Source organism: Brevibacterium ravenspurgense (genome assembly GCF_001584615.1).
Taxonomy (GTDB): Bacteria; Actinomycetota; Actinomycetes; order Actinomycetales; family Brevibacteriaceae; genus Brevibacterium; species Brevibacterium ravenspurgense.
On the sequence record NZ_LQQC01000002.1, the window covers coordinates 115,344 to 211,339 of the forward strand.

Consider the following 95,996-nt stretch of genomic DNA (forward strand, 5'->3'; position numbering starts at 1 on the left):
GCCGGCACGCGACAAGCTCCTGGCCGACATCGAAGCCGCACGCGCCGAAGCCCAGCGTGCAGAAGCCGCCGCAGCTGAACTCGAAGGCGACCAGACCGGCATCGACGACACTGTGAAGGCCGCGGCGGAAGCCACCGCGCAAGCCCAGAAAGCATTTGACGAAGCCAGTGCGCGCAGTGCCGAACTGACCGGTCAGCTGCGCAAGACAGAGGCCCGCATTGAGGCCCTGCAGCTGAGCGCCTCGCATTCGGCATCAGCCGAGGACCTCCTCGCCCTTGAAATCGACGGGGTGACCGGACGAGTAGAAGACCTCCTGGAGATCGAAGCGGGCTTCGAAACAGCAGCTGCGGCAGCACTCGGCCCGTTTGCGCAGGCACTGTTTGCCAGCAGCCATGCAGCAGGGCTCGCACTGCTGGACAGCACGGACGACGGTGCCGACGTCGACACCGTCATCGGCTCCACGGCCCAGACCAGCGGTCCTGAAACTCTCGAGGTCAGCGGCGGCAGGCGAGCTGTTGACGTCGTGGCCTCGACGGATCCCGCACTGCACGCCGCCTTGCGGTCGGTGCTCAGCCGCACCGTCATCGTCGATGATTCCGATGCTGCGCTTGCGCTTTTGGAAGACCACCCTGACCTGACCTGCGTGACGCGGGCGGGAACCGTCATCGAAGCCCACCGCGTGCGCCGCTCCGGCAGGGCGGAAGCCGCCCGTGCCGAAGCGCGCAACGCGCTCGCAGAAGCCCAGGCCGGCATCGGCGACCTCACACGGGCAGCCGCAGACGCCTCGTCGGAAGTTGAGAAGCTGCGCGAAGCCCTCCGGACCGCCCGCAGTGACGAACAGCAGGCGCAAGAAGCCCGGCGCGACGCAGAAGCTCAGGGTATCCGCGCCCAAGGCAGCGTTACGGCCGCCAAGGAGCGCGTGCAGCTGCTGGAGGCAGAAATCGAGCGCCTCGATTCCCGCAGCGCACAGCTGGAAGAACGCCGAGCCCAGGCGGAAGAGCAACGTGACAAAGCCCAGGCAGCCCTTGCGGGACTCGACAGCGTCGATGCCGAACCCGACACAGAAGACCGCGACCGTCTGGCACAAGAACACTCGCAGCTGGGCGAAGAGGTCATGGAAGCCCGGATCGCGGCCCGCTCAGCCGATGACCGCGTGCGCTTCCTAGCCGACCGCATCGACAGCCTGCGCCGCAAAGCGCGCGCCCAACAGGCCGAACGCGAACGCCTGCAGCGCGAAGAACAGGCGCGCAGGCTGCTGGCAGACAGAACCGAAGCCGCCGGTGCCATCGCCGTGGAACTCGCCGAACATCTGGCCGAACGCGAAAAGAGCGCCGAAGCAGAACACGCCCGGCTGCAGTCAAGCCGCGCGGAAGCCAACCAACGTGCCGAAAAGCTGCGGGAAAGCCTGGAAGAGCTCCGCGGAGAATTGGCGAAGCTTGCAGAAGCCGAACACGCGGCAGCGCTGAAACGCGAACGCTTCGTACTCAAGCTCGAAGAGCTCAGCCGGCGAGCGGAACAGGAAATCGGCCTGGCGGCCCAGAACCTCGTCGAACAGTTCGGCCCCCACCTCGACGTCCCCGACTTCTCAGCTGACGTTGACAGCGACGCTGACGAACTGCCGACCCGGCCGTTTGTGCGCGCTGAAGTCGAAGCCGCACAGAAAAAAGCCGAGCGCGAAATGAAGCGCATCGGCAAGGTCAACCCGCTGGCGCTCGAAGAGTTCACCGCGCTGCAGGAACGCCACGACTACCTGGAAAAGCAGATCAACGACATCGAAGAGACCCGCGAGGATCTGCGCGGCATGGTCAGCCAAATCGACGAACTCGTCAAAGAGGTCTTCGCCGAGGCCTTTGCCGACACGGCACGTGAATTCACCGACATCTTCAGCCGACTGTTCCCCGGGGGTGAAGGGTCGCTGTCGCTGACAGACCCGGACGACATGCTCACGACCGGGGTCGAGGTGTTCGCCCGGCCAGCCGGAAAGCGAGTCCGCAGGCTGTCGCTGCTGTCGGGTGGGGAACGCTCGCTCGTCGCTGTTGCCATCCTCGTGGCGATCTTCAAAGCCCGGCCCAGCCCCTTCTACGTCATGGACGAAGTCGAAGCGGCACTCGACGACGCGAACCTCACGCGTCTTCTCGGTGTTTTCAAAGAGCTGCAGGAAAGCTCGCAGCTGATCGTCATCACCCACCAGAAGCGCACAATGGAGATCGCCGATGCCCTCTACGGCGTCACAATGGGCGGCGATGGAATCTCAAAGGTCGTCTCACAGCGGCTGGCCGACAGCCGGCGAGGCGAATAGGTGGTTCTCGAATAGAACTATCAGCTTGGTCGCATTAAGCTGGTCTTCTGAGATCCGCCGAAATCACGCGCCGAGGAGCTTCTGCCCATGTTCTGCAACCGCCCAATCACGGGGTGCTGATGGCTGGTCTGGGCAGCTTTGTCATTCTCCTCATCGGCCTGGCGATCATTCTGACGATCGGCATCATCATCGTGCTCGCTGTGGCTGTGCCGCGCCTGCGCGAAGAAGGCCGCATCAGGGCCAGCTCCTCGCAGCGCTTCCGCCTGCCTCACTCGTGGACCGGCTATGACGACTACGGCTTCTTCGGTGCAGACGAAGAAACCGCGCACCTTCCCACGCGCGAACAAGCCGCCGTCACCGCGATGGCCGACCACCACTACGTGCTCATACCGCAGCCGCGCCGTCACGCGGCACCGAGCCTCTCAACGCTGCGGCCGCGCACCCGACACTGGAAGGTCCCGGAAACCGGTGCGGGGCTGAGGACCACCCTGAATATTCTGTTCCGCTAGATTGGGTGCCATGGACACTCTTGTCACAGTCGGCATCATCCTGGCCATTGTTCTCATCGCCGTGGGCTTTGTGCTCTTCGGCCCTGCGCGTACTAAGCGCCGCACTCCGCCGGCACACGTGCCGGACCTTGTCGAGGACACCGAACCCACTGAGGTCGAAGAGGAGCGGCGGTACGAAACCCCCACCGAACCGACCACCCGCCTGGCCCGGCTGCGCGCTCGACTGGCCAAGTCCAACAACGTCTTCGGCCGCGGTCTGCTGACTCTGCTTTCCCAGGACACTCTGGACGAACAGACGTGGGAAGACATCGAAGATTCGCTCATCATGGCCGACCTCGGCGTTGACACGACCGCCGAACTGGTCGACTCGCTGCGCGAAAGGGTGCGAGTGCTCGGCACCCGCGACCCCGAACACCTCAAGCCCCTGCTGCGCGAAGAGCTCATCAAAGTCGTCGACCCGACCATGGACCGCACGCTCAACGTCGATCGCACGGAGGCCGCTCAGGCAGCCGGCGACCCCGCCGTCATGCTCGTGGTGGGCGTCAACGGTGCCGGCAAAACCACCACCGTGGGCAAAATCGCCCGCGTCCTTGTAGCCGAAGACCGCAAGGTCGTACTCGGAGCGGCGGACACCTTCCGTGCGGCAGCCGCAGAGCAGCTCACCACGTGGGGCGACCGCGTGGGTGTCGAGACCGTCCGCGGAGAAGAGGGCGTCGACCCCGCATCGGTTGCCTACGCAGCCGTCGAACAGGGCAAGCGCGACGGCGTTGACGTTGTCGTCATCGACACCGCCGGCCGCCTGCAGAACAAGCGCGACCTCATGGACGAGCTCGGCAAGGTCAAGCGCGTGGCAACCCGCCCGCTGGGCGAGGGGCACGAGGCTGACGAAGTTCTGCTCGTCCTGGATGCCACCACCGGTCAGAACGGCATGCAGCAGGCGAAGGTGTTCGCCGAATCCGTCGACATCACCGGCATTGTGCTCACCAAGCTTGACGGCACCGCAAAGGGCGGCATCGTCGTCGCCGTTCAGCGCGCTTTGGGAGTGCCGGTCAAACTCATCGGCCTGGGCGAAGGCGCTGACGACCTCGCGCCGTTCACCGCCGAGGGCTTCGTCGACGCGCTGCTCGAATCCTGACCGGGACCGGCACAGCCGCTTGAGCCCACCGGTGCCGTGGGACAGCGGATCCGGACGGCAACAGCTGAGAAACCGGGCCCGGCGCATCGTCTATCCTTGTCTGTTGAGTTTCAGTCCACATAAGAAGGCAGTCAGAACCCGTGTTCAACTCTCTTTCCGATCGCCTGACAGCAACCTTCCGCAATCTGCGCGGCAAAGGCCGCCTGTCGGAAGCAGATGTCGATGCGACAATCCGCGAAATCCGCCGTGCGCTTCTCGACGCTGACGTCGCGCTTCCGGTGGTGCGCTCCTTCACGGGGCGCGTGCGCGAACGCGCGCTGTCGGAAGAGGTTTCGCAGGCGCTCAACCCCGGCCAGCAGGTCGTCAAGATCGTCGGTGACGAACTCAAGGGAATCCTCGGCGGGCAGACCCGCCGCCTCGAATTCGCCAAGAAACCGCCGACGGTCATCATGCTCGCCGGTCTGCAGGGTGCCGGTAAGACCACCCTGGCCGGAAAACTCGCTCACTGGCTGCGCGGCGAGGGCCACCGCCCCATGCTCGTGGCCTGTGACCTTCAGAGGCCGAACGCAGTCAACCAGCTCCAGGTGATGGGTGAACGCGCCAGCGTTCCCGTCTACGCTCCGGAGCCGGGCAACGGCGTGGGCGACCCCGTGGCTGTTGCCAAGGACTCGATCGAAGAAGCCCGCCAGAAGCTGCACGACGTGGTCATCGTCGACACCGCGGGCCGCCTGGGCATCGACCAGGAGCTCATGCAGCAGGCCGCCGACATCCGCGCGGCCGTCAACCCCGACGAAGTCCTGTTCGTCATCGACGCCATGATCGGTCAGGACGCTGTGCAGACCGCCGAGGCCTTCCTTGAGGGCGTCGACTTCACGGGTGTCGTCCTGTCGAAGCTCGACGGTGATTCACGAGGCGGTGCCGCCCTGTCGGTCGCCGAAGTCACCGGAAAGCCCATCATGTTCGCCTCGACCGGCGAAGGGCTGAAGGACTTCGAACAGTTCCACCCGGACCGCATGGCCGACCGGATCCTCGACATGGGCGACATCATGACGCTCATCGAGCAGGCCGAGCGCACCTTCGACAAGAAGGAAGCCGAAAAGCTCGCCAAGAAGGTCGAATCCGGTGACGGCTTTGACCTCGAGGACTTCCTCAAGCAGATCGGCGCCATCCGCAAGATGGGCTCGATGAAGAAGATGCTCGGCATGATCCCGGGCATGGCCCAGCACCGCCAGCTGATCGAGCAGTTCGACGAACGTGAATTCGACCGCATCGAGGCGATCATCCGCTCGATGACACCGGCTGAGCGCGCCAACCCCAAGATTCTCAACGGATCCCGCAGGGCCCGTATTGCCCGCGGTGCCGGTGTTGAGGTCAGCCGCGTCAATCAGCTCATGGAGCAGTTCGCCGCAATGCAGAAGATGATGAAGCAGATGGGCGGCGGCCGCGGTATGCCGCAGATGCCGGGTATGCCCGCCATGCCGGGAATGCCGGGCATGGGTGCCGGGGGAGGCCGCAAGCAGCGCCGCAAGCCCGGCGGCAAGAAGCGCAGTGGTGCCGGCAAATCCGGCAACCCGGCAAAGCGCGCCCAACAGGAACGCGAAGCGCAGCTGCGCCGGGAAGGCAAGGCGCCCAGCCAGCAGGGCGCATCCTTCGGCGGCATCGACCTGGGGGATGACGAAGAGTTCGACCTGTCGAAGCTTCCCAAGGGCTTCGGCGGCTTCTCGAAGTAACCGGCGCTGGAGAGCCCGGCCAGCCCCCGGTGGAAAGCCAGCGTCTTTTCTGGCACAATAATCTGCTGTACTTGTCTGCCCGCTGATCCCTCTCAGCCAGCGGACAGGCTGGAACACGAAGACACGAACCGCTGACATCCCCACGTCATGCGCTCGGATCTTCACCCTGATTGCAAAAGGAGACACCACAGAAGTGGCAGTCAAAATTCGTCTGAACCGCATCGGCAAGGTCCACGTACCGCACTACCGCGTCGTCGTGGCTGACTCGAAGACCCGCCAGAACGGCCGTCCGATCGAAGAGATCGGTCTGTACCAGCCCACCTACAACCCGTCGGTCATCAAGATCGACTCGGAGCGCGCACAGTACTGGCTCTCCGTGGGTGCTCAGCCCACCGACCAGGTCAAGGCTCTGCTCAAGCTCACGGGTGACTGGGCTAAGTTCACCGGCGAAGGTGACACCACCAACCGCGTCGAGGGCCAGGCTGAAAAGCAGGAATTCGAAGCTCCCGAAGCCAAGTCGGTCATCAAGCCGAAGGAAGAAAAGGCTGAGGAAGCTCCGGCTGAAGAAGCCGCCGAAGCTCCTGCTGAAGAAGCACCCGCTGCTGAAGAAGCACCCGCTGCTGAAGAAGCAGAAGAGGCCTGATCATGCTTGCGCAGGCGCTTGAACACCTCGTACAGGGAATCGTCGACAATCCTGACGACGTTTCCGTGAGGGAGCGCAGCAGCGGTCGCGGTACGACCCTCGAAGTGCGCGTCCACCCTGACGACCTCGGTCGTGTCATCGGACGTGCCGGACGCACCGCCAAGTCGCTGCGCAAAGTCGTGAACGCCATTTCCGGCGAACGCGTGCGCGTCGATCTTGTCGAAGCCTGATCACACTCGCAGTCTTCAAACAGCGCCCCGTGGAGGATTTCCTCCCGGGGCGCTGTTGTGTTTGATATCGCAGTTTTGGCACACCCGTTAGCGACGGATCTGCGCTTTAGCCGCAAGGGCCCACCCGTTAGCAAGAAAAACTCCCGTTAGCCGCCACTGTTTTCGGGTGTTTTTGTTGCTAAACGGTGTGCGGGTGCAGGAAGGGGCCGAGGTGGAGGTCCGGTTTTCGTCGGCCGCCGGGGTGCAGGGCGCGGCTGGGCCGCAGCACCTCGGGCGCACCTACCGGATGCCGCCCGCCGTTACACTGGAGGGGTCCGTCAAGCTGTGAAAGGCCCCTGTGAGTCAAGTTGTCGCCCGGTTGGGCAAGCCACACGGAATCCGCGGTGAGTTCACCGTCGAAGTCCGCACCGATGATCCCGATGAGCGCTTCCTCGTCGGCAGTGAATTCTCCACTCAGCCGGACATCGGCACTCTCACTTTGACCCGGGCCAGGTGGCATCGCGACCGCCTGCTGCTGACCTTCGCCGAAATCAGCGACCGCACGCGGGCGGAAGAGGTCCGCAACACCCTCATCAGCGTCGAAGCGGACGACAGTGACGACGACAGCGCCTGGTACGTTGCCGACCTCATCGGCCTCGACGTGATCGAAAACGACACCGTGATCGGCAAAGTCGCCGACGTCATCAACAACCCCGCGCAGGATCTCCTCGAAATCACCCTGCACAGCGGGGCTGAGGCTCTTATCCCGTTCGTTGAGGAAATCGTTCCACACGTCGACATCGACGCCGGCACCGTGACGATCACCCCGCCGGCGGGACTGCTGCCGCAGGACGGCGAATCGTGAGACTCGACGTTCTCACAATCTTCCCGGACTACTTAAGCCCGCTCGACCTTTCCCTCATCGGCAAAGCCCGCAGGGACGGCCACCTGGACTTGCGGGTGAGCAACCCGCGCGACTACACCACTGACCGCCACCACACCGTTGATGACACTCCCTACGGCGGCGGTGCTGGCATGGTGATGAAAGCCGAGCCGTGGGCACAGGCCCTGGAAAGCACACTCGAGGGCTCCTCGGGAATAGGGGAGCGGCCCGTGCTGATCGTGCCCAGCCCCGCGGGCATTCCCTTCACCCAGAAGATCGCCCGTGACCTCGCCGCGCGCGAACACCTCGTGTTTGCCTGCGGACGCTACGAGGGCATCGACCAGAGGGTCGTCGAATGGGCCGCAGACGATGGCCGCTTCGATGTTGAGCTCATCAGCATCGGCGACTACGTGCTCAACGGCGGCGAAGTCGCGGCACTCGTCATGATCGAGGCGATTGCCCGGCTGATCCCGGGCATCATCGGCAACCCGGAATCACTGGACGAGGAAAGCCACGAAGACGGGCTGCTCGAATATCCCGCCTACACAAAGCCCGCCGAATGGCGCGGTCGCGGCATCCCCGAGGTTCTGCTGTCGGGCAACCACGCGGCAATTGCCCGTTGGCGCTACGAACAGCGGCTGCGCAGGACAAGCGAGGTGCGTCCCGACATGCTCGAAAAGCTGTGGGACAGCCTCAGCAAGAAGGACCGCGACTACCTCGACTCGCTTCGCGGCCGGCACTGACCAGGTGCCGTGCCGCACTGCGCGGGCACTTTGGCGGCACTGAGCCGGCGCTCTCGGGCGTACGAGGTGCCGGCCCGGCACGGTGCGGATCTGCGGTTCTGATCTCGACTTGGCGAGGCGTGCGCCTGTGCACTAAACTGGGTCTCTGCGTTTGCTGACTTCAGCCTGCCTCGGAGGGCTCGCAAGTCCACAAGGGAAGCCGCAAGGCCATCCGGCAGACCATCCGCCCATCCGCTTTCTGCGGATACTGACACGCGCATGTACGATCCGGGGCGCGCATGCAGGAGAAACCAATGCAGAAACTTGATTTTCTCGACAAGGCTTCGCTGAAGACCGACATTCCCAACTTCAAGGCCGGTGACACCGTTGACGTGCACGTGCGCGTCATCGAAGGCTCGCGTTCGCGTGTCCAGGTGTTCCGCGGTGTTGTTCTGCGCCGTCAGGGCCAGGGTGTTGGCGAAACCTTCACCGTCCGCAAGATCAGCTTCGGCATCGGCGTCGAGCGTACTTTCCCGGTTCACGCACCCACGATCGACAAGATCGACGTGCTGACCCGCGGTGACGTTCGCCGCGCCAAGCTGTACTACCTGCGCGACCGTCACGGCAAGGCCGCTCGCATCCGCGAGAAGCGCTGAGCATGACGAACTGAGGGCGCGAACCGATCGGTTCGCGCCCTTCGTCATATCCGGAACATGCACACATCACGCACTCGCCGCATCCTGCCGGTCATCGCATGGCTGGCCATCGTGGGCCTCCTGCTGGCCGGCATCCTGCGCGGCTTCGTCGTGCAGAGATTCTCCATCCCGTCTGAATCCATGGAGCCCACCCTGCAGCCGGGGCAGAAGATCACCGTCTGGCGCGTCCCGGCGCTGAAGGGAGACATTGAACGCGGCGACGTCGTCGTCTTCGACGGCCGCGGCAGCATGATCCCCGGCACAGGTCCCGGCGGGGTGCAGAACATCGCATCGTGGTTCGGGATCGGACCGAAGAACGTCTTCTACGTCAAACGCGTCATCGGCATCGGCGGCGACGAAATCGTCTGCTGCGAGGACAACCAGCTGACCGTCAACGGTGAGCCATTGCAAGAGCCGTACCTGAAAGACCAGGAGGGCTCCGCCTCGGAAATGGAATTCCACGTGCGCGTGCCCGAAGGGCGCGTGTGGCTCATGGGCGACAACAGGCACAATTCGACTGACTCGCGGAACCTTCTGGGCCAACCCGGCGGGGGAATGGTCCCGCTCAAGCGGATCATTGGAACAGTCCGAGAATCTGACCAGCAGGCGCCGCGATAGGATGGCCCGGTGACTGAACGGAAGAAGGACGGCAGCAAGGCCTTGCGGGGGCTGCGTGAAATCGCGATCATCGTGGTGATCGCTCTCGTCGTTTCCTTCGCTATCAAAACCTTCGTCGTCCGCTCGTTCTACATCCCGTCGTCATCGATGGAGAACACACTGCAGATCGACGACCGCATCATGGTCAACCAGCTGCCGTGGAACGAACCGCAGCGCGGACAGATCATCGTCTTCGATGACCCGGGCGGTTGGCTGCCCCCAGACACATCGGGCAGCTACAAGCCGAACCCGGTGCTTGAGTTCCTGGGTCTCGTACCGGCCAACGCCGGCCAGCAGCTGATCAAACGCGTCATCGGCGTCGGCGGCGACACAGTCGAATGCTGCGACGAAAAGGGCCGCCTCAAGGTCAACGGCCAGCCGATTGACGAAACCTACATCAAGCGCGGAACCGACCCTTCGGCCATCAAATTCAAAGTGGAAGTCCCCGAGGGCAGCTACTGGGTGATGGGCGACAACCGCGCAAACTCACTCGATTCGCGCTACAACACCGAATCTGCCGGCGGACCGTTCGTATCGAAGGACAACGTGGTCGGCACGGTGTTCGTCATCAACTGGCCACTGGACCGCTTCTCACGCGTCAAAGCCGCCACCGAAGTCTTCGCCGACGTTCCCAACCCGTGAACGGACTGACTGACCTCAGCCTTGAACGGCAGCTGTACGACGACGGCATCCGACGGGTCATCGGAATGGACGAGGTGGGGCGCGGCTGCACCGCAGGCCCCGTCGGGGTGGGGGCCGTCTGGTTCTCACTCGATGAACTCCTGGCTGAACCCGCTGGCATCCCGGCGGGGCTCAACGATTCGAAACAGATCACACCGGCGCGCCGACCCGGTGTCGCCCAGTCGGTCCGCGACTGGCAGGAGCACGCGCAGGTGAGTTACGCCTCGGCTGCCGAAATTGATGAAATCGGCCTGACAGCAGCACTGGCACTGGCTGGCCGCAGGGCCCTGGCACAGCTTCCCGAAGCCGACGTCGTGCTGTTGGACGGCAAACACAACTGGCTGTCTTATGAGCCGTCCCTTGTGGATGCGCACCTGTTTGCCGATGCTGACGCGGTGGTCCCGGAAGTTCGCACCTTCATCAAGGGCGACGGGCGGATCGTCACGATCGCCGCGGCCTCCGTCATCGCGAAGGTCGACCGTGATGCGCTCATGGTCAAACTCGACGCGCAGTTCCCCGAATACGGCTGGGCCGGCAACAAGGGGTACCCCAGCCCCGCACACAAGCGCGCCGTGGCAGAATTCGGGCCCACCGAGTGGCACCGCAGGTCATTTGCCCTCTGAGGGCCGAACACTAGGGTAGGAGCTATGAGCGTCGAAGACCTTGAGGCTTTTGAAGCTGATCTCGAACTGCAGCTGTACCGCGAATACCGCGATGTCATCAGCCTTTTCTCCTACGCCGTGGAAACCGAACGGCGGTTCTACCTGGCCAACTCCGTTGACGTGCAGCAGCACTCCGACGGCCGCGATGTCTTCTTCGAGGTCACGCTCACCGACGCCTGGGTGTGGGACACGTGGCGCACCGCCCGTTTCGTGACGAACGTGCGGATACTCACCTATAAGGACGTCAACATCGAAGAGCTCGCCAAGAGCGATTTCCCCGGCCCCGAGGGCCTCGACGGCTGATTCTGCCGCTGTTGTGAAGGCCGGCCACCGGGCGGCTGGGTGCGCTCTTCAGCCGGTGCTCACTTCCGTGCCTGTGCCTGTGGACTGAGGGCAGGTTATCCCCAAGACCTTTGACGAGGTGCCGCTCCACTTGGTCTGCCGGGCACCGTTGGCGGCATGAATGAGCCGCAGAGAAAACCACACAACACAACGCTGGGCGCCAGGGGCGAAGAAATCGCCGCCAACTACCTTGAGCGCGACTGCGATTGGATCATCCTCGACCGCAACTGGCGATGTCGTGACGGTGAAATCGACATCATCGCCTATGACGACGAAGACGTCGTGTTCGTTGAAGTCAAAACCCGTTCGAGTGCCTTTTCCGGCGACCCGCTGGAAGCTGTTGACTTCCACAAGCTGCGCACCCTGCAGGGCCTGGCCACACGCTGGGTGACCGAGCAGAAGGGCTACATCCCCAGCTACCGGATTGACGTCATCGGAATCTGCTTCGGCGGTGAAGCGCCCACGCTTACCCACATTGAGCAGGTGTTCCATGACTGGTGAAGCACCAACCACGCCGGCCGGAGCGCTCGCTGACGTGGGTGAGAAGCCGGCACCGCCGGCCGACGCACCCGCCTACACCGTGATCAAACCGAAAGCCCGGGCCATTGGAGCCACGAGCGCAGTCGCCTTGTGGGGGCTTTCCGGCACGGTCATTGCCGTGGAGGCGAGCATCAACAACGGGCTGCCGGGCATCGACATCGTGGGACTTCCCGACGCCTCGGTTTCGGAAGCGCGCAAACGAGTCCGTGCGGCAGTGTCGAATGTGGGGCTGAGTCTTTCGGCTCAGCGCATAACGGTGAACCTGTCACCGGGCAGTGTGAAGAAAGCCGGAACCGCGTTCGACCTCAGCATTGCGGTGGCGCTGCTCGCGGCAGAAGGGGCTGTCAACCGCGACTCCGCGGCATCGTGCGTCTGCATTGGCGAATTGGGCCTAGACGGCAGACTCCATCCGGTCAACGGAGTGCTGCCCATGGTGTCCGCGCTGCGGAAGGAAGGCCTGCGGCGTGTGATTGTGCCCAAGGCGAATGAAAGCGAAGCTCTCCTGGCTGGCGATGTCGACGTGCGCGGGTGCATCAGTCTGGCCGATGCCGTGCGGGTGCTCGGCGGGGACGTGCGTCCCGTTGACCTCGTGCCGGTTGAGCTGAGCGGTCGGCGGGCAGTCGAGCCGCAGCGTCCGGGTGACCTCGCGGACGTGCAGGGTCAGGACGACGCCCGGTGGGCCCTCGAGGTTGCGGCTGCCGGTGGGCACCACCTGCTGATGAGCGGTCCGCCCGGGGCGGGCAAGACAATGCTCGCCGGCTGCCTGCCTGGTCTGCTGCCGCCCCTGTCACCTGACGAGGCGGTGGAAGCCTGCTCGCTGCAGTCCCTGGACGGCACACTTGATCCCGAGAGGGGGCTTGCCGCTGTTCCTCCCTTTGAATCTCCGCACCACCGCACGACTGCCGCGGCAATGGTGGGCGGTTCCAAACCGGGGATGATCGGCGTGCTGTCAAAAGCCCACAGGGGAGTGCTGTTCCTCGATGAGGCCCCCGAATTCAGTCGCGATGTTCTCGAAGCCATGCGACAGCCCCTGGAAAGCGGAGTGTGCAGCATTCACCGGGCGTGGGGCTCGGTTGATCTTCCCGCCCAGTTTCAGCTTGTTCTTGCTGCGAACCCGTGCCCGTGCGGTGGTTCGACCGGCAGGCAGTGCATGTGCAGTCCCACGGAGAAAAGGCGCTATAGAGCCAAACTGTCCGGGCCCCTCATGGACCGCGTGGATATTCAGCTGACAGTGCAGCCCATCAGTCCGGCCGACCTGCACAGAAAAGAAAAGCGCGAAGGCTCAGCAGAAGTCGCACAGCGAGTTGCCCAGGCTCGGCAGGTGCAAGCAGAGCGGTACAGCACAGACGGCTTTTCCCTCAATGCGCGAGCTCCGGGCAGTCGACTGCGGGAGATCTTCCACTTCACACCGCAGGAAACAGCGCACCTGGATACCGCTTTAGAACGCGGAACGCTGTCGATGCGCGGCTATGACCGGGTGCTGCGCATAGCCGCAACAATCGCCGATCTGCGCGGCATTGAACGCCCCGGGCGTGACGAGCTCATGGCGGCGGCCGCACTGCGAACCCAGGAGCAGCTATGACCGATATTGCCGAACTGCGAGCAGCCGCGAACCTCCTGCGCACAGCAGAGCCCACCGACCGGATGCTCGCGGTGTGCATACGCGCCGAAGGCGTGGAAGAAACATGGCGCGCGCTCAGCGAAGCGGCACGCCACGACGGGACAGACAACGCCGGGGCGAAGAGCTTCATCACGCGCTGTGCGGCCACATTCGGCATCACGGCCAGCACGGAAGCGGTGAGCAAAGCCGCCGAACGATGGCGCGCCAGAATCACAGGGCACGACGGCGATGCCGACCGTGACCTGAGGATTATGGAACGGCTTGGCGCTCGCCTCATCACGCCGGACAGCAGCGAATGGCCAGAGCAGCTGGATGACCTCGGTCTGGATGCGCCAACAGCCCTGTGGGTGCGCGGACCGGGCAATCTGGCCGAGCTCGCAGATGTTTCCTGTGCTCTTGTCGGTGCTCGTGCCGCAACCGGCTACGGGACCGCGCTTGCCAAGAACACGGCGTTTGAACTGGCTCGAGACTGCGTGACCGTCATTTCCGGCGGAGCATTCGGCATTGACGCGGCAGCGCACGCCGGGGCTCTTGCTGCATCAAGCGGGCGAGCCTCAACAATCGCGCTCATGGCCGGGGGAGTGGACCGCATGTATCCGCGCGGCAACGCGGATCTGCTGGAAGAGCTGTGCCGCAATCACCTGGTGGTCTCCGAGTGCCCACCGGGTGCCACACCCATGCGGCACAGGTTCCTGGCGCGCAACAGGCTGATAGCCGCACTGTCATCAGCCGTTGTGGTTGTCGAGGCGGGCTGGCGCTCCGGGGCTATCAACACCGCGCATCACGCAGCTGAACTCGGTCGCCCACTGGGTGCATTTCCTGGACGCGCCTCGGATGTTGAATCCGCCGGATGCCACCGTCTCATACGGGATGCCGGCGCTGTGCTCGTTGCCGAAGCTGACCACGTGCGCGAACTGTTGGGTACGGCAGACATCGCCGAACTGTTCAGCCGGGAAAGTGCACAGGCACACGGCAAACAGGCGGACGGTCTTAGCGATGCCGAGCTCAAAGTGTTCTCCGCACTCCCGGTGCAGCGCGGCGTTGACTGTTCCACTCTCGCAGTGAGGGCGGGATTGGACCCGCAGACCACGACGGCCGCGCTCGCCGCACTTGAACTTGCCGGGCTGGCACAGCGCAGCGGTGACGAGTGGCAGAAGGGCCGGTGAACTGTCCCCGCTATCCTGGATTCATGACCTCGAACCTTCCCCGCGAGGCACTGCCTGCCGAATACGCTTCGGCCCTTGAGGACTACGAGGCTGATCTCACGGTCCATCAGACAGTGTCCGAACACACCCGGCGGGCATACTGTGCCGATGCACAGTCCGTGCTCGAATTCCTTGTGCGCGCCGCCGGCGGGGAACCCATTGCCCTGCGGGACGTCGAACTGGCCAACCTGCGCCACTGGCTCATGGAGATCCACGAAAACGGGGCATCGCCCAGCACAGCGGCACGGCGCATCGCGGGTGTCAGGTCGTTCTTCACATTCCTGCGGCGCAGCGGCCGCATCGAGGCTTCACCCGCCGAGCGTCTGCAGGCACCCAAAAAACCCGGCCGGCTGCCGGCTGTCCTCAAACAGAGTGCCGCTGAAACTGTGCTGGCCAACACCGCGCAGACCCCCAGTGCAGACACGGAGCAGACAGCAGAGCCCACCCCGGTGCAGCTGCGGGACCGAGCCATGGTCGAACTGCTCTACGCCACGGGCATGCGCGTATCAGAACTCACAAGCCTCAACCTGGACTCGATCGACTTCACCAACAAACTCATCACGGTCATCGGCAAGGGGCGCAAAGAACGCCGAGTGCCCTTCGGCGGGCCGTCAGAAGCTGCGCTGAACGCCTGGTTGGACAAGGGGCGGGATGCGCTGGCCGCAGAGCCTGAAGCCCTGTTCGTCGGCGTGCGCGGAAAGCGCATTGACCCGCGTCAAGTGCGCGAGGTCGTAGGGCGGGCAACTGCCGGCTACAGCGATTCCCCAAAGCTGGCACCGCACGGTCTGCGGCATTCAGCGGCAACTCACATGGTGGAAAACGGGGCTGACATTCGCCAAGTGCAGGAAATGCTCGGGCACGCCAGTCTGAGTTCGACGCAGATCTATACGCACGTTTCCCTGCAGCGGCTCAAAGACACCTACCGGCAAGCCCACCCTCGCGCATAAAACGGGATATACGAGTTTGGCCTGCCGATGAACAGGCCGTCTGCTGTCAGCTGCGAGAAAGATTGACCGGCTGCTGGCCTGCGCTTACAGAGTTCGGCTGGCGAAGGAAGTCCCTGAGGGTTGAACTGGGTGTCTGCGAACCAGCCGTAACGTTGATTTCACTGCCTGGCGCGAGGTCTGCATCGAGGACTTCGCAGACGAGGTCGGCGATATCGTCCAGGCGCACAGGCTGGAAGTCGATGTCCGATGAAGCAAGCTGCAGACCGGGCGCCGCATCGATCATCATTGCCGAAGGCCTGATGATTGTGTAGTTCAAACCGGAAATCCGCAGTGCTTCGTCCGCCATGGTCACTGATTCCGGGTGGGCACAGCCCACAGCGGCGGCGAGAGATGCGCACGGCGTAACCTGCACAAAGCGCTCAACACCGGCAAGCTTGGACGCCTGCTGCGCGCGCAGTGACCCCACAAGGTTGTTGGAGAACACGTCGAAGCTGTTGTCCAACCGCGAGCCTGCCGCGTATACGACGGAGTGGACCCCGCTGAGGGTTTCGGCGAGTTCCTCGATCGCTGAGCGGGAAACATCGGCCAGGACGGGGGATACGCCGAGGTCAGAAAGCTCCATCTGCTCGTACATCTGTTCCGGGCGGCGCACAATTGAAACGACCTCGTCTGGGTACCTGTCGGTAATAGCTCTGCCGAGGCGGCCAGCGCCGCCGATGATTGCCAAACGGGGGTTCTGGGGATTCACAGTTTCAGAATGCCTGAAGACCGCGCGGGGGCCAAACCGGGCACATTACTGTCCCATATCTCGGTATTCCCAGTGCCACGGCTCAGGCAGAGAGCCCGATGGCTCCGCCCACGGCGGGTGCACCCAGCCGAAACGGGCGGCGTTCGACTTCATCCACTGATGCTGCGGTGTGCCGAACCTGTTGATGCCAGAGCCCAGGTCCACGGCCAGCGCCCACCCGTGGTTTGAGCGTCCAGGAGTTGCTGCCCATTTGCCCTTGCGGCGTTTGAGTGCCACCTGCGTTTGGTAGTCGCGGTAGGAGTCGGTCACTGAGATCGGATGGCCAAACCTCTGGGCAAAAGCAGCTGACAGCGCATCAAATGATTTCGCAGCATCGCATCGCAGCCTGTGGCCTGGAGCCGACCGCAGCGGGCACAGGGCAACCGCCGGGATCTGCCCGTTGCTGTAGCCTCCCCACGCTCCGGCTCCTGACTTTGCGACTGAGCCTCCCGGTGCCGCGGCCGGCAAGCGGTCCGGTGCCTGCCCTTCGGGCAGCAGGATCGAGGCGTCGGAAACAAAGAAATCAGCCGGATTCAGATAGTCCTTAGCCCGGTCCAGCCTCCAGACGCCGACGTGGACACAGCCCTCAGAACAGTGCGAAGCGTCCGCAACGGTGCCGATCACCTGCCCGGCAGCAACCTGATCGCCCTTGCGCACAGTGGCTGCAACGGGTTCGAACGACACCGCGTAGCCGCCTACTTCGAGACTGACAACTGGTTTTCCGGCGACCTTCCCGGCAAAGCGCACGGTGCCTGTGGCAGGGGAGCGGATCGGTTCGCCGACGGCGGCGGCGACATCGATCCCACGGTGGCCCGCCTTCCAGTTCTGTTCGGGCTTGTCGAAAGCGCGCACAATCTGCAGGCCCGGAACGGGAGTCAGCCAACGGGGCGCAGCTTCAGCACCGGCGCCGTCGGCGTTCTGTGCGTAGGCAGAGGGCGGCCCGCCCACCATGGTCAGCGCGGCAAAAACAGAAGCTGCGATAACAGCAACAGCAGAAGATAGAGCAGAGGTGATGACTTTCATGCACTCAGTTCAGCCGGCCCCCTCACCTTGCCGCGAGGTCCGGAAAACACCTGTGGGAAAGCCCGGCGCAATCCCCAGCCGCGAGAACTGAAGTCACTTCCACCCGGGAGTTCCACCTCGGCGGTCCTGGCCTGCGGCAGCCCCGTTTTGTCTGGGTTGAGCGACAGCGTAGAATGAAACCAGCAGAAGCGTGTCCGCTTCTGACTTCGCGCATCCGATTCAACCGATCTGCCGAAGGTGCGCGCTGTCCACAGCCAACGGATCCCAAGTCCGGTGGAAAGCGCGTCGACAGATCCACGGGTGCCAGGATCAACCGAAAACCGTTCCGCGGTGAAAGCCCACGGGCTCACCGCAGGAACCCTAGGCGCGCAAGCGCAGAGAAAGGAGACCTCGGCATGGCCGTCGTCACCGTTCGCCAGCTGCTCGAATCCGGCGTTCACTTTGGTCACCAGACCCGCCGTTGGAACCCGAAGATGAAGCGCTTCATCTTCACCGAGCGCAACGGCATCTACATCATCGACCTGCAGAAGTCGCTGGGCTACATCGACACCGCCTACGACTTCGTGAAGGAAACCGTCGCACACGGCGGTTCGATCCTCTTCGTCGGCACGAAGAAGCAGGCTCAGGAAGCAATCGCCGAACAGGCCACCCGCGTGGGCCAGCCCTACGTCAACCAGCGCTGGCTCGGCGGTATGCTCACCAACTTCCAGACGATCGCCGGTCGTCTGCGCCGCCTGAAGGAACTCGAAGAAATCGACTTCGAGGACGCAGCTGGCGAAGGCCGCACCAAGAAGGAACTGCTCATCCTGTCCCGCGAAAAGGACAAGCTCGAGCGCACCCTCGGCGGTATCCGCGACATGCAGCGCACCCCGTCGGCCGTGTGGGTTGTCGACACCAAGAAGGAACAGCTGGCCGTTGACGAAGCTCGCAAGCTCGGCATCCCGGTCATCGCTATCCTCGACACCAACTGCGACCCCGACGTTGTTGACTACCCGATCCCGGGCAACGACGACTCGATCCGCTCCGTCAAGCTGCTGACCCGCGTGGTTGCAGACGCAGTCGCCGAAGGCCTCATCAAGCGCCACGGTGCCAGCGAAGAGGGCGAAAAGAACGTTTCCGCCGTCGAACCGATGCCCGAATGGGAGCGCGAACTCCTCGAAGGCAAGTCCGAAGGCGCCGAAGACAAGGCCGAAGCTGACAAGGCTGACGCCGAAAAGGCCGAAGACAAGGCCGCTGACAAGCCCGAAGCCTGACCACACGTCCCTTCGACCCCGTATCTTCCAAAGGAGATTCCATGGCGAACTACACCACAGCTGACATCAAGGAGCTGCGCGAAAAGACCGGCGCAGGCATGATGGACGTCAAGAAGGCACTCGACGAAGCCGCTGGCGACAAGACCAAGGCCGTTGAGATCCTCCGCGTCAAGGGCCTGCAGGGCGCTGCCAAGCGCGAAGGCCGTTCCACCTCGGACGGCGTTGTTCTGGCACGCGTCGAAAACGGCGTCGGCACCATGATCGAGTTCAACTCGGAAACCGACTTCGTTGCCAAGTCCGACACCTTCAGCAAGCTCGCTGAAGAGGTCCTCGACCTGGCCGTTGCGAACAACGCCGACAACGCTGAAACCCTGCTGAACACCGAAATCGACGGCAAACCGGTTTCGCAGATCATCACCGAAGGCGGAGCATCGCTCGGCGAAAAGGTTGACCTGCGCCGCGTGGGCCGCATCGAAGCTCCTTCGATCGCGCAGTACATGCACCGCACCAACAAGGACCTGCCCCCGCAGGTCGGCGTTCTCTTCGCCTACGAAGGCGGCGACGACCAGGTTGCACACGATGTCGCAGTGCACATCGCAGCCATGTCGCCCAAGTTCTTCTCGCGCGAAGACGTTCCCGCTGAGGTCGTCGAAAAGGAGCGCGAAGTCGCCCTTGAGACCGCTAAGAACGAAGGCAAGCCGGAGCGCGCCATCCCGAACATCGTGGAAGGCCGCGTCAACGCATTCTTCAAGGACAACTGCCTGCTGGACCAGGGCTTCGCCAAGGAGCCCAAGACCCCGGTTTCGGCTGTTCTGAAGGAAGCCGGCATCGACGCGAAGGGCTTCCTGCGCTTCCGCGTGGGCGTCTGATCGTCTGAACTGCTGAAATGCCCCCTCGGCTCACTGCCGAGGGGGCATTTCTGTGTCTGGGTTTCGTCCGCCGAGCTGTTTGGGCGGGCTGGTCGGCAGGTGCGGGAAAGCTCACGAGGCGCCGCTCGGCTGCCCCTGTTCCTGCCGGGGAGTTCGGCTCAGGCGACGAGCAGCGCCCCGCCCAGTGCTGTTGCAGCAACGCCGACGGTTACGAGGGCAGCAAGAATGAGCGGTCGCACACCCATGCCGATGAGCGATCGGAAGTGCACGCCGAGACCCAGCCCGAACATCGCAGCGGTCAAGAAGATCTTCTGCACCCAGTCGGCGCCGGTGAGGAACCAACCGGGAAGGGGCAGGAACGTAGTCGCGACAGCTGCCGCGATGAACAGCGCAACCCACAGCGGCACAAGGGGCACACGAGCCGAAGATTCCTCACCTTCTGCTGCTCCACCTCGTGCCATCCAGCGGCCCAGGAAGAACACGACCGGGGCGAGCATGAGCACCCGGGCGAGTTTGACGATGACAGCCGGCTCCAAAGCCGCGGAGCCCAGGATCCCGCCGATGGCGGCAACCTGCGCGACCTCGTGCACACCCGCACCCGTCCAAATGCCCGCGGTGCGCGGATCGAGGTGCCACAGACCGGCAAGCGGGGGCACCACACCGATCATGATGGTGCCGAACAGCACCACGAGAGCAACCGCGGCCGCAGTGTCCTCTTTGCGGGAACGCAGAGTGCTCTGCGCCCCGGCAACAGCAGCGGCGCCGCAGATGGAAAAACCGCAGCCGATCAGCATCGAAAGATCACGGCCCACTCCCAGCAGGCGGCCAAGGCCCACGCTGAGGAAGAAGCCCCCGGCCACAAGAACCACGACGAGCACAATCACGAGCGGACCCATCGCAGCAATATCCGTCAAAGACAGCTTGAAGCCCAAGGCGATGATCGCAGCACGCAGCAGCGGTTTGGACGCAAAGGCAACACCGGGATCAAAGCGTGCAGGAAGCTCAGGCAGCAGATTGCGCACAAGCATCCCCAGCACAATGGCCATGAGAACAGAGCCGGTATGGGGAACAAGGGCCGCAAGACCAAAGGCCGCCGCAGCGGCAGCACCGCACAGCAGCAGGCCCGGCAGCAGGTTCAGCAGTGCGGACGGGAGGGAGCGGGCGGACGTATTCACCCCTCTACTATGCTCCTGGTCGATGTGGGTGCTGAAGCCGCCCCCGCCGCACACGGCGGAATACAGAAACAGCAGGCCCGGATGGGTAGACTGGGAACGATCCAACCGAAGGAAGGAAGCAGATGCCGCACACCGTGAGCGAGAGTCCGAAACCCGAAGCCACACACCGGCGCAGGGTACTCCTCAAACTCTCCGGCGAAGTGTTCGGCGGCGGCTCGGTCGGCGTGAACCCCGATGTCGTCGCATCTGTCGCTCGTGAAATCGCCCCCACTGTCGGCGAAGTCGAAATGTCGATCGTCGTCGGCGGCGGCAACTTCTTCCGCGGGGCTGAACTGCAGAACCGCGGTATGGACCGCACCCGTGCTGACTACATGGGCATGCTCGGCACCGTCATGAACTGCCTTGCACTGCAGGACTTTCTCGAACAGCTCGACGTCGACACGCGCGTGCAGACCGCGATCCCCATGCCGCAGGTGGCCGAAAGCTACATTCCGCGCCGCGCCATGCGCCACATGCAGAAAGACCGCGTGGTCATCTTCGGTGCAGGTGCAGGCCTGCCGTTCTTCTCAACCGACACCGTCGCCGCCCAGCGCGCACTCGAAATCCACGCTGACGAAGTCCTCGTGGCAAAGAACGGCGTCGACGGCGTCTACACGGCAGACCCCAAAACCGATCCGACCGCAAAGAAGCTCGACAGCATCTCCTACCAGGACGCTCTGCAGCGCGGGCTCAAAGTCGTCGACGCGACCGCTTTCAGCCTGTGTATGGACAACAACGTCGCAATGCGCGTCTTCGGTATGGAAGGCGAAGGAAACCTGCGCTCGGCCATCATGGGCGAGAACATCGGCACCGTGCTCTCTGCCTGAGAGCCAGCACTATTCATAGGAGACACAATGATCGATTCTGAGCTTAAGGACGCACGCGGCCGCATGGACGGTGCCGTCGAGGCCACCCAGGAGAACTTCGGATCGGTGCGCACCGGTCGCGCCAACCCGCAGCTCTTCGCCAACATCATGGTCGAGTACTACGGAGTGCCCACCCCGCTGCAGCAGCTGGCCTCCTTCCAGGTTCCCGAAGCGCGCACCCTCCTGATTTCGCCGTTCGACCAGTCGGCTCTCGGCAACATCGAAACCGCGCTGCGCAATTCCGACATCGGTGCCAACCCCGCCAACGACGGCAACGTCATCCGCGTGGTTCTGCCGGAGCTGACCGAAGAGCGTCGCCGTGACTACGTCAAGATCGTCCGCGGCTACGCGGAAGACGGCAAGGTCTCCATCCGCAATGTCCGCCGCCGCACCAAGGACACCCTCGAGAAGTTCCAGAAAGACGGCGACCTCGGTGAAGACGAAGTCCGCGCGGGTCTGGCGGAACTCGACGAGCTGACGAAGAAGAAGACCGACGAAATCGACACGCTTCTCGCAGCAAAAGAAAAAGACCTGATGGAAGTCTGAATTGACTGCTCAATCACCTTCGACTTCCTCGGGCGACAGCGCAGCAGAGCAAGCGCCGTCGCCTGAGGAAGTCACCCCTCCGGCGGAAAAGGACTACGGACGGGCCGGGCGCAACCTGCCGGCCGCAATCGGGGTCGGCGTTGGAATCGGCGGGGCCGTACTGGCCAGCATTCTCATCTACCCTCCGGCCTTCCTCGTCGTTGCAATCATCGGCGTTCTCGCCGCCACCTGGGAACTGTCCACCGCGCTGTCACGCTCCGGAGCGGACGTCTACCGACCGCTGACCATGATGGCTGCGGCAGGGCTCGTGCTGTCGAGCTGGTTCGGCGGACGCGAAGCCGTGTGGGTGGCGTTCACCCTGTCAGCGGGCATCATCATGCTCGTGTCGCTGATGACCGGGCGGCCCAACCCGGTGAAAGAAGTATCGCTGTCGCTGTTCGCCCTGACCTACGTCGGTCTTATGGCGGCGTTCATCATCCACATCCTGCACCAGCCGCAGGGCGATCTTCTGCTCATCACGTTCTTGGCACTTGCCGTGTCCTCTGACACCGGCGGGTACGTGTTCGGAGTCCTGTGGGGCAAGCACCCCATCGCCCCGAAGATCTCACCGAAGAAATCCTGGGAGGGCTACGCCGGTTCAACCGTCTTCGCCGTGACCGTCGGAATCTGCATGGCCGTCTTCGCATTCGACGTGCCGTGGTGGGAAGGCGCCGTGCTCGGCCTGGTGATTCCGGCCTTCGCCACACTCGGCGACTTCTCGGAATCCATGATCAAACGCGACCTCGACCTCAAAGACATGGGCAACCTGCTGCCCGGCCACGGCGGTGTCATGGACCGACTCGACTCGATTCTGCCCAGCGCACCCGTCGTGCTCGTGCTCTACACGATCCTGCCGGGATTCATCACCACCGCCTGACACATGCGGCTGTTACACGCTCCCCTTGGCCCGAAGCCCAGGGGAGCTTTGGAATAATAGGGGAGTCATGAGCACTACGCGTCGCAAACAGGTCCGCCCCGTCGTCGAACACGAAGACGGCACAACATCCAAGACGCCCACCCGCGATGGCCGCCCGCTGCTGAACTTCCGCGCCCCGCGCGTCACCCAGCCGCCACGGCACTTCGCAGACATGTCAATGGAAGAACGGCAGGAGGCAGTCCGCGAACTCGGACTGCCCGCCTTCCGCGCCAAACAGCTGTCCAACCACTACTTCCAGCGCAACATCACCGACCCCGCGCTCATGACGGACATCCCCGCTGACAAGCGCGATGCCCTTGCCGAAGCCTTCTTCCCACCGCTGCTGACAGAAGTCCATCGGCTGAAGACCAAAAACGGCGACACCATCAAATTCCTGTGGCGACTTTTCGACGGAGCACTCGTCGAATCCGTCCTCATGCGCTACCGCAACCGCATCACACTGTGCGTGTCATCCCAGTGCGGCTGCGGTATGAACTGCCCGTTCTGCGCCACCGGCCAGCAGGGGCTCACCCGCAACATGTCGACAGCCGAAATCGTCGAACAGGTCATCCGAGCCAACCAGGTCATTGCGGCAGGAGAACTCGCCCCGACCGCGGAGCCGGACATCAACATGCTCGGCGAACAGGCAGCCGCGGTCGGCGACGAATCCGGTGAAACCGACGCGGGTGCTGAAGCTGGGAACGACAGGACTGGCGCGAAGCCTTCCGGCACCCAAACACCCGCCGGCGAAGAGCGCGTCACAAACATCGTGTTCATGGGCATGGGCGAACCCCTGGCCAACTACAAGCGGGTCATGAACGCCATCCGTCGCTTCACCGACGCGGCCCCGCACGGACTGGGAATGTCGCCGCGCCGCATCACAGTGTCAACCGTGGGCCTCGTGCCGGGCATCCGCAAACTCATGAACGAAGACATTCCAGTCACGTTTGCCCTCAGCCTGCACGCGCCGGATGACGGGCTGCGCAACGAAATGATTCCAGTCAACACCCGCTGGAACGCCGACGAGGCGATTGACGCAGCCTACGACTACTACCGCACCACGGGCCGCCGAGTGTCGATCGAATACGCGCTCATCAAGGACATGAACGACCACGCGTGGCGCGCGGACCTGCTGGCCAAGAAGCTCAACGCCCGGGGCAGGGGATGGGTGCACGTCAACCCGATTCCCCTCAACCCCACTCCGGGATCAGTGTGGACCGCATCAGAACCCAAGGTGGCACAGGAATTCGTGGACCGCCTGGTTGCAGCGGGAGTTCCCACCACCATTCGCGATACCCGCGGACAGGACATCGACGGCGCCTGCGGTCAGCTGGCCGCAACCGGCGAGGACTGACCGGCACCGAACACCACAAGCAACAGCACGCATCAGCTAAGAGGAGGCCACATGGAGGACAACTTCCCCAGAATGTCGGGGTGGAAGTCCGGCTATGACCCCGGACAGGTCGACAGCTTCTTCAAGCGCGCCCGCGAATCCTATGAGCGCGAACACCCCCGCCCGGGTGACCTCGACGCGCGCGCTGTGCGCACCGTCGGCTTTGACCTGGTGCGTCGCGGCTATCACGTCGGAGTCGTAGACGCTGCCCTTGACCGTTTGGAAGACGCCTTCGCGAAGGCCTCACGCGAACGGCTGATCTCCGAACAGGGAGAAAAGGCGTGGATGGACAGGCTGTCGTCTGCCGCCGGATCCCTGCAGGCCCGTTTGGAGCGCCCCCACGGTGAGCGCTTCGTGCACGCTGCCAGCCGCACCATCGGCTACGACATCGCCGAAGTCGATGAACTGTGCGACAAGATCAGCGGCTACTTCACACAGGGCCGCGCTATGAGCGTTGATGAGGTCCGCCGCGTTCTGTTCCGCACTCGTCGCGGTGAGCGTGCCTATGATGAAGACGAAGTCGATGCGTTCATTGACCGCGTCGTCGAAGTCATGGCCTCCGTCGACTGAAGGGACGCCCGTGAACACCAATCTGCACTGGTTCCGCAAGCCTGAGACCAACGGACCGAAGGACAAGGGCACGTTCAACCCGGTCTTCGAACTGCTCGACCACCCCATCGTCATGGGCCGCGGTGCAGACGAGTTCGCCTCCGGCCAGATCGAACTGAGCTTTGAGGATGCTCTTGATCGGGCGGCTAAGTTCGCCGGGATTCTGCGCGCTGTGGCTGAACCGGCTCCGCAGATGCTCATTCTGGAAGACGGGCTGAAACCCGCCACTCTGCTGTTGGCCGTCCTCGGTGCGATGCGGGTGGGCACATGCGCTGTCATCGGCGCCAAGGGACTCACCCCGCAGCAGAAAGCCAACGCACCGATCCTGCGACCGGCTGCAGCTGAGGCTTCCTCTGAACAGCCGCAGCCAGTGGGCGAAACCAAAGCGCGCGCCGGAATGCACACGAGCACCCGCACCATCGACACCCACTTTGAAGGTGCCGAACTCCTGGCCGACGGACCGGACAGCTCACCGAAACCGGTCGACATGCTCATGAAGCAGGCCGCGTTCAAGCACGCGGCAGCCGAACCTCTGGGGCCGGGGCGTACGCTCATGCGCCTTGACGGCATTGAGGTCACCGCACTGGAGAGCCTCGAAGCGGTCCACACTCTTCTGCGCTGAGCCAGCACACGACTGAGCCAGCACACACCCGAGCCCGCAGCCCGCAAAAACCCTGACAAACACGAAAAACCCCGCTCCACCTCGGAAGCGGGGCCTTTCTGTGCCTTCAGTGCGTCAGGTGAGCATCAGGCGAAAGCGTTGATGCCGGTGAGCGCACGGCCCAGCGTGAGCTGGTGAACTTCGTGTGTGCCCTCGTAGGTCAGCACGGTCTCAAGGTTGATGGCGTGGCGCAGCGGCGAGTATTCGCTGGTGATGCCCGAACCGCCGAACAGGGCGCGCAGGTCGCGGGCGATGTTCATAGCGGTGTCGACGTTGTTCATCTTGCCCAGCGAAATCTGCTCGGGGCGCACGCCGTCCTTGGAGTCCTTGAGGTCGCCCAGGTGCGAAGCCAGCAGAGTGATGTTCGAGTACTGGCCGAAGGCCTTCGCGAGCTTCTGCTGCGAAATCTGGAAAGCGGCCAGCGGCTTGTCGAACTGGATGCGGCTGCCGGTGTACATGAGAGCCTGCTCCAGCGAGTCGCGAGCAGCACCGGTGACACCCCAGACGATTCCGTAGCGGGCTTCCGACAGGCAGGACAGGGGTCCCTTGAGGCCCTCTGCCTTCGGCATGACGGCCGAACCGGGCAGGCGGACGTTGTCCAGGACGATTTCGCCGGTGATGGATGCCCGCAGCGACAGCTTGCGCTGGACGGTGGGGGTTTCCACGCCGGGGGTGTCGGTGGGAACGACGAAGCCGCGGATCATGGGGCGGCCCTTGGCGTCGGTCTCTTCCGTCTTGGCCCACACGACTGCGACGTCGGCAACGGGGGAGTTGGTGATCCACATCTTGGCGCCGTTGAGGATCCAGTCGTCACCGTCGCGCTTGGCGGTGGTGCGCATGTTCGACGGGTCCGAACCGACGTCCGGTTCCGTCAGGCCGAAGCAGCCGATGGCCTTGCCTTCGCCCATGCGGGGCAGCCATTCTTCCTTCTGCTCTTCCGATCCCCAGTGGTGGATGGCGAACATGGCCAGCGAGCCCTGCACCGAAACGAGGGAGCGCAGGCCGGAGTCGACGGCTTCGAGTTCACGGCAGGCGATGCCGTACATGCGGGCAGAAGCGCCGGGCAGCGTGTAGCCGTCCAGGTGCATGCCGAGCAGGCCGAGCTCACCGAGGCCTTCAGCGAGTTCGCGTGCCGGGATGGTGCCTTCGAGGTACCAGTCGCCGATCTTTTCGCGTACGTTTTCATCCAGCCAGCTGCGGACGATGCCGGCCCATTCGCGCTCTTCCTTCGAGAAGAGGTGATCGAGTCCGAGAATTTCGTCCGGGTGCGAGGTCTTGGCCATTTCACTCCTTTTTCAGAGGGCTCAGTGAGGACTTCCAAAAAGAGTATAGCCGAGATATGTATTTTGTGTGACCAATGTCCCTTTGGGCCTTCTGAGCGCAGATTCAGCCTTATCTGCCAAGATGGCCGGGTGCTTCACATCTCAGTTCTCGGTTCGACCGGTTCCGTTGGAACCCAGACCCTCGACGTGGTCAGCTCCCACCCGGACCGCTTTCAGATTGTCGGTCTCGTCTGCCACACGAACATTGCGGATGCCGCCGAACAGGCGGTCCGCTTTCGCGCCCGCGCTCTGGGCGCCGTCGGCGCATCATCACCTGACGAGGTGGAGCGGGCTGTTGCTTCTGCCGCCGCTGCCGCTGGGGTCGAGAACCCCGTGGAACAGGTTTTCGTCGGACCGCGTGCGGCTGACGAGGTTGCACGCCTTGAAGCTGACACTGTTCTCAACGCCATTACGGGGGCTGCGGGGCTGACGGCCACTCTTGCCGCCCTGGAGAGCGGCACGGATGTGGCACTGGCAAACAAAGAGTCGCTCATCATCGGCGGCGATGTCGTGATGGAAGCCGCGGCCGGTACGGGAGCCCGCCTGCTTCCGGTCGACTCTGAGCATTCGGCGGTGTGGCAGGCTCTGCGTTCCGGCCGCCGCGAGGAAGTCAGCCGGCTGGTGATCACGGCAAGCGGCGGTCCTTTCCGCGGTATGACGCAGTCTGATCTTGAAGCCGTTACGCCCGCCCAGGCGCTCAAGCACCCCACGTGGGACATGGGGAAGGTCATCACCACGAACTCGGCAACCCTTGTCAACAAGGGTCTCGAGGTCATTGAGGCGCACCTGCTCTTCGATATTCCCTACGACCAGATCAGCGTCGTGGTGCACCCGCAGTCGCAGGTCCACTCGATGGTCGAATACGTCGACGGGTCGACAATTGCACAGGTCAGTCCACCGGATATGAAGCTGCCGATCGCCTACGCCCTGGGCTATGAGGAGCGGCTGTCGAACATCACGACACCCAACCGCTGGGACGAGCCGACCCAGTGGACTTTTGAACCTGTCGATCACGAGGCGTTTCCCGCCTTGCGCTTGGCGGTGCGGGCCGGTCGCCTGGGAGGAACAGCACCCGCTGTCTACAACGCGGCGAACGAAGTTCTGGTGGATGCTTTTCACGCCGGACAGATCTCCTTTCCCGGCATCAGCCGGGGAATCAGCGCCGCACTCGATGCCCACGCTCCACAGGATGGAAAGCTCACGGCGGAACTCGTCTTGGCTGCTGACCGCGAAGCCCGGGAGTTTGCGAAGCGCTGGGTGGCAGAACAGGCATCAGGCGGGGGAGACCGGGCATGACGGCCCTGCTGTACACCCTCGGAATCGTCTTCATGCTCGCGGTTGTCGGGCTTTCCATCGGGCTGCACGAACTTGGTCACCTGATTCCCGCCAAGCGCTTCGGGGTGAAGGTCACCCACTACATGATCGGGTTCGGGCCGACCCTGTTCTCCTTTAAGCGCGGCGAAACACGCTACGGCGTCAAACTGCTGCCGCTGGGCGGCTTCATCGCCATGCCGGGCATGTACCCGCCGAAGTCAGCGGTCCACGCTCGCGCCGAAGATCTTCACGGGGTCGAATCAGCCCACGACATCGTTGAGGCCGACGCCAAGCGGCGGGCCGTTGAGGACGAAGATCCGCGGGAACAGGCCGGGCGCAAACGCCTGTTCGCACAGAGCATGGAGGATGCCCGCGAATTCTCCAATCAGGGCATTGGGCCGGGTGAAGAGGGGCGCACCTTCTACGCTCTGTCGGTTCCCAAGCGCCTGGCCGTCATGTTCGGCGGACCGGCGGTCAACCTCGTCCTCGGCATCGTCTTCTTAGGGCTCGTGCTGATGGGCATCGGCGTTCCGGGCCTGTCCACGCAGCTGTCCGGTGTTGTCGAATGTGCAGTCGATGCCGAAACCGCGCAGAAGCGCGGACCAAACGCCGAATGCCAGCCGGGTGATACTCCCGCACCGGCCAAGGCCGCGGGACTGAAACCGGGCGACACCATCACTGCTGTTGACGACACGCCGGTCGATACCTGGGAACAGGTGCAGGAGCTCATTGCGGCCAGTGCGGGCAGAACCGTCACCGTGGCCTATGAGCGGGACGGCTCTGAACACTTGGTGCGCGTGCCCATCATCGAAACCACGCGAGCGGTCTATGACGATGAAGGCAAGCAGAAGTTCACTGCTGACGGCAAGCCCGAAACCACCACCGTCGGCTTCCTTGGAGTCTCCCCGCAGAAGAAGCACTATCCGCTGCCGCCATCGGAGTTTCCCGCTGAGGTCGGAAAAGCCATCGGACAGACCTTTAAGGCACTGGCGACCCTGCCGGTCAAACTCGTCGACATCGGGAAGGTGGCCGTCGGGGGAGCAGAGCGCGACCCCAACGGTCCGATGGGCATGGTCGGTGTGGGGCGCGTTGCCGGCGAAATCGTTTCTGCCGAAGCTTTCGAAGTCGTCGACAAAGTGCAGCTCGGCCTGAGCTTGGCGGCCTCCCTCAACCTGTTCCTCTTTGCGTTCAACATGGTTCCGCTGCTTCCCCTGGACGGCGGCCACATAGCGGTTGCCCTCTACGAAGGGGCACGCCGCAGAATCAACCTCTCCCGCAGAAGAGGGCTCATCGGCCCCTTCGACACCGCAAAGCTGCTGCCGCTGACATACGGGGTCGTCGGCGTCCTCCTGTGTATGACGGTGCTGCTCGTCTACGTCGACATCGTCAAACCCGTGCGGCTCTTCGGCTGAGGCAGACTGCCTCAGCGGGGATCCCTTCAGTCTGAGCGAGGCCTCCTCGCCGTACCCGGCTCCCGATGTATTTCTGAGCGCTGACTGTGCACTGTCTGGCAGTGCGCACAGAGGATGCGCTATCCTGCTCACAGCAATTTGAAAATATGACCTGCCGCACGTTTTGCCGCCGGCAGGCCTCAGACAAGGAGCCCCATGAAGAAGAGCGTTCTTCTCAAGATCGCGGCCGCCGCAAGCGCAGCCGCCCTCGTCCTCACCGGATGTGAGCGCGGCGGAGCCGAAGGCGGTTCGGCCGAACCCGAAGAGAACTTCACCAAGGACCTGACCTTCGCCACCGGTGGCACCGCGGGCGTCTACTACCCGCTGGGCAACGAGTACGCCCGCATTCTGCAGGACACCGACGCGGGTCTGTCGGTCAACGCCGTGGAAACCGACGGCTCCGTTGACAACCTCGGCCGCATCGCCAAGGGCGACGCGCAGATCGGCTTCACCCAGTCGAACACCGCCAACGACGCAGTGCGCGGCTCCGGTGACTTCGAAGAGGTCGGCAAGCTCAACAACGTCGGCTGGATGGGTCAGCTGTACCCGGAAGCAGCCCAGATCATCACGCTTGAGAAGAGCGGCTTCAACTCGGTTGAAGACCTCAAGGGCAAGAAGATCGCCGTCGGCGCTCCCGGTTCGGGCACGGCAGCTGTCGCCAAGCTGATCCTCGACGCCTACGGCTTCAAGGAGGGCGACTACGAGCCCTACGAAGAGAGCTTCGCCGACGCCCGCTCCAAGGTGCAGGACGGCAACATCGACGCCTCGATCGAAATCCTCGGCGTCCCGGCCGCCTCGCTTTCGGAACTGGCCGCCAATGCAGACGTCAAGCTCCTGCCGATCGACAAGGACAAGGCCGAAAAGATCGCAGCTGAAACGGAATACGAAGCCTACGAAATCCCCGGCGATTCCTACGACTTCGCCAAGGACCCGGTGCAGACCGTGACCGTGTTCGCCTCAATCGTCGGCTCGACCAACCAGATCAGCGAAGAAGACGGCTACGCGATCACCAAGGCGCTGTACGAAGACGCAGGCAAGATCTCACTGGCACAGGGCAAGCTCATCAAGGCCGAAGACGCTCTGCTCGGCCGCGGCGACGTTCCGCTCCACCCGGGTGCTAAGAAGTACTTCGAAGAAAAGGGCATTGAGGATCAGAACTGATCCTCAAACCCTCGGCTGACAACCGCGGCGACGGCGCATTGAGCGCCGTCGCCGCGTGCGCCGTTCAGACCCCATCCCCAGACAGGCAAGAAGATCATGACTCCCTCTGACACCGCCAAAAACCCGGACGCTGGTTCCGCCGACGCGGAGCCCCTGGATCAGCAGAAGGCGCAGGACCTCGCAGACAAGGTCATGCGCGACCTGGACAGCGCTTCGCGCTACCGCATCAACTCCGACATGGGGCCATGGCGCGTCGCCGTCTTCGTCCTGTCTGTCGCTCTGACCCTCTTCCAGCTGTACACAGCGCTGTTCGGCACCCGCCCCACCCTCATCCAGGGGTCGATTCACGTGGGCGGTGCCATGGGCATCATCTTCCTGCTGTACCCGCTGCACAGGAGCCTGAGCCTGAAGACGGATGAGAACCGCAAAGCGTACTACGCGTCCCTCTGCGCTGACACCGTCCTGTCGCTGCTGGCAATGGGCACCTCGGTGTACCTGCTTGCCAACTACACGTACCTAACGGGCGTGGGCGTGCAGATCCACGGCTACTCAACGCTCGACACGATCGTCGCGCTCATTGCGATCCTCTTGATCCTCGAAGCCACCCGCCGCTGCGTGGGTCTGCCCATCGTCATCATCGCGGTCATCGCCCTGCTCTACTTCTGGCTGGGCAACTACTCACCGATCATGCGCTACCACGGCACCACGTGGCAGAACATGGTGCAGCAGACCTACTACTCGTCGCGCTCGATCTTCGGTGTGCCGATCCAGGTGTCCTCGAGCTTCATCTTCCTGTTCCTGTTCTTCGGCGTCATCCTCGTCCGCACCGACATCGGCGCATACTTCAACTCGCTGGCATTCCGCCTGACCGGCCGCTACGCGGGCGGTCCCGCAAAGGCTGCCGTTGTCGCCTCAGCCATGCAGGGAACCGTCACCGGCTCCTCGGTCGCCAATGCTGTGACCTCTGGTTCGTTCACGATTCCGCTCATGAAGAAGGTCGGCTTCAGCCCGAAGTTCGCCGCTGCTGTTGAAGCCACCGCGTCGACCGGTGGGCAGATCATGCCGCCCGTTATGGGCGCAGCCGTGTTCATCATGGCCGAATACACGGGCGTGCCGTACTCGCAGATCATCCTGATTGCGATCGTTCCCGCGTTCCTGTACTTCGCCGGCGTTATGCTCGCCGTCCACTTCGAAGCGCGTCGCCTGCGCATCGAGGGCTACTCAAAGGACGAACTGCCGCGCTGGAAGATGCTGCTCAAGCGCCTTGACCAGCTGCTGCCGCTGGCCGTCATCATCGTGACCCTCCTTGCGGGAACCACACCGCAGAAGGCCGCTCTGTGGGGCATCCTCGTAGCGTTCATCATCAGCCTGCTGCGCGCCAGCACCCGCCTGGGTGTCAAGGACACCATCCTGCTGCTGGAAGAGGGCGCGAAGACCGCTCTGCCGGTGATCGCCGCATGTGCAACCGCCGGTATGGTCGCCGGCATTGTGACCGCAACCGGTCTGGGCGGCCGCCTGGCCGACGGTATCCTCACCGCCGCAGGCGAGAACTTCTTCCTCGTCATGTTCTTCACCATGATCGCCTGCCTGGTGCTGGGCATGGGTCTGCCGACCACCGCGAACTACGTCGTCACGGCCACCGTGGCAGCGCCGATCCTCATTTCGAACTTCGATGTGCCGGTTCTGGCCGCACACCTGTTCGTTTTCTACTTCGGTCTGCTTGCAGACGTGACCCCTCCGGTGTGTCTGGCTGCCTACGCGGCTTCGGGCATTGCCGGATCGAACCCGCTGAAGTCCGGTGTCACCGCACTCAAGGTTGCGATCGCCGGATTCCTGGTGCCCTACGTCTTCGTGATGGAGCCGGTGCTGCTGTTCCAGGGCGATCAGAACCCGCTCATGTTCATCCCGGTGTTCATAACGGCACTGCTGGGCATGGCGGTGTTGTCGGCCGCCGTGGCAGGGTTCTATTTCCGCAAGCTCGCCTCCTGGGAGTCGGTCATTCTGGCACTTGCCGGCCTTCTCCTGGTCTACCCGGTCATCGCCATGTCGCTCGTCGGTCTGGTCGTCGCGGTCATCATGGCGGTCTACCAGCGAGCAGGTGAACGGAAGAAGGCTCACGGCGCATCCACAGGGGCAGGGGTCTAGAATCGTTCTGCGGGCCGAAGCTCAAGCCGAGGCCCGCAGAACTGTGCACATCCCCACAGCCTCGTTCGAAAGGGAACCGCCTGTGACATCGGTCAATCTGGGCATGCCGAAACCGCCCCCGCCTGTTCTGGCACCCCGCCGCACAACCCGACAGATCAAGGTCGGAAGCGTCGGAGTGGGATCGGAATCCCCGGTCAGCATCCAGTCGATGACGACCACCAAAACCACCGACATCAACGGCACTCTGCAGCAGATTGCCGAGCTCACGGCCGCCGGGTGCGACATCGTGCGTGTCGCCTGCCCGTCCGCCGACGACGCCGAGGCACTTCCTGCAATCGCCCAGAAGTCGAAGATCCCGGTCATCGCCGACATCCACTTCCAGCCGAAGTACGTCTATGCGGCCATTGACGCCGGATGCGCCGGTGTGCGCGTCAACCCCGGCAACATCCGCAAGTTCGACGACCAAGTGAAGGAAATCTCCAAGGCGGCCTCGGATGCCGGAGTGTCGCTGCGCATCGGCGTCAACGCCGGTTCGCTCGACAAGCGGATCATGGAGAAATACGGTTCGGCCACCCCGGAAGCACTCGTTGAGTCAGCCGTGTGGGAAGCGAGCCTCTTTGAGGAACACGACTTCCACGACTTCAAGATTTCGGTCAAGCACCACGACCCCGTCGTCATGGTGCAGGCATACGAAATGCTCGCCGAGCGAGGCGACTGGCCGCTGCACCTGGGTGTAACCGAAGCCGGTCCCGCGTTCCAGGGAACCATCAAGTCGGCAACCGCTTTCGGCTCTCTGCTTTCCCGGGGCATCGGCGACACCATCCGTGTTTCCCTGTCCGCCCCGCCGGTTGAAGAGGTCAAGGTCGGCGAGCAGATTCTGCAGTCGCTCAACCTGCGTCCGCGCAAGCTTGAAATCGTGTCCTGCCCGTCCTGTGGACGCGCCCAGGTCGATGTCTTCGAACTTGCCGAAAAGGTCACGGCTGGCCTTGAGGGCATGGAGATTCCGCTGCGCGTGGCCGTTATGGGCTGTGTTGTCAACGGTCCCGGTGAAGCCCGCGAAGCCGATCTCGGCGTGGCTTCCGGCAACGGCAAGGGACAGATCTTCGTCAAGGGCGAAGTCATCCGCACCGTGCCGGAATCGAAGATCGTCGAAACGCTCATCGAAGAGGCCCACCGCATCGCCGAAGAATCCGACCAGCCCTCCGGCCCACCCGAGGTCATCGTCGGGTGACGGTTCTGGCAGCCCCGCTGCTGCATGAGCACACCGACTGGTTCGCCGCGGAGATCGCCCGTGATCCCGCGGCGAACGTCTTCCTGCAGGCACTGCTGGAACGCTCGCGCACAGCCGAAATAGCCAGCCCCGCCGGCCGGATGGTGGGCTGTTTTCGGGATGGCCGCCCGGTTGCCGCCTACTGGTTGGGCAGCACGATCGTTCCGCTGAGCGGAGGCCCTGAAACCAACCGGATGATGGCCGCCATCCTCAACCACGAGGGACGCAGGCCATCGTCGTTTGTGGGTCCTGCCGAGCAGGTTCTCGATCTGACGAGCAGGCTGAACTGGGGAACACCCCGGGATCACAGGCCCAACCAGCCGCTGCTCAGTGCGCTTGCCCCGCCGACCGTTGTGCCGGACCCTCTGGTCCGGCAGTTCTCCCCGTACGAGGCGGAGGTTGTCTTCCCGGCTTCCGTCGCCATGTACGAAGAAGAGGTGGGGTACTCACCTCTCGAAGGTGGGAGCGCCGGCTATCGAAACCGGGTCGAGGGGCTCATCGCCAGCGGTCTGTCGCTGGGCTACACGGCGCGCACCGGACCAACGGGTGAGCCCATGCCCCTGTGGCCCAACCGGATGTCCGACGAACAAGTGGTGTTCAAAGCCGATATCGGGATCGGTTCGGGAACATCGGTTCAAGTGCAGGGCGTGTGGGTGCACCCTGAATACCGCGGCAGGGGAGTGGCCTCGCGCGCCATGGCCGCCACGACGGCACTCATCCGCCGGCGTTTCGCTCCGATCGTCACGCTGTACGCCAACAGTCACAACGCACCCGCTCTGCGCGCTTACGCAAAAGCCGGCTTCGTTCCCGTCGGCACCTTCGCAACCGTGACCTACTGAGGCACGGCGAACCGCCCAAGGCGCGCGAACAGCGCGGCGTAAGCGGCGCCTCGTCAGACTCAGCGGGACGTGCGCCCGCGCAGCCGGTCCCATGCCCGGCGGTCCTTCTTCGTGGGCCGGCCAGCACCCTTTTCGCGTTTGGGAACCGGGGCGCGCAGCAGCGGGTTCGGTGGGGGAGACGTATCGATGTAGCAGGCTGCGGCCATAGATGCGGGTCCGCGGGTGTCGAGGAAACCCTGTACCGTGAGCACGCGCTCAGCACCCGGCCGGCGGATGACGACAACTTGGCCGATCTTCACCTTGTCCGACGGCTTGGCCCGGTCACCGTCAATGCGCACGTGCCCGGACTTGATCTGCTTCTGCGCCAAAGACCGTGTTTTGAACGCGCGAACACACCACAGCCAGACATCAATCCGCTGGCTTGTGCCGGCATCAAAACTCAGCTCCGGCATGAGGCTCCTTTCGGCGTTGTCGGCCCAAGACACTGCGAACAACTGTAGCGCCGGTGATAATCTTGCCCCGATACCTGCCCGAAAAAGGAGCCCACATGACCCTGCGGCTGTCGAAGCTGTTCGTCCGGACGCTGAAAGAAGATCCGGCCGATGCCGAAATCAAAAGCCACAAACTGCTGCACCGCGCCGGCTACATTCGCCGCACCTCACCCGGTATCTTCTCGTGGCTGCCGCTGGGCCTGAAGGTCCTCGAGCGCGTCGAAACGATTGTCCGCGAGGAAATGGAGCGCGCCGGAAGCCAGGAAGTCCACTTCCCGGCACTGCTGCCGGCGGAGCCCTACCAGCAGTCGGGGCGCTGGGAAGCCTTCGGCGAGGGCATTTTCCGACTGAAGGACCGCCGCGAACACGACTACCTGCTCGCGCCGACCCACGAAGAGGCGTTCACCATGCTGGTGTCCGACCTCTACTCGTCGTACAAGGACCTCCCGTTGAGCCTGTACCAGATTCAGACCAAGTACCGCGATGAAGCACGCCCGCGGGCCGGTCTGCTGCGCGGACGCGAATTCATCATGAAGGACGCCTACTCCTTCGACATGGATGATGCGAGCCTCGACGCTTCCTACGAAGCCATGCGGCGGGCCTACATCAACGTCTTCAACCGCCTGGGCCTGCCGTACGTCGTTGTGGAGGCCACCCCCGGTGCGATGGGCGGTTCCGGTACGCACGAATTCCTCTACCCGAGCGAAGTCGGCGAAGACACCTACGTCCGCTCCGACGGCGGCTACACCGCCAATGTCGAAGCCGTCACCACGCCGCTGGCCGACCCGGTGCCGTTTGACGGTCTGCCGGAAGCGGAGGTTCTCGAAACACCGGACGCGCGCACCATCGAAACCCTCGTTGAAAGCGCAAACGAAGTCTCTCCGCGCTCTGACCGCCCCTGGACGGCTGCAGACACGCTCAAGAACGTCGTGTGCGCCCTCATCCACCCCGACGGCGAACGCGAAGTCATCGTCATCGGCCTGCCCGGCGATCGCGCTGTCGACCTCGACCGCGCTGCGGGAACCGGTCTGCTCGGCGACGGTGAAGTCGACCTCGAACCGGCAACCGAAGACGACCTCAAGAAGCACCCCGGCCTCGTTCCCGGATACATCGGCCCCGGAAACTCGCTCGACGCACCTGTTCTGGGTGCCGAAAGCTCCACTGGTATCCGCTATTTCCTGGACCCGCGTGTCTCAGAGGGCACACAGTGGGTCACCGGTGCCAACGAAGACCGCAAGCACGTCTTCAACCTCACCGCCGGCCGCGACTTCAAGGCTGACGGCTACATCGAAGCTGCTGAAATCCGCGAGGGCGACCCCGCTCCGGACGGCTCGGGACCGCTGCAGCTTGCCCGCGGTGTGGAGATCGGCCAGATCTTCAAACTCGGCACCCGCTACGCAGAAGCTCTCGGCCTGAACGTGCTTGATGAAAACGGCAAGTCCCGTGTCGTCACGATGGGCAGCTACGGCATCGGCGTCACCCGTGTCCTGGCCTGCCTGGTCGAAGAGTTCGCCGACGACAAGGGCCTGCTGTGGCCGGTGCACCTGGCACCCGCCGATGTGCACATTGTGGCCACCGGCAAGGGCGACGAACCGCTGGAAGCTGCCGAAAAGCTCGCCGCGGCTGTTGAAGCGGCCGGCTTCCGAGTTCTGTTGGATGACCGTCCGAAGGTTTCACCCGGCATGAAGTTCGGCGATGCTGAGCTGCTGGGTGTGCCGAACGTCCTCGTTGCCGGTCGCGGCCTGGCCGACGGTGTCGTGGAACTGCGCGATCGCTTCACCGGCGAATCGACCAACCTGCCGGTTGATGAAGCCGCTGACGCCGTCGTTGCTCGCCTGCGCGAACAGTACGCCAAGCAGGACGCCATCGAACTTCTGTAAGCGCCAGATGCTGGCAGTCGAACTGCCGGCTGAACGCAAACGCCGGTGCCCCAAGCGAAAGGCTTGGGGCACCGGCGTTTTCTGTCGTATCAGCGCAGCTGCGCGTCAGCCGAGTGGTTTGAGCTGCTGGGTGGTAATACCCTGCACGCTGACTCCGGTGAGGGCACGGGCAACCCACAGGGAGCGCTCCGCGTCTTCTGTCAGCCGGGGATTGCCATCGGCGGCGGCGCGTAAGTACCAGAACATGTTCTGGACCTCACGAGCAACAGAAGCGCCCATCGCCCCGCTGGGGTTGATCTGTGCGCAGCGGGAAAGCTCAGCGGCGAAGCCGCGCAGCCAGTCCGCCTGTCCTTCCGGATCCGTTCCGGGGATTTCGCCCAGTCGGTTCCACATGAGCGGCGCAAGCATGTATTCGGTGGGGCCCGTCAGGGGCTGCGGGTCGATGGCCTTCCACGTGGCGATGCCGTTGGCGTCCGGATTGCCGGCAAGGATGTTGTAGTAGTGCAGATCGGCGTGCAGCAGCCAGCTGTCTGCAGCGCCCGCCAGTTCTTTCGTCCACGACAGCGCAGTCGAGAGCACTTGCTGGTCGGTTTGTGTGAATGCCGGAAAATCTTCGACCAGACGTACATCGGCGTCAAAGCGCTTCAGCCATGCGGCGGCGATGTCCTGCACGCGCACGAAACCGCTGCCGCCCGGTACGCGCAGCGCCTGCACCAGCTGTCCCCAAATAGGGGCAACTGCGTGAAGCGGCTCCGTCGACAGGTTGACTTCGGTCCGCAGTCGTTCCTGCAGGGTGGCACGCATGGACGGGTCGTCTTCTATGATCCGCACAGCACCGTGCCCACCCCACGCGCGCAGCGCCCGGATGGTCTGTTCGTGCACCGTGGGGTTGTCGGTGTTCGGGGCGGCTATGCGCAGCACCGCGGGAAAGCCGTCGTGCAGGCGGACTGGGATGACGAGGCTTTCCGCGCCCGCCCACGGGGAGCCCGGCTGGGGGTCGTCCGTGAGCTTCCACCGGTCGAACAGCTCGAACACGATGTGGTCAAGGGCAGCAGCCCAGGCCTGTGCGCGTTCCTCACCCTGGGTCTGCGTTGCCGAATTGAGGAGCACGGGAGGTACTTTCACTGAGCTTCTCCTTCATAGCGCAGCAGCTGCCTGCCGCCGAAGCCGATGCGAGCATCAGCGCTCGCTTTGAGTTCGCGGCCGGCCAGCGGCACGGCGGCGGGGTCCTCGAACACTCCGAACAGGGCTGCGGCGACCGTGTCTTCCAGCTGCTGGGCGAGCTTCTTTGCCGACCCGGGGTCAGACGGGTTGTGCGGCAGGTTCCACGCTGGACGGTTCGCGGCTTCTTCGCGTTGACCCTGTTTGAGCAGTGTGTTGGCATCAGCCGCAGCGTTGGCGAGTGCTTCCACCCTGGCGGTGGCCGCCCTGCGTTCCCGGCTATCGGGCTTCATTGCCAGGGCGACCTTGGTGTATCCGTAGGAGGCTTTGAAAGCCGCCTTTGCAAATTCGTGCAGAGGGTCGGCATCGTCACCTGGGCTGTACGGCTTGCGGTCCGCGAAATCGGGGTAGCCCTGGGCAGGAAGCTGGGCGAAGCGCTGCTGGGCTGGTTTCCAGTTCGGCAAGAGGTTCGATGCGCCGACCGCCACGTCGACGATGATGGCTGTCTGGGGTCCGCCGAGTGTGTGGATGTCGCGCAGGACCAGGTCGACGATGGAGTACATGGCGGAAACAAAGGTGTGCTGCGGGGGAACCTCGGGGAATCCGGAATTGTCTGATGTCCAGGGCGGGCCGATTGCGGCAGTGAGCCTTGAGCGCTCTTCTTCGTGGTCATCGTCGTTGATGGAGGCCAGAACCGCGGCTATCCGGCCGCGGGAGGATTCTTCGGCCTCGGCCTGTATGCGGTCTTCTGGCGAACCGAAGCGCAGGCCGCACCCGGACAGTGCCGCAGTCGCGCTGAGCAGGAGGAAGGCGCGTCTGCTGGTGTGCTTCGGTCTGGAGTAGGCCATTCGCTCATCCTACTCGTCAAGAGTATGCGGCTGTGAAATAAAACTCCGTGTGCGTTCACGTGAGCAGGGTGCGTTGTTCTTGTGCTGGTCCTGCGGCAAGAATAGGGGCATGGCTTATTCAGAAGACGACATCGCCCAGGCCGCAGCCGGCCCGCTGGAAGAGCTGGGTCTGCTGGTGGAAGACGTGAAGATGCACGCCGCGGGTGTGCACCGGCGGCTGGTGGTCACAGTGGATCTTGCGGGTGACACGACCGAGGCTGTGTCTTCCGACCTCATTGAGCAGGCCACCCGCGTCATCTCCGAGGTGATCGATCCGCTTCCGCTGTTCAACGACAAGCCGTACGAACTCGAGGTGTCTTCCCCGGGTGCGCTGCGCCCGCTGACCGAACCGCGTCACTTCCGCAGGAACGTCGGTCGGACGATCGAGGTGAGGCCCACCGAGGGCAAGAAGACCACCGGTGTGCTCACCGGCGTGACCGGACTCGGCATTGTTCTGGAGCCGGGTTCGGGCCGCGAACCGGTCGAGTTTTCCTTTGATGGAATCGAAAAAGCCCAGGTGGTTCTCAAATTCCGCTGATGCGGCATGCTTCGTACATGAACTAGGGTTGAACCGAAAAACTGAATAACAAGACAGAAGAGGAGCGGGCAGTGGACATCGATCTTGGCGCACTAAGGCTGATTGAAAGCGAGCGCGAAATTCCGATGACGACGCTGGTGGGGCTGATTGAACAGGCCCTGCTGAGCGCGTACCACAACATGGAGGGCCACTACCCGGACTCTCGTGCGGAGATTGACCTGAAAACCGGCAAGGCCACCATCTGGGCCACGGAATTCGACGCCGACGACAACCCCATCGGGGAATTCGACGACACGCCCGATGACTTCGGTCGTATTGCGGCTATGACGGCGCGCAATGTCATTCACCAGCGCCTGCGCGCAGTTGAAGACGAAAGCGTGCTCGGATCTTTCCGCGACAAAGAGGGCGAGATCGTCTCCGGCATTATCCAGCAGGGCCGTGACGCAGCCATGATCCAGGTGGACCTGGGCGAAGTCGAAGCTCTTCTGCCGCCGCACGAACAGGTGCCCGGTGAAGACTATTCGCACGGCAGGCGCATCCGCGTGTTCATCGCCGATGTTCGTCCCGGCAACAAGGGTCCGTCGATCACGGTTTCGCGAACCCACCCGAACCTCGTGCGCAAGCTGTTTGCCCACGAAGTCCCTCAGATTGCCGACGGCAGCGTGGAAATCGTCTCAATTGCACGCGAAGCCGGACACCGCACCAAGCTCGCGGTGCACGCAACCGTACCGGGGCTCAACGCCAAGGGCGCCTGCATTGGCGAGATGGGCACCCGCGTGCGGGCCGTCATGAACGAACTCGGGGCCGAAAAGATCGACATCGTCGACTACAGCGATGACCCGACTGTCTTCATCGCCAATGCCCTAAGCCCGGCGGAAGTCGAGCGCGTTGAGGTTCTTGACTCCGCCTCGAAGATGGCGCGCGCCTATGTGCGCCCCGACCTTCTGTCGCTTGCGATCGGCAAGGAAGGTCAGAACGCTCGCCTGGCCGCCAAGCTGACAGGGTGGAAGATCGACATCGTCGAAGCCTAGGCCCCGCGGGCAGGTAAGGCCCGTGCTGTAGACTGACATGCGTGGTCTCTTCAACTGGCGTGCCCGAACGCATGTGCATCGGGTGCCGTGCAAGAGCACCGCAGACCGACCTCATCCGTCTGGTGCTGCAGACCGAGCCGATTCGGATTGCAGTTGATGAGGGCCGAGTGCTTCCCGGAAGGGGCGCTTGGCTTCATCCGCAGACAGACTGCCTAGAACGGGCAGTGAAGAAGAGCGCATTCGCAGCTGCCTTCAAGCAGAAGATCCCGCGAAGCGCATACGAAGATCACGGAAAGTGGTTGCAGAAGATGGAAAACAAGTAGTGAGTGCTCAGAAATGACACCCAAGACTTACGGACGTGGACAGTGAAATGAGCACTGTTCCGACTCGATGAGGTTCTCTCCTGTTCGGAGAGAACCCGGACAGGAGAAATGTGGCAAAGCCCCGTGTTCACCAGCTCGCAAAAGAGCTGGGAACGACAAGCAAGGAAGTGCTTGCGAAGCTCCAGGAAATGGGCGAGTTCGTAACCTCGGCCTCCTCAACCCTGGAAGCTCCCGTCGTGCGCAAGGTCCGCGAGGCCTTCGACGGTGCAGACAAGCCCGAAGCCGAAGCTGAATCGGCAGCCAAGAAGCCGGCGGCAAAGAAGCCCGCCGCCAAGTCGACCGCTGCCAAGTCGACAGCCGCTAAGCCCGCAGCTAAGAAGCCGGCCGCGAAGTCGACGGCTGCTAAGCCGACCGCTGCTAAGTCGACAACGGCAAAGCCGGCCGCATCGAAGGCTGCTGGCGCAAAGACCACGGCATCGCCGGCAGCGCCGAAGCCTGCGGCTCCCAAGCCGGCACCCAAGCCCGCGGCCAAGAAACCCGCCGCTCCGAAGCCTTCGTCCAAACCTGCCGCAAAGAGCGAAGAATCACCGGCACCTCGTCCGGCGGCACCTCGCCCAGGCGGTTCGCGCCCCGGCAACAACCCCTTCGCACCCAAGCAGGGAATGCCCACCCCCGGCCCGCGCCCGGCGGCACCTCGTCCCGGACCGCGCCCCGGCGGTTCGCGCCCCGGCAACAACCCCTTCGCACCTAAGCAGGGCATGCCGAAATCCGACCAGCGTTCCGGCGGCCAGGGCGGCAAGCCCGGTCCCAAGCCCGGCGGCGGCCGTCCCGGCCCGCGCCCCGGCGCACCGCGCCCGAACCCGGCGATGCTCAAGAACTCTGCGCTCAACCAGCCCGCACCCGGTCGCGGACGCGGTGGCCAGGGCGGTCCCGGCGGCCCAGGCGGCCCGGGTGCGCCCGGCGGCGGTCGTCCCGGCGGACCTCCGCGCGGCGGCGGTCGTCCCGGCGGAGGTCGTCGCGGTCCCGGTCGCGGCGGCACACAGGGTGCTTTCGGACGCGGCGGACCTTCCGGTCGCCGACGCAAGTCCAAGAGGGCAAAGCGTCAGGAAATGGAGGAAATGCAGGCACCGTCGGTCGGCGGTGTCAAGGTTCCTCGCGGTGACGGTTCGACGCCGCTGCGCCTGCGCCGCGGTGCTTCGCTGGCGGACTTCGCCGAGCGGATCGAAACCGACCCCACAAACCTGGTGACAATCCTGTTCCACCTGGGCGAAATGGCGACGATTACGCAGTCGCTGGACGAAGACACGTTCAAGGTGCTGGGCGAAGAGCTCGGCTACAAGATCGAAATCGTGTCGCCCGAAGACGAAGACCGCGAACTGCTCGAAAGCTTCGGCTACGACCTCGAAGCCGAAGAGCTCGAAGACGAAGACGACGACCTCCTGCAGCCGCGCCCGCCGGTCGTCACCGTCATGGGTCACGTCGACCACGGTAAGACCCGCACGCTGGACGCTATCCGCAAGACCAACGTCATCGACCGCGAATCCGGCGGCATCACCCAGCACATCGGTGCTTACCAAGTGACGGTCGACCACGAAGGCGAAGAGCGCAAGATGACCTTCCTCGACACCCCGGGTCACGAAGCCTTCACGGCTATGCGTGCTCGCGGTGCGAAGGCCACCGACGTCGCAGTCCTCGTCGTGGCAGCCGATGACGGCGTCATGCCGCAGACGATTGAAGCGCTCAACCACGCGCAGTCTGCCGGCGTGCCGATCGTCGTGGCGGTCAACAAGGTCGACAAGCCCGAAGCCAACCCGGACAAGGTCATGCAGCAGCTGACCGAGTACAACCTCATCGCCGAAGAGTATGGCGGTGACACGATGTTCGTGAAGATCTCGGCTAAGCAGGGCACGGGCATTGACGAACTGCTCGAATCCGTTCTGCTGACCACCGATGCGGCACTTGACCTGCAGGCCAACCCTGACCGCGAAGCCCGCGGTGTCGCAATCGAAGCGAAGCTCGACCGCGGTCGCGGTGCAGTTGCGACCGTGCTGGTCGACTCTGGAACGCTGCGACAGGGCGACGCGATTGTCTGCGGCTCCAGCCACGGACGCGTTCGCGCCATGTTCGACGAAAACGGCAACACGGTCGAAGAAGCCGGCCCGTCGCGCCCCGTGCAGGTGCTCGGCCTGTCGAGCGTGCCGCGCGCTGGCGATTCCTTCATGGTCGTCAGCGACGACCGCACCGCCCGTCAGATCGCCGAGAAGCGCGATGCTCTTGAACGCAACGCGGCAGCCGCGCGCAGCCGCAAGCGCATCAGCCTCGAAGACTTCACGAAGGCAATCGAAGAGGGCAAGATCGACATGCTCAACCTCATCCTCAAGGGTGATGTGTCGGGTGCTGTCGAAGCCCTCGAAGACTCGCTGCTCAACATCGAAGTCGGCGACGGCGACGAAGTCGGTCTGCGAATCATTCACCGTGGTGTTGGTGCGATCACCGAGAACGACATCAACCTCGCAACTGTTGACAACGCAATCGTCATCGGCTTCAACGTCCGTCCCGAGGCCAATGCTCGCGACCTCGCGGATGCCGAAGGCGTCGACGTTCGCTACTACTCGGTGATCTACGACGCGATCGACGACATCGAAGCAGCGCTGAAGGGCATGCTCAAGCCGGAATACGAAGAGGTGCACATCGGATCGGCCGAGATCCGCGAAGTGTTCCGCTCGTCGAAGTTCGGCAACATCGCCGGTTCGATCGTTCGCGACGGTGTGATCAAGCGCAATGCCAAGGTGCGCCTGACCCGCGACGGTGTCGTCATCGGCGACAACCTCGCTGTCGAATCGCTGCGCCGCTTCAAGGACGACGTCACGGAAGTCCGCGACGGCTACGAATGCGGTATCGGTCTGGGCAAGTTCAATGACATTCGCGAAGGCGACATCCTCGAAGCCTTCGAGATGCAGGAAAAGCCCCGCGACTGAGGCTCGAGTAAGGAGACTCTGACATGAGCGATCCCACACGCGCACGCAAGATTGCCGACAGGATCAAGGTCATCGTGGCCGAAACCCTCGAAAAGCGGGTCAAGGACCCGCGGCTGGGCTTCATCACGATCACCGATGTTCGGGTGACCGGCGACCTGCAGAACGCAACTGTGTTCTATACGGTCTTCGGTGACGACGAACAGCTGGCCTCAACGCAGGCGGCGCTGGAATCGGCACGCGGTCTCATCCGCTCCGAAGTGGGCAAGGGCCTGGGCATCCGACTGACCCCGACTCTTGAGTTCACGGCGGACGCTGTACCGCAGGCGGCTGAGGACATCGAAAACCTCCTGGCGAAGGCCCAGGCGCGCGATGCTGAAATCGCGGCCGCATCCAAGGGAGCGGTTCCGGCAGGGGACGAAGACCCCTACCGGAAGCCCAGGGAACGAAAGCCGAACGAGGACTTCGACTTCGACGCCTGACCGGATGTGACGAAACTCGTAGGGGGCGGCTTTGCATTGTGCACAGCCGCCCCCTATGCTTTATAAAGCTTCGGTAACGTTCATTAAGGATTGGATACATCAGTGGGTAGACACTCAGCACCTAAGAAGAGCGCTTTCGCTGACGTCGCTGATCTTCTTGGAGCGCTTCGCCCGTCGCAGCCCGGCCGCCGTTCCGCCCGCCGCGAAGCAGAAACCCTGACCTCCACGGGGATCCTCGCGAAGGTCAACCGCCGCCCGGTTCTTTCGGCTATTGCCGTCCCCGTTGCAGCAAGTGCTGCAATTGCAACATCGGCCGCCGTTATGACCAACAACGGCGCAGGCGAAGATGACACCGCAGCTTTCGCATCGAAGCTCGCCCCGGAAGCCGACGTCATTTCGCCCAAGGCTCCCAAGGACGCCGAAAAGTCAGTCAAGGCCGGCGCGGTCTCTCTTGCCGAACCTGTTGAGGAAAACACCGACGGTTCGGCCGGTTCCGGTGCAGCGTCCTCGAACGGCTCCGCATCCGGTGCTTCCGGCAGCGGCTCCTCGTCTGACAGCAAGTCCTCTTCTGCTGGTGCCGCAGCGGCTTCGGGCAATGTGTCCGGCGCAAAGTGCTCGGTGTCCTCGTCTATTGAAAGCGGACTCACCCCCAACGCGATTTCCGCTTACCGTGCGGTCTGCGCCCAGTTCCCGCAGGTGAAGTCCTATGGCGGCCGCCGCAATGACCCCGGTTCGGATCACCACACGGGCAACGCCGTGGACGTTATGATCACCGGTTCGACCGGCGACGCCATTTCGAACTACCTGATCAAGAACTCCTCGAAGCTCAACATCAAGTACATCATCTGGGAACAGCGAATCTGGATGCCCGGACGCGGTTGGAAGCAGATGGAAAACCGCGGAAGCGCGACCGCGAACCACTTTGACCACGTCCACATTTCTGTGAAGTGACGAAATCTTCTTCTGGTCCCACCGGGCTTCTGCTGATAGACAAGCCCGGTGGGATCACCAGTCACGACGCCGTTTCGCGCACCCGTCGCTGGTACGGCACCCGCAAGGTGGGGCACGCCGGCACCCTTGACCCCATGGCAACCGGCCTTCTTGTGCTTGGTCTGGGGCAGGGGACCAAGCTTCTGACCTATGTGGTCGGGGCTGATAAAACCTACACCGCCACCATGCGCTTGGGCTCGTCAACGCCCAGTGACGATGCGGACTCATCGCCCGATCGTTTCGCCGACCCGGCCGTTTTGGCGGGGCTGACCGTAGCTGAGATTCGGGAAGCCGTGGCAAAGCAGACAGGCAGTATCGAGCAGGTGCCGTCGGCTGTTTCTGCCGTGAAGATCGAAGGCAAAAAGGCCTATGAGCTTGTGCGCGCCGGTGAAGACGTCCAGCTCAAAGCCCGTTCGGTGACTGTTTCTCGCTTCGACATTCACGATATTCGCCGTGCTGAATCGCATATCGACGTTGATGTCTCTGTCGACTGCTCCACCGGCACCTACATCCGCGCCCTGGCTCGTGACATCGGCGAAGACCTCGGCGTGTACGGGCACCTGACCGCTCTGCGCCGGACCCGTATCGGTCCTTTTTCCGTTGAAGACGCTCACGAGCTTCCAGAACGGGGTCAGGTTGACGAGGTGTCGCCTCCTGAGCTGATCGACCTCGGTTCGGGTGCGGCTGGTCTCATGCCCGCAGTGAAGGTCGATGCGCAGGTTGCGCGGGGTCTTCTGCAGGGGCGGTTTCTGCCTATTCCCGAGGCCGATCCGAGCGCCGACAGGTGTGCGGCAATTGCCGACGGCAGGCTCGTTGGTGTTGTCGAGCCGCGGCAGGGTGCGTGGAAGATTGCGGTGGGCACCGCCTTGCTCGAAGATTACAAGCAGTAATCACTTGTAAAATAAAAAACAAGTTATTTTGCTTGTTCGCGCGCTGCTTTGCTGAAATACTGTCTCTATGTTCGTCATCAACGCCGATCAGCGTGATTCGCGCAGTGAACCCGACCGAGTGCCGGCCTTGTTGTCTGCTGCGTCGGAGTGTTCAGCTGTTCTGCCTTTTGAGCGGACAGTGGGGGATGAAGTGCAGGGCGTGTTCGCCACCGGGGCGGATGTGCTTGCTGCACTCGAGGTTATTCTCCGCAGCGGGCGTTGGTCTGTCGGAATCGGCATCGGTTCCGCCGAGCTTGCAGAAACACCTTCAGCCTCTAGGGGTGATGCGTTTCTCGCCGCCCGCTCCGCCGTTGAGACCGCCAAAAACCGATGGCAGGAAATCGCTGTGCGCTCACCTGCCGGGCCCGTAGAGCCGGCCCAAACGCTTGCCGGCTTCACAGCGCACTGGATCGAGAAGGCAAGCGACAGGCAGTGGGAAGTTCTTTCCTTGGCCCGCAAGCACACTCAGCGCCAGGTGGCCGAACAGCTGCAGATCTCGCAGCAGGCGGTGTCTGACTCGCTGCGGGCATCCAAGGCCACGGCCGTTGAAGAGGGAGTCACGCAGCTGGAGCTGCTGCTCAACGAAGAGAACGGACGCCACGATGCTTGAACTGGTGGCTGCTTTGGCCGCTGGACTCGCGGCCTCACTGATCGGCTGGCCCGTGACGTCCCTCATTCTGCGAGCCGCCGCGAGCAGGCGGGAAAAGCCGGCGTTGGACATCAAGCAGGAGCCTGCGGTGCAGGACGCCCCCGCCATCGACTCTCCTGGTCTGCTCCGCGGGGGACTGTGGATCGGTCTGCTCGAAAGGTTCACTGCGGCGGTTGCCATTGCGCTAGGGCAGCCCGAAGTTCTCGCCGTCATCGTCGCGCTCAAAGGGCTCGGACGCTTTCCTGAGCTGCGTGCGTCCCGCGCGGCGGGGGAGAGGTTCATCATCGGCAGCCTTGCGTCGCTGGCAGTGGCCGGTGTGCTGGGTGAAGCAGCCCGGTTTCTTGTGCGCTACGCTTAGCCCGTCCCAAACATAAGGAGCGTCGTGGAGATTTTCCGGTCGACAGCAGAGTTCGCTGCCGGGCCTAAGCGTCTGCAGGCGGCCAACGCCGTGACGATCGGCAATTTCGACGGTGTTCACCGCGGCCACCGGCTGGTGCTGGGTGAACTCGTTGCCACGGCGAAACGACTCGCAGTTCCCGCCGTCGTTCTGACTTTCGACCCTCACCCGGCGGCCGTGCACAGTCCCGAGCACGCCCCGAAGCTCATCATGGGACTTGACGAGAAGCTCGACAAGATCGCCGAAACCGGCGTCGATGCCGTTCTCGTTCAGCACTACACCCTCGACTTCGCGCAGGCGAGCCCAGAGGAGTTCATCCGCGATTACCTCGTGGGCCACATGCACGCCAGTGCGGTTGTCGTCGGCAGCGATGTCCGCTTCGGCCGAGGAAACTCCGGAGACCTCAATACTCTGCGCACCTATGGCAGGGAATGCGGAATCGACACCGTCATCGGCCTTGACGACCTCGGCGACGACGGCGGACGCTACTCATCGACAGAAGTCCGCTCGCTCATCGACGCTGGTGATGTCACGGCGGCAGCCCACATCCTGGGGGAACCCCATTCGGTGACGGGAACCGTCGTCCACGGCAACGCCCGAGGCCGCGAACTCGGCTTCCCGACTGCCAACCTCGGATTGGTCGACGGCATGATTCCGGCCGACGGCGTGTACGCCGGCTGGACTCGCTTCAACGGCGGAGAGCGCCTGCCCACGGCAATATCCGTGGGCTCTAACCCCACGTTCTACGGTGATGACCGGCGCGTGGAAGCGCACATCATCGGTGTCGACTTTGCAGACCTCGACGTCTACGGGGACGAGGCCGAAGTCGAATTCACCCACCGCATTCGCGGTCAGGTCGTCTTCAACGGCCTCGACCAGCTGATTGAGCAGATCGCCCTAGACGTCCGCGACATCTGCGCCGCCCTGGGCATTGAATGCCCGCAGCAGTCCGAGGGTCGCCTCGGCTGACATTTCGGCAGCCTCGTCGAGGCTGAGTGAAAAGTCATCGCCGGCCTTCGGGCCGCACAGGTCTGAGATCGCGCGTACTGCACCGAACGGAACGCCGAAGGTGTGGGTCGTCTGTGCGATGGCCGCGGTTTCCATGTCCGTGCTCAGTGCCGCGGGGAACGTCTGCCGCATGTGGCCGATGTTGGCCTCCGTGATGAACGATGCGCCTGACAGGGCCTCGCCGAACTTCACCCGGGTATTCTCGGCGGCCCACTGCCGCCCAGCGGCAAGCAGTCGGGCGTCTGCAGGGTAGGCGGCGGGCATGTCAGGCACCTGGCCGGGTTCGTAGCCGAAAGCGGTGGCGTCGGAGTCGTGGAAGCGCACGCTGTCGGCAATCACCACATCGGCAATTGCGATGTCCTCTCCGACGCCGCCGGCTGACCCTGCGGAAATGACGGCGCGCGGTTCGTACAGCATGGCCGCCTGTGTTGTTGCGGTGGTTGCGTTTGCTAGGCCGATTCCGCTGCGAATGAGAACAGCGGGTCCGAAGTCGAACTCCAGTCGGTGAAAAACCGCCGGGCCGAGTGTCCGCAGGTGCTCACGGCTTTCGGCAGCGGCCAAGAAGGGTGCGGCCTCCTGGTCCATCGCCACCTGGATGACAACGGGGCCGCTGGGCAGCTGGCTGGGGGCCATCAGGCGAACACCTGATCCCATTCGCCGCGCTTGGCGAGGAAGTCGCGCACAGCGGTCTTAGCGCCTTCAAGGGAGTGGCTTGCCGCCCAGCCGCACTGCGTTTCATTTGCGGCGGGAACAGCTTCGGCTTCCAGGAGGTCGTTGAAGGCCTTTTCCAGAATCGGCAGGAACTCCGCCGGTTCGATGCCGTTGGTCAAAGCGTAGAAGCCGGTCTGGCAGCCCATGGGGGAGAAGTCGACGAGGCCGTCGGTGTGGTTGCGCATGTGGTGTGCCGTCATGTGCTCAATGGAGTGGATGGCGGCCATGTCGAGGTGTTCTTTGTTGGGCTGGCAGAATCGGACGTCGTACTTGATGAGTTCGACTCCGCCGGGGAACTCCTTGCGGTCGGCAACGCGCACATAGGGTGCGGCGACAGCTGTGTGATCGAGGCTGAAGGATTCTACGTTTGTGGTGTCCATGGCTCGATTATCGCAGAGTGGTGCGGGCGTGTTAAGGTGGTCTCTGCCGTTTTGCCGGCCGCGGTCTGATAGGGCATTCGCACCAGGCGAGTGCGCCGCGCAGCGATTTCTGAAGGAGAACCGCATGGCACTTGACAAGTCCGTTAAGCAGGAAATCATCAAGGAATACGCGACCCACGAAGGCGACACCGGTTCCCCGGAAGTTCAGATCGCCGTCATGAGCCGCCGTATCAAGGACCTCACCGAACACTTCAAGGAGCACAAGCACGACCACCACTCGCGTCGCGGTCTGCTCCTGCTGGTCGGTCAGCGTCGTCGTATGCTCAAGTACCTCGCTGAAACCGACATTGAGCGCTACCGTGCGCTCATCGCGAAGCTCGGTCTTCGCCGCTGATCATCTGATCTTCACTCAACGGCCCGCCTGCGTCCCGCAGGCGGGCCGTTGTGCTTGATACACTGAGCGGTGTCCAATCCCGCATTCTGCCGGTGATCGACAGTGGCCTCCGCAACAGAGAGCGTGCGTGGGCTTCGATCGAGCACCGGGTGCGGGGACGCTTTCAGTCATCCCCTATGAACGGAGACTCTTTTGGGTATTCACCCTTATTCCTCAGTTGCCCACATTGACAATGGGCGCTTCGGTTCGCACACGGTGCGCTTCGAAACGGGCCGTCTGGCCAAGCAGGCCAGCGGTTCAGCCGTTGCCTACCTCGACGACGACACCATGCTGCTGTCGACCACGACCGCCAGCAAGAACCCGCGCGAAGGCTTTGACTTCTTCCCGCTGACCGTCGACGTCGAAGAGCGCCAGTACGCCGCCGGCAAGATCCCCGGTTCGTTCTTCCGCCGCGAAGGCCGTCCCACCACCGACGCGATCCTCGCGTGCCGTCTGATTGACCGCCCGCTGCGCCCGTCCTTCGTCAAGGGCCTGCGCAACGAAGTCCAGGTGGTCGTCACGGTCATGTCGATCAACCCCGACCACATCTACGACACCCTGGCCATCAACGCGGCCTCCATGTCCACCCAGCTGGGCGGACTGCCGTTCTCCGGCCCCATCGGCGGTGTGCGCATTGCGCTCATCGAAGACCAGTGGGTTGCGTTCCCCAACCACTCGCAGCTGAAGGACGCTGTCTTCAACATGGCTGTTGCCGGTCGCGTGGTCGACGGCGACGTGGCCATCATGATGGTCGAAGCCGAAGCCGGCGAACAGGCCTGGGACCTTATCAAGGCCGGTGGCCAGAAGCCCACGGAAGAAGTTGTGGCAGCCGGTCTGGAAGCCGCTAAGCCCTTCATCCGCGAACTTGTTCGCGCACAGGAAGAACTCGCTGAAAAGGCCGCCAAGCCGGTTGCCGAGTTCCCCATCTTCAAGGCCTACGAAGACGACGTCTACGACGCTGTGAAGGAAGCCGCCTACGACAGGCAGGCCAAGAACTTCCAGATCGCCGACAAGCAGGAGCGCGAAGCCGCAGCTGACGCTCTGCTGGACGACCTCTACGAACAGCTGGGCGAAAAGTTCGAAGGCCGCGAAGCTGAAATCGCAGGCGCCCTCAACGCGATTACGAAGGACATCATCCGCCAGCGCATCCTCACAGAGCAGGTGCGCATCGACGGTCGTGGTCTGAAGGACATCCGTCCGCTGTCGGCCAATGTTGATGTTCTGCCTCGCGTGCACGGTTCGGCACTGTTTGAGCGCGGCGAAACCCAGATCCTCGGGGTTTCGACCCTCAACATGCTCAAGATGGAACAGCAGATCGACTCGCTGGCGCCGGAAACCTCCAAGCGCTACATGCACCACTACAACTTCCCGCCGTACTCGACCGGTGAAACCGGCCGCGTCGGAAGCCCCAAGCGCCGCGAAATCGGCCACGGTGCCCTCGCTGAACGCGCCCTCGTTCCGGTTCTGCCCAGCCGCGAGGAGTTCCCCTACGCCATCCGCCAGGTGTCGGAGGCTCTCGGCTCGAACGGCTCGACCTCGATGGGCTCGGTCTGTGCTTCGACCCTGTCGCTGCAGGCAGCCGGTGTGCCGCTGCGCGCACCCGTGGCAGGCATCGCCATGGGCCTGGTTTCGGACATCATCGAAACCGAATCGGGCCCGCAGCGCGCCTACGCCGCACTGACCGACATCCTCGGCGCTGAAGACGCCTTCGGCGACATGGACTTCAAGGTCGCCGGAACGGAAGACTTCATCACGGCTATCCAGCTGGACACCAAGCTTGACGGCCTGCCGGCCTCCGTGCTCGGTGCCGCACTGAAGCAGGCCAAGGAAGCCCGCCACGCGATCCTCAATGTCATGAGCGAAGCCATCGACGGACCGGCTGCTGAAATGGCTCCAACCGCTCCGCGCATCCTGTCGGTTGTCATCCCGGTGGACAAGATCGGCGAGGTCATCGGCCCCAAGGGCAAGATGATCAACCAGATCCAGGAAGACACCGGCGCGGAGATCTCGGTCGAAGACGACGGCACCGTTCTGATCGGCTCAACCGACGGCCCGTCTGCTGAAGCTGCTCGCGACGCCATCAACGCGATCGCCAACCCGCAGGTTCCGGAAGTCGGCGAACGCTACCTGGGCACCGTTGTGAAGCTCATGAGCTTCGGCGCCTTCGTGTCGCTCAGCCCTGGCAAGGACGGGCTGCTGCACATCTCCGAGCTGCGCAAGCTCAACGGCGGCAAGCGCGTTGACGACGTCGAAGACGTTGTCGGCGTGGGCCAGCCCATCCAGGTTGAGATCTCGAAGATCGACGACCGCGGCAAGCTGTCGCTGGTTCCGGTTGTCGACGAAGAGCAGTCGTCCGACGAAGACTGACCTCACCCTTGACTGAACCTCTTCACCGGGAGGACAGTGCGGTAGCCCGCACTGTCCTCCCGTCTGGTATTCGCATCATCACCGAAACAATGCCGGGCTTGGGCTCGGAGACCTTCGGCATCTGGATCGGCTCCGGCTCACGCAGCGAAACCGACGACACTGCCGGCTCCACCCACTTCCTTGAGCACATGCTGTTCAAGGGAACCCGGCAGCGCACCGCGAAGGACATCGCGCGGGAATTCGACAGGCTCGGCGGGGAAGCCAACGCGGTGACCGCAAAGGAGTACACCGCCTACTACGCCCGCTGTCTCATCGACGACCTCGATCGCGCGGCCGAAGTGCTGTGCGACATGGTGTTCAATTCGCTTCTGGACCCCGCTGAGTTTGAACGCGAACGCAAAGTCATCATCGACGAACTCGCGATGGCTGCCGACGACCCTGTCGACGTTCTCTACGAACACTACGATTCGATCATCTACCGCGGTTCCGGCCTGGGCCGTCCCGTGGGCGCCACAAAGCAGCGCATCGCGCAGCTGGACCACAGCGAACTCGTCGACCACTACGCGTACGCCTACACGGGACCGCGGATCGTCATTGCGGCCGCCGGGGGAGCGGAACACGAAGCTGTTGTCGAGGCGTGCCGGCGCGCAGCCGAGCACCTGCCTGATGAGGTGAGCGGCACCTCGGCCCCGGTTGGCGACACCTCGAGTGCCGCAGCCGAACCGGCTCCCGTGTTCCACGCCGACCGCGGCGGGCTGGTCAAACCGACCGAACAGCAGGTGCTGCTCACGGGTGTCCAAGGCCTGCACCTGGGGCACCCGGACCGCTTCACGCTTGCGGTACTGCAGATGCTTCTGGGCGGCGGAATGTCCTCGCGCCTGTTCCAGAGCATCCGTGAGGATCGCGGCCTGGCCTATTCGGTGCACTGCGCGGGCTCTCAGTTCAGCGACATCGGCGACTTCGGAATCTACGCCGGGTGCGCACCGGAAGATGCGCCGGAGGTTCTGCGGCTCATCCGTGCGGAGTGCGCAGAACTGGCCGAAAACGGACCGACCCCTGCCGAGGTGGGAGACACTGCCTCTGCCAGTGCGGCATCCGCGGTGCTCGCCATGGAAAGCTCGGCGGTTCGGATGAACCGTTTGGGCCGCAGCGAACTGACCGGCCAGCCGCTTCTGACGACTGACGAAATCGTCGAACGGACCCGCTCCGTCACCCCAGAAGATGTGCGGGAGCTTGCCGCACGCCTGTTCGGACAAGAATGGGCCATGGCCACGGTCGGTCCGCTTGACGACCTGGATTTGTGACGATCCACCCCATCGACTGCATTCTGTGTACTCGACGCCACCGAGCGAAAGGACCACGATGAACACCACCGGCGGACGCCAGCTTGCCGCGGCTCTCAAAGCGCACGGCATTGAGCAGGTCTTCGGAATCCCGGGGACGCACAATCTTGAAATCTTCGCGGGTCTGCACAGCGAGGGGATTCGCGTCATCACACCCCGGCACGAGCAGGGCGGCGGCTATGCGGCCGATGGTTCTGCGCGTGTTTCTGGCAAACCATCCGTGCTCATCACAACGACCGGCCCGGCTGCACTCAATGCGGCCGCAGCCATGCTGCAGGCGCATTCAGACTCCGTGCCGGTGCTGCTGATCAGCCCGGGTGTTCCCGTGCGTCACCCGGGTCTGGGCAATGGTCTTCTGCACGAGGTTCGCTCACAGTCGGGTGTTTTTGACTCCATTGTCGAATCGTCGGTTCGGGTGACGTCGCCCAGCGAAATCCCACGCGCCGTGGCCCACGCGTTCGCGACGATGACCACGGGTCGCAACACGCCCGTCTACCTGGAAATCCCACTGGACGTCATCGAAGAGGAGGGCCCGCACACACCGGTGCTGCCGGTGTCCACAGATGTCCGGCTGCCGCTGGACGAGGCTGTTCTGGAATCTGCGGCCCAGGCTCTTCGCTCCGCGAAGAAGCCGCTGCTCATTGCCGGGGGAGGCTCCCGAGGTGCCGGTCGGGCCACAGCGCAGCTCGCGGAGGTTCTGGGCGCCCCTATTGTCGAAACGACCGCTGGAATGGGTGTTCTCGAATCGCCCAACCGGGTTGGCGCCATCGGCGGTCTGGCAGCATTCCACACCCTGCTGGGGCAGGCGGACGCGCTCATCGCGATCGGCACCGAGCTCGCCCCGAGTGAGTTCTGGGACCCCGGTATGCGACTGCCCGAAACAATTGTTCGCATCGATATCGACCAGCGCGCCATGATCACAAACGCCTCGCCTTCGCATCCGCTGCTGGCGCGTGCTGAAGACGCGGTGGAAGCACTGGTTGACAAGCTCGGCGGGCAGCGTGCCGAAGGCGAACTGTGGTCGGCTCCGCTGGCTGAGGAAATCGAAGCTGAACGCGCCGAATGGCACAAGCCGTTTGCGGCTCTGACCGAAGCCATCAACACACACCGGAAGACGTTGGACGGACCGCTGACGCTCGTGGGCGATTCGTCGATGTCCTGCTACTACGGCCTGCAGCTGGGCGTTCAGCTGCGTGAGGGTGATCGTTACCTGTACCCGGCCGGCGGCGGCACACTCGGCTACAGCCTGCCGGCGGGCATCGGCGCGAAGTTCGCCCGCCCCGACGATGACGTCATCGCAGTGGCCGGCGACGGCGGATCGATGTTCACCATCCAGGAGCTCATGGCCGCGGTAGAGCACCAGCTGGCCGTGTCGTTCATCATTGTGGACAACGGCGGCTATGGCGAGATCGCCCGTGAAATGCTCGAACGTGGCGACGAACCGACAGCCGTAGCGCTGGGACGTCCGGACTTCGTTGCGCTGGCACGCTCGCTTGGCATGGAGGCGCAGAAAGTCACGGATGCAGCTGAGCTGGCAGCCGGTCTTGCCGAGGCGCGCAAGGTGCAGGCACCGCGTCTGTTCCTCATGGACGAACACTCACCAACTGCCGAATACCTGGTCAACAACCCGCAGTTCGGCAAATGAGCACAGTCGGGGTGCCCTGCCATCTGGAATAACCGGCCGGGCATCCCCCGTTGTAGCCGGTGACGAGCTTCGATAGGCCCGAAAGCGATAGCGACAGACGTCGCTCATTGACTTCTTAGGAGGAAGATATGACCGTCAAGTACGAACTTCCCGATCTTTCCTACGACTACGCAGCTCTGGAGCCGCACATCTCGGCCCAGATCATGGAACTGCACCACAGCAAGCACCACCAGACCTACGTCAACGGTGTGAACACCGCTCTCGAACAGCAGGCTGAAGCACGCGACAAGGGTGACTTCGCAGCCGCAGCCAAGGCTTCGAAGGATCTCTCCTTCAACCTCGGCGGCCACGTCAACCACTCGATCTTCTGGAACAACATGTCCCCGGACGGCGGCGACAAGCCGACCGGCGAACTCGCTGCCGCTCTCGACGACGCCTTCGGCGACTTCGACAAGTTCCGCGGACACTTCGAAGCTGTTGCAACCAGCATCCAGGGCTCCGGCTGGGCTGTTCTCGGCTGGGACCTGCTGGGTCAGGCGCTCACCATCGAGCAGCTCTACGACCAGCAGGGCAACGTGCAGATGGGCTACGTCCCGCTGCTGCAGCTGGACATGTGGGAGCACGCCTTCTACCTCGACTACAAGAACGTCAAGGCTGACTACGTCAAGGCCTGGTGGAACGTTGTGAACTGGGAAGACGTCCAGGCTCGCTTCGAGCGCGCACGCAAGCAGGGCGAAGGCCTCCTGCTGGGCTGATAGCTCCAACACGCAGAAGGCGGGGAACATGGTGTTCCCCGCCTTTTCTGTGCCCTGATTCTGTGGGCAGCGCGGCTCCTGGCAAAGCTGCCGGCCGCCCTGCCTGAACTCAGCGTTTGTGGTAGAGCGACTTGCGCTGGTACTTGGGGTCCGAGGTGACGCGCATCTGCAGGTTGCGGAACACCTCTTCGTCCACTGAACCCAGGAGGGTGGTGGTGTGCACATCGCAGCTGCGCAGGTCCTTCAGCTTGGCCAGCGCGGCGTCGGCGTGCTGGTCAGCCGTAGCTGATGCCGATAGCGCGATGAGAACTTCGTCCATGTGCAGGCGGGGATTGCGGCTTCCCAGGTGCTGGGTTTTGAGTGTCTGGATGGGTTCGATGTTCTCCGGCTGCAGCAGGTGCACGTCCGGGTCGATGCCCGCCAGGTGTTTGAGCGCGTTGAGGAGCATGGCGGCTGAGCAGCCCAACAGTTCAGAGGTCTTGCCGGTGATGATGGTGCCGTCGTGCAGCTGCATGGCCGAAGCTGGCTGCCCCGTGGATGCTTCGAGGTTCTGGGCAATGCCGATGATCGGCCTGTCCGCCGGGGTGATCTGTGCTCTGCGCATGATGACGGCGATCCGCTCCGACACCGTGTTGTCGAGGTTTTCTCGGCGTTCGTCAGCAAGCGCGGTGAAGTAGCGGCGGATGATTTCCTGTTGGGCCGCGTGCCGCACGACGCCGTCGTCGCTGATGCACATGCCTACCATGTTCACACCCATGTCGGTCGGGGACTGGTAGGGCGATTCTCCGTAGAGCTCTTCGAGGGTGGCCTTCAGCAGCGGGAAGACTTCGATGTCGCGGTTGTAGCTCGTGGCTTCCCTGCCGTATGCGCGCAGGTGGTAGGCGTCGATGACGTTGATGTCATCGAGGTCTGCCGTTGCGGCTTCGTAGGCCAAGTTGACCGGGTGTTCCAGGGGGAGGTTCCAGATGGGAAAGGTCTCAAACTTGGCGTAGCCGGAGGTGATGCCGCGCTGGCTGTCGAGGTAGAGCTGCGACAGGCACGTGGCGAGTTTGCCCGACCCCGGGCCGGGGCCGGTGACGACGATGAGGTCGCGAGTGGTTTCGACCCAGTCGTTTCTGCCGAAGCCGTCTTCGCTCATGATGAGCGAGGTGTTGCTGGGGTAGCCGGGGATGGTCACGTGCCGGGCGACCGTGAGCCCCAGGCGTTCGAGCTTGGTGATGAATTCGCGGGCTTTGAGGTTGCCGTCGTCCAGCTGGGTCATGACGACGTTGTTGACGATGAAGCCCTCGTCGCGGAACGCGTCGATCAGCCGCAGGACGTCGTCCTCATAGCTGATTCCCAGGTCGGCCCGGATTTTGTGCCGGTCGAGATCGCGCGCGCTGACGCAGACGAGGATTTCGAGTTCGTCCTTCAGTTCGGCAAGCATTGCCAGTTTGTTGTCCGGGGTGAAGCCCGGCAGAACCCGTGAGGCGTGATTGTCGTCGAAGAGCTTGCCGCCCATTTCGAGGTAGAGCTTGCCGCCGATGTCGCGGCGCCGCTGGGCGATGTGTGCTGACTGTTGGCGGATGTATTCTGCGCTGTCGAATCCGAGGGGAGCCTGCATGGTCTTTGATATTAACACCGCGGTGGGATGACAAAATGGACCTGACCGACAGAAAGGGAATCACGTGGCAGTCAAAGTCGCAGTCATCGGAGCATCAGGACGCATGGGCTCGCACGCCGTCGAAGCGGTGAAAGCAGCCGACGGCATGGAGCTGGTGGCGACGATCGGCCGTGGGGACGATCTTTCCGCCGTGGTGGAAGCCGGAGCGGACGTCGCCGTTGAGCTCACTGTGCCCAAATCAACGGAAGACAATGTTCACTTTCTGGTCAGCCACGGCATCCACTGTGTCGTGGGCACAACGGGGTGGAGTGACGAACGTCTGCAGCGCCTGGAACAGCTGACCGAGCAGCACCCGGACGTCGGTGTTCTCATCGCGCCGAACTTTTCCATTGGGGCGGTTCTCGCCATGCAGTTCGCCGAGCTCGCCGCGCCCTATTTCGATTCTGCGGAAGTCATCGAAATCCATCACACGCGCAAACTCGACGCTCCATCCGGCACCGCCGTGTCGACCGCCCAGCGGATTGCCGCAGTGCGCCGCGATGCGGGCCTGCCGGATGTTCCCGACGCAACAGAGGACGACCCGCACGGTGCTCGCGGAGCCGTGATCGACGGCATTCACGTGCACGCCGTCCGTCAGCTGGGCATGAATGCTTCCGAGGAAATTCACTTCGGCTCAGCTCACGAAGCACTCACCATCCGCACGGACTCACACTCGACCGAAGCCTTTATGCCGGGCATCATCACCGCTGTCGGCAAGGTCGACCAGCATCCCGGCCTGACGGTGGGGCTGGAAAAGTACCTCTGATGTCCAAAGCGAAGATCGGGGCGGCAGTCATTTCGGTGCTGCTGCTCCTGTACCTCATCTTTATGGTGCAGCGCGGCATGATCATGCTGCGCGAACCGAATATCGTTGCGAAGCTGCTGGCGGTCGCGCTGCTGGTGCTGCCGATCATCGGGGCGTGGGCGCTGATCGTTGAGCTTCTGTTCGGCGCTCGCATTGAGCGTTTGGGCAAGCAGCTGGCCGAGGAAGGCGGGCTCCCAGCGGATGATCTCCCGCGCACACCGGGCGGGCGGATTGTCCGCGAGGCCGCCGACGAACAGTTCGAGCTCTACGCCCGCGAAGCCGAGGAAGCGCCGGATGACTGGCGGTCGTGGTTCCGCCTGTCAATGGCCTATGACGCAGCCGGCGACCGCCGTCGCGCCCGCAGCACCATGCGCAAGGCCATCACAATGGAGCGAACCGCTCGCCGCGAATCCAGCTGATCCAGCCCAACCTCGGCGCTCCTCAACCGACTCGATCGACTTGAGCCCGCCTCGTCCGCTTTCCGCGCGCTGCCAGCCGCACAATCGCGGCGATAGCGGTCTCCAACGGGCCTCGTCGCGAAATGAGCGCCTTCCACACCATGGCGATGCCGATGAGCACCAGCGCGTGCGTCACATACTCCTGTGTTGGTGCCATGCCGGCAGTCATTTCGAGCAGCACCACGTGCAGCGAATACGCGGTCAGTGCCATTGAGCCGGGGGCGGTCAGCGGCAGCAGAAGACGCGGAGCGAGCACGGGGAAGCTGGTGAACAGCAGACAGAACACCCCGATGACCGCTACCGCGACTCCCGCTGTTCCCACGAGGTCCGGGGGAGTGCCGGTGTGCGGGCCGTTCACTGCCAGCCACCACGCGGTGTCGGTGGGGACGGTTCCCCAGTTGCCGTAGGTCGTCGCCTGTTCGAGAAGGCCCGGTTCTTCAGCCGCCGAGGCGGAAAGCACCTCCCAGCCGCGGCTCACCAGAAGCAGGGATGAGATGGCTGAGGCCATGATGGCTGTTCCCAGACCGACAGCGCTCGCCGTTATTGCAGTCTGCCGTGACCAGGGGACATGCGCGAGCGCCATGCCCACGAGGATGTAGCTCATCCACTGCAGCGCGGGGTAATAGCCGGTGAGCACAACCGACTGCAGCAAGCCCGCCAGATCATAAAGCGAATCGAGGCTCGGGACGTTGAAGTCCTGTTCCAGCTGCCAGTGGGCGCGGACTGCGTGGGACACGAGGGGAGAGGCTGCGAGCCACACGGCTGCGAGTGCTGCAAGTGTGCGACCGCGCAGGGGAAGCAAGACGGACGCGGCAATGAACAGGAAGCCGTAGACGGTCAGGATGATTGCCAGGCGAGTGCTGACAGTGCCGAGCACGAGGCCGATTGCGAAGATGATGATTCCGCGGATGACCGCGGCTGCAATGGCTTTGCCCGGGGTGGACAGAGCCCGTGAACGCGAAGCCAGAACCAGAGAAAAACCAGCAAGAACTGCGAACAGCGCGCTGGAACGGCCCGCGAACACAACAGCCCAGGTCGGTTCGAGGTCGTCCGTGCTGAGACTGAAGATGTGGGTGACGATCATCCCGAAGAGGGCCAAGCCGCGCGCCGCATCGAGCCACTGCAGACGCCCGGGCGGGAAGAGCCTGTTCGCAGAGTTCATGGGCTCGATTCTGCCACGGGTCGACCGTGGTCACGGGCCACTTCGACACCTGCTGACGGTACAGTAGGGGCATGGCTATTCAGGGAGATTCACAGGCAGCGGAAGCGATCGCAGCTTTCGGTCGCGTCGGTACGGCGATGGTGACGCCCTTCAAGGGTGATGACGTCGACTTCGATGCGGTGCAGGCTGTTGCCAAGCACCTGGTGGCCACGGGCAACGACATGCTCGTCGTCTCCGGCACCACCGGCGAATCCCCGACAACGTCATTTGAAGAAAAGGGCGACCTTCTGCGCGCCGTGAAAGAAGCCGTGCCGGAAAACGTCCGCGTCGTTGCGGGCATCGGCACAAATGACACGCGCACCTCGATTGCAAATGTCGAACAGGCCGTCGAAGCCGGAGCTGATGGACTTCTGGCCGTCACGCCCTACTACTCCAAACCGTCGCAGGCGGCCATTGCCGAACACATGCGGGCAATCGCCGATGCTTCGGACCTGCCGGTCATGCTCTACGACATTCCCGGCCGATCGGGTGTGCCGATCGAAAAGGAAACACTCATCGAACTGGCCGAGTGCCCCACGATCCTCGCGGTCAAAGACGCCAAGGGCGACCTCGCATCGACGATCGAGGTAATGGCCAGCACTGATCTTGTGTACTACTCGGGCGAAGACGCCCTTAACCTGCCGCTGCTGGCCTCCGGTGCCGTCGGCGTGGTTTCGGTTGCGGCGCACGTCATTGCCCGCCCCCTGTCTGAAATGGTGGATTTGGTCGCTGCGAATGACATCGCCGCGGCTCGCCGCCTGGCCCTGGACCTTGCTCCTGCGGTCGATGCAATCATGAATCACATGCCCGGAGTGGTTGCCGCCAAGGCCTGCCTTGAGCTCATGGGCGTGATTCCCTCCCGCGCAGTTCGCATGCCTCTTCTGCCGGCCACGGCGGACCAGGTCGACTTCCTGCGCCGAACATTGGAAGGACACGGTTTTCTTCAGTGATTGAACTGCCAACCGACCTCGGAACACCCCCGAAGGTCGACCCCAACGCCCTGCGGATCGTCGCTCTTGGCGGTCTCGGTGAAGTCGGGCGCAACATGACGGTCTTCGAGACCGACGGCAAACTGCTCATCATCGATGCCGGTGTGCTCTTTCCCGAAGAAGAACAGCCGGGAGTCGACCTCATCCTGCCGGACTTTTCGTACCTTGACGGGCGCGAAAAAGACGTTGTCGGCATTGCGCTGACCCACGGCCACGAAGACCACATCGGCGCTGTGCCCTACCTGCTGCGCAAACTGGGCCGCGACGTCCCGATTCTCGGTTCAACCCTGACCCTGGCTCTTGTCGAACCGAAGCTCAAAGAGCACCGCGTGCGGGCCAAGACGAAAGTCGTGTCGGAAGGCGACCGCGAAAAGCTCGGCCCGTTCGACCTCGAGTTCATTGCCGTCAACCACTCCATTCCGGATGCTCTGGCCATTTTCCTGCGCACGGATGCGGGAACCATCCTGCACACGGGTGACTTCAAAATGGACCAGCTGCCCCTGGACGGCCGGATTACGGACCTGCGCTCTTTTGCTCGTGTCGGAGAAGAAGGCGTCGACCTCTTCCTGACGGACTCCACCAACGCGGAAGTTCCCGGCTTCACAGCCCACGAACGCAACATCGGGCGGGTGCTTGAACAGCAGTTCAGCCACGCCTCGCGCCGTGTGATCGTCGCGTCCTTCGCATCCCACGTCCACCGTGTGCAGCAGGTTCTAGAAGCCGCTGTCGCCCACGGACGCAAGGTGGCGTTTGTCGGCCGGTCCATGGTCCGGAACATGAAGATCGCCCAGGAACTGGGCTACCTTCAGGCTCCAGCGGGTTCGATCATCGACATCAAACAGGTCGAAGACCTCCCCGAAGACCAGGTTGTGCTCATGTGCACCGGTTCGCAGGGCGAGCCCATGGCGGCACTATCGCGTATGGCCAACGGCACCCACCAGATCGACCTGACCGAGGGCGACACCGTCATCCTGGCAAGTTCGCTCATCCCGGGGAATGAAAACTCGGTGTCCCGCGTGATCAACGGTCTCATGCGCCTGGGTGCAACCGTGATCCACAAGGGCAATGCCGCGGTGCACGTGTCCGGCCACGCATCGGCCGGTGAGCTCCTGTACGCCTACAACATTGTGGGGCCCAAGGGTGTTATGCCGGTTCACGGCGAGTGGCGTCACATGCTCGCCAACGCGAAGCTGGCAATGGAAACCGGTGTGCCCAAGGAAAAGGTCGTCGTCGCCGACGACGGCTGGGTTGTCGACCTCAAGGACGGGCAGGCGTCGATTGTCGGAGCTGTGCCGTGCGAATACGTTTTCGTCGACGGCAAGTCGGTCGGCTATGTCACGGAAGACGATCTGCGCGACCGTCGCGTGCTGGCCGGCGAAGGCTTCGTGTCGATCTTCATGACGATCGACGTGAAGAACCGCGAAATCGTCGCCGGGCCGGAAATCCACACGCGCGGTGTTGCAGAGCACGACCGCGTGTTCGACACCATCAAGCCGAAGATCACCAAGGCTGTCGAAGAAGCGCTCGATGACGGTGTGAAGAACCAGCACCGCCTGCAGCAGATCATTCGCCGCACCATCGGCCGGTGGCTGTCGACCAAGCTGCGTCGCGGTCCGATGATCGTGCCGATGGTTGTTCTTGTCGGCGACGAAGACTGAGCGTCGGAGCTGCTAAGGCAACGACACTGAGAACTTGAAGGCTGGGCGAGGGGAAACCCTCGCCCAGCCTTGTCTTTGCGGGCTGTGTGTGCGCCGTGTGCGGACGTGCGGCTTAGGGGCGGGCCTCCCACACCGCGGTCAGCTTCGCTGCGGCGGCGTGCAGTTCCTCGGCGAAGGAATCGTAGACGTCTTCTGTCAGGCGGGATGTGGGGGAGGACGTTGAGAGTGCCGCGGGCACGGGTGCGCCGGGCACGTGCACTGCCAGGCACCGCACGCCGATTTCCTGTTCTTCGTCATCAAGGGCGAAACCGCGTTCCCGGCTGAGCTCCAGTTCGGCTCGCAGCGCCGGGGCATCAATTGACGAGGTGGAGGCGAGTATCGCGTCAACCTCACCGGAAGGCAGGTGGGCAAGCGTCGCTTTGCCTACGCCGGAGCTGTGCATGGGCACGCGCGCGCCGACTTCTGTGAACATGCGCATGGACCTGCGGGATGCCGCCTGGGCAACGTAGGTCATGGTTGTGCCCTGCATAAACGCGAGGTTGACGGTTTCGCCGAGCTTGCCTGCCAGTTCGTCGAGAATGGGCTGCAGATCATAGCCGACCTGCGCGGCTGCCTGCGCGCCCAGGCGGATGAGGGCCGCTCCTAGGGAGTAGCGTTTGTCGGGGAGCTGTCCCACGTAGCCGCGGGCGGACAGGGTCGCCAGAATGCGGTGGACCGTCGGGGCCGGAAGACTCAGCTGCTCTGCAATGTCGATGGAGCGGGCAGCCCCGCCCATGGAGCCGAGTGCCTCGAGGACGTCGAGGGTGCGGTCGACTGATTGAACTCGCGATGTCGGTGCCAATTCGCCTCCTGACTGCACACACGTGACAATGCGACGTAGAACACATCTAGCGTAGTATACTAATTTCACTAGATGGAAATGAAAATTCATTTCTAAACTTTGCCGTTGATACGCAAAAGGTGGGCAAATGCTCGAAGAACTGATCTCCTCCCTGCCCGAGGGTGTTGTCACCGTCAATCCCGACCAGATGGAGGCGTACCGTCGCGACCGTGCGAACGACCCCAACGCCGGCATGCCGCTGGCCGTTGTGCGTGCGCGCAGCGCTGAGCACGTGCAGACTGCAGTACGCTGGGCGGCGAAGCATGATGTCCCCGTCATTCCCCGAGGCGCCGGTTCGGGTCTGTCGGGTGGGTCGACTGCGCAGGACGGCGCGATTGTCATTTCTTTGGACAAAATGCGCGACATTACGATCGACGTTGCAACCCGCACCGCTGTCGTGCAGCCCGGCGCGTACAACGGTGAAGTCAATGCGGCAGCTCAGGCTGAGGGTCTGTGGTATCCGCCGGACCCGGCTTCGCGCGAATTCTGCTCGATCGGCGGCAACATTTCGACCAATGCCGGTGGTCTGTGCTGCGTGAAGTACGGCGTCACAACGGACTACGTGCTTGGGCTGAAGGTGGTGCTGGCTGACGGCAAGCTCATCACACTGGGCGGACCCCGCGTCAAGGACGTGGCAGGGTTCTCGCTGACCAAGCTGTTCATCGGTTCGGAAGGTGCGCTCGGCATCGTCGTCGAGGTCACCCTGCGTCTGGTGCCGCAGCAGCGCACCCCGTCGACCCTCGTGGCCATCTTCCCGAGCCTCGAGTGCTCCTCGAAGGCTGTTCTCGACATCACCCGCAGCATGCAGCCCTCAATGCTTGAATTCATGGACAATCCGACCATCAACGCCGTTGAAGACGACCTGCGCATGGGCCTGGATCGCACTGCGGCGGCCATGCTCATCATCCAGTCAGACGAACCGGCAGAGTTCGCCGCGGCTGAAATGCAGCGGATGGAAGACATCTGCAACGCGGCCGGTGCTACCGAATGCCTGTCGACAACCGACCCGGATGAGGGTGAGCAGTTCGCCTTTGCCCGCCGCCACGCGATTCCCGCAATCGAGAAGACCGGCTCCATCCTTCTGGAGGACGTCGGCGTTCCCATTCCCAAGCTGGGCGACCTCGTGGTGGGCATCGCGGAAATCGCAGAGCGCAACGGTGTGCGCATTCCCGTTATGGCTCATGCCGGCGACGGCAACACCCACCCGCTCGTTGTCTTCGACCCCACTGTTGAAGGCGAAGAAGAGCGGGCCAATAAGGCATACGGCGAGGTTATGAGTCTCGCCATCAACCTGGGCGGAACCATCACCGGCGAGCACGGTGTTGGCAAGCTCAAGCAGCCCTGGCTGAAGGACTACCTGGGCGAGGACGTCTACGAACTCAACGAGCGCATCAAGAAAGCCTTGGACCCCCAGGGCATCCTCAACCCCGGAACGATGGTTGTCGTGGGCCCGCACGCTAAGCCCAGCGCCTGACTATGGCAATGCGGAAGCCGGCTGGGGCAGCTATTGACTCCAGCCGGCTTTTCCGTCTAATCTTTCAATGTGTGAATCAAAGATTTCACAATGTGAAATCACACGAATAGGAGACAGACAATGACCACTGTCGAACTGCAGCTGCCCGAAGGCATGGAAATCACCGCTGAGCTCAAGCCCGAATACTCCAAGGTCCTCACCGCTGAGGCCCTGCAGCTCATCGCCGACCTGCACCGCAAGTACGAAGGCGAACGCCAGGACCGCCTGGCCGCGCGCGTCGAACGCCAGAAGTTCCTCGACGAAGGCGGCGAACTCGACTTCCTCGAAGAGACCAAGGCCATCCGCGAAGACGAGACCTGGCAGGTGGCGCCTCCTGCCCCCGGCCTGGAAGACCGCCGTGTTGAGGTTACCGGCCCCACGTACCGCAAGATGACGATCAACGCGCTTAACTCCGGCGCCAAGGCGTGGCTGGCAGACCAGGAAGACGCCAACACTCCCGCGTGGGACTCCGTCATCGGCGGACAGATCAACCTGCTTGACGCAACCAACCGCGAAATCGACTTCGTTGCCGAAGAAACCGGCAAGGAATACAAGCTGCGTCCCGACGAAGAGCTGCCCACAATCATCGTGCGCCCCCGCGGCTGGCACATGACCGAAAAGCACATCCTCGTTGACGGCACTCCTGTCTCCGGTTCGATCGTCGACTTCGTGCTGTACTTCGCAAGTGCCGGCCGCAAGCAGATTGAAAAGGGCCGCGGCCCCTACTTCTACCTGCCGAAGATGGAATCGCACCTGGAAGCCCGCCTGTGGAACAACATCTTCGTTGACGCTCAGGAAGCCCTCGGCGTTCCGCGCGGCACCATCCGCGCCACCTGCCTCATCGAAACCTACCCGGCGGCGTTCGAAATGGAAGAGATCCTCTACGAACTGCGCGAACACTCCTCGGGGCTCAACGCAGGCCGTTGGGACTACATCTTCTCGGTCATCAAGACCCACCGGAACAAGGGCGAAGACTGGATCACCCCGGACCGCGCTCAGGTGACCATGACCGTTCCGTTCATGCGCGCCTACACCGAACTTCTGGTGCGCACTTGCCACAAGCGCGGTGCACACGCCATCGGCGGTATGTCGGCATTCATCCCCTCGAAGGACGAAGAAGCCAACAAGAAGGCATACGACCAGGTCACGAACGACAAGTCGCGTGAAGCCGGCGACGGCTTTGACGGTTCGTGGGTTGCCCACCCCGGCATGGTCGAAACCTGCAAGGAAGCTTTCACCAAGGTTCTGGGTGAGCGTCCTAACCAGATCGACAAGAAGCGCGAAGACGTCAACGTCACCGCAGCCGACCTCCTCAGTGTGAAGGACACCCCCGGCCAGATCACGGAAGGCGGCCTGCGCACCAACATTTCGGTGGGCATCCAGTACGTCCAGTCGTGGCTCAACGGCAACGGGGCGGCCGCCATCAACGGTCTGATGGAGGACGCCGCGACCGCTGAGATCTCCCGCAGCCAGGTGTGGCAGTGGGTCAAGGAAGGCGTGAAGCTGGACGACTCGGGTGAGCAGATCACGAAGGACTTCGTGCAGAAGCTCATTGACGAAGAGACCGCGAAGCTCTCCGGTGACAACCTCGAGCAGGCAACCAAGCTCTTCACCGAAATGGCGCTGGATGACGAATACCATGACTTCCTCACCCTGCCGGCTTACGAGCTGCTGGGCTGATGGAAACCTGAGCTGAAGGATCCTCCTCCCGAAGCTCAACACTGAGGCCCCCGCGAAGTGTTCGCGGGGGCCTCAGTGCGTTCTGGCAACGGTCAGTGGGCAGCTGTCGCAGAGCAGCCGTCCAACGGCAGTCACCTGCCGCGCAGAACCTCTTCAGCGGCTGACACAGTGTCTGGCGTGTACATCGATCCGAACAGGTGAACGTGGGCCAGAAGGCCGAACAGCTGGTGTGCGGGAATATCGTCACGCCAGCCGCTCGGCATGGGGTGCTCGGATTCATAGCCGGCGAAGATTTCGTTCAGGTGGGCAGCGCCGAACATGGCGAGCATCGCCAGATCTTCTAATCGGTGACCGCCGTGGGCGGCCGGGTCGATGAGCACCGCACCGTCTGCCGTCCACATGACATTGCCGCTCCACAGGTCGCCGTGGACGCGTGCTGGTTCTTCTGCCGGCCCGCCGGCAATGCCGTTGTAGGCGCCTTCTGCGATGAGGTCGACTGCTTCTTCAACCGCAGCCGCACCGCGGGCTCCCAACTGCCCGCGAGCGCGCTCCAAAAGCGGGCGCAGACGGTCCTCAGCCCAGAACTCACCGAAAGATTCACGAGGTGCCGCCGGCACCTCGAACGGCTGACTCAGGGGACCGAAGTAGGCGGGGGAGCGGGGCGCCCAACCGAACCCCGGTGCACCTGAGCTGTGCAGGCGGGCCAGCCGCGCACCAAAAGTGCGCGCCGCCTCGGGAGTCGAGGGGGCAGGGTCCAGCCGTTCCAGCTCGAGCCGGTCATCGGCCACGCCGAGGACCCGAACCACCGGAATGGCCCCGGGTTCAGCAAGCCAACGCAGACCGGCAGCTTCAGCTTGGAAAAAGCCAGTGGGAGCACCAGCGCGCTGTTTGGTGAAGGCCATGTACTTCAGTGTAGGAGCAGCCTCATGACCTCGACCTGCTGCCGCGGATTTTGATGTAGAGCCATCTGGCTACGGCCACAATAGCGTAAATGAGTGTGGCGGATGCTGTGGTGGGCAAAACAATATAAAGAAGAGTAATAAAGACGCTCTCTATTGACCATTTCGGGCCAGAAGGATAAAGAGCCATTCCAACCAGCGTGCAGAGCACAGTGAACAAGAGCAGTGACAGAATCACAGCCCACATTGTCCGCATGGCCCTCGTCGCAATAATAAAACCGGCGGCGACGATAGCAGGAATAGTTGTGACCCCTACATAATATTGATTATATTCGCGTGGGCCATAGGGTCCGAATGGAAAGTTAGAATAATAGCAAAAGCAGGCTGTGGCACTGATCAAGATGCCCACTGCAATCGCAATTCGGTGGAAGCTCAAAGCCGTACCCTTAGTGTTCACTTATTTCTGGATGTTACTGTTCTTCGCTAGCTATTCTTATGAATAGCACAGTCCATGGGCCAGTGGCTACCGGTGTTGACAGACACATCGAGCTCCACGTTAACGCCCATTGGCGGAAAAAGGCCCAAAAAGCTGTCGTACTCGTATCGGTAGGCGCATCCGCTGCTACGGCCTTTGGAGCTTGTAGTTTGATAAACAAGTTCGTGATTAGGAGCGCCATCATGTTTGCCGGTAACGCGCATTCGACCGCCAGGATCGTATGAAGCGGTGACATCTACATTTATTGCTGGCGCTTGATTACATAGTGGGTTGGCGATGTTCTGAGTGAATCTCACCACTGCAATGGTGGATCCAGAGACCGTGGTGTTAAGACCAGACTTGTCCGCTGTCTTACGCTCTACGATTTTTCCGTCTTTTATTGCCTGTGTTTCGCCTACTTTATGGTCGATGTAGTCCGTGTGGGTTTTGCCGTTAATTACAGTCACGTTGCCGTGGTTTTCTCCACGGGAGGATGCGTAGCCTAGTCCCACATCTCGCGTTCGGAATGGCCTGTTGTCTCCAGCGTAGGAATCGAAGTCTCCGCCGCAGACTAGTGGTTTCTCGACTGATTTTTCCGGAATGAAGGTTGAGTATAGAAGCTGGGCCGATCCGTCAGCTGACTTCTCCGAGGAGGTCCGTGGCTCGAAAACATCGGTGTTGTGTTGGGCGGAACGCACTTCGGGATTGTTGATGTTCAGGCCAATAGACGCATCATTCGCTGGCGGTATCGTTACACCGTAGATGTGCTGCGTCTGTTCGCCATCTTTTTCCACTGTGTCAGAAATAAAGGTGTAGACGTTGGGCTTCGACCGATCGATAGTTTCGTCAATGTATTGGCTCTCCCGCGTTGTGGCAGCTTTCTTACCGTTGCGGTAGGCGGTCCACTGTGGTCGGTTGTCAATGTTGGGCCAGTCGAATACGGCTTCATGACTGCCGGCGCTCCACATAAACTGTTCGCCGGATGGGTTGCCTTGAACGTTCTCCTGTTTGGGCGAGACCAAGTACCTCTCAACTATAGTGCCGTCGGCGTCAGTTTTCAGTATCAGTCGATTGAGTGGGTCGTATTCGGCATTGCCGGGCTTATTCCGTGTTTCCGACCGGTTGCGGTGGGCTTCTGGCTGGTCGTTAACATCTACACTTCCTGCAGGTCGAGGTGCATTGAGTTCGGCCAGGCTGACCGCAGGCCCGGTTTCCCAAAGCTGTCCTTTTCCTGCCCGTGGGAGGGCCGTGTCCGCAGTGTGAGTGATACCTCTCGATTCAACATTGCTGTCCGGTTCTACAGCAATTGCAGTCGCAGTAGGAAACGCAAGAGAGAGCGCGATCGTAAGGGGTGCAATGCCAAAATGGGAGTACCTCATTGTGTCCTTCTTCGGCGTTCGATAATTCTATTTTAAGCTATCAGGTCGCTCGAGTCGTGTAAACAGTGCCGATAAGCCTCGGTTGCTGTCTGTGTTGGCATTTGCTCGGGGCAATGTCCCCTGTGCAACTGCGGCTGCGGTAGGTCTGAGTGCTTTTGACAAGACCCTGCCGCGGACTTTGGCGTACAGTCATCTTGTAAGGGTTGCCAGTTCAAAGATTAGAAGGGCAGCTGTCAGCATAGGCAGGTCGAAATAGTAAAGATTTATAGAAGCTACGCTAAACCGCAAACCCAGAAACCAGAGTCAATCGTCGCCATTACGAGGCCGGTGACTAGGAACATTTCGTAAGCGACAGGAGCATGGACCAGCCGGGGCGCATGGAACGCGCAGCGGTCGATGTGTCGGTCGCGCCCAAAGCGGGAAAGAAAGTCACGCCTATGTAGCCGAGATAGTTTCCAAGATCCCTGTAACGGTTGACGGGGATTCCGGTGTACATGCAGAACCACACCAGTCCGGATGTAAGTCTGCTGACAGACAGTGCAATTCGGTGGAAGTTCACAGCCGTACCCTTAGTGTTCATTTATTGCCGGCTTCACGTTGGTCGTATGACCACGATAGCGTCGCGGACTCTTAGCTGGTTTTGCCTGCGGGTCTGTCTGGCCAGTCTTGGTGCCCCTTGGTACGGGGCACATTGATTCCGGCCTCTTTGCCAGCCGGGGCCGAGGCGGGGCTTGCGGATTCGTGGCTCGTGCCCCGGATCTTCGCAATGGTCCGCATGAGGTGGTAGATGCCGATAGCGCACGCAGTGCCGATCGCGATGCCCTCAAAGCGCATGCCCGCCGGAGCCCACGTGTAGTTGGCGATTGCGGTGATCATGGCAACCGCTGCCGTGTTGAGGTTTACCGGATCAGAGAAGTCCACGCGGTTCTGCACCCAAATGCGGATGCCGAGCATGCCGATCATGCCGTAGAGAACAGTGGCGGCACCGCCGAGAACGCCCGGCGGGATGGTGGCAATGGCCGCACCGAACTTCGGCGTCATCGACAGTGCCAGCGCACACAGGGCGGCAAACATGTAGGCCGCCGTTGAATACACGCGAGTTGCAGCCATAACGCCGATGTTTTCGGCGTACGTCGTCGTACCGGAACCGCCGCCGGAACCGGCCAGAGCAGTTGAAAGACCATCGGCAATGAGAGCGCGTCCCGTAATGGGATCGAGGTTCTGGCCGGTCATAGCGGACACGGACTTCACGTGGCCGATGTTCTCCGCCACCAGAACGAACACCACAGGAATGAACAGACCCAGGTGCGAGGCGTCAAAAGCCGGTGCGTGGAAGGCGGGCAGGCCCACCCATGAAGCCTCGCCGATGGCAGAGAAGTCCACTTCGCCTCGGATGACTGCGGTGATGTAGCCGGCCGCCACACCGAATAGGATCGAAAGCCTGCCGATGATGCCGCGGAAGAACACCGTGATGAACAGAATCGCCCCTATCGTCACCATGGCTGTGACGGGTGCGAGCTTCACCCAGTTCCACGCGGCAGGTGCCAGGTTGAAGCCGATGAGCGCCACAATCGCACCAGTGACCACCGGCGGCATCGTCACCTCGATCCAGCGCACACCGGCAAAGTGCACGATCACGCCGATCACCAGCAGTGCAACACCCGTCGTGATGATTCCACCCTGAGCAAGAGCCATCCGCTCGGGATCAACACCCAGCCCGGACTCCGGATCAAAACCGGTGATCGCCCCGATCGGTGCCAGCAGCGCAAAAGACGAACCGAGATACGACGGCATCTTGCCCAGGGTGATCAGCAGGAACAGCAGTGTGCCGATCGCAGTGAAGAACAGCGTCGTCGACGGAGGAAAACCTGTGAGAAGCGGCACAAGGAACGTCGCACCGAACATCGCGACAACGTGCTGGGCTCCGATCCCGAACGTCCGCCCCCAGGTCAGACGCTCCCTGGGGAGCACCACCTCGCCCGGGGAAACAGACTTGCCATTGCCGTGCAGCGACCAGATGCGATTCATGGTTCTCCTCGTGTTGACAGGTGGGCGTGCTACACGCCGCAGACCACAGAATACGCGGCCTGGGCCGCCTGCGGGCCTACTATGGTTCCATGGCGACCAGTACGACTTCCCCCGCTGCTGGTAAGCGCAAGAAGCGCGCGAGCAGTGCACCTGCCGAACCCGAAGCGGGGCCCAAGAAAGCAAACCCGGTGACCGGGGCATGGATGGGAGTTTCCCGCATGGCAGGCGATCGAACCCGCAAGGTGTTCTCAGAAGAACCCCACGACGACCCATCGCCAACCCGCCGTGACGGCACCGGCTTCTTCCTCATCGGCTTAGCCCTCGTCGTCGCCGCATTCGAATGGTGGAACATCCCCGGAGCCATCGGCGGTGCAGTGCGCGCTGTCGTCGAAGGCACCGCGGGCCGTGTTGCGCTGGCCCTGCCGATCATCTTCGTGGGCTACGCCGTGCGCCTGTTCATGCGCGGTGCTGACACCCGCGGCAACAACCGCATTCTTTTCGGCCTCATCGGCTTCGTCGCCGCCGCTGCCGGTCTTGCACACATCTATGCCGGGGTGCCCACGTTCGCCAATTCGCACGAGGCGATGGCCAACGGGGGAGGTGCCATCGGCTTCCTCTTGGCGACGCCCCTCGTGGCTGCTGTCACCGAATACGTTGCGGTTCCGCTGCTGATCCTGCTGGGGCTGTTCTCGGTGCTCGTCATCACGGCAACCCCGGTGCAGGAGATCCCGTCGCGCCTCATGGGCGCCTACGACCGTCTGACCGGTGGACGTTCGCAGCGGTCTGAGGATGGTGACGAAGGCAGTGTTGACCTTGTCGCCGAAGACCGTCGCACGTCCACGCTCAAGCCGATGGGCGCAAAACGCCGCGGCTGGAAGAAGCAGGACGACGCTGATGCCGAGAAGTCACGGGCCTATGACAAGGCTGTCATCGAAGAGTCCGAGACTCCGCCCTCGCAGCAGCAGACCACCGTCATGCCCGCATCGAGTGCTTCTGCCGCACCTGTCGCTGAAGACGCCGAAACGGAAGTCTTCGACGTCGATGCGCCGAAGCCCGGCCAGCGCCGCCAGACAAAGGCCGAAAAGGAACGTGCCGAGCTCAAGAAGAGCCTCGGCATGGATGATGGCGCGAACGCTGCCTCTGACGAGGATGCGGGGGCCGGTGCTGCCAAGAAGGCAGACGTTGTTCCCGCGGTGTCCACACCGGCCCCGCAGCCCACGGGTGAGCTTCCCGAACGTGTCACCCAGCTGTCACTTGACGGCGATGTCACCTACACGCTGCCCAGCACTGATCTGCTCTCAGCTGGTCCTCCGGCCAAGGAGCGTTCGGAAGCCAACGACCGTGTTGTCGCAGCGCTGCGCGATGTCTTCGCAGAGTTCAAGATCAATGCCGAAGTGACCGGCTTCAGCCGCGGTCCGACGGTTACCCGCTACGAAGTTGAGCTGGGTCCGGGCACCAAGGTCGAAAAGATCACCAACCTGTCGAAGAACATCGCCTACGCGGTGGCCAGTGCTGAAGTGCGGATCCTGTCGCCGATCCCCGGCAAGTCCGCAATCGGCATCGAAATCCCCAACAGCGACCGCGAAACGGTCGTGCTCGGCGATGTTCTGCGCTCCGGAGCGGCCCGCCAGACAGAACACCCGATGGTCGTCGGTGTGGGCAAGGACGTCGAAGGCGGCTTCGTTGTTGCCGATCTGTCGAAGATGCCGCACATGCTCGTGGCCGGTGCCACCGGCTCCGGTAAGTCGAGCTTCATCAACTCCATGATCACCTCGATCATGATGCGGGCAACCCCGGATGACGTGCGCATGATCCTCGTCGACCCCAAGCGCGTGGAGCTGACGATCTACGACGGCATCCCGCACCTCATCACCCCCATCATCACCAACCCGAAGAAGGCTGCAGAAGCCCTCGAGTGGGTGGTGAAGGAAATGGACGCCCGCTACGACGACCTCGCACACTTCGGCTTCAAGCACGTGCGCGAATTCAACAAGGCCGTCCGCGAAGGACGCATCTCGCCGCCTGCCGGCTCGGAGCGCACGCTTCAGCCCTACCCGTACCTGCTGGTGGTTGTCGATGAGCTCGCCGACCTCATGATGGTCGCCCCGCGTGACGTCGAAGCCTCCATTCAGCGCATCACCCAGCTTGCCCGTGCTGCCGGCATTCACCTGGTGCTGGCCACCCAGCGTCCGTCGGTTGATGTTGTCACCGGTCTTATCAAGGCGAACGTGCCCTCCCGCCTGGCGTTTGCAACCTCGTCGCTGGCAGACTCCCGCGTGGTCCTCGATCAGCCGGGTGCTGAAAAGCTCATCGGCCAGGGTGACGCTCTGTTCCTGCCGATGGGCGCCTCCCGCCCCATGCGCGTGCAGGGTGCGTGGATCAACGAATCCGAAATCGAAAAGGTCGTTGAACACGTCAAGGGCCAGCTGTCGCCGAACTACCGTGAAGACGTCCAGCAGGCTGCCCCGCAGAAGCAGATCGACGAAGAGATCGGCGACGACATGGACGACCTGCTGCAGGCCGTCGAACTCGTCGTCACAACCCAGTTCGGTTCCACCTCGATGCTGCAGCGCAAACTGCGCGTGGGCTTCGCCCGCGCGGGACGGCTGATGGACCTCATGGAGTCCCGCGGAATCGTCGGGCCGTCCGAAGGTTCGAAGGCTCGCGACGTGCTGGTCAAACCGGAAGACCTCCCGGCCACACTCGCCTACATCAAGGGTGAAACTCCACCGGCAGAAGAATCAGCACCCGCAGACACCGCACCTGCCGCCCCAGCCGACACCAACCCCGGTGGGGTAGGAGGGAGCCAGGTGAGCTCCACCTCGTCAGACCCGCTCAGCCATTCCGACTACACGGATGACAGCGGGCGGACTTACGACGCCGAAACCGGGCTCGAGGTCGTGGAAGCCGGCGGCGAGGACGCTTGGGATCTCACCGGCCGCTGAGCGATACAGTGAGCATGATGGAAACTTCGAAACAGGCACCCAGTTCATGGAATGTGCCCAACGCTTTGACGGTCCTGCGGATCCTCATGGTTCCGCTGTTCCTGTGGCTTCTGCTGGTCCAGGGCGGGCAGGACCCGGTCCTCAGACTGTGGGCGTTCGGCATCTTCTGCCTGGCGATGATCACCGACTGGATTGACGGTACGGTGGCCCGCAAATACGGGCTGATCACCGACTTCGGCAAAATTGCCGACCCGATTGCCGACAAAGCGCTCATGTCCGCGGCGTTCATCGGTCTGGCGATTATTGGCGGGCCCGGCGGCCTGCCGTGGTGGGTGCCGGTCATCATTCTTGTGCGTGAATACGGCATTACCGTGATGCGTCTGATCGTGGTCAAGAAGATCGTTCTGCCGGCTTCGAAGGGCGGCAAGATCAAGACTGTTCTGCAGACTGTGGCCGTGGGACTGCTGCTCCTGGTGGTTCCGGTTGGACACCTGGGCATTTCCGGACTGACCGTGGGACTGCTGGTTGTGGCGTGGGTGATCCTCGTTGCCGCGATCGTCCAGACCCTGTGGTCGGGCATGCAGTACGTGGTTGATGTCAGCCGGGCATTGAAACAGGCAGGCTGAGACTGTGGGTGCTGCTGGTGGCGTTGAGAAGGTTGGTGCGGCTGGTGAGCCGCGGCCGGCTGCCCGCGAAGTCATTGCCGCAGCGACCCAGCGCGGCCTGACGGTTGCCACCTGCGAATCCCTGACGGCAGGTCTTCTGGCCGCTTCGCTGGCAGACGTGCCGGGTGCCTCGGCAGTTCTGCGTGGGGGACTGGTCACCTACGCGACCGGACTTAAGCACAGCTTGGCCGGGGTCGATGCTGATCTCCTGAGCGAGCGGGGTGCGGTTGATCCGGATGTCGCTCTGCAGATGGCACGAGGTGCCGCTGAAGTCTGCGGTGCTGACTTCGGGGTGTCCTGTACTGGGGTTGCGGGGCCCGAGCCGCAGGACGGCAAACCCGTCGGCCGGGTGTACATCGGGCTGTGGGAAGCCGGCGGTGGTTCTGCCGGCGATGGTTCTGCTGGTCGTGGCGACGGCGAAGGGTGCGGGCGAGTTGAGCGGTTCGACTTTTCGGGCAGCCGAGCGCAGATTCGCAGTCAGGTTGTCGATGCCTGTTTGGAGCTTCTGGCCGCGGCCGTGAAATGAGCAGTGCGTGGTCTGTGGGTGCTTTTGGGCACGAGCGCGCTGAAACCTGAATGGATCATCAGTGCTTGAGTCAGGGCCTGCCTGTAGGCTTGGGGAACAAATCTTCACCGGCCGTGGTTGGTGATAGATGATGAACGAACAGATTTTTACGAGTCGCCTAGAGGGAGGCCACCTATGACTCTCGTCCGTACGGAAATCGGCGACACTCTGCGCTCGGCGCGCCGCCGTCAGAACCGCACTCTGCGCGATGTTTCGACGGGTGCGCGCGTTTCACTCGGCTACCTCAGCGAAATCGAACGCGGTCAGAAAGAAGCATCGTCGGAGCTTCTGGCATCCATTTGCTCTGCTCTTGATGTTCCGCTGTCAGTTGTTCTGCGGGAAGTCAGCGATCGCATCGCTCTGGCCGAAGGTGTCGAAATTCCGGACACCGTGCCGGCTGAAATGTCTGAAAGCTACCTGGGCGGGGACGCCCTGGCGCCGCAGCGCTGATTATCAGCTGATGCAGCACACCGTCTACTGGGAGCTCATGGAAGATGAGTTCGGTTCAATGCGCGCTCGTTCGCTGCACACCGATCTCGCACTGAGTTCGCTTGGTTCCCGCACACCAGCTGAAGCCTTTGACGCTGGTTACGAGCCGCGCGAAATCTGGGAAGCCATCTGCGAAAGCGCTGGGGTTCCTTTTGAGCGTCGTTTGGGTAAAGACAAACCACTGTCGACGCCGTTCTGATAACGGCAGGTCTCGTTTTCAGGTGACGTGTTCACCGCTGTAAAAGCGCATTGAGCGCCGGGCTGTGTGCCCGGCGCTTCTGCATTTCTACGAAGACCAAGCTCGCTGGCCTTGTGTGCCAGGTGTGCCGCGGACCTGCAGTTTCTTCGCGCCGGACGGATTTTGTCCACAGATTTGCAATGGGTCTGGTCAGGCGGTTGTCCAATCAATAGCCTGGAAAGCAGAACACGAAGATGTGGCGAACAGGAATCAATGATGCTTTCTCTGCCTTTGCAGTCTCTGGTTGGCAACTCGCATGTGCGCAAGGTGCGACGTTTGGCGGCCGCGGTGTGTGTCGGGTGCTTGGTCCTTTCTGGCTGTTCCAGTGGGAGTGCCGAGGCTGAAGGCGTGGACGGGACTGCTTCTGGTTCGCCGTTTGCTGAACCTGAAGACCCAACCCCGAAGATTCCGGAATACACGGTTGAAGAAGGGCTTGAGCTTTCTGACGATGACAAACAGCTGGCCGACGAGGCAGTTGTCTTTTTCGCTGAGTACATGGCTGCTGGCAATAGAGCATTCCGAGACGGCGGAGTTTACTGGGAGAAGTACAACAGCATGGTTGGCGATGACCTGTTGGAAGTGCAGGAGCAAGGGCGTAAACAGGCTGAAGCTGACGGTTTTCTCGCGAAGAACGATTTGGTTGCGTCGGATGTGACAGTAGGCGACCTGGACTCGACTGTCCCCAAAGTGTTTGTTACGGCGTGCATGCATTACAGCGAGTGGGAAACTGAGAACTCTGACCGTGTGCGCGGGAAGAAGCAAGATTTCAACTCGGTTTCTGGGTACTTCCTGGAGAAACGCGGAGATGATTGGCTCGTTGTTGAGATCGGAAACGTGCAGAAAAAATGCGCCTAACTTCTGCCGCTGCAGTCAGTCTTTTGATCCTGACAGCGCACCTGTTGATCGCTACACCTGCCTACACTGCGTCGTGTGCGGCGTTCTCGGATGGAATCAATTGCTCCAACGAGGTTACGGAAAAAGGTACGGCGCCTCATAAGCCTGCCCCGTCCAAGCCCGGTTCTGGGCCTTCGAAGCAGCGTCCCGGCAAGCCAAAGGCGGGTAAGTCGGGTCCGCGGAAGCCGTCTCCGCCTCCTGTGCGGTGGCATAACCGGTGTGGTGGGCGCGTGATCAGTGTTGATGGTGGTCAGTGCTGGGTTCGGTATGACCAGCCGCGCCAGCCGTCTCAACCCGGGAAGCCATCGGGTGGGCGAGCACCTGTTCAAGGTGAGCCTGCCGAACCGGCTGTTCCTGTTGTGACGCAGCGGGATTTCCAGTCGGTCCCTCTGTCTGCCGCGGAGGTTCATGTATGGCCGGATGGTTGGGGTGTTGCCGGCAAGCGCACAGCGTTTTGGACGGATGACACCACGCAGACGAAGACGCTGACCATGTTGGGCCAGGAAGTGACGGTTGAAGCAGTCCCTGTTTCGTGGCGGTGGGATTTTGGTGATGGAACAGTCAAGTGGACGCATTCGCCGTGGCGTAAGCCGGTGAGTTTGGAGCGCGCTGGTTTCTATCACGTGTACAGCAAAGCTGAGCACGTCAAAGTGACTGTCACTGTGAAGTATGAGGGCAGGTTCCGTGTGGGCAATGGCCCGTGGACGGACATTGAAGGAACAGCCGAAAAGACGAGCCCGCCTCGTGATGTGACGATCTACCGGTACGAAAAGTACGTGGTCGGCGAGCACTGCAAGCAGCAGAACTGTCTTGATGAAAACCGCGCTAACCGCTGAGGCTCGCGCAAACAACTGCGCCTGCGGTGCGCCCCTGCTTTTTGCGGGACTTCTGCGATGTTTCCCGGTGATGCGTCGTTCAGACACGCCGAAGAGCAATATAGAACACGTGTTCGGGTCGATGTATTGTTGTCATGCCGTCGAAAAAGTTATCCACAGCTTTCGGTTCGGCATTTTCTATGTCAGTGCCTCGGTCTACAGTCAGAGCACAACGTCAAATGAGGAGGACCCATGGCAGAAAAGCCAGCATCCCGCACCGCTGAAGAGCGGGCAGCGGAACAGAAGGCCAAAGCTCTCGACTCGGCTCTGGGGCAGATCGACCGTCAGTACGGCAAGGGTGCCGTTATGCGCTTGGGTGACGACCAGCGTCCGCCCATCGAAGCGATTCCCACCGGCTCGCTTGCTCTTGACGTAGCGCTCGGCGTCGGCGGTCTCCCGCGCGGCCGCGTCATCGAAATCTACGGGCCGGAATCATCCGGTAAGACCACCGTCGCTCTCCACGCTGTGGCAAGCGCGCAGAAAGCCGGTGGCATCGCCGCTTTCATCGACGCTGAACACGCACTCGACCCGGTATACGCCAAAGCGCTCGGCGTCGACACCGACAACCTTCTTGTGTCTCAGCCTGACACCGGTGAACAGGCACTCGAAATTGCGGACATGCTCATCCGCTCCGGCGCCCTTGACATCATCGTCATCGACTCCGTTGCAGCTCTTGTTCCCAAGGCTGAAATCGAAGGCGAAATGGGTGACTCCCACGTGGGTCTGCAGGCCCGCCTCATGTCGCAGGCGCTGCGCAAGATTACAGGTGCTCTCGCCAACTCCAAGACCACCGCAATCTTCATCAACCAGCTGCGTGAAAAGGTCGGCGTCTTCTTCGGCTCGCCCGAAGTCACCTCCGGTGGTAAGGCCCTGAAGTTTTACGCTTCCGTGCGCATTGACGTCCGCCGCATCGAAACGCTCAAGGAAGGCGCGGACGCAGTCGGCAACAAGACCCGCGCGAAGGTCGTCAAGAACAAGGTCGCCCCGCCGTTCAAACAGGCCGAATTCGACATCATCTACGGCAAGGGAATTTCCCGCGAAGGCAGCATCATCGACATGGGTGTCGACAACGGAATCATCCGCAAGTCTGGTTCCTGGTTCACCTATGACGGCGACCAGCTGGGCCAGGGTAAGGAGAACGTGCGCCGTTTCCTTGCAGACAACCCGGATCTGCGTGACGAAATCGAACTGAAGATCCTGACCAAGCTGGGCATCGTCGGTTCCGAAGAAGCTGCGGAAGACCAGGAGGAGACTCCGGCCAATGCCTGACACAGTTGGCACTGTTCGCCAGCTGCAGGACCAAATCGACGCGATCTCCGCGGAACACGCCGCGGGGAATCGCGACGACTACCGCATCCCCTCAGACGACCCTGAGTACAAGCGGGCCAAAAAACGGGCACTCAACATCCTCAGTGCCCGCGACCATTCCTCAGCTGAACTGCGCGACAAACTGCTGAAGAAAGAACACCCCGAAGACGTCGTCGACACCCTGATCGACAAACTCACCAACGCGAACCTGCTTGATGACAGGGCCTACGCCCACGGCTACGTGCGCGCCCAACGACAGCGTCGAAGCCTGTCGAAAAAAGCTCTGCGTCTGCAGATGCGCAAAAAGGGTCTGCCTGACGGTGCCGTGGCAGAAGCCCTCGACGACGTCCAAGCGGAAGACGAACACGAACTCGCGTTCTCTGTCGCCATGAAAAAGGCACACAGCACCCGCGGGCTTCCCAGAGAAGTTCGGGAACGCAGAATCCTCGGCATGCTCGCTCGTCGCGGATTCCCCACGGGGATCTGCCTCGACGTCACACGCCGAGCACTCGACGAAGTTTGACGTCGCCGGCTGGGCGTGCGCAGGGGCTAACCACTCAAATGTCAGCTGCCAGACCGGGACTCAAGCTGATGTGCTCGTGTATGCCGAAAGTTTTGCGCAAGACCGTATGCATTGCCTCATAACCGCAAACACCATGCACGCCGGGGCCCGGCACGGCAGCCGCGGAACACAGCGCAACCCGGGCCGTCATCCCATCGACAGTGCGGACCAAACCAAAAGAATAGGGATCCCACGCCAGCCGCGGCCGGGCCACAAGGCGGTAAGCGTCAACACTGCCAGCCGCAATGTCACCGCCTACATAATTCGCGTTGTGCTCACTCATCCTTGACGCAGGAACACAACGCGAAGCAACAACGACATCGCGGAAGCCAGGAGCAAATCGTTCAACCTGTCGGACCACGTGCTCCGTAACGTCAATGGAACACCCCAAGGGCACATGCGCATAGGTCCACAGTGGGCGCAGGCCGCCCACCTCACGCGAAGGATCGGCAACCGTCGGATCACTCGCAAGAACCAGAGGCGACGGCGGCATCACACCTCGGGCGACCGCATGCTGTGATGCAGCGATTTCCGACCACGTGCCACCCAGGTGCACCGTACCGGCCCTCCCGACATTCTGATCACGCCACGGAACAGGGCCCGACAGCACGAAGTCAACCTTGGCAACACCGCTGTCATGCCCCAAAGAGTTCATGCCTCTTTTCACCGAAGCAGGCAGATGCTCGGCAAAGATTTCTGCAGCAGCTTCTGCAGTCGTATCGCACAGATAAGCCCGCGCGGGCGGAAGCTGAGAAGAATCGGAAATATGAGCACTCGTGACAAACGAACCGCCATGGGCCTCAATATCCGCCACAAGAGCATCCACAATCGCCTGAGAACCACCTTGTGGAATTGGCCAACCGCCCAAGTGACCCGTCATCGCGAGCATAAGTCCCACCCCCGCTGATGACAGCGTTCCAAGCTGCCCAGGGGAGTGGGCGGCCACCCCACCCAACAGCGCACGAGCCCGAGTACCAGAAAACAATCCCGAGCCTCCGGTCCGTGCGACCTTGGCCACCGAACCAACAAAGCTCGAGGCTGCAGCGGCACCTCGGGCGTTCAGAACCTCACTCGGCACCCCGCGCTTCGACCCCAGACCCAGTGCAACCACCGCATCGGGGGCTTCAAGCAAAGGCAAGAACAGATCACGCCAACGAGAACCGTCAACACCCAATTCGGCAGCCGTCCGATCCAGGCTGTGCCACGCAACCGCGGCAGACTCACCCTCAAGCGGATGCGCGTAGGAGGCTTCCGGCAGAAGCAGATCAACACCTCGGGAAGGCAGATCAAAAGCAGCAAAGAAAGGCGAAACAACAGCGAGCGGATGAACAGCCGAACACACATCGTGCACAACACCATCAGCCAAACCCAGGTCCGCAGTGCGCGCCCCACCGCCGATGGTCGGCTGAGCTTCATACACCACAACCTGCAGGCCGGCGCGGGCCGCCGTCACAGCAGCCGCCAAACCATTCGGGCCCGAACCGATGACAACAACGTCAGGACACTCGCTGCTCATGGCGTGCAGTATCCCACAGCGACGGCAGCGCCACCGGCCACACGACACTGCAGGACCCACACGCCCAACGGCTAGAATGACGCCTGATGACTGAGGCAACGATGACTGACACAGCAACCGCACACCCGCGCACCTACGAGGTCAAAACCTACGGGTGCCAAATGAACGTGCACGACTCCGAACGGCTCTCGGGGCTCCTTGACGACGCCGGATACTCCCCAGCGGATGCCGGCGAACAGGCAGACATCGTCGTCTTCAACACCTGCGCGGTACGCGAAAACGCCGACAACCGGCTCTACGGAAACCTCGGCCGTCTGGCCGAAGTCAAAGAACAGCGCCCCGGCATGCAGATTGCCGTCGGCGGCTGCATGGCGCAGAAAGACCGCGACACCATCATCAAACGCGCCCCCTGGGTCGACGTGGTCTTCGGCACCCACAACATGGGCTCCCTGCCGGTGCTGCTGGAACGGGCCCGCCACAACCAGGAAGCACAAGTCGAGATCAAAGAAAGCCTCGACGTCTTCCCCTCAACCCTGCCCACTCGCCGCGAATCCACCCACTCCGGCTGGGTGTCGATCTCGGTCGGCTGCAACAACACGTGCACCTTCTGCATCGTCCCGGCGCTGCGCGGCAAAGAAAAAGACCGTCGTCCCGGTGACATCCTCGCCGAAGTCGAAGCACTCGCGGCCGAAGGCGTTGTCGAAGTGACCCTGCTGGGTCAGAACGTCAACTCCTACGGCACCGAATTCCGCGACAAGGGCGCATTCGCCAAGCTGCTGCGCGCCGTCGGCCAGGTTCCGGGCATCGAGCGCGTGCGCTTCACCAGCCCACACCCGGCCGCGTTCTCCGACGATGTCATCGACGCCATGGCCGAAACCCCCACCGTCATGCCGCAGCTGCACATGCCCCTGCAGTCCGGATCGGACAAAGTCCTTAAAGACATGCGCCGCTCCTACCGCACCAAACGGTTCATGGGCATCCTCGACAAAGTGCGTGAACGCATTCCGAACGCCGCCATCACCACCGACATCATCGTCGGCTTCCCCGGAGAAACCGAAGAGGACTTCCAGGGCACGATGGACATCGTCGAACAGGCTCGCTTCGCCCAGGCCTTCACCTTCCAGTACTCCATCCGCCCGGGCACCCCGGCGGCTGAAATGGACAACCAGATCCCCAAGGACGTCGTCCAGGAGCGCTTCGAACGTCTGACCGCTCTGCAGGACCGCATCTCTCTGGAAGAGAACCAGGCGCTGGTCGGCACGGAAGCTGAAATCCTCGTGACCGGACTGCCCGATGAGGAACACGGCAGGTTCTCAGGCCGCGCCCGGGACAACCGGCTGGTGCACGTCAAAGCCGACCCGGACACTCCTGTGCGCCCGGGTGACTTCGTCACCACCACCCTGACGGAGGCCAAGCCCTACTTCCTCATCGCGGACGCCCCGTACACACTGCGCACATCCCCGGCCGGCGACGCTTGGGACCTCGCGCAGGCAGACAGCTGCGGTGCAGGTTCCAGCTCAGCAGGCCCCGCCGGCCCCACTGTCCTGGGCATGCCGACCATCCGCACACGATGACCTTCCGCGCCGCCGTTGTCCCAGCCGCGCCGGTGTACACGACCGGCGTGACACGCACCCGGACACCAGCGGAAGACACACTGCGCCAAGCCATGCTCACTGCGATCGCATGGGCCGCGGGCGAAAGCACAGAAATCGGCATTGACGCTGACACCCCGCTTGTGGGGCTCGGGCCCTACGGCATCGACCGAGGTGTCGACATGAGCACGGGACAGCTCCTCACCGGAAACGCGTGGCAGGTCGCGGTCGCTGAACTGCCTGACGAAGCCGCCCGGCAGGCTGTCCAAGACGCCTGCGCCCGCGCCGGCTCCGCAGCACTGCTGGCGGTCGAGGCGGGGCTAACCCCTGTCCCACTGGACCGCGCACAAGCCGCACTCATCACCTTCGACTTCTCTGCCACCTCGACCCCAGATGGACCCCTGGCCCCCGTCGAAGGCGCGCCAGAACACGACCGGGCACTCATGGAGGCCATCCAAGCTGGTCAAGCCCAAGCCCTGACTCACGCCGCACAGGAAGCCCGCACCTACGCATCGAACACCGAGTCGCTGCAGAGACTTCTGAGCGCTCACGGCCAACCCGAGGTTCACGTTGACTTCGACGCAGAAACCCTCGGCACCCGCACTGCAGTGCTGCGAATGGAGTTTCCGTGACAGCGCCAGCCCGTCCGGTCATCAACATCGTCGGCGCAACGGCAACCGGTAAATCCGACCTCGCGGTGCGCCTTGCCGAACACTACGGTGGCGAAATCATCAACGCCGACGCCATGCAGTTCTACCGCGGCATGGACATCGGCACAGCCAAAATCACCCCGGCCGAAACCAGGGGAGTGCCGCACCACCTGCTCGATGTTCTCGACGTGACCCAAGATGCCAGCGTCAGCGAATTCCAACAGCAGGCTCGCGAACTCATCGCAAATATGCGGTCCCGCGGCGTGCAGCCCATCCTGGTGGGCGGGTCTGGTCTTTACGTGCGAGCGGCAACCGACGTCATGAACTTCCCGGGCACAGATCCCAGCCTGCGCTCGCGTTTGGAGCGGATCGCGGAACTCGACGGCACACGCCATCTGCACGCACTGCTGACGGAACTCGACCCGGAAGCCGGGGCGAAGATCAAAATCGAAGACTCCCGGCGCATCGTGCGCGCCCTGGAAGTCATAGCGCTGACCGGCGAAACCTTCACATCCCACCTGCCCGAATACACCTACGCCATGCCGACGGTGCAGATCGGCCTGCGCATGAACCGTGCCGACCTGCGCGAGCGAATCAGCACACGTGTTCACCGCATGCTCGACGACGGCTGGGTTGACGAGGTGCGCGCGCTCATCACCGCGGGAATCGAGGAATCAACAACCGCGGCAGCTGCGATCGGCTACCGGCAGCTGATCGCCTATGTGCGCGGCACCATGACACTCGATGAGGCCACCCAGCAGACCATCATCCGCACCGGTCAGTTCGCCAAACGACAGGAAACCTGGTTCAAACGGGACCCGCGCATCCACTGGCTGGACGCCGACAGTCCAGAGCTTTTCGAACAGGCAGTGGGCATTATTGAGAAGCAGGAGAGAGCATGAAACTCACCAAAGGCCACGGCACTGAAAATGACTTCCTGCTGTACGCCGATGACACCGTCAGGCTCGACCCGCACGCGATTGCCGCAGCCTGTGACCGCCGCACCGGAATCGGAGCCGACGGTGTCATCCGCGCTGCGAGCATCGGCTCGGTCGACACTCCTGAGGCGCGCGCCGCTGAAGAAGCTGGCGCTCAGTGGTACATGGACTACCGCAACGCGGACGGCTCACCGGCGGAAATGTGCGGCAACGGGGTGCGTGTCTTCACTCATTTCCTGCGCGAAACCGGGCTGCAGACCGGGGAGAAGCTCGTGATCGGAACGGCTGTCGGCCCCGTCACGGTAGAGATGACCGCAAGTCCTTTCGCCAGTGTTGCAGACTCTGCTCACGCCTCCGACTCAGCCACGTGGTATCGCGTTCGTCTGCCCCGCGGGCCCAAGCCCATTGCCGATGACGCCTTTGCCGCTGTGGCCAACCTCCGCCCGCCCAGGCCCGCGGCGAGTGTCGACATGGAAAATCCTCACACCGTCGTCGCTGTGGCCCAAGCCGCCGAACTCGAAGCGCTCGACCTGCGCAAACCACCTGAGGTCCAACCCGTACCGCCGGACGGCACGAACGTTGAATTCATCGTCATCGAACAGGGTCCCGCCCCCGAGCTCACCGATCCTCGCCTGCAGAAGGCGGGGCACCTGAGTATGCGGGTCTACGAACGAGGTGTCGGGGAGACTCGCGCGTGCGGCACCGGAGCCTGCGCGGCGGCTCTGGCCGCCAGCCACTGGGCAGGGTCGGCGGCACCTCGGGAGTGGCTTGTCACCCAGCCGGGCGGGACAGTGCTCGTCGAGGTGGAGGACGACTATGCGGTCCTGTCCGGGCCCGCTGTTCTTACGGCAGAGACTTCGCTTCTCTGAGAGGTGTCAGCGCGAGGCCGACGTGGTGTCCGTGCGTCTGAGTTGCTGCCGTGGGCAGTCGTCACTCCGGCGCGACAGCCGAAAGGATCCGGAACCCCTTAGATGATGCGGCGCGGGAAATGGTGAAGCCCTCCGGAAGGTTCTCCTGCATCCATTTCTGCAGCGAGTCTGAGCCGAGGTTTTTGGCTACAACGAGGAGTGCTTCCCCGCCGGGCGTCAGTCGGGGCAGCCAGGTCAGAAGAAGTTCGTGCAGCATGTCTTTGCCCACGCGGATCGGCGGGTTGGACCAAATCGCGTCGAAGCGGACATCGTCTGGGATCTGTTCGGCGGTGACAGGGCGGATCGAGCTGAGCCCCGCCTCGGCGGCGTTCTTCTTCGTCAGTTCGAGTGAGCGTTCGTTGACATCGAGAGCCCAGATGCGGGTGTCCGTCCCGGCGTCACGGGCGGCGAGACCGGCGTGCAGCGCGATCGGACCCCAGCCGCACCCCATGTCCAGCAGGTTGCCGGCGGGCACCTCGGGCAGGCGGTCCAGAAGGACCGCGGTGCCCTTGTCCACGCGGCCGGGCGAGAACACGCCGGCGTCCGTTGTGACTGTCAGGTCGTGACCGGCCAGGCGCACCTCAAGTGGGCGCGGACGTGACTGTGCGTTTGGGGCGGAAGAAAAGTAGTGCTCGCTCACGGCATCCAAGCCTACGCGCTCGCGGCACCGAAAACTGCGCCCTGTGGGACAATGGGCGGCAATGCGAGAAGAAGACGAACTTTCGACCCCCGGCACCTCGGGCAAGACCCCCGGCACCAACGACACCGGCACCGGCACCCCGGGCAAGACCCCCGGCGCCTCGGGTTCCGACGAAACCCGCCCCGACTCCCCGAAAACAGAGCCCACCCGCGAAGACGACATCCTCAACCGCGTCCTGTCGCGGGCCGACTCATCGCTCACAGCAGCGGAACTCGCCGCTGACGACGACACCAACTTCGACGTCCAGGAGCGTGCCGCACTGCGCCGTGTGGCCGGTCTGTCGACGGAACTCGAAGACGTCACGGAAGTCGAATACCGCGACGTCCGCCTGGAGAATGTGGTGCTCGCCGGCGTGTACACGGAAGGCACCGCCGAAGCCGCCGAAGACTCTCTGCGCGAACTCGCAGCACTTGCCGAAACTGCCGGCTCGACTGTCCTCGACGGTGTCATCCAGCGTCGCGACACCCCGGATCCGGCCACCTACTTAGGCCGCGGCAAGGCACGCGAACTCGCCGAAATCGTAAATGCCGTCGGCGCTGACACCGTCATCTTCGACTCCGAACTCGCACCGTCCCAGCGCCGTGCACTGGAAGACGTCGTCAAGGTGAAGGTCGTCGATCGGGTGGCGCTCATCCTCGACATCTTCGCCCAGCACGCCAAAAGTCGCGAAGGCAAGGCACAGGTCGAACTCGCTCAGTTGGAGTACCTGCTGCCGCGTCTGCGCGGCTGGGGTGAATCCATGTCGCGTCAGGCCGGTGGCCAGGTGGCAGGCGGTGCCGGAATCGGTTCGCGCGGTCCCGGTGAAACCCAGATCGAACTCGACCGTCGCCGCATCCGCAAGCGCATGGCGAAGCTTCGCCGCGACATCGCCAAGATGACGCCGGCCCGCGAGGTCAAACGCTCTTCCCGCAAACGCAACCGCATCCCGTCGGTCGCAATCGTCGGCTACACCAACGCTGGCAAGTCGAGCCTGCTCAACCGGCTGACGGACGCCGGGGTCATGGTGCAGAACGTCCTGTTCGCCACGCTCGACCCGACGGTCCGAGCCGCCGAGGCCGAAGACGGCCGCACCTACACCCTGACCGACACGGTCGGCTTCGTGCGCAATCTGCCGCACCAGCTGGTTGAAGCGTTCCGCTCGAGCCTGGAAGAGGCCGGGCAGGCCGATGTTCTGCTCCACGTGGTCGACGGTTCGCACCCGGACCCGGAAGGGCAGATCGCAGCCGTTCACGACGTTCTCGCCGATGTCGTCGACCCCTCCGTGCCCGAACTCATCGTCATCAACAAGGCCGACATCGCCGAACCCGATGCCGTCGCCCGCCTCATGCGCCGCCACCCCGGCGCCGTGGCGGTCTCCGCGCACACCGGCGAGGGCCTCGACATTCTGCGCACCGCCATCGCAGAAGCGCTCCCGCACCCCGAATACGAACTCACCGTCCTCATTCCCTACAACCGCGGCGACCTGCTCTCGGCTGTGCACGAAGACGGCGAAATCGAGCGCATCGAACACATTGACGACGGCACCGTCGTCCACGCTTTCGTCAACGGCGACCTCGCCGCCCAGCTCGAACCCTTCCGCCGGCCCGACATGTTTGCCGGTGCCGGATCAGCCGAGGACAGCACCCCGGGGCAGGCGCCCGACTCACCTGAGTCCACCTCGTACGAGGTGCCGACCCCCGATGCCGAGACCACCTCGCCTGACCGTGTCTCACTTGAGTCCACCTCGGGGGATGAGCCTGCGGAGGACCGCGAGTGAAGGACGTCGCGGGACTGCTGGAGAAGGCCGTCGCCGCACTGAACGGCAGTCCCCGCGAGGGTCAGCAGCAGATGGCTGAGGCTGTGAATTCGGCCCTGGAGAGCGAAACCCACCTGCTGGTGCAGGCGGGAACCGGGACGGGAAAATCCCTGGGATACCTCGTGCCCGCGGTGCGCTACGCCGTCGGCTCTGGTGAACGTGTCATCGTCTCCACCGCAACGCTTGCGCTGCAGGCGCAGATCGTCGACCGGGACATCCCGCGGTTGGCCAAAGCCCTGCGTGAAGACTTAGGCCGCCGGCCGAGTGCGGCTGTGCTCAAGGGCCGGCGGAACTACCTGTGCAAACACAAACTCGCCGGGGGATACCCGGATGACGAGGCGGGGCTCCTGTTCGACATGGGAGCTGACGACGCTGCACACCGGGGCGGATCCATGAGCGCCCTGGAATCCGAGATCGCCCGCATCCGATCGTGGGAGCAGTCCACCGACACGGGCGACCGCGATGATCTGGTGCCGGGAGTCTCCGACCGCACATGGTCGCACGTCTCCGTCAACGCCTATGACTGCCTGGGCCAGAAATGTCCTATGGTCGAAGAGTGCTGGGCGGAACTGGCTCGGACAAAGGCTTCGGGCGCGGACGTCGTCGTCACCAACCACGCGCTGCTGGCGATCGACGCCTTCGGCGAAAACTCGGTGCTGCCGTCCCATTCGGCTGTCATCATCGACGAAGCCCACGAACTGCGCGACCGCGTGACATCTGCTCTGACCGGCAGCCTGACCGACGCGATGCTGTCAGCGGCGCACTCGGCGGCAAGGAAACACACCGGTGCAACACCGGCGGCGCTGAGTGATTTCGACACCGCGCGCACCTCGTTTGCGGATGCGCTCGACCAGGCCGAAGCCGGTCTGCTTCGGATGTGGCCGGAACCTCTGCAGGACGCGGTCGTCGCCTTGCGCGACAGCGCTCGCACTCTGCTGAGCGCATGCGGTGACGCAGAACGCGGCAAAGAGGCAGACTCCGGCCTGACAGTGGCGCGCGCTCGCATTCAGGAGGTCTTCGACCTCGCGGAGCGCATGACCGACGGCAGCGCCAACGACGTCGTCTGGGTCAGCCGGAATTCGTTCCGGGGCACGGAAACCGTCAGCCTCGTCATCGCTCCGCTGTCCGTTGCCGGCACCATGCGCCGCGGCCTGTTCGAAGAGGCGACCGTCGTCGCAACCTCAGCAACTTTGGCCTTGGGCGGTCGTTTCGAACCGGTTGCCGCCTCTCTTGGTTTGGAAGGCCCCGACAGTCCGCGCTATGACAGCCTCGACGTGGGCTCACCCTTCGACTACCCCAAACAGGGCATCCTCTACGTTGCCGGCCATCTGCCCAAGCCAGGCCGCGGGGGCCTCAACGTCGAACAGCTTGAAGGGCTGCGGGAACTCATTGAAGCCTCTCGCGGGGGAGCGCTCGGGCTGTTTTCATCGAAAGCCGCCGCCGAACAGGCCGCCGAATACATGCGTGAGAACACCGACTTGCCGATCCTCTTGCAGGGCGAAGATGGGCTTGGCAGCCTCGTGCGGTCTTTCAGCTCTGATGCCGAGTCGAGCCTGTTCGGCACCATTTCTCTGTGGCAGGGAGTGGACGTGCCCGGGGACGCCTGCCGCCTTGTGCTGATCGACAGGATTCCCTTTCCCCGTCCTGACGATCCGCTGGCCACTGCGCGGACGGAAGCCGCCGCCCGCCGAGGTGCCAACGGCTTCATGGCCGTCTCCGCGACTCACGCTGCTCTCAAGTTGGCGCAGGGGGCCGGGAGGCTTATTCGCTCAACTTCCGACCGCGGAGTTGTTGCGGTGCTCGATTCGCGACTGCGCACGGCCCGCTACGCGAACTTCCTCATGGCGACCTTGCCGCCCATGTGGACGACAGAAAGCCCCGCGGTGGTCCGCGGGGCTCTCGAAAGACTCAAACCGGAAGACTAGACGCGGCGGATGACGGCCGTTACGACGCCCATGATGGTGGCAAAGGTGCCGTCAATGGGTTCGTAGTCCGGGTTCTGCGGCAGCAGCCACTGCTTGCCGTCCTTGCGCTTGAGCGTTTTGACCGTTGCTTCGTCGTCCAGGAGGGCTGCGACGATTTCGCCGTTCTCGGCGGTCGGCTGACTGCGCACAACCACCCAGTCGCCGTGGCAGATGGCCGCATCGATCATCGAATCGCCGACCACGTTGAGCAGGAACAGGTTGTCGCCGGCGCCGACAACCTGGCGAGGCAGGACGAAAACGTCGTCCACATTCTGTTCGGCTGTGATGGGGCCACCGGCGGCAATGCGACCGACCACGGGGATGGCGGCAGCGTTCGCCGATGTGTCCGCTGCCGGCGTTTCAACGATCTCAGCCGGATTGACTACTTCGATAGCACGCGGACGTTTGGGGTCGCGGCGCAGATAGCCGAGCTTTTCGAGCTGGTTGAGCTGGTGCGCAACAGACGAAAGGGAAGCAAGGCCGACGGCCTTGCCGATCTCACGCATGCTCGGGGGATATCCGTTGCTGTGCACGGACGCCTCGATCGTCTCGAGCACCTGACGCTGGCGGGCCGACAGCGAACGGTCGTCCGCGGCAGCTGAAGCGACCGGCAGGGGAGACTCGCTGTCACGGCGCTTGCGGAACGAGCTGACCTCCTTGGCCACTTCGGTGTCACGTGGGCGGCCGCGAGTGCGACGCGACTGTGTCATGACTCAGTCCTCTCGCCCCGAACCCCTGACATTACTGCAGGTCAGAAGCTTGGAGCCGGTTATGTCAGTGCCTCGTGGGAAGCTCTGAACAGTGGAAATCGGATGCAGTGTTCGAATCCATTTTCACATAGATGTTCGACAAACATTGGATTGTGTTCTAATGTGTGTCTTAGAACATCAGTTCGAATAATGCGAATGGCCGTGGGGCAAGCGGCCGTACGCCACATCGCATTGTCGGGGCCGAAGGCTCTGGCTGTGTTAGGAGGAAGAATGCACACGCTCACTCGCGCACCGCACCGTTCGGTAAGGGAAGGCCGGATCTTTTGGGTGCGGCGCATGGCGGCTCTCGCTGTCATCGCTGCGGTAGCTCTGTGCGCCGTCCTCTTCATCCGGTCAGAGGCTTCGGCCTCGAATGCGGAACCGCTCTATGCGGAAGACACCCAGATGGTCATCGTCGAAGAAGGCCAGTCACTGTGGGAAATCGCCCGTGACTCCGCTGGTGGGGAAGACGTTCGTGACGTTCTGACCGCCATCGTCGACATGAACGGTCTGGACTCTTCCACGGTTCACCCTGGCCAGCGCATCCTCGTTCCCTCCCGATAGGATTGGCCTGACCGCGCCGCGCGGTCAGCATTAGCCGAATGGAAACGAGGATTGATGGCCCAGAGGATCGGGACGGCGTCACGTCACACCAGTGAATCCAAGGTCGACGTCACAATTGATCTCGACGGAACAGGGAAATCCGACATCTCAACCGGAGTCCCTTTCTACGACCACATGCTTGACGCGCTGGCTCGCCACTCCCTGTGCGATCTGACGGTCAAAGCCGAAGGCGACATCGAAATCGATGTTCACCACACGGTCGAAGACACCGCCATCACCATCGGCTGGGCACTGAAAGACGCTGTCGGAGACAAAGCGGGCATCCGCCGCTACGGCGATGCGGCAGTTCCTTTGGATGAAGCACTCGCGCAGGCTGTCGTCGACATCAGCGGCCGCCCGTACTTCGTTCACACCGGCGAACCCGAAGGCTTCCAGTACGCCATGATCGGCGGACACTTCACGGGCTCCATGGTCAGCCACGCTCTTGAATCTCTTTCCATCAACGCGGGCCTGACCGTCCACCTCACACTTGTTGCCGGTCGGGACCCCCACCACATTGCAGAAGCTGAATTCAAGGCCTTTGCTCGCGCTCTGCGCATGGCGCTTGAAGCCGACCCGCGCACTGGTGGAGCTATTCCCTCCACCAAGGGGGCCCTGTGAACACAGCACTCGTAGTCACACCCTTCGGCGACCCCAAACAGCTTGCAGCCGCTTGCGTGTTGAGCGATATTCGCGGTTCTGTCGTGCCCGTCGGCGGCTTTTCGGCCATTGTTCTTGACGACGCCAGCCGCGAACACGCCACCGAAGTCACCCAGAAGCTGTCGAAGATGGCTGGCCGCTACGAAGTTCTTCTGCTCGTCCGTGAAGACGACGCCATCGCCTCCGGCCACTACCGCGGGGGCAAGCGCCAGTCAGAAGTACCGGCGGGTCTGGCCCTGCAGAACCTCCCCGAAGACGTCGAGCGTCTGCTTCTGGGGCAGGCAGATCCCGCTGACATCGAAGGCGCGCAGCACACGGCTGATATCAGCAAGATGCAGGCAAGCGCACTGACTATGACGGGCGCTCGTGCCGCAATTGCGCGCACCGCAATCGTCTGGATGATCGTCGCCGCAGTTGCATTCGTCGCACTGGTCATCGGCGCTGTTGTTGCTCTCAGCGGCCCTTGGTACATGTGGATCGCCACCGCGCTGGCAGCCGGTGTCTTCGGCGTGAGCCTGTTCCGCATCAACAGGCTGCTGGGGCGCAGAAAATGACCACCGTTGCGGTTCTCGACGCCGGATCGGGCAATGTGCGCTCCGCAGTTCGGGCGCTTGAAGCCGCCGGCGCGCAGGTTCATCTGACCGCACAGCCGCAGTACCTGCTGGCGGCAGACGGCCTCGTCGTCCCGGGCGTTGGCGCTTTTGCGTCGGTTATGGACGAACTGCGCGCAGTCGGAGCTCCGGCCATCATTGCCGACAGGCTCGAACGCGGAATGCCGGTATTGGGCATCTGCGTGGGCCTGCAGGTCATGTTCGAGCAGGGTACCGAACACGGAGTGACCGCAGAAGGCCTTGGCCTGTGGAACGGCTCCGTCACCAAGCTTTCAGCCCCCGTTGTTCCCCACATGGGGTGGACCACGGTGCAGCCGCCAGCAGGTTCGCTGCTGTTCAATGGAATCACCGACGAGCACTTCTACTTCGTCCACTCCTATGCGGCGCACACAGCACCCAGCACAGGGGAGGCGACGTATGCCGAACACGGTGAAAAGTTCATAGCCGCTGTTGAGGACGGGCCGCTCAGCGCGGTGCAGTTCCACCCAGAAAAGTCCGGTCGGGCAGGTCTGAAGCTCCTTGCCAATTGGATTGACAGCCTCGACGCTTCCCACATATAGGAGAACCAGTGACTGAAGCAGACCGCCTTGTGCTCTTTCCCGCAGTCGACATCGTCGACGGCAAAGCCGTTCGCCTACACCAAGGTGAAGCCGGAACCGAAACCGACTACGGTCAGCCGCTGGAAAACGCGCTGAAGTTCCAAGAAGCCGGAGCGGAATGGCTCCACCTCGTCGACCTTGACGCTGCTTTCGGCCGCGGTGACAACCGGGCCATCATCAAGGATCTCATCGCCTCTGTCGACCTCAAGGTCGAACTCTCCGGTGGTATTCGCGATACTGCGGCACTCGAAGCCGCCCTCGAAATCGGTGCAGCTCGCGTCAACATCGGTACGGCAGCTATCGAAAACCCCGAATGGACGGCCGACATCATCCGTCAACACGGTGACGCCGTTGCAGTCGGGCTTGACGTTCGCGGCGAAATGCTTGCCGGCCGGGGCTGGACGAAGGAAGGCCGCAGCCTGTGGGATGTCATCGACGAACTCCAGGCCGCCGGATGCTCGCGCTACGTTGTCACCGACATCAACACCGACGGTACTCTCAGCGGTCCCAACACGGAGCTTCTGCAGAAGATTGCAAGCACCACCGGCACGCCGGTCACCGCTTCCGGTGGGATCTCGTCGCTTGATGACCTCGCTGCTCTGCGCAAGCTCGTACCCACCGGTGTTGACTCCGCCATCATCGGCAAGGCTCTCTACGCCGGCCGATTCACCATGAGCGAAGCACTCGAGGTCGCTGGCCGCCCATGACAAACGGCACGCCCGACCAGCCCCAGCTGCCCGAACACCTCAAGGGCATGTTCGGCAGCGCTGCGAGCCCAGACGGTTCTGCGTCGCCCGACGGTCAGGTTGGCTCTGGGGGAGAGGGCAACCAGGCCGACTCTGCCAGGGCCGGAAATCAGACTGACTCCGCGGGAACCGCGTGGAAGGGCCGCGAGCTCAAACCCAACCCCTTCTCTGGCGATACCGGTGAAGCTGACCCGCGGGTGACGGCGGCGCTTGAAGCCGCCACGGCCAATCCTTTTGACCCTGCCGCCCACATCGGGGTAGTCGAGGCGCTGAAGAACTCGCGTGTTTATGCGCCGATTCTTCCCGAGGCTCTCAGCAAATCTGTGGGCGAACACGGGCTCATGGTCGACAACAGCTCGGACATGGCCATGGTGCGCCTGTCATCGGAAGACGGCCGCGAGGCCACGCCCTGCTTCACTGCGATTCCCCTTCTGACTCAGTGGGGGACTCAGGCAAGGCCTGTGCCGATCGAAGCTGAGCGGCTGGGCTTGGGTGCTGTTGATGAAGGCTCGCAGCTGGTCATCATCGACCCGGGCAGCGCACACGCCTTTCTGCTACGCAGGCCGGCCCTGTGGGCTTTTGTGCAGGGACACGATTGGACGCCGTCGTGGGCGGACAGGGAAGTCGCGCAGGCCATCGGCGACATCGCGGCGCAGTTTTCGTGGATCGCATCTGTAGGCGCAGGTCCCGGCAGCCAGAGGATTGTCACGGGCGGGCCCGAACTGGCAATTGTTCTCACCCTCGACGGCGAACCTGATTTCAGTGCTTTCCAAGCCCGCCTGGCCGAGCACCCCATCATCGTTGACCGGGTCGACTCCCTGACCATCACGGTCCGCTGATCATCACGCTGCGCTGGGTCCGCGGGCATTACCTGCGTCGTCATGTGAGGCCCACCCACGCTTTAGCAACAAAAACTCCCGTTAGCAGTGGTTGCTAAGCCGCAGATTCAGGCTAAGCGGTGTCTGTGTGCGGCTAAGGCGCAGATTCCGGCTAAGCGGTGTTTTCGCGCTGCAGGTTGCGGGCAGTCCTTTGACATGGCACACGAGGTGCCGCCCGGGCTGGCTTCGAGCGTTCACCTTGTTCTGCGGCTTCCGACAGAGCCCAGCACCTGCGCCCACGCTTTAGCAACAAATACTCCCGTTAGCAGTGGTTGCTAAGTGTACTGATCGGGGAGGTTAGTTAATCGTGTGATTGGTGGCTGGCCTCCGCATGCGGAATGGGGTCGGTGGTGATTATAGTCGTGGAGCCATTTGCCAAGTGCGTCGTTGCGTTCGTTTTCTGATT

93 protein-coding genes (1 of these 93 only partly in view) are annotated in these 95,996 nt (G+C 62.9%); 74 read left to right on the forward strand and 19 right to left on the reverse strand.

Features of this window, described 5'->3' with window-relative positions:
• The 17 genes from smc to Bravens_RS00905 form a co-directional block, all read left to right on the forward strand.
• A protein-coding gene (gene smc, locus Bravens_RS00825) for a chromosome segregation protein SMC (RefSeq protein ID WP_062019479.1) crosses the window boundary here: on the forward strand, positions 1–2,299 show its 3' portion. It extends 1,238 nt beyond the left edge of the window; 2,299 of the gene's 3,537 nt are visible here — the last part of the coding sequence; the start codon falls outside the window, past its left edge; it ends in the stop codon at positions 2,297–2,299.
• 119 nt (positions 2,300–2,418) lie between these two features.
• Positions 2,419–2,808, forward strand: coding sequence for a hypothetical protein (locus tag Bravens_RS00830; RefSeq protein WP_040377204.1), 390 nt, complete (start codon positions 2,419–2,421; stop codon positions 2,806–2,808).
• A gap of 10 nt (positions 2,809–2,818) precedes the next feature.
• Positions 2,819–3,943, forward strand: coding sequence for a signal recognition particle-docking protein FtsY (ftsY, locus tag Bravens_RS00835; RefSeq protein WP_062019602.1), 1,125 nt, complete (start codon positions 2,819–2,821; stop codon positions 3,941–3,943).
• Between the two features lie 140 nt (positions 3,944–4,083).
• Positions 4,084–5,673: a signal recognition particle protein gene (gene ffh, locus Bravens_RS00840; protein WP_062019481.1), complete on the forward strand. Its 1,590-nt coding sequence runs from the start codon at positions 4,084–4,086 to the stop codon at positions 5,671–5,673.
• Positions 5,674–5,866: 193 nt separating this feature from the next.
• A complete protein-coding gene (gene rpsP, locus Bravens_RS00845) occupies positions 5,867–6,316 on the forward strand; it encodes a 30S ribosomal protein S16 (protein WP_062019483.1) in 450 nt (149 codons plus the stop codon).
• 2 nt (positions 6,317–6,318) lie between these two features.
• The gene (locus Bravens_RS00850; RefSeq protein ID WP_019174823.1) at positions 6,319–6,546 is read left to right on the forward strand and encodes an RNA-binding protein; all 228 of its coding nucleotides are present in this window, start codon (positions 6,319–6,321) and stop codon (positions 6,544–6,546) included.
• Positions 6,547–6,883: 337 nt separating this feature from the next.
• Positions 6,884–7,390 (forward strand): ribosome maturation factor RimM, encoded by a 507-nt coding sequence (gene rimM / locus Bravens_RS00855; RefSeq protein WP_062019485.1) that lies wholly within the window; start codon positions 6,884–6,886, stop codon positions 7,388–7,390.
• Complete coding sequence (trmD, locus tag Bravens_RS00860; RefSeq protein WP_062019487.1) at positions 7,387–8,151, forward strand: tRNA (guanosine(37)-N1)-methyltransferase TrmD; 765 nt, start codon at positions 7,387–7,389, stop codon at positions 8,149–8,151. Before rimM ends, trmD begins: the two co-directional genes overlap by 4 nt.
• 293 nt (positions 8,152–8,444) lie before the next feature.
• Positions 8,445–8,786 carry a 50S ribosomal protein L19 gene (gene rplS, locus Bravens_RS00865; RefSeq protein WP_019174827.1) on the forward strand — a complete coding sequence of 114 codons (342 nt, stop codon included), beginning with the start codon at positions 8,445–8,447 and terminating at the stop codon, positions 8,784–8,786.
• 57 nt (positions 8,787–8,843) lie between these two features.
• A complete protein-coding gene (gene lepB, locus Bravens_RS00870; RefSeq protein WP_062019489.1) occupies positions 8,844–9,443 on the forward strand; it encodes a signal peptidase I in 600 nt (199 codons plus the stop codon).
• A 9-nt stretch (positions 9,444–9,452) separates the two neighbouring features.
• Complete coding sequence (lepB, locus tag Bravens_RS00875) at positions 9,453–10,124, forward strand: signal peptidase I (protein WP_019174829.1); 672 nt, start codon at positions 9,453–9,455, stop codon at positions 10,122–10,124.
• A complete protein-coding gene (locus Bravens_RS00880) occupies positions 10,121–10,786 on the forward strand; it encodes a ribonuclease HII (RefSeq protein ID WP_062019491.1) in 666 nt (221 codons plus the stop codon). The genes lepB (Bravens_RS00875) and Bravens_RS00880 overlap by 4 nt, the downstream gene beginning before the upstream one ends.
• A gap of 24 nt (positions 10,787–10,810) precedes the next feature.
• Positions 10,811–11,128: a DUF2469 domain-containing protein gene (locus Bravens_RS00885; protein ID WP_062019493.1), complete on the forward strand. Its 318-nt coding sequence runs from the start codon at positions 10,811–10,813 to the stop codon at positions 11,126–11,128.
• A gap of 156 nt (positions 11,129–11,284) precedes the next feature.
• Positions 11,285–11,668, forward strand: coding sequence for a YraN family protein (locus Bravens_RS00890; protein ID WP_019174832.1), 384 nt, complete (start codon positions 11,285–11,287; stop codon positions 11,666–11,668).
• On the forward strand, positions 11,658–13,289 hold the full coding sequence (locus tag Bravens_RS00895) for a YifB family Mg chelatase-like AAA ATPase (RefSeq protein ID WP_082790949.1): 1,632 nt from the start codon (positions 11,658–11,660) through the stop codon (positions 13,287–13,289). The genes Bravens_RS00890 and Bravens_RS00895 overlap by 11 nt, the downstream gene beginning before the upstream one ends.
• Complete coding sequence (gene dprA / locus Bravens_RS00900) at positions 13,286–14,494, forward strand: DNA-processing protein DprA (RefSeq protein ID WP_062019495.1); 1,209 nt, start codon at positions 13,286–13,288, stop codon at positions 14,492–14,494. The genes Bravens_RS00895 and dprA overlap by 4 nt, the downstream gene beginning before the upstream one ends.
• Before the next feature lie 23 nt (positions 14,495–14,517).
• Positions 14,518–15,480 carry a tyrosine recombinase XerC gene (locus tag Bravens_RS00905; protein ID WP_070423891.1) on the forward strand — a complete coding sequence of 321 codons (963 nt, stop codon included), beginning with the start codon at positions 14,518–14,520 and terminating at the stop codon, positions 15,478–15,480.
• A gap of 46 nt (positions 15,481–15,526) precedes the next feature.
• Here the strand turns inward: Bravens_RS00905 and Bravens_RS00910 are convergent, their stop codons facing one another.
• Entirely contained in the window at positions 15,527–16,228 is a 702-nt protein-coding gene (locus tag Bravens_RS00910; RefSeq protein ID WP_082790950.1) for an NAD(P)H-binding protein, read from the reverse strand.
• 45 nt (positions 16,229–16,273) lie between these two features.
• Positions 16,274–17,290 carry a peptidoglycan DD-metalloendopeptidase family protein gene (locus tag Bravens_RS00915; protein ID WP_062019499.1) on the reverse strand — a complete coding sequence of 339 codons (1,017 nt, stop codon included), beginning with the start codon at positions 17,288–17,290 and terminating at the stop codon, positions 16,274–16,276.
• 395 nt (positions 17,291–17,685) lie between these two features.
• Here Bravens_RS00915 and rpsB point away from each other — a divergent pair, with 395 nt between their 5' ends.
• On the forward strand, positions 17,686–18,543 hold the full coding sequence (gene rpsB, locus Bravens_RS00920) for a 30S ribosomal protein S2 (RefSeq protein WP_062019500.1): 858 nt from the start codon (positions 17,686–17,688) through the stop codon (positions 18,541–18,543).
• A gap of 41 nt (positions 18,544–18,584) precedes the next feature.
• The gene (tsf, locus tag Bravens_RS00925; protein ID WP_019174839.1) at positions 18,585–19,412 is read left to right on the forward strand and encodes a translation elongation factor Ts; all 828 of its coding nucleotides are present in this window, start codon (positions 18,585–18,587) and stop codon (positions 19,410–19,412) included.
• 158 nt (positions 19,413–19,570) lie between these two features.
• Here tsf and Bravens_RS00930 read toward each other — a convergent pair whose 3' ends face one another.
• A complete protein-coding gene (locus Bravens_RS00930; RefSeq protein WP_062019501.1) occupies positions 19,571–20,587 on the reverse strand; it encodes a YeiH family protein in 1,017 nt (338 codons plus the stop codon).
• Positions 20,588–20,709: 122 nt separating this feature from the next.
• Between Bravens_RS00930 and pyrH the strand changes: the two genes are divergently transcribed.
• From pyrH to Bravens_RS00960, 6 genes are all read left to right on the forward strand, one after another.
• The gene (gene pyrH, locus Bravens_RS00935; RefSeq protein WP_061943809.1) at positions 20,710–21,453 is read left to right on the forward strand and encodes a UMP kinase; all 744 of its coding nucleotides are present in this window, start codon (positions 20,710–20,712) and stop codon (positions 21,451–21,453) included.
• Positions 21,454–21,480: 27 nt separating this feature from the next.
• The gene (gene frr / locus Bravens_RS00940) at positions 21,481–22,038 is read left to right on the forward strand and encodes a ribosome recycling factor (RefSeq protein WP_019174842.1); all 558 of its coding nucleotides are present in this window, start codon (positions 21,481–21,483) and stop codon (positions 22,036–22,038) included.
• Between the two features lies 1 nt (position 22,039).
• Positions 22,040–22,954, forward strand: coding sequence for a phosphatidate cytidylyltransferase (locus Bravens_RS00945; RefSeq protein ID WP_062019502.1), 915 nt, complete (start codon positions 22,040–22,042; stop codon positions 22,952–22,954).
• A 67-nt stretch (positions 22,955–23,021) separates the two neighbouring features.
• Positions 23,022–24,347 (forward strand): 23S rRNA (adenine(2503)-C(2))-methyltransferase RlmN, encoded by a 1,326-nt coding sequence (rlmN, locus tag Bravens_RS00950; RefSeq protein WP_062019503.1) that lies wholly within the window; start codon positions 23,022–23,024, stop codon positions 24,345–24,347.
• A gap of 51 nt (positions 24,348–24,398) precedes the next feature.
• A complete protein-coding gene (locus Bravens_RS00955) occupies positions 24,399–24,956 on the forward strand; it encodes a DivIVA domain-containing protein (protein WP_061943817.1) in 558 nt (185 codons plus the stop codon).
• Between the two features lie 10 nt (positions 24,957–24,966).
• Entirely contained in the window at positions 24,967–25,617 is a 651-nt protein-coding gene (locus Bravens_RS00960) for a hypothetical protein (protein WP_062019504.1), read from the forward strand.
• A gap of 125 nt (positions 25,618–25,742) precedes the next feature.
• Here Bravens_RS00960 and Bravens_RS00965 read toward each other — a convergent pair whose 3' ends face one another.
• A complete protein-coding gene (locus Bravens_RS00965; protein ID WP_019174847.1) occupies positions 25,743–26,939 on the reverse strand; it encodes an acyl-CoA dehydrogenase family protein in 1,197 nt (398 codons plus the stop codon).
• 129 nt (positions 26,940–27,068) lie between these two features.
• Between Bravens_RS00965 and dxr the strand changes: the two genes are divergently transcribed.
• The 6 genes from dxr (at position 27,069) to Bravens_RS00995 (ending at position 35,158) form a co-directional block, all read left to right on the forward strand.
• Positions 27,069–28,274, forward strand: a complete 1,206-nt coding sequence (dxr, locus tag Bravens_RS00970) for a 1-deoxy-D-xylulose-5-phosphate reductoisomerase (RefSeq protein WP_062019506.1) — start codon at positions 27,069–27,071, stop codon at positions 28,272–28,274.
• A complete protein-coding gene (locus Bravens_RS00975; protein ID WP_062019508.1) occupies positions 28,271–29,704 on the forward strand; it encodes a M50 family metallopeptidase in 1,434 nt (477 codons plus the stop codon). The genes dxr and Bravens_RS00975 overlap by 4 nt, the downstream gene beginning before the upstream one ends.
• A gap of 195 nt (positions 29,705–29,899) precedes the next feature.
• Complete coding sequence (locus tag Bravens_RS00980; protein WP_062019510.1) at positions 29,900–30,904, forward strand: TAXI family TRAP transporter solute-binding subunit; 1,005 nt, start codon at positions 29,900–29,902, stop codon at positions 30,902–30,904.
• Positions 30,905–31,000: 96 nt separating this feature from the next.
• Entirely contained in the window at positions 31,001–33,049 is a 2,049-nt protein-coding gene (locus Bravens_RS00985) for a TRAP transporter permease (protein ID WP_062019512.1), read from the forward strand.
• An 82-nt stretch (positions 33,050–33,131) separates the two neighbouring features.
• Positions 33,132–34,280 (forward strand): flavodoxin-dependent (E)-4-hydroxy-3-methylbut-2-enyl-diphosphate synthase, encoded by a 1,149-nt coding sequence (gene ispG / locus Bravens_RS00990; protein WP_062019605.1) that lies wholly within the window; start codon positions 33,132–33,134, stop codon positions 34,278–34,280.
• Positions 34,277–35,158: a GNAT family N-acetyltransferase gene (locus tag Bravens_RS00995; protein ID WP_062019514.1), complete on the forward strand. Its 882-nt coding sequence runs from the start codon at positions 34,277–34,279 to the stop codon at positions 35,156–35,158. The genes ispG and Bravens_RS00995 overlap by 4 nt, the downstream gene beginning before the upstream one ends.
• A gap of 59 nt (positions 35,159–35,217) precedes the next feature.
• Here the strand turns inward: Bravens_RS00995 and Bravens_RS01000 are convergent, their stop codons facing one another.
• Positions 35,218–35,610, reverse strand: a complete 393-nt coding sequence (locus Bravens_RS01000) for an RNA-binding S4 domain-containing protein (protein ID WP_019174854.1) — start codon at positions 35,608–35,610, stop codon at positions 35,218–35,220.
• A gap of 95 nt (positions 35,611–35,705) precedes the next feature.
• Between Bravens_RS01000 and Bravens_RS01005 the strand changes: the two genes are divergently transcribed.
• Positions 35,706–37,529 (forward strand): proline--tRNA ligase, encoded by a 1,824-nt coding sequence (locus Bravens_RS01005; RefSeq protein WP_062019516.1) that lies wholly within the window; start codon positions 35,706–35,708, stop codon positions 37,527–37,529.
• Positions 37,530–37,634: 105 nt separating this feature from the next.
• Here the strand turns inward: Bravens_RS01005 and Bravens_RS01010 are convergent, their stop codons facing one another.
• Entirely contained in the window at positions 37,635–38,654 is a 1,020-nt protein-coding gene (locus Bravens_RS01010; protein ID WP_061943471.1) for an aminoglycoside phosphotransferase family protein, read from the reverse strand.
• Entirely contained in the window at positions 38,651–39,538 is an 888-nt protein-coding gene (locus Bravens_RS01015) for a hypothetical protein (protein ID WP_062019518.1), read from the reverse strand. The genes Bravens_RS01010 and Bravens_RS01015 overlap by 4 nt, the downstream gene beginning before the upstream one ends.
• A gap of 109 nt (positions 39,539–39,647) precedes the next feature.
• On the opposite strand from Bravens_RS01015, the gene Bravens_RS01020 reads away from it, so the two are divergent.
• The 10 genes from Bravens_RS01020 (at position 39,648) to Bravens_RS01060 (ending at position 48,860) form a co-directional block, all read left to right on the forward strand.
• Positions 39,648–40,115 (forward strand): ribosome maturation factor RimP, encoded by a 468-nt coding sequence (locus Bravens_RS01020; RefSeq protein ID WP_062019520.1) that lies wholly within the window; start codon positions 39,648–39,650, stop codon positions 40,113–40,115.
• Positions 40,116–40,186: 71 nt separating this feature from the next.
• On the forward strand, positions 40,187–41,146 hold the full coding sequence (nusA, locus tag Bravens_RS01025) for a transcription termination factor NusA (RefSeq protein WP_062019522.1): 960 nt from the start codon (positions 40,187–40,189) through the stop codon (positions 41,144–41,146).
• 41 nt (positions 41,147–41,187) lie between these two features.
• Positions 41,188–41,469 carry a YlxR family protein gene (locus Bravens_RS10310; protein WP_070423880.1) on the forward strand — a complete coding sequence of 94 codons (282 nt, stop codon included), beginning with the start codon at positions 41,188–41,190 and terminating at the stop codon, positions 41,467–41,469.
• Positions 41,470–41,579: 110 nt separating this feature from the next.
• On the forward strand, positions 41,580–44,447 hold the full coding sequence (infB, locus tag Bravens_RS01030) for a translation initiation factor IF-2 (RefSeq protein WP_062019524.1): 2,868 nt from the start codon (positions 41,580–41,582) through the stop codon (positions 44,445–44,447).
• Between the two features lie 23 nt (positions 44,448–44,470).
• Entirely contained in the window at positions 44,471–44,926 is a 456-nt protein-coding gene (gene rbfA, locus Bravens_RS01035; RefSeq protein WP_019174862.1) for a 30S ribosome-binding factor RbfA, read from the forward strand.
• A gap of 102 nt (positions 44,927–45,028) precedes the next feature.
• Positions 45,029–45,877 (forward strand): VldE C-terminal domain-containing protein, encoded by an 849-nt coding sequence (locus tag Bravens_RS01040; protein WP_062019527.1) that lies wholly within the window; start codon positions 45,029–45,031, stop codon positions 45,875–45,877.
• A complete protein-coding gene (truB, locus tag Bravens_RS01045) occupies positions 45,874–46,806 on the forward strand; it encodes a tRNA pseudouridine(55) synthase TruB (RefSeq protein ID WP_062019528.1) in 933 nt (310 codons plus the stop codon). The genes Bravens_RS01040 and truB overlap by 4 nt, the downstream gene beginning before the upstream one ends.
• A gap of 67 nt (positions 46,807–46,873) precedes the next feature.
• Positions 46,874–47,455, forward strand: a complete 582-nt coding sequence (locus Bravens_RS01050; RefSeq protein WP_062019529.1) for a hypothetical protein — start codon at positions 46,874–46,876, stop codon at positions 47,453–47,455.
• Positions 47,448–47,852: a hypothetical protein gene (locus Bravens_RS01055; RefSeq protein ID WP_062019530.1), complete on the forward strand. Its 405-nt coding sequence runs from the start codon at positions 47,448–47,450 to the stop codon at positions 47,850–47,852. Before Bravens_RS01050 ends, Bravens_RS01055 begins: the two co-directional genes overlap by 8 nt.
• 24 nt (positions 47,853–47,876) lie before the next feature.
• Entirely contained in the window at positions 47,877–48,860 is a 984-nt protein-coding gene (locus tag Bravens_RS01060; RefSeq protein WP_373271333.1) for a bifunctional riboflavin kinase/FAD synthetase, read from the forward strand.
• Here the strand turns inward: Bravens_RS01060 and mtnN are convergent.
• Together mtnN and Bravens_RS01070 are read right to left on the reverse strand one after the other, a co-directional pair.
• Positions 48,789–49,532 (reverse strand): 5'-methylthioadenosine/S-adenosylhomocysteine nucleosidase, encoded by a 744-nt coding sequence (gene mtnN / locus Bravens_RS01065; protein WP_062019531.1) that lies wholly within the window; start codon positions 49,530–49,532, stop codon positions 48,789–48,791. The genes Bravens_RS01060 and mtnN overlap by 72 nt on opposite strands.
• Entirely contained in the window at positions 49,532–49,990 is a 459-nt protein-coding gene (locus Bravens_RS01070) for an S-ribosylhomocysteine lyase (protein ID WP_062019532.1), read from the reverse strand. Before Bravens_RS01070 ends, mtnN begins: the two co-directional genes overlap by 1 nt.
• Positions 49,991–50,114: 124 nt before the next feature.
• Between Bravens_RS01070 and rpsO the strand changes: the two genes are divergently transcribed.
• The 5 genes from rpsO (at position 50,115) to Bravens_RS01095 (ending at position 56,533) form a co-directional block, all read left to right on the forward strand.
• Entirely contained in the window at positions 50,115–50,384 is a 270-nt protein-coding gene (gene rpsO / locus Bravens_RS01075; RefSeq protein ID WP_019174870.1) for a 30S ribosomal protein S15, read from the forward strand.
• Positions 50,385–50,576: 192 nt separating this feature from the next.
• The gene (locus tag Bravens_RS01080; RefSeq protein ID WP_062019533.1) at positions 50,577–52,790 is read left to right on the forward strand and encodes a polyribonucleotide nucleotidyltransferase; all 2,214 of its coding nucleotides are present in this window, start codon (positions 50,577–50,579) and stop codon (positions 52,788–52,790) included.
• An 8-nt stretch (positions 52,791–52,798) separates the two neighbouring features.
• Positions 52,799–54,094, forward strand: a complete 1,296-nt coding sequence (locus Bravens_RS01085) for a M16 family metallopeptidase (protein ID WP_062019534.1) — start codon at positions 52,799–52,801, stop codon at positions 54,092–54,094.
• Between the two features lie 58 nt (positions 54,095–54,152).
• Entirely contained in the window at positions 54,153–55,778 is a 1,626-nt protein-coding gene (locus Bravens_RS01090) for a thiamine pyrophosphate-binding protein (protein WP_062019535.1), read from the forward strand.
• Positions 55,779–55,906: 128 nt separating this feature from the next.
• Complete coding sequence (locus Bravens_RS01095; protein WP_019174874.1) at positions 55,907–56,533, forward strand: superoxide dismutase; 627 nt, start codon at positions 55,907–55,909, stop codon at positions 56,531–56,533.
• 109 nt (positions 56,534–56,642) lie between these two features.
• Here Bravens_RS01095 and Bravens_RS01100 read toward each other — a convergent pair whose 3' ends face one another.
• Positions 56,643–58,136: a DUF1846 domain-containing protein gene (locus Bravens_RS01100; protein ID WP_062019537.1), complete on the reverse strand. Its 1,494-nt coding sequence runs from the start codon at positions 58,134–58,136 to the stop codon at positions 56,643–56,645.
• A gap of 64 nt (positions 58,137–58,200) precedes the next feature.
• Between Bravens_RS01100 and dapB the strand changes: the two genes are divergently transcribed.
• Both dapB and Bravens_RS01110 read left to right on the forward strand, forming a co-directional pair.
• Positions 58,201–58,941 (forward strand): 4-hydroxy-tetrahydrodipicolinate reductase, encoded by a 741-nt coding sequence (dapB, locus tag Bravens_RS01105; RefSeq protein WP_082790952.1) that lies wholly within the window; start codon positions 58,201–58,203, stop codon positions 58,939–58,941.
• Positions 58,941–59,399, forward strand: coding sequence for a hypothetical protein (locus Bravens_RS01110; protein ID WP_062019539.1), 459 nt, complete (start codon positions 58,941–58,943; stop codon positions 59,397–59,399). The genes dapB and Bravens_RS01110 overlap by 1 nt, the downstream gene beginning before the upstream one ends.
• Before the next feature lie 22 nt (positions 59,400–59,421).
• Here the strand turns inward: Bravens_RS01110 and Bravens_RS01115 are convergent, their stop codons facing one another.
• Positions 59,422–60,600, reverse strand: coding sequence for a heparan-alpha-glucosaminide N-acetyltransferase domain-containing protein (locus Bravens_RS01115; RefSeq protein WP_062019541.1), 1,179 nt, complete (start codon positions 60,598–60,600; stop codon positions 59,422–59,424).
• A 71-nt stretch (positions 60,601–60,671) separates the two neighbouring features.
• Between Bravens_RS01115 and dapA the strand changes: the two genes are divergently transcribed.
• Together dapA and Bravens_RS01125 are read left to right on the forward strand one after the other, a co-directional pair.
• The gene (dapA, locus tag Bravens_RS01120; RefSeq protein WP_062019543.1) at positions 60,672–61,589 is read left to right on the forward strand and encodes a 4-hydroxy-tetrahydrodipicolinate synthase; all 918 of its coding nucleotides are present in this window, start codon (positions 60,672–60,674) and stop codon (positions 61,587–61,589) included.
• Entirely contained in the window at positions 61,586–63,286 is a 1,701-nt protein-coding gene (locus Bravens_RS01125; RefSeq protein ID WP_062019545.1) for a ribonuclease J, read from the forward strand. Before dapA ends, Bravens_RS01125 begins: the two co-directional genes overlap by 4 nt.
• Before the next feature lie 112 nt (positions 63,287–63,398).
• Here the strand turns inward: Bravens_RS01125 and Bravens_RS01130 are convergent, their stop codons facing one another.
• On the reverse strand, positions 63,399–64,127 hold the full coding sequence (locus Bravens_RS01130) for an IclR family transcriptional regulator (RefSeq protein WP_062019547.1): 729 nt from the start codon (positions 64,125–64,127) through the stop codon (positions 63,399–63,401).
• A 127-nt stretch (positions 64,128–64,254) separates the two neighbouring features.
• Between Bravens_RS01130 and Bravens_RS01135 the strand changes: the two genes are divergently transcribed.
• Together Bravens_RS01135 and aceB are read left to right on the forward strand one after the other, a co-directional pair.
• Entirely contained in the window at positions 64,255–65,640 is a 1,386-nt protein-coding gene (locus Bravens_RS01135; RefSeq protein WP_062019549.1) for an FAD-binding oxidoreductase, read from the forward strand.
• Between the two features lie 120 nt (positions 65,641–65,760).
• Entirely contained in the window at positions 65,761–67,359 is a 1,599-nt protein-coding gene (gene aceB, locus Bravens_RS01140; RefSeq protein WP_062019551.1) for a malate synthase A, read from the forward strand.
• Positions 67,360–67,490: 131 nt separating this feature from the next.
• On the opposite strand, the gene Bravens_RS01145 is transcribed toward aceB, so the two are convergent.
• The 3 genes from Bravens_RS01145 to Bravens_RS01160 all read right to left on the reverse strand — a co-directional run bounded on the left by Bravens_RS01145 (position 67,491) and on the right by Bravens_RS01160 (position 72,140).
• A complete protein-coding gene (locus Bravens_RS01145) occupies positions 67,491–68,261 on the reverse strand; it encodes a fructosamine kinase family protein (RefSeq protein ID WP_062019553.1) in 771 nt (256 codons plus the stop codon).
• A gap of 480 nt (positions 68,262–68,741) precedes the next feature.
• Entirely contained in the window at positions 68,742–70,112 is a 1,371-nt protein-coding gene (locus Bravens_RS01155) for a hypothetical protein (RefSeq protein ID WP_062019557.1), read from the reverse strand.
• Positions 70,113–70,742: 630 nt separating this feature from the next.
• Entirely contained in the window at positions 70,743–72,140 is a 1,398-nt protein-coding gene (locus tag Bravens_RS01160) for a uracil-xanthine permease family protein (protein ID WP_062019559.1), read from the reverse strand.
• 218 nt (positions 72,141–72,358) lie between these two features.
• On the opposite strand from Bravens_RS01160, the gene Bravens_RS01165 reads away from it, so the two are divergent.
• The 9 genes from Bravens_RS01165 (at position 72,359) to Bravens_RS01205 (ending at position 80,642) form a co-directional block, all read left to right on the forward strand.
• A complete protein-coding gene (locus Bravens_RS01165; protein ID WP_062019609.1) occupies positions 72,359–75,085 on the forward strand; it encodes an FtsK/SpoIIIE family DNA translocase in 2,727 nt (908 codons plus the stop codon).
• Positions 75,086–75,102: 17 nt separating this feature from the next.
• On the forward strand, positions 75,103–75,711 hold the full coding sequence (gene pgsA / locus Bravens_RS01170) for a CDP-diacylglycerol--glycerol-3-phosphate 3-phosphatidyltransferase (protein WP_062019561.1): 609 nt from the start codon (positions 75,103–75,105) through the stop codon (positions 75,709–75,711).
• A gap of 4 nt (positions 75,712–75,715) precedes the next feature.
• Entirely contained in the window at positions 75,716–76,276 is a 561-nt protein-coding gene (locus tag Bravens_RS01175; RefSeq protein ID WP_062019563.1) for a CinA family protein, read from the forward strand.
• Between the two features lie 174 nt (positions 76,277–76,450).
• Positions 76,451–76,765: a helix-turn-helix domain-containing protein gene (locus Bravens_RS01180; protein ID WP_019174891.1), complete on the forward strand. Its 315-nt coding sequence runs from the start codon at positions 76,451–76,453 to the stop codon at positions 76,763–76,765.
• 10 nt (positions 76,766–76,775) lie between these two features.
• Positions 76,776–77,003 (forward strand): DUF3046 domain-containing protein, encoded by a 228-nt coding sequence (locus Bravens_RS01185; protein ID WP_019174892.1) that lies wholly within the window; start codon positions 76,776–76,778, stop codon positions 77,001–77,003.
• Positions 77,004–77,255: 252 nt separating this feature from the next.
• Positions 77,256–77,897 (forward strand): hypothetical protein, encoded by a 642-nt coding sequence (locus tag Bravens_RS01190; RefSeq protein ID WP_145990147.1) that lies wholly within the window; start codon positions 77,256–77,258, stop codon positions 77,895–77,897.
• A 398-nt stretch (positions 77,898–78,295) separates the two neighbouring features.
• Positions 78,296–78,772: a PKD domain-containing protein gene (locus tag Bravens_RS01195; protein ID WP_062019566.1), complete on the forward strand. Its 477-nt coding sequence runs from the start codon at positions 78,296–78,298 to the stop codon at positions 78,770–78,772.
• A gap of 231 nt (positions 78,773–79,003) precedes the next feature.
• Positions 79,004–80,080 carry a recombinase RecA gene (gene recA, locus Bravens_RS01200; protein ID WP_061943569.1) on the forward strand — a complete coding sequence of 359 codons (1,077 nt, stop codon included), beginning with the start codon at positions 79,004–79,006 and terminating at the stop codon, positions 80,078–80,080.
• Positions 80,073–80,642 (forward strand): regulatory protein RecX, encoded by a 570-nt coding sequence (locus Bravens_RS01205; protein WP_019174898.1) that lies wholly within the window; start codon positions 80,073–80,075, stop codon positions 80,640–80,642. Before recA ends, Bravens_RS01205 begins: the two co-directional genes overlap by 8 nt.
• A gap of 34 nt (positions 80,643–80,676) precedes the next feature.
• Here the strand turns inward: Bravens_RS01205 and Bravens_RS01210 are convergent, their stop codons facing one another.
• Positions 80,677–82,197 carry a phytoene desaturase family protein gene (locus Bravens_RS01210; protein ID WP_062019569.1) on the reverse strand — a complete coding sequence of 507 codons (1,521 nt, stop codon included), beginning with the start codon at positions 82,195–82,197 and terminating at the stop codon, positions 80,677–80,679.
• A gap of 86 nt (positions 82,198–82,283) precedes the next feature.
• On the opposite strand from Bravens_RS01210, the gene miaB reads away from it, so the two are divergent.
• From miaB to dapF, 4 genes are read left to right on the forward strand one after another with little or no spacing between them, the layout of a single operon-like run.
• Entirely contained in the window at positions 82,284–83,771 is a 1,488-nt protein-coding gene (gene miaB / locus Bravens_RS01215) for a tRNA (N6-isopentenyl adenosine(37)-C2)-methylthiotransferase MiaB (RefSeq protein WP_062019571.1), read from the forward strand.
• 47 nt (positions 83,772–83,818) lie between these two features.
• Positions 83,819–84,421, forward strand: a complete 603-nt coding sequence (locus Bravens_RS01220; protein WP_157452672.1) for a hypothetical protein — start codon at positions 83,819–83,821, stop codon at positions 84,419–84,421.
• Complete coding sequence (miaA, locus tag Bravens_RS01225; RefSeq protein ID WP_062019575.1) at positions 84,418–85,341, forward strand: tRNA (adenosine(37)-N6)-dimethylallyltransferase MiaA; 924 nt, start codon at positions 84,418–84,420, stop codon at positions 85,339–85,341. Before Bravens_RS01220 ends, miaA begins: the two co-directional genes overlap by 4 nt.
• On the forward strand, positions 85,338–86,246 hold the full coding sequence (dapF, locus tag Bravens_RS01230) for a diaminopimelate epimerase (protein WP_062019577.1): 909 nt from the start codon (positions 85,338–85,340) through the stop codon (positions 86,244–86,246). The genes miaA and dapF overlap by 4 nt, the downstream gene beginning before the upstream one ends.
• Positions 86,247–86,307: 61 nt before the next feature.
• Here dapF and Bravens_RS01235 read toward each other — a convergent pair whose 3' ends face one another.
• Complete coding sequence (locus Bravens_RS01235) at positions 86,308–86,925, reverse strand: class I SAM-dependent methyltransferase (RefSeq protein ID WP_062019579.1); 618 nt, start codon at positions 86,923–86,925, stop codon at positions 86,308–86,310.
• 61 nt (positions 86,926–86,986) lie between these two features.
• Here Bravens_RS01235 and hflX point away from each other — a divergent pair, with 61 nt between their 5' ends.
• A complete protein-coding gene (gene hflX, locus Bravens_RS01240; RefSeq protein WP_062019581.1) occupies positions 86,987–88,741 on the forward strand; it encodes a GTPase HflX in 1,755 nt (584 codons plus the stop codon).
• A complete protein-coding gene (locus tag Bravens_RS01245; RefSeq protein WP_062019584.1) occupies positions 88,738–90,705 on the forward strand; it encodes an ATP-dependent DNA helicase in 1,968 nt (655 codons plus the stop codon). Before hflX ends, Bravens_RS01245 begins: the two co-directional genes overlap by 4 nt.
• Here Bravens_RS01245 and lexA read toward each other — a convergent pair.
• A complete protein-coding gene (lexA, locus tag Bravens_RS01250; protein WP_062019586.1) occupies positions 90,702–91,454 on the reverse strand; it encodes a transcriptional repressor LexA in 753 nt (250 codons plus the stop codon). The two genes, Bravens_RS01245 and lexA, sit on opposite strands and share 4 nt — an antisense overlap.
• A gap of 270 nt (positions 91,455–91,724) precedes the next feature.
• Here lexA and Bravens_RS01255 point away from each other — a divergent pair, with 270 nt between their 5' ends.
• The 6 genes from Bravens_RS01255 to Bravens_RS01280 are packed head-to-tail and all read left to right on the forward strand — an operon-like array spanning position 91,725 to position 95,551.
• Positions 91,725–92,057, forward strand: a complete 333-nt coding sequence (locus tag Bravens_RS01255; protein ID WP_019174908.1) for a LysM peptidoglycan-binding domain-containing protein — start codon at positions 91,725–91,727, stop codon at positions 92,055–92,057.
• A gap of 54 nt (positions 92,058–92,111) precedes the next feature.
• On the forward strand, positions 92,112–92,717 hold the full coding sequence (gene hisB / locus Bravens_RS01260) for an imidazoleglycerol-phosphate dehydratase HisB (protein WP_019174909.1): 606 nt from the start codon (positions 92,112–92,114) through the stop codon (positions 92,715–92,717).
• On the forward strand, positions 92,714–93,310 hold the full coding sequence (locus Bravens_RS01265; RefSeq protein WP_062019588.1) for a hypothetical protein: 597 nt from the start codon (positions 92,714–92,716) through the stop codon (positions 93,308–93,310). The genes hisB and Bravens_RS01265 overlap by 4 nt, the downstream gene beginning before the upstream one ends.
• Positions 93,307–93,927 carry an imidazole glycerol phosphate synthase subunit HisH gene (gene hisH / locus Bravens_RS01270; RefSeq protein WP_062019590.1) on the forward strand — a complete coding sequence of 207 codons (621 nt, stop codon included), beginning with the start codon at positions 93,307–93,309 and terminating at the stop codon, positions 93,925–93,927. Before Bravens_RS01265 ends, hisH begins: the two co-directional genes overlap by 4 nt.
• 8 nt (positions 93,928–93,935) lie before the next feature.
• Positions 93,936–94,673 carry a bifunctional 1-(5-phosphoribosyl)-5-((5-phosphoribosylamino)methylideneamino)imidazole-4-carboxamide isomerase/phosphoribosylanthranilate isomerase PriA gene (gene priA, locus Bravens_RS01275; protein ID WP_062019591.1) on the forward strand — a complete coding sequence of 246 codons (738 nt, stop codon included), beginning with the start codon at positions 93,936–93,938 and terminating at the stop codon, positions 94,671–94,673.
• Positions 94,670–95,551: an SseB family protein gene (locus tag Bravens_RS01280; protein WP_062019592.1), complete on the forward strand. Its 882-nt coding sequence runs from the start codon at positions 94,670–94,672 to the stop codon at positions 95,549–95,551. Before priA ends, Bravens_RS01280 begins: the two co-directional genes overlap by 4 nt.
• A gap of 314 nt (positions 95,552–95,865) precedes the next feature.
• Here the strand turns inward: Bravens_RS01280 and Bravens_RS10315 are convergent.
• A partial coding sequence (locus tag Bravens_RS10315) for an integrase core domain-containing protein (RefSeq protein ID WP_157452673.1) occupies positions 95,866–95,996 on the reverse strand: 131 nt, incomplete at its 5' end.

Bases quoted from the DNA above. Each gene is read 5' to 3' on its own strand.
- Bravens_RS00830 (WP_040377204.1), top strand. From the start codon at position 2,419: ATGGCTGGTCTGGGCAGCTTTGTCATTCTCCTCATCGGCCTGGCGATC.
- ftsY (WP_062019602.1), top strand. From the start codon at position 2,819: ATGGACACTCTTGTCACAGTCGGCATCATCCTGGCCATTGTTCTCATC.
- Bravens_RS00850 (WP_019174823.1), top strand. From the start codon at position 6,319: ATGCTTGCGCAGGCGCTTGAACACCTCGTACAGGGAATCGTCGACAAT.
- rplS (WP_019174827.1), top strand. From the start codon at position 8,445: ATGCAGAAACTTGATTTTCTCGACAAGGCTTCGCTGAAGACCGACATT.
- lepB (WP_062019489.1), top strand. From the start codon at position 8,844: ATGCACACATCACGCACTCGCCGCATCCTGCCGGTCATCGCATGGCTG.
- Bravens_RS00885 (WP_062019493.1), top strand. From the start codon at position 10,811: ATGAGCGTCGAAGACCTTGAGGCTTTTGAAGCTGATCTCGAACTGCAG.
- Bravens_RS00890 (WP_019174832.1), top strand. From the start codon at position 11,285: ATGAATGAGCCGCAGAGAAAACCACACAACACAACGCTGGGCGCCAGG.
- Bravens_RS00895 (WP_082790949.1), top strand. From the start codon at position 11,658: ATGACTGGTGAAGCACCAACCACGCCGGCCGGAGCGCTCGCTGACGTG.
- dprA (WP_062019495.1), top strand. From the start codon at position 13,286: ATGACCGATATTGCCGAACTGCGAGCAGCCGCGAACCTCCTGCGCACA.
- Bravens_RS00905 (WP_070423891.1), top strand. From the start codon at position 14,518: ATGACCTCGAACCTTCCCCGCGAGGCACTGCCTGCCGAATACGCTTCG.
- Bravens_RS00915 (WP_062019499.1), bottom strand. From the start codon at position 17,290: ATGAAAGTCATCACCTCTGCTCTATCTTCTGCTGTTGCTGTTATCGCA.
- rpsB (WP_062019500.1), top strand. From the start codon at position 17,686: ATGGCCGTCGTCACCGTTCGCCAGCTGCTCGAATCCGGCGTTCACTTT.
- tsf (WP_019174839.1), top strand. From the start codon at position 18,585: ATGGCGAACTACACCACAGCTGACATCAAGGAGCTGCGCGAAAAGACC.
- pyrH (WP_061943809.1), top strand. From the start codon at position 20,710: ATGCCGCACACCGTGAGCGAGAGTCCGAAACCCGAAGCCACACACCGG.
- frr (WP_019174842.1), top strand. From the start codon at position 21,481: ATGATCGATTCTGAGCTTAAGGACGCACGCGGCCGCATGGACGGTGCC.
- rlmN (WP_062019503.1), top strand. From the start codon at position 23,022: ATGAGCACTACGCGTCGCAAACAGGTCCGCCCCGTCGTCGAACACGAA.
- Bravens_RS00955 (WP_061943817.1), top strand. From the start codon at position 24,399: ATGGAGGACAACTTCCCCAGAATGTCGGGGTGGAAGTCCGGCTATGAC.
- Bravens_RS00965 (WP_019174847.1), bottom strand. From the start codon at position 26,939: ATGGCCAAGACCTCGCACCCGGACGAAATTCTCGGACTCGATCACCTC.
- Bravens_RS00975 (WP_062019508.1), top strand. From the start codon at position 28,271: ATGACGGCCCTGCTGTACACCCTCGGAATCGTCTTCATGCTCGCGGTT.
- Bravens_RS00980 (WP_062019510.1), top strand. From the start codon at position 29,900: ATGAAGAAGAGCGTTCTTCTCAAGATCGCGGCCGCCGCAAGCGCAGCC.
- Bravens_RS00985 (WP_062019512.1), top strand. From the start codon at position 31,001: ATGACTCCCTCTGACACCGCCAAAAACCCGGACGCTGGTTCCGCCGAC.
- Bravens_RS01000 (WP_019174854.1), bottom strand. From the start codon at position 35,610: ATGCCGGAGCTGAGTTTTGATGCCGGCACAAGCCAGCGGATTGATGTC.
- Bravens_RS01005 (WP_062019516.1), top strand. From the start codon at position 35,706: ATGACCCTGCGGCTGTCGAAGCTGTTCGTCCGGACGCTGAAAGAAGAT.
- Bravens_RS01015 (WP_062019518.1), bottom strand. From the start codon at position 39,538: ATGGCCTACTCCAGACCGAAGCACACCAGCAGACGCGCCTTCCTCCTG.
- Bravens_RS01020 (WP_062019520.1), top strand. From the start codon at position 39,648: ATGGCTTATTCAGAAGACGACATCGCCCAGGCCGCAGCCGGCCCGCTG.
- rbfA (WP_019174862.1), top strand. From the start codon at position 44,471: ATGAGCGATCCCACACGCGCACGCAAGATTGCCGACAGGATCAAGGTC.
- Bravens_RS01050 (WP_062019529.1), top strand. From the start codon at position 46,874: ATGTTCGTCATCAACGCCGATCAGCGTGATTCGCGCAGTGAACCCGAC.
- Bravens_RS01055 (WP_062019530.1), top strand. From the start codon at position 47,448: ATGCTTGAACTGGTGGCTGCTTTGGCCGCTGGACTCGCGGCCTCACTG.
- mtnN (WP_062019531.1), bottom strand. From the start codon at position 49,532: ATGGCCCCCAGCCAGCTGCCCAGCGGCCCCGTTGTCATCCAGGTGGCG.
- Bravens_RS01070 (WP_062019532.1), bottom strand. From the start codon at position 49,990: ATGGACACCACAAACGTAGAATCCTTCAGCCTCGATCACACAGCTGTC.
- rpsO (WP_019174870.1), top strand. From the start codon at position 50,115: ATGGCACTTGACAAGTCCGTTAAGCAGGAAATCATCAAGGAATACGCG.
- Bravens_RS01090 (WP_062019535.1), top strand. From the start codon at position 54,153: ATGAACACCACCGGCGGACGCCAGCTTGCCGCGGCTCTCAAAGCGCAC.
- Bravens_RS01095 (WP_019174874.1), top strand. From the start codon at position 55,907: ATGACCGTCAAGTACGAACTTCCCGATCTTTCCTACGACTACGCAGCT.
- Bravens_RS01100 (WP_062019537.1), bottom strand. From the start codon at position 58,136: ATGCAGGCTCCCCTCGGATTCGACAGCGCAGAATACATCCGCCAACAG.
- Bravens_RS01110 (WP_062019539.1), top strand. From the start codon at position 58,941: ATGTCCAAAGCGAAGATCGGGGCGGCAGTCATTTCGGTGCTGCTGCTC.
- Bravens_RS01115 (WP_062019541.1), bottom strand. From the start codon at position 60,600: ATGAACTCTGCGAACAGGCTCTTCCCGCCCGGGCGTCTGCAGTGGCTC.
- dapA (WP_062019543.1), top strand. From the start codon at position 60,672: ATGGCTATTCAGGGAGATTCACAGGCAGCGGAAGCGATCGCAGCTTTC.
- Bravens_RS01135 (WP_062019549.1), top strand. From the start codon at position 64,255: ATGCTCGAAGAACTGATCTCCTCCCTGCCCGAGGGTGTTGTCACCGTC.
- aceB (WP_062019551.1), top strand. From the start codon at position 65,761: ATGACCACTGTCGAACTGCAGCTGCCCGAAGGCATGGAAATCACCGCT.
- Bravens_RS01145 (WP_062019553.1), bottom strand. From the start codon at position 68,261: ATGGCCTTCACCAAACAGCGCGCTGGTGCTCCCACTGGCTTTTTCCAA.
- Bravens_RS01155 (WP_062019557.1), bottom strand. From the start codon at position 70,112: ATGAGGTACTCCCATTTTGGCATTGCACCCCTTACGATCGCGCTCTCT.
- Bravens_RS01160 (WP_062019559.1), bottom strand. From the start codon at position 72,140: ATGAATCGCATCTGGTCGCTGCACGGCAATGGCAAGTCTGTTTCCCCG.
- Bravens_RS01165 (WP_062019609.1), top strand. From the start codon at position 72,359: ATGGCAGGCGATCGAACCCGCAAGGTGTTCTCAGAAGAACCCCACGAC.
- pgsA (WP_062019561.1), top strand. From the start codon at position 75,103: ATGGAAACTTCGAAACAGGCACCCAGTTCATGGAATGTGCCCAACGCT.
- Bravens_RS01180 (WP_019174891.1), top strand. From the start codon at position 76,451: ATGACTCTCGTCCGTACGGAAATCGGCGACACTCTGCGCTCGGCGCGC.
- Bravens_RS01185 (WP_019174892.1), top strand. From the start codon at position 76,776: ATGCAGCACACCGTCTACTGGGAGCTCATGGAAGATGAGTTCGGTTCA.
- Bravens_RS01190 (WP_145990147.1), top strand. From the start codon at position 77,256: ATGATGCTTTCTCTGCCTTTGCAGTCTCTGGTTGGCAACTCGCATGTG.
- recA (WP_061943569.1), top strand. From the start codon at position 79,004: ATGGCAGAAAAGCCAGCATCCCGCACCGCTGAAGAGCGGGCAGCGGAA.
- Bravens_RS01205 (WP_019174898.1), top strand. From the start codon at position 80,073: ATGCCTGACACAGTTGGCACTGTTCGCCAGCTGCAGGACCAAATCGAC.
- Bravens_RS01210 (WP_062019569.1), bottom strand. From the start codon at position 82,197: ATGAGCAGCGAGTGTCCTGACGTTGTTGTCATCGGTTCGGGCCCGAAT.
- miaB (WP_062019571.1), top strand. From the start codon at position 82,284: ATGACTGAGGCAACGATGACTGACACAGCAACCGCACACCCGCGCACC.
- dapF (WP_062019577.1), top strand. From the start codon at position 85,338: ATGAAACTCACCAAAGGCCACGGCACTGAAAATGACTTCCTGCTGTAC.
- hflX (WP_062019581.1), top strand. From the start codon at position 86,987: ATGCGAGAAGAAGACGAACTTTCGACCCCCGGCACCTCGGGCAAGACC.
- lexA (WP_062019586.1), bottom strand. From the start codon at position 91,454: ATGACACAGTCGCGTCGCACTCGCGGCCGCCCACGTGACACCGAAGTG.
- Bravens_RS01255 (WP_019174908.1), top strand. From the start codon at position 91,725: ATGCACACGCTCACTCGCGCACCGCACCGTTCGGTAAGGGAAGGCCGG.
- hisB (WP_019174909.1), top strand. From the start codon at position 92,112: ATGGCCCAGAGGATCGGGACGGCGTCACGTCACACCAGTGAATCCAAG.
- hisH (WP_062019590.1), top strand. From the start codon at position 93,307: ATGACCACCGTTGCGGTTCTCGACGCCGGATCGGGCAATGTGCGCTCC.
- Bravens_RS01280 (WP_062019592.1), top strand. From the start codon at position 94,670: ATGACAAACGGCACGCCCGACCAGCCCCAGCTGCCCGAACACCTCAAG.